A 115,343-nucleotide genomic window follows, 5' to 3' on the forward strand; every position below is an offset into this window, starting at 1 on the left:
ATTTAATTTCCAATTGTATAAATTAAAATAGCCATCAAGCATTGGAATAAAATTGTATTCTTAGGTTGATGGCTATGAGGGGGCTTAGTCTGCCTGTAGGCAGACTTTTCTTCGAGGGTGTTGCCAATAAATGGATTGCGTTAGAAATTCATTTATTTGTTTATTATAATAAAATTTTACTCCCCATGAGTTTTTGCGAAAACCTAGGGTTGGTCTTTCTATATATCTTATTTTTTACCAACTATTGATTCAATCTCATGAATGTTTATATCTTTAATTGATGCTCCTATTAAAGATGCTATTTTACTTTTTTCAGCTGCTGAAGTTTTATACATGTATAAGTATTCTCTTATCATATTTTTTATTAAAAAGTCAGACAGAAAATTATTTTTATGTGATTTTATTAAGTTCTCTGCATATGAATATGGAAATTCTTCATTAAAAAACTCTAATTTTATTGCTAAGTTAACTAATCTTACTGAATTAAAGTCTAATTCGTCCTCAATATCATTAAATGTTTCAGATAACTTATCGTCACCTATGCATGAAGCTATTTTATATATATAAGATTGAGTAACTAAACTTACAAAGATAAATAACATTTGCTTTGTTTTCTTTTGTCTTTTTTCTGGATCTTTAATATTTCTTTCTTCAAAAGTTCTATTAATACTAATAGCTAGTTTATTCTTAGAACTTTCAAAAGCTTTATAAATTTCCCTCAAGCTTCTCAAACCAAGTAAATATAGTTCCTTCCCAATTTCTTTCCTTACAATACCTTCTAAAGAACCCCAATAATTCTTAAGTACTTGCCCTAAAATTTCCATCGACTTAAATGCAAAATTCAATTGATTTATTTTATTCATTATTATTTTTTCTTCGCTTGATTCTATTTCCTTAGTTGAAGCAATTTCTTGTTCTACTGTATTTATATTTTCTGCAGCTTTATCTAATTTATCAAATTTTTCTGCTCTTTCCTTAATTAAATTAATTTTACCTATAATTAATTTGGGAACTTCACATTGCAAATCATTTACAAACGCAATATCATCTTCTATCTTAACACACTCATGTTCAATAAAAACATCTTTTGAGTTATTAATCAATTCTTTTATAATAAAACTATTTTTTGTATGATGTATGATAAATAGTACTGTATTCGCATTCTCCTCAATGTATAATTTAGATATCATTTGCGATAATACATTCTTAGTTTCTTCCTCAAAAATATTTTCAGCAAAATATTTACCAATACAATAATAATAAATATAATCATAACTAAATTTATATGTACCGTATTGATATTTTAATATATTAGCTATACACAAATTGCTAATTATGCTATCAAAATCAACAAACTTTTTAAATGTTCTACTTATCCTATAATCATTACAAAACTTCTCGTGAAATTCTTTTAATTCTACTTCCGATATTTTGGTTATAGATTTATTGTAAAATTCTCTAGCTAACATTACAATAAAATTCTTAATTGCATCTACATCTCCTTGAATATCGCTAATCTTATTTAAAGTTTGGAATATTAAAAATTCATAATAATGACCATAAGCGCTATCTTTAAAACTATGTTCATTTCCTGATTCCAATGCTTGTAGAATAATTAGTAAATAAAAAGGTACTGACGGCATATAATTATTACCTATAATTGTACTTATATTTCTAAATGTTTCATCATCTTTTGATATTAAATCTTCATCATCATATAAGTCTTTTTGTCCCATTATATTCCATTTATGAATTAGTTCATTTTTTAATGTATATCCAAAGTTTTTAATTGTATATTGTTTATACATAGTATTTATAATCATTTCATTATCTGAATTCAAAAGTTCTTCAATATCGAAAAGAGCATTAGAAAATAAAATAACGTTAGGAAATACAGCACTAATATTTGCTATTAAATTTTGCTTTAGTTTTGGTGGTACACGAATTTTATCAATATCATCTATCATTATAATCTTTTTATTATTATCCAATTGCTTAAAATATTCTTTTTTATCATCAATATACTGATTTGAAAATACCTTTAATACTAAGTCCTCAATATTATTACAATATTTATTCTTAATTGATAAACCATTTATATATATAGGACATAACTCTTGATTAAAATAATCTAAATATAGTTTTTTTGCAAGACCCGTCTTTCCAAATTTTTTTTCTCCTAAGATAAGTATGTGATTATCTGTATTTTCATTTATCATAAGATTTTTTGAATTCAAGTAACTCTTTTGTTTTGCTATTTCCTCCTTTTGATTTATATTTATAATTTCCAAATTTGGGTATACAAAAATATCAGTAAGTGATAATTTATCTTTTCTTGGATGATTTAAATTAACACCTACATCTGTTAAAAAGTTAATATTTTCATCTGATAATTTATATTTATTTTCCTTTTTCTCTTTTATATTATTATAATTTTTCCAGTCAGCTTCAATACTTTGGTAGTAGATATCTTTCTTATAAGAATATTTTAAATTTTTATATACTCCTTTATTTGAATCAATAATCATGAAACTAAATCCACTTGTATCACTTTTTTCATTTTCTTGTAAAGCATCTCCCTTAATATACACAACTTTATTCTTACCACATTCCTTAATAACCTCTTTTTCTGTATGCTCGTGTCCTAAAAAAACAAAATCTGATATACTCTCAATTTTATCATCCAAGTAATTGGTTTCATTAGGATGACACCAATTACTTGGATGATGGAAATATGATATAACTACTCCGTCACTACATTTTTTAATTATTTCTTCATATCGTTTTATTGGGAAATATATCTTACTAGGAACTTCCTTTTTATGAGAAATCCATGATGTATTTAACCTAATAAAATATATCTTCTGTTCATTTATATTATATTTATTTATTTTTAATAGTTTATCAGTATATATAATATTAACTTTTGACTCACTAATAACATTATCAAATTCAAAATATTCATCTTGAACCTCACAGCATATATCAATTATTTTATTATTTATTACATTAGTTTCTAAGAGTTTCTCTATTATCGTATCTCTTACATTCTCATCATCATCATCATCTGAAAATTTACAATCATGATTACCAGGGCAAGTAAGAATATCAATTTCTATTTTCTTCTGAAGGTTATTTTTAATATCATCTAAAAAACAATATGCAATTTCATACTGATCGTTAATTCCTGAAAAAGCAATATCACCGGTAACTAAAATTATAAGCTTATCTAACTTATTAACTTCATTCTGAATTGAATTAGTAATAGCTTCACACTTATCCAATACTTTGTCTTTATCACTTTTAATATGTATATCACTTAAATGTAAAATACCTATCATAATAAATAGTACCTCCCTGATAGTTTTAAAATATAAAATTTTGTTTTATTTTATAATAATTAACATGCCATTTGAAACAAATATTAAAAAGGAACTTTCATTGTATACTCAAGGAAATATGACATTATATCAACATCATATTCATCATAATCAGAATCCAATGACGTACCATTCCATTTGTTTTTAAAAACTTCCTCTACAAGAATTTCCATACCACCTTCAGCATATTCTTCAAGTTTTTTTCTACACTGTAAATTAAAATTCTTATCATTAAACATTTCAATTTGTTTTCCTAATTCAGGATCATTTAAAATAATTGAATAGATGCTAGCTTTCTGTTGATTATTTAAATAATTACTTCTAAATTCTCTTCCTCTCTTTTCAAATTTAATTTGCCTATCATTTACAAATCCTATAGAAGCAACTAACGTAAATAACTCATGATATTTTATCCCTAGATTTTCATTTAAATATTTGTATATTGTTTCATATTTTTTGCTTGTATAAAACAACTGTTGTTCTGCTAAAAAATCCATTTGATTACCTCCTCGTAGCCATTGTATCATTCAAATTCACTTCAACTATATCTGTATGATATACCTTCTTTTGCTCAAGTCTATACCATCTACCAAGTTTATTTGTAGATTTAACCATAATTTCTTCTGATTGAGAAAACTCAGTATCTGTAAGTAATAATATCCATTGTGAAGCAAGATTAGGAATATTTTTGATAAGATTATCTCTGTTAGTCCCACTCATCCTTCCAAATGGTGTATCCATAAACAACGGAAAATCAATATTGTCTCTTCCATCAGCTGCAACTTTTGCTAATGCAGTAATAAATGATAATGCAACGATCTGCCTTTGACCTTGTGAAATATCCTGCGTAATTTTTGTCCCATTCCAATTATGAAGCTCTAATTCATATTTTTCATTTATTTCTACCCTTTCAATAAGTTCACGATCTTTCTTATTAATTAGAGTTTTAAAAATTTCTGTAGTAGTTTTCATTAATTCTTTTCTCATTTCATCACTATACTCAATAAATAACTTATTAAATTCATCACTCAATCTAGCAATATAATCTAGACGCTTTCTATCTTTTCTCAAAGTTGTATCCGCCGAAATTATTTCATCAAGTTTTCTTATTGCTTCCTTTAAATCAGACTCTAATTGATCTGTTTTATCGTTTAATCTATTTATTTCAGATCTGATTCTAGCCAACTCTATTTTTTTATCATCAAGTTTGTTTTCTAATTCACTTAAGTTTTTCTCATCACGTGATCGCTCTTTTTTTTCTTTTAATAGTTCACTAATTTGCTGATCAATATCATCCACTTCATCTTTAACTTCTCTAATTTTACTTAATTTCTCACGCAAATTATCAACTACTTCATCATTCCTCTTCTCAAAATCATAAATCACGCCATTAACTTGTCCGATAAATGGTGTCAATTTTGATCTACTATATTGAGTTTTTAGTAATTGTATTTTTTCTAATACTTCCTTTGAAGAATTAATATCTGTCCCACAAATACATTTTCCTTCGCGTAAAATCTTCTCTATTACTTCGATAGAAACTAAATCATTCTGCTCCGTAAGTAATTGATTAAGATACAATTTGGTATTTCCATAAACATCTTTCATCACTAAAAAATGTCCTTCATTGAAATACGATTCTTTCAATGCCCTTTTATGAGCATATAGTAATTCACATTTTGCATCTTTCTCTTTTTTCTTTTCTTCAATTTTATTTTGTAATTCCCTTATTGGTTTTGTTTCAGATAATTTTCTATCGGTTTCTTCAATTTCTTTTTGACATAGTCTTTGATTTTCTTTATATGTTTCCATAAGTTCTTGAATATTTTTTAATTCTTCTTCAATATAACTCTTGCTCTTTTGAGCCTGTTGAACATCAATATTGCTAGATTTCTCTGTAATTCTTCGCTGTTCTTTCCTATACATTTTTTCTAAAATATCTTTCGCTAAATCTATTTTATCAATTTGAAGTAGTTTAATTATTGCAGCTTTAATTTCTTTTTTCACATCACTATTAGTCTTTGCTAAAGTTTCTATCTTTTCACCATCAAACAAGAAAAAATCTTTTATCTTTTCATCAATAATCTTATTAATTATCCCACTTACTACATTTTCATCCTCTATAGTATTTGGAGACAAATTACCATTCTCATCTATTTCATTTAATTTAATATTTCCCATTTTCTCTATAACTTTTTTTCCTGCTTGGTACCCCATAATATCACGAGAAATTCTCCATACTTTTAATCCCTGACCAAAAACAACAGTTACATTAGCTGTAACAGGATTACCTTCATTTTCTTTTAATTTCAATAAATTCACTAAATGTATATCATCTTTTTCATTATCCTGTGAAAGATATCGTGTGCCAAATAAAGCAAACATTAAAGCTCTAAAAATACCTGTTTTTCCTTCCCCATTTTCACCAAATATAATTGTTATGTTTTTATTATCAGCAGCTAATTTTATAGGGATTTGCTTTCCATAAAATTGTCTAAAATCTGTTAAATCAATTTCAATTAATTTCATTTTTGCTCCTCCTCTAATACTAACTCTCTAATCTCTTCCTTTATCATTTCAATAATTTGTGATTCTTTTTTATTTCCTTTTTCTAATTCATCTAATAACAAACTAGCGATTTCCTTTAAATCATCCGGAAATCCTTCTATTTTAGCTCTTAAATTAATATTTAAATCCATATCTTACCTCCTATATAATTCTTTCATTTCTTTGTACAATTCCCAAGGAAGCTTATCCATAAGGTATTCCAATTCAACTTTCTCGAGAATTCCTTTAACTTTATTTCTTGCGATATATTTATTGATTGCATATTTTGAAAATTCAGCGAATCTAGGCATTTCTTTATATGCAATTCTTTTAAATGTTATCTCATTAACATTTGTAGGCAAAACTATAAAATCATAGATTTTTGCTTTTGTCTTTCCATTTGCTTTACGCAACACTCTTCCCCTTCTCTGTACAAATTCTCTAGGATTAGACGTACTAGCTAAAAAATAAGCAACTCTAGTATTCGGTATATCAACACCTTCATCTAAACATTTAATTGCTACCAACACCTGAATTTCTTTTTTATCAAACGCTTCAAGGATTTGTATTCTATCCTTAGGCTTAACTTTACTATTAAATCTATGTACTTTTATATCCAAATTACTTATATTGTAAGTTATATCATCTATTTCACCAGGTGCACAATATACTAATGTATGACTTATTTCATTAACTCCTGTGGTTTTCAGCATACTATATAACAATATTTTCTTCTGATATGCTTTCGAAATAATTAAACTTCTTTCCCTATTCAATTTTTCAATTCTTTCTTCTTTACTTTTATCTTTAGTATTTATTAATCTAATAAGTTGTGTTGTTAACCGCTCGTATTTTTTAAGCTCTTCAGTTAATAAATCTACTACAATAGGCTCATATTCATATGGAACAAGTGCACGATTATCTATTGCCTTTTGAATATCATATTCATAAACTACTTTAGAAAAATATTGAAATAATCGTTCTGTTCCTTCCTCGTCAAACCATCTTTCAGGAGTAGCTGATAATCCAATTCTTGAAGAAATATTATTTAATTGGTGTTTCTCAAAACTCTTCATTCCAAAATTATGACATTCGTCTGCAATTAAAACTGAATTGTTTCTTATTTTTGTTGTAATAGCTTGAAAATCCTTCGTTGATGCTGTTTTATACACAGCTATAACACATTCAACTTTTGTAATTCCTAGGTTAAAATCCCTAACAATTGTATCGTACTTATTAATCCATTTTGATTTCAAATCATAACATTTTAAGCAATTATTAAACCCAACAGTTTTTAAATTACTTTCCCATTGTTCTGCTAAATGTCTTAACGGTACTAGAATAATTAAAAATATTCTTTTATTTTCTTTTAAGTATTGCTTGGCACAAATTAAACTAGTAATTGTTTTACCTGTTCCTGTAGCCATATTTAAAATCCCATACCAATTATTTTCTTTTAATGCTGCAATTGCCTCTAATTGATAATCTCTAGGCTTAATTTCTTTATTGTTTTTTAGATAATTTTTTTTTTGTTTGTCATAATTCTATTTTTTATTTTTTCAGGTAATTCTTCAACTACTAATCCACTTGTTTCATTATTCCATAATTTTTCAAAATCATTTATTGCATCATTTATTCTATCTAGTTCAAAATCTCTATAATAAACATCAATTTTTTCAAAATTATTAACCAATCCACCAATAGTTTCATTTGATGAACCAGAAAATGAAATACTATTTCCTTCATCATCATAAAAAAGTCCAAATTTCTCATGATAAATGGAATTATTAATTGTATAAGCAATTTTCATATCTAATTTTTCTTTATATATTAACCATGCAAGAATATTTAATGGATCACTTTCTATATTTCTTTCTGTAATCTTAATTTCATCAAGCATATTCTTTATAATAATATCTTGTTTTGATTTATACCCCATTTTAATTGCATTATAATCACTTTTACTTATATATGGATTGCACACAATTCTTATTTTGCCCCCCTTATCAATAAAAGACACAAGTCCTTTTGCTAAAGTTATTATACTTCCACTAGTAAAATATCCAACAGCTCTATCGTATTTACTTGAAACTTCTAGACATTTATTATAAAAATCATCAAATAACGAATCTGTATCAGATCGATATTTATATTTTAATTTGAGATTTTTTAAATTCATCTTAGTCCCCCTTAAGAGATACTTTACCCACTGAATCTATATTAATTAATTCACATTCTCTTATTTCTGCTGGTAATTTTTTATCAAGAATATTCTCTTTTTCTAGTAATAAATTCTTTTCAACAAGAAAATCATATATATGCGACTGATGCATATTTCCATCATATCCATCTTTAATCAATTGAAAAACTAGTTCTTCAAAACTTATTAAATCATTATTCTCTTCCACCATTATCAATCGATCTGTACGATAATCCTTAACTTTCTTTTTAATATCCCTAAATCCATTACTTAATAATATAGTACGAATTAAATGAGGATTCCATCTATATTGAATTTTAGGTAGTTTACTTCTATATCCACTTAATCCATATAACGAAATATATGGATCACTATTCATTTTAGATTTCACATAACTAATCACAGATTTTATTACATTTGTTTCAATTTTAAAATTTGACTTCAATACAATTTCATCACTAGCTATCTCAACATATTTTTTTCTCTCCAATAACTTGAACATAATTGTATATGCAGTCATCTCTTTATGCCCTAAGTTAATTAACTCTTGCTTTAACTCTTCTTTATATACCCTATCATATTTACTAATAATTAAATCCTCAGTATTTCTAAAACCTGTACTTCTATCGAAAAGTAATATTGTATGCCCAACTAAATTAGGAAATAATATCTTAAGTATTTGAGCTAAATTAATAGAATTCTCTATATCATTTTCTAAAATAAACTTATTTAGTATTCCATCAAACTTCATATCTATATATACCTTTTCAACACAAATATATCCTTTCTTTATCTTTTCCTTAATAAAATCACGTAAATACTTTTCAGTTTGATCGTCCATTTTTTTTCTTTCATATATTTTAACTAAACCATTCCCAAGAGAAATAAATTCCTGATAATTAATAATTGTATTTTCAAGTCGTATATTCGTCCATCCTAAAGATTCTACTATCTTTGTTTTTTTTACTCTTCCTCCATTCACTTTAATATAATCATATAAAATCGTTCTAAATGGCACCTTTTCTTTGCTCTCATCAAAATATATATTTAGAGTATTTCCTTTACCAATATCATATTTATCACCTAAATGTCTTTTTATAAGAGAATATAGTAAAATCTTGCTTCTAATATTATTTTCTTTCAAAATTACAATAAACTTTTCAAAAATCTCATCAATACTAATACTTTGAACCTCTTGAGATTTGATCATTAGATATTTATCTATATATTCTATTAACTGTAAATCATAATCTATTTTATTTATATGAAAGAATGTCCTACGCTCTACTAAAATAATATCTTCCACATCCCTTAATCTACTTTCAAATGCTCTACTATTTTGCGGCAAGTCAAAACCTAAATATTCTTTTGCTAATTCACAACATTTTGCTACTGTTACATCGTTAACTTTAAATGGCTCATCTATATATTCCCTAAAAATAATTGATAGTGCATCAACAGTACAAAATTTCTTTTTTGAAATTATTTCTCCGTATATTGTAAAACCATTATCAAGAATTAAGTTTTCAATATTTGAAATATCCAGGTTATTTATATCATACTTAGTACATACCTCAAGAACCTCATCTATTATATCCACAAGATTAAACTGATCAGGGCATTCCTGCAATACATTCCAAATATCTTTTTCAAATTCATTTTTACTTGAAGTAAAAAAGATATCAAATGGTTCATAATATTTTACTACTGAATATTTACTTTTTTCTAATAAAGCAAGTTTTAGATCATCATTACATACTCCACTACTTATTACATCTCTACTAAATGTTATTCCTATATTTTCCGCTAGTTTAAAATTATATATAAATTTACTTCTACGTAAATTAGAAAACATTTTACTTTCTTCTTTTTTAATAATTTGTCTCACACGTTCTCTTGTAACATCAACACATTCTCCTATTTCTTCTAATGTTTCTCCAAAAAGATAGCGTCTTTTTAAAATAATTTCATCTCTCTCCTTAAATTCAATCGAATCCAAAATTTTCTTTGGAGGCTCTAATTCGCTTATATTACTTTTTAAAGTTATTATAACTGAAAAAGGTATTCCTAAATTTTCTAGTTCCCTATACGATAGTTCCTTTAAATCATTTATGGTTAATTCTCTCAATATCTTATATTCTTTATTATCATATATATTACTTAATAAACATTTACCAAAAACATCTAAAATTTTTTGAGAAATATTTATATATGAATCTAAAACTTCATTCCTATAATTATCACTATTTTTCCATTTATCTATCTTTACAAAAATCTCATCTACTGTTTTTTTACCCAAATTCTTAATCTCACTAATCTCTTTATACGATAATCTATCCAATTGAATAAATTCTCTAACTCCATAATTTAACAAAGCATTTTGTGCTCTTACTGAAAATCCTAATTCATCCATAAATGTTTTTTCAACGTTTAAATCAATTAAATCAATTTTTTTTTGGGGTAGACTACTCATTACACCATTAGCTTTTATTTGTTCTATCTTATCTAAAATTTCAGAAACCGATTTCTTTCCCATATTTCTGATAGAAATTAATTTTTCATAATCAAGTTCTATTAATTGCTTAACCCTCTGTATTTTAGCACGTTTTAATGCATTATATGATCTAGGAGAAAGGTCTAATTCTTCGATCATTATATTATCAATTTTCATGTTTTTTTCTTTATCTAAATATATTTTTTTCCTTTCTATTAAATTATTATTTTCGCTATCATAACTGTCCTTTTGTTCATAACATATATCTTTATCGTATGAATAATAATCAATATTAAATCCATTGTTTTTAAATTCATCCTTAAGCTGCTCTATGTCTATATTCTTATTTAAATTCCAAAATCCTTGTATTGGTATATAATTAAAAAATAGATTATCTGAAACCATAAATCTATTCATAAAATCACTAATACCAATTTTCTCATAATTTATATTTTTATAATTTGCTTCTTGTTTATCAACTAAAATATATTCTATTTCTTTACTATTTATATTTTTAGGTAATATATTATTAGGTTTACTTGTAATAAACTTAAACCCTCTTAACGCTAACTCATCAACTAATTTAATATAAGTTTCCTTTTCTTCACAATAATACTTTCTTAAATATTTCATATCAATTTTTTTATTTCCTTCTGCAGAAGCATACTTTATAAATTTTCTAACTATTTCACTTTTTATATGTTTTTCATTAGGAAGCCATTCTGGCAAACATATATAATCCATATATATAACACCTTCTTCTTTTAATTGCTATTTGAATTCAAATCATTATATAATTCATCTAATTTCATCTCTCCACACACTCAACTATCTCTTCCTCCATCCCCTCAAACTCCCTATCCCCAATACACCATTCCTCAACTTCACTTACAACTTTTTCACTTAATCCAAAGAAAAAGTTTCTACCATTTCTACCTTTGTGAAGTAATTCTTCTGATACTTCTTCTGAAATCCTTCCAACTCTAAAAAGAACTAAATACCCTTCTTCTTTATCTTTGAAATACTCCATAGGAGCTTTTGGGTCCCATACTGAAAATAGTCCTCTGTCACAAATCTTTGTAAAAAGCTCTATACTAGGTTTTATTTTTATTTGCTTATCTATAATTGCTACATACTGTAGTTCTAATTCTTCATCTTGAATAAGCTTACTGTACTCTTTTCCTCCTTCTGAAAGACCAAATATTGATTTTGATTTCTTAGAATCTAGTAGAAAAATCTTTCTATTAGCAGGTATTTTAGATTTTTTACAAAGCATTATTTGATGTGAATATTTTCCCTTTAATCCGCCCTTAGTCATTGCAAATATATTTACCTGTTCATCTCTTAATGCAAAATCTATTTTTATCTCGTTTTTCTTATAGAGCTCAATAAATCTCCCCCTATAATACTCCCCAACCCTAAACTCCACACAGTCCCAAAACTCCTCAAGAAACCTCCCTTTTCCAACAAACTCCCCCATCTCCGGCACTACACAAAACTCCTCCCCCTCAACATAAAAGAATTCATTCTCTGTTTTGGATAGAAATTTCACAGGATTCTTCCAAGCAAGTCTTACATACTCATCCTTACCCCAACTTTTAAAATCCTTAGTGCTTTTATCTTTAAGCATATCCACACCATTAGATCCTTTATCATAAAAATCTCTCATACTCCTATAAATATCATCGCCATTTATTCTAAGCTTCATTTTCCCATCATTATAAAAAGCAAGAAGTATAGGCATTTTATAAGTTTTACTCATACTTGTTTTCTCAATCATATTCAAAAATCTCTCGGCTTTTGTTCCTAAAAGCTTTGCTTTATCTTCTTCCAAATCATCAACTTTCTTTAGAAACCTAAGATAATTTTTAAATATATTAAGCTTTGCCTGCTTCCTCATATTTTCATATATATCATCATCCATATAAGTGAGCATTTCTACTCTGGATGGTGTATGTCCAACTAATTCTTTAACTCTAAGATAATCTTCTATTATAATGCTTTCTTTATTTTTTCTTTGATTCTCCTGCTTCTTAAAGATATCCACAAGCTGCCACTGAAAATCCACAAGGCAATCCACAGGATAATCTTCTTCTGTGGGTAATTTCTTTGTTTTTCCTTGATTATTTATTATTTTTTTATCACCTGTTAATAAAAATGGTATCATTTCAACCTTTTTATAATTTCCTATGAAGTCTATAACATTTAGGTATTTCTTATCTTTGTATTTTCTAAGGCCACGACCTAACTGCTGAAAAAATATTGTAGGCGATTCTGTTGGTCTAAGTAGCATTATCAAGTCCACTGAAGGTATGTCCAGCCCCTCATTAAACATATCCACCGAGAAAAGTACTTTCTTTATACCCTTTGTAAATTCACCTAAAGCTTCTTCCCTATTAAGTGCACACTCCCCAAGTTCACCAGAGTATACAGCACAGGCAGGCACTCCATTTTCCACGAAAAACTTCGCCATATATTCAGCGTGTTTTCTTGATGAACAGAAACCCATTGCTCTTGCACTTTTAAATTTCTTATAATTATTTAATACTAAATTCGCCCTGTTCTTAATCATCAAAGCTTCTTCAAGTTGCTTATCATTGTATTTCCCGTATTTATATTCAATGGTGTTGTAATCAATGCTGTCATCATAAATACCATAATATCTAAAAGGAACAAGCCACCCTTTATTAATAGCTCCCTTTAATCCAACCTCATATATTATGTTATAATCGCATACTGCAAATACATCTTTATTGTCCATCCTATATGGTGTCGCCGTAAGTCCTAGAAGAAATTTAGGCTTGAAATAGTCTATTATATTCCTATAATTCTTTGCTACTGCATGATGGAATTCATCTACAACTATGTAATCAAAATAATCTCTTTTAAAATTTTCTTCATTTAAATAGCCTTTTTTACCTAAAGTCTGAACTGTTGCAAATAGGATATCACAATCCTTATCTTTTTTATCTCCGTAGAAGAACCCAGTCTTTGCATCAGGTCTTACATTTTCAAAGGATCTCTTTGCTTGTTTTAATATCTCTTCTCTATGTGCCACAAACAAAATTCTTTCAAATTTCACTGAATCAAAAGCAGCAAGGTATGTCTTTCCAAGACCAGTTGCTGCGGCCACAAGCCCTTTATCTTCTCCATCAAGTCTACTATTTTTAAGATGATATAATGCTTCTATCTGTGCACCTCTAGGCTTGTACAATTCTCTTACTTTTGCTATAGTTTCTTCTCCATCTTTCCCTGCTTCTCTATTTTCTCTATCTCTTTTATCTATATTATTTTCTCTATTATTATTTTCTTTTTCATTCTCATCTACTTTATGTACCACACTATTTCGAACCCAACCATCAGAGTATTTCTTAAGTTCCTTATCATCAATTATTCTCGATTCGTTGTAAAAAAGATTTTCAAAAGTATTCAAAAAACTATTGAAATCCTCTTCATTCCTGTCTTTATCAATTCTAAAATTCCACTCAATACCCCTAGTGAGAGCCGACTTTGAAATATTCGAAGAACCTATAAAAATCTCTCCCCCATCTTCATGATGGAAAATATATGCCTTTGGATGAAAGCTCCTGCTCCTATCCTTATAAAATCTCAAATCAACCTTATCACCAAATATATCTTTCAAAAGATAAAGTGCTGATGGCTGAGTTATATTAAGATAATTCCCTGTAAGTATTCTTGTAGGAATATTATTTTTCAGCAATCTATTCAAATCCTTCTCCACAAGCCTAACGCCAGACTCCATAATAAAAGACACAATAATATCAACTTTTGTAGCTTTCTCAAATGCTTTCTCTAATCTGTCATATAAATGATCATCCCCACCAACTATACAGTTATCACTCTTCTCAATTTCTTTATGCAAAATAGAGGCTGCACCCATACTTACTGCAGCCTTACTAATCTCCGCCGGCACAATTCCCTCAATGCTAACGTCGCTCTCCTGAACTCTATTATTTATTTTTCCTGAAAATAATTCATCATTTCCATCCGCCATTACAATCACCTTCAACTGTAAACTATCTTTACCTTAAATTTTAGCATATTTCCCTAAAATATTTTGTCGAAGGCTGTCGCTCTTTCTGAAATAATTTCTTATATAATTCTATCAATTCTTTAATTCAACTATAGAAATCATATCTCAACATCTTTACATAAAATCTACTCTATAATAAAAAATAAACTACCGAATCGATAGTTTATTTTTTATTATAGATTTCTGTACCATCTTTTATAATATTTTCTTTAAATTTCTATCATTAAGCATCTCAATCCAAAGTTCACCATCTTGGATTAATCCATATGCAAAAGCCTCTCTAAAAGTACTTTTAGGACTTTTGGCCTCTTGAATACCTTCTTTTTCCAAAAAATATTCTATCTAAACATGCACGAAATCTCAAATCCACCTTATCTCCAAATATATTTTTCAACAAATAAAGAGCTGAGGGCTGAGTATTATTCAATCACTAAAAAATCCTCCCCAAATCAACCAGCTCTACATTTTTATCAATTTTAGCTAGTTCAATGAGCTCTTCATTAAAACCACTCTTAGAAAACAGATAATAATATTTATTAGTATAGTTTCCTTTAACACTTGTAGATTTTTCTTTTAAGGAATTTAAATCTTTAACTCCCATATTAGAATTTTTCCATTTACATTCTCCAAAAATGCCATTGCCCTTATTATCAAAGGCCACCACATCAATTTCATCTTTCTTATTCCACCATCTACCTATCTTTGAAAATCTAAAAGGCAGCTTAAGCTCTTTATTTAAGCCTCTCATATATTGAATGCAAATTTCTTCAAAAGAAAAGCTAACAAATTCATTCAAATGTGGTTTAACCAAAAACTCATAAACCCCATCAACATCCCCTTCTTCAAGCTCTGTAATATTAGGAAATACAAATCTAAAGTAAAACTTGAAGTAATTATCTTTAATTTTATAAAGACCATTATGAGCATTTACAGTTTTCTTTATCCCTTCATCTACAGGATATTCTCTAGTAAGTATATTTAATTCAATTAGATTCCTAATATATACACTAATCTTAGTTTTATCAATGCCTGTTTTGGTATAAATATCATTGAGCTTGGTATTTCCCATAGCTATAGCTTCAATTATCGTGTAATAAATTGCAGTTTCACGAAGCTCCTGCTTCATCAAAAATTCAACTTCATTGTACAGAATGTTACCTTTAGTCAGTATGTGCTTTTTAATATTTTCTTCTAGCTTTTTATCCTTTTCGATTTGATTTAGATAATGTGGAACGCCACCAAACACTGAGTATGCTGATATCTTCTCTGCGTCACTCCAAGTATTAAAAAAATTGCAACTTGTTGAAAATCCAAACTCTGATAATTTATATATACCTGTTGTTCGCCCATAAAGTGGGTTCTTTTCACCTAAGATTTCTTTTTCAATAAAACTCATAGAAGACCCGCAAAGAATAATCATTACATTTTCATTCTTTAATTCTTCGTCCCATAGATTTTGCAATATTGATGGTATGGAACTATTGCCATTTACCATATACGGAAATTCATCAATAACTACTAATTTCTTACCTTCCATTTTTGTATCTTTAATAAATCTAAAAGCTTCCTCCCAATCATTAAAACTTGTTATATAATTTTGAAGTGAGGAACCCACAAGGAGTTTTTTAGAAAAAATGCTTATCTGCTCCCTATCAGTAGTTTCTCTACAAGCATAAAAGATATGAGGTTTATCCTTGCAGAAAAATCTAAGTAGTTCCGTCTTTCCTATCCTTCTTCTGCCATACAATACAACTAGTTGAGCCTTATCATTACTATATAAAGAATTTAAAAATTTAAGTTCACTCTTTCTTCCGTAAAACATATTTTTCACCTTCTAATTATGATTTATATAATCGTAATTATATAAATCACGATTATATAATTATTATACACCTGATAAGTCAAAAACAAAACACCAACACTAATAAATTTTAGCATTGGTGCTACTGTTAATTTATATAATAAGTAAATTAAGAGTCTTCTATTATATTTACAATCTTTTTACAATAAGATAAAATATAGACAAGTTATATCAAATCTAACAATTCAATTAAAATAATAAATAAACTATAGAAAGGGTATCTATATATGAATAGTAATACATCAGGACACGGTGAATTTTCGGAAATACCAGAAGATATTAAAAAGTGGAACTGGGGAGCTTTTTGGTTAACCTGGATTTGGGGCCTTGGCAACTGCACTTATATTTCCCTTTTAACCTTTATCCCAATTATTAATCTAATTATGCCTTTTTATTTAGGTAAAAATGGTAATGTTCTAGCTTGGAAAAATAGAGCTTGGTTATCGGTGGATGTTTTTAAAGAAACTCAGAAAAAATGGGCTTTCGCAGGTTGGGTTTTTCTGCTTATCATTTTAACTATGACCTTTGTAAGAGTTCTAAATTATCGTAATTATACGAAGGAAATTAATAGTTTAACTTCTACTGTATATGAAATGATTGAAAATGACGAGGAAGCATCAGAAGTTATAGGTGAAATTTACTCTTCAAAATTTGGTGGTTTACAGCTCCAAGAGACACAAACAAATAGAGAAACCTTCTATCCTAGATTTATATTAATCCTTGAAACTAGCAATGGAATTTTTTTCATTCAAGGTGATTTGGACGATAATAAGAAAGTTGAAAGCCTTACAATTTCTGAATTTGGCGATGATGAGAATGATAAAAGAATATATATAAAGGCGGAATAATAATTTAAAGGGCCTGACCCCAGAGTTAGAACGCTTCGCATCCCAACTCAAGGTAAGGCCCTCTTAATTCAAGTTTACTTTCATTAACTTTTCTTGTTTCTACAATAATTCCCAAATAAATATTTAGTACTTACCAAAATCTGAATCACTCAATGATATTTCTCCCTTGTAGCCTATATCAATTGTATCCTTTCTTTCTTTACCTTTCATACTATCTAGCATTTTTAATACCTCTGGATTAATTTCTTCTTTTCCATAGCTGCTATTATTATCATTTTCATTATCATTTTGCTTTAATTCAAAAGAGTCTAGTTGAGCTTTTAACATTTCAGCCTGTCCAGATAATTCTTCACTGGCTGCAGCTGTTTCTTGTGATGTAGCAGAAGTACTTTGTACAACTTCAGTTATTTGATTAATACCTTCACTAACTTGTGTCATTCCAGCTGATTGTTCATTAGAAGCTATTGCAATATTTTCTATTAGATTAACAACTTTTGAAATTCTATTAACAATTTTATCTAGAGCTTCTGCTGTTGTACTAGCTATTTTAGTTCCGTCTTTTACATTTTTAATGGAATCTTCTATTAGGGCGGTTGTTTCTTTAGCCGCATCTGCAGAACGTGCAGCAAGATTTCTTACTTCTTCAGCAACAACTGCAAAACCTTTACCATGTTGACCCGCTCTTGCTGCTTCAACCGCGGCATTTAAAGCTAATATATTAGTTTGGAAAGCAATATCGTCAATTACTTTAATAATTTTAGAAATATTATGTGAAGATTGGTTTATGGCATTCATTGCCGTTAACATTTCATTCATTTGTTCATTACCTTGTGCAGCATACTTTTTAGTATCATTTGTGAGAATTTTAGCTTCATTAGAATTTTCAGCATTTTGTTTAGTCATAGAAGAAATTTGTTCAATAGAAGCCGTTAATTGTTGAATTGAACTGGCCTGCTCCGTTACGCCTTGTGAAAGAGATGTGCTAGAATCAGATACTTGTTGCGCCCCAGCTGCCACTTGATCTGAAATTGAACTTATATAAATCATCATATTGTTGAGATCATCAATCATAGTATTAATGGCTATAGACATAGCTCCTATTTCATCGTTGGTAGTTACTTTTAAATCTACATTAAGGTTACCATCTGTAACTTTTTGCACTGCTCCTAAAACTTCTTTAATTGGTTTGCTAATTTTTCTTGATAAATAAATCCCTATTGCCATAGCAAAAATAAATCCTATTGCAATAAGTGAAAACATAAGTATAGTTGCGTTTTGGGAACTTTCTTTAATTGTATCAAGTAATAATTCTGCCTCCGATTCACTCGCATCAATGAGTTCTTGTAAAGTTGCTTCTGCTGCTTCTCTTGCTTCAATAAATTCTGTAGCTCTTCCCCATTCCTCTAAAGTCATTCCTTGTTGCATACTTTCTTCAAATCCCTCACGTATTGATTTATAAATTGATATATTTTCATTATACTCATGTAAAAGTGTTTTTTCTGTATCTGATAAATTTAATTTTTCAAATTCTTCCATTATCAATGCATCTTCATTTTCCCATTCACTATTTTCTTGTAACCTTTCATTAAAATTACTGATATCTTTATCATATATCATATATATATTATTTGCTCGTATCTGGGTTAAATTTAAGTTTACAGTTGATAGATTTTTAATTGGTATTAAAGCATCATTATAGATCTCTATAGACCTTTCATTGCTGTTGATTAAACTTATTAGGGCAATAATCCCTACTGCTACCGATAATAATGAAACCATTAAAAATCCAATTATTAGTTTGGTACCGATTTTGAACCTGTTAAAACCAAAAGATTTAATTTTTGTGTTTATACTCATATGTAATCTCCCTATTTAATTATTTAACTGTTTAAATTTTATCATAAAGTTTATAATTTACCAATAATTTTAATGTAATATTGATTTAAATTATATTATTTTTTAATTTTTATTAACCACCAATCCCAAAATGTTAGCTCTTGCTTTCATCAACAATTCCTTGGTCCTAATCAAAGAATCCCTATCAACTTCATTTATACCAACTACTATTAGTGCGCCGTCTACTCTATTTGATATTATTTGTGCATCTGTTATATTATTTAAAGAAGGTGTATCCATAAAAACAAAGTCATAGTCTAATTTTACATTATCTATAAATTCTTTCATCTCTATAGAGTCTAAAATTTCAGATGGATTAGTCGGCAGCTCTCCTGAGGTTAAAATATGTAGGTAATCTCCACTTTTGCGTATAGCTTCTTTTTTATCTACTTCTCCTTGCAATACCTGAGCTAAGCCAACATTATTTGTAAGACGGAATTTCTTATGAATACTAGGATTTCTCATATCAGAATCAACGATAAGTACCTTCTTGCCACAATGTGAAATAGTAAGAGCAAGATTGCAAATAATAGAGCTCTTTCCTTCACTATCTATAGAACTAGTTACCACTATGGTTTTTATGTCCTCATTCATAAAAGAATATTGAATGTTTGTCCTCAAAATCCTAAAAGCCTCAGAAGAGCTACTCTCAGGCTGATCCCTTACAATTAAAGTGTGCTTGTTTCTATTATAATTATTGTCTTTAGGAATAGTTCCGATAACAGGGAGTTTAGTTGCCCTCTCACCTTCATCCCTATTTTTAATAGTTGTATTTAGCAAATACATTGAGTAAATCAAACCTGAAATTCCAACAAAACTAATTATAAATGCAAGCAAAATATTCAAGAGTTTATTTGGTTTTACTGGCTTTTCTGGTACTACAGGATTTTCAAAAATACTTACGCTTCCTTTTGGTATCAATGTTTCAGCATTTTCTTTAAATGATTGAGTTACAGCTTCTACAATTTTTTTTGCCTCTTTTTTATTTTCTGTTCTAATTTTAATCTCCATGATTTGAGTATTGGATTGAGGTATTACCATTATCATATCCATTAATTCCTCTGGAGAATACTCTCCATATAAAAGCTCACCCGCACCTATAGCCACATCCTTAGATTCCGCAATAACAACATAAGTTTCCATAGCTTTTAAGTACATAGTCACATCTTCAATATCGTATTCACCATCTTGCCCATTAATAGATTGCCCTATTATAACGCTCATACTAGATTCATAAACAGGCACTAAAACATAAAAATTCAAAACAGCAACTATCCCCGTAATCATCACAGTAAAACCAAATATAGCCTTCCATCTTCTCTTTAAAATTTCAAAAATACCCCTCAAAGTAAGCTCCTCTGCTCTCATACCACACCCCCCACAGTTTCAATTTGCAATTTGCAATTTGCAATTTGCAATCCTTAACACATAATTTGCAATTCTCAATCTTTAACCTATAATTTGCAATTTGCAATTTTTAACACATAATTTGCAATCTTTAACCCATAATTTGCAATTTGCAATTTTCAATTTGCAATTAAGGATGATTTTGCTACGCAAAATCGACTAATCAATCAATTAATTAATTAAAGATTCTCGACGCAAGGAGAGAATCATCCACAATTGCACATTGCAAATTGCAAATTGCACATTGTCCATTATCCTTTTCACTTGCCTTTGATTGTGCATTGTGCATTGTGCATTATAATTATTCACCATCTCTTTAAAATCTTCCCCATTATACATCTCTCCTTCATCAAAACCAATGAACCAAAATAAACAAATGCTCCTAAGAAAATGTACAAAACAAGCAAGGCAGAGGAAAACATTCCATATCTAGCTATAATGCTAAGTATTCCTCCCATAATTATAGTTGCAAATATATATCTAAAAGAATCCTTATTAACAATTCTAAAATTCAATATTTCTTTTACTTCAATGATTAAAACAATAAACACAAGCACCTCGGCAATCAAAGTAGCTATGCTAGCCCCTATGTATGAATATCTTGGTATTAATAATAAATTCAAAGAAAAATTGCTTATAGCTCCCACTATTACAGACAGCAGGAATTTCTTATCTTTGCCATGAGGATATAAAATTTGCACTCCTAAAAAATCACTAAATCCAATGAGCACTATTATAGGCAAAATTATTCTCATAGCCGTAGCTCCTTCTATAAACTCTTCTCCTCCCACTAATTTTAATACACCTGGTGCTAAAATAAATAATCCAACAACACATGGTAAAGCTAAAAACAAAACATAATTAAAAGATATAGAGACTAACTTCCTAAACTTCAGCATTTCTTTCTTTTCAATATAATAAGAAATCCTAGGTATAAGTACCCCACTTAAAGAGGTTACTAAAGTTACAACTACCTTAGTTATTTTAATTGCCAAAGAATAAATTCCAACGGCCTCTTCCGTAGCTAAAAACCCAAGCATTACAGTATCTAGACTGGTATAGATACTCTGCGCTAGATTAAATCCGAAGATAATTATTACAGGTTTCATATGTTTTTTTATATCTAATTTATATTTCTTCTTCCAATTTATATACTTTCTAAGATTAATAAAATTCAATAGATTACTGCCAAGGATAGCAAACATTACAATAAATCCATATTGCAAAACGTCTTTTTCATCATTAACAATAATAAAAAGTAATATTAAAGACAAAAGCTTAAAGGCAATATTTACCTTTGCTATGTAGTCATATTTTTCGATACCTTGATAAAACCAGTCTGCCCCTATATTAGTGAGTATAATAGAAAAACTAAACAATAGAAGTAATCTCCTATTTCCATCTATTTTACCTTTACCTATATTAATAAAGAGCAAAAACAAAATGAATATAATAAAGCTAGAAATACAGAGTATAAATAATAATTCCTTAACTAATTTAGATAGCTTGTCTTTATCATCTCTTACTTTAGCCACTGCTCTTATGCCATATAAAGGTATCCCCAAACTAGATAATAAAACAAAATAGTTTGTAAGTCCTTGTACAAAACTTACCCTGCCTATTCCCTCAGCATGGATAATCCTACAAGCATAAGGAAGTGTTATTAAAGGAAATATCATACTCAAAAATATTCTTACAAAATTTACGATAAAATTTCTTTTAACAGAACTGCCCTCAACCAATGATTACTACCTTCCTTTACAAACTACCCTCCGATTTCTTCCTTGAGAATAGAGATTTCTGCGGCTAGATTAAATATCAATACTACTAGTTATTTCAAAAAATCAAAGGACCCATCATAGGGTAAAAGTGCCCTCATATCTATAGAATCCGGCATTTCCCTTATCTCGTAAATATATAAAAGAATAAATGCAAACAAGAAAACTACAGATAACACCCTTCTATCCTTTTCTTCAGTAAAATTAGATGCAAAAGTCTTGAATATAAATGGTAAAAACAAAATAAAATATATACTCAAACGATTGAGCCAGCCACTGGATAAAGTAATGAAATAGAAGCAAAAATAAATAGTCTGAAAAACTTCTAAATAGTAAATTTCCTTGTCTAGAGTCACCCTTGTATTGTCACAACAAGAATATAATTTGTATATGCAAGGTGTGCATTTTGCATGTAAAGTCTCCTCTGTATTTGCACAGCCCAAATTACTATTGGTGCTGGTATAGTAAATCCCCCTAGGTATATTCTCCTCATCGTTACTTATAGATCTCATTGGCCTTAATATAAATTGCGCTAAATATATAGCTATCAATAAGAGATGTAATATACCTATACTAATATTCGTGGAATTTACCTCATCAATATAATTTAAATATTTATATGGAATTATTATTACTAGCTTATTTAATACCCTATTAAGCAACCCAGTATAGCCAATGATCATACAAATTATGGGCGCTATAATCTTGTCTCGTTTTTTAATTTCTATAAAAAGGAGAGGATATATAGCAAATGCAATAACAGCCCCTAGATGAATAAAACAAGCCATTGCTATAAAAAACAAAGGAACAATATTCTTATCTTTTATCTTTAAAGTATATGCGTAGGTAATAATAGCAGCCGCTGCAAATTGCCTCATTACCGTTATAGTAGGCGTAAAAGCAAAAACAAAAAATCCTAGTATAGTAATAATCCAATCCTCAGTATTTCTGCACAATTTATTGTAAGAAAGATAAACAAAAACAAAAGATATCATAGAATACAAAAAAAATATTGCCTTATAGTTAAAACCTAGCCCACCAAGCAATTTAGCCGTTAAAACAAATGACTTCTCAATACCATAAACTTCAATGCCATACAAAGCATCATTAAACCCCTTGATATAAACAGAATCATCCACACCACCATAATCTCTGCACCCATAAACCAAAATAAACAACATAAAAATAATTACAATATTTATATTCCTATCTTCCCCATTAAACAACAAAAGCACTAAAACCAACATAAACCAACCTATGTAAAATAACATACCAACCAAACCTCATACTCACTTTTTTTTGGTAATTTGCAATTTGCAATTTGCAATTTGCAATTTTTTTAAAAACAACATTTGCAATTCTTTTAAAAACAACATTTGCAATTCTTTTTAAAACAACATTTGCAATTCTTTTTAAAACAACATTTGCAATTTGCAATTTGCAATTTGCAATTAAGGATGATTTTGCTACGCAAAATCGACTAATCAATCAATTAATTAATTAAAGATTTTCTGACCAAAGGGAAGAAAATCAACATCAATTGCAAATTGCACATTACAAATTGCACATTATCTTTAATTACAAATTGCACATTATCTTTAATTGCAAATTGCACATTGCAAATTGCACATTATCTTTAATAAAGCATTATCTTTAATAAAGCATTATCTTCTTAATACTATTAACCATATAATACAATCTCCCACTAACCATAAAGAGCATAACCCTAAATTTATTCCTTCTAGTATGTGCCTTTCCTTTTAAAAAACTTTTATCCACTAGATATCTACATTTCCTTCTATACAACCTATGTACTTGAAATGCATTAAGAAATAAATCTACTAGGTTGTCCATAAGCAAAAGCCTTAGCTCTTCATCATAAATTTTCTTGTATATTTCTTCTAGCTCTTTGCAAATTTTCATAACATGCTCTGCATTAATAAGATTATCTTTTCTATTTGAAATTGAATTTTTTCTTATAATATAGTTATAAAACACAATGTCCGTTCCAATAACTCTTTTTGCTTTTAAAAAAACTCGTGGTGTAAACTCTTCATCTTCATGCAATAATCCAAGTTTAAATTCCAGACCATTATTCAACAGAAACAGACGATTATATAAGTTTAGCCAAACTGTCATGTACATGTTGCCATCTCTCAATTCTTTTTTTAAATACTCTTTTCCCTCTATAATATTTCCTTGTGTATTTGTGGTATGTTTCATTAAATCTACGTTTTGATTTTTAACTTTAATTTCTTTAATTTCTTTAATTTCTATTCGGTCTTTACTGAACTTTTCTCTTTCAATTTCAATCCTAGTTTCCATTTTAGCTTTATAATCAGCTCTTGCTGCTTTTTTTGTTTTCTCCTCTGTTTCACTCTTTTTATTATCATTTAAAGTTTTCTTTGGAGTATCATTTATCTTTGTCACAGCAAGTTTTTTCCTTCTGCCATTGCCCACCACTATATCTACATCTCTATTATTTATTACTGAAATAAATTTTAAGCAAGAATCCAAATCAATATAATCATCAGAATCTACAAACAATATGTACTTGCCCTTTGCTATCTCCATACCTGTATTTCTAGCACTAGACAATCCGCTATTCTCTTGCTCTATAACTATAATCCTCGGGTCCATTTTTTCGTAACTTCTACATATTTCAAGACTATTATCTAAACTACCATCATCTACTAATATAATCTCTAGATTTTTAAAACTCTGATTTCTAAGGCTCTCAATACACCTAGTCAAATACTCAGCTACATTATAAACTGGTACAATTATTGAAATAGTCTTTTTCATAAAATACCACCCTTTTTTATAGTTCACAGTACACAATTTTAAATATAGACTATCTTTTAAAAAGCATTGCAAATTGCACATTGCAAATTGCAAATTATCTCTTAAAACCCATTGCAAATTGCAAATTATCTCTTAAAAAAGCTTCGTTCCTTTTCGCATCAATAAATAAGCTTCCACCCATCCCTTATCTTGCCTAAACATTTTTCTATGACGGATAGCAAATTGTAGACATAGTATCCAAGCCCATTTCTTCCATAGACAATGAAAAAGAGCTCCTCTATCTAAGAAAAATTTATCAGTATAACCTTTGAACCAAGTTGATTCTTGTTGGCTGACTGTTCCTATTATTGTTGGCTCTGCGTAGACTTTTAGTTTTTTTTTGATACATTCTGTAATAAATATACTGTCTTCTCCAGCAGAGTATTTCGCTCCTCCCCCAAATAATAACGAGAAATATATGTTTTTTTCTCTTATTTTTTTGGTTTTTACTGCCATTTGAAAAGTGCCATATCTTTGGCAAGTAAAGAATCTAACCCTATTTTTTCTTTTTATAATACTAGAAGGATCATCTGGGTTTTTACTTGGAACATTAAAAACTATAAAATCAGCCTTTGGATTATTTTGGAAGGCATTTATCACTATGTCCTTATACCCATCAACATAAACAATATCATCATCAGCAAACAAACATATATCTTCTGTTGCTCTCATCAATGCATTATTCCTACTAAGGCCAACACCTCTTTCAGCCAAAGATATAAATTCAATGGAATTCCCTTTGTACCTTAATTTTTCAAATTGATTTTTATCACATTGATTTATTACTATAGCCTTGGATTGTATATTCATTTTTTCAACTATAGTAAAATCATCTCTATTCATGATAGATAAAAGCACCTGCAAATTCATATACTATTCCTCTTCTTTTATTTTGCTATATTATAAAACTAGTTTTATATTTAAAATAATTGCAAATTGAACATTACAAATTGCAAATTTTTACTACATAAATACTGTATATATAAACAACACTTTATATATCAACAATTAATTAGTTCCTATCCATTTATTAAAAATACTTCTGGATTAGATCCCTTATTTCTACATATGTTTTTCTTCTATCAAATTTTTCTTCCCCTAACTTTCTATTATTCCTTCCCATTGTTTTTCTCTCTTCTTCGTTGTTGTACAAATATAATAGTCTTCCTGCCAAGTCTATGGGGTCACTATTTCTGCAGTTTATACCTGCCCCATATTCTTCAATCAATTCTCTATACTCAATACATTCCGCAGTGTTTAAAACAGGCAAGGCCGCTGCTGCATAATCGCAAACTTTATTAATAATGGATTGAGCAGCTCCTTTAGCTATAGGGTTTACAGCTATATCACATCTAGACAGTAAATTTACCATTTTCGGATAAAGAAGCATTCCTGTAAACTCGGAGTCAATGCCCTCTTTTTTAGCATAGCTCTGGAATTTATCCTTAAGAGGCCCATCACCCATTACTATAAGTTTTAGATTTTCTATTCCGTTGTTTTTTAGTATTTTCAAAGCATCTATTACTGTGTTTAAATCATAGCTAGAACCCAATGTTCCTATGTAGGCAAGCCATATCTCGTTGTTCTTTTTTAATCTTGTCTCTTCTTTATTATCATTACTACCAATTCTTTTTAGATTGGTATAATTTTTTTCTATATTTCTATCAGCTTTCTCTGTATTATTATCAATTTTCTCTGTATTATTATCTGTACTCTTTATATCAGTATCTGCTTTGTCCACATTACTATCAAACTTCTCTAAATCAGTACCTAAATAAATACAATGACCCTCTTTTGTTTTACTATTTACAGCTATTGCTCTATTAATATAGGTCTTTGAGACTCCAACTATTTCATCTGCCGCCTTATAAATATAATTAGCTTTACTCCTAAATGTAGAAAATAGTATATTCTTTAATATAGGAATAGGCACCACCATCTCGAAGGCTTCTGGCCAAAGATCTTGCACATCTATAATGAAAGTAATTTTATTCTTATTTGCCCATTCTGCTGCTTTTTTTGCTAAATCAAGAGAAGGAACTGCACAATATATTAGGTCTGGTTTTTTCCTTTTTTTAAGATATTTTTTTAAATTTTTTCCTATTATAAAATGACTATAAATTCTTTTAAATGATACATTCTTTCTATAAACTGGCTCCTTAAGAAAGGTGATTTTATAATTCTCCTCTAAATACTCATTTCCTAATTCTCTAGTCTTTTTTGATGTATGACAAAAATTTGATGTAACTATCTCAATATTTCTGTCTTCCTTATGGATACTATTTGCCATACCATCCTTGATACTGTTATAGATACTGTTTGCGATACTATGAAACCTTTCATTTCCAGCTTCATTAGGCAATTGAAAGAAGTGAGTAATTATTAATATGTCCAATAAAAACACCAACCTTATTTATTTTGGAGACAATCTACTACTTGTTGAATTTCCCAAAGAGTTAAATTACTGCTACAGGGAATATTTAAAAGATTCTTTTCATAAAACTCTGCCCTATCTATTTTGTAGGTTTGATTTTTTATATAAGGCTTTTGTTTATGATTTAATTTCCAAAGAGGCCTTGTTTGAATAGATAAAGCATCAAATTTATCCATAAGCTCATTTCTATCCATTCCATATTCATCTTCATCTATAATCAATGAGTAAAACCAATGATTGGCTCTAGTATTTATTTTAAAAGGAAGAATATCTATTCCATATATATCATCCACAGCTTTTTTATATATTTCATAGTTTTTGATCTTGTTTTGGATAAATTCTTCGATTTTAGCCATTTGACTAATGCCAAAGGCCGCTTGTACATTTGTCATTCTATAGTTATAACCCACTTCATCGTGAACAAAATAATAGGAATCTTCCTTTGCTTGATTACTTAAATACCTTATTTTCTCTAAAAGGTTAGCATCTCTAGAAACTACCATTCCACCTCCACCTGCTGTTATTATTTTATTGGCATTAAATGAATAAACACCTATATCGCCTATGGTACCGCAATGACAGCCCTCATATTCACCTTCTAAATAGTAAGAACCTAGAGCTTCTGTAGCATCTTCAATGACTTTTAAATTATATTTCTCCTTTATATCCATCAATCTTTGTATATCTATTGGATTTCCAAAAATATGTACTACAATAATTGCTTTTATATTTCTTTTTGTTTTTTTGTTTATAATCATGCCATGACTTTGGGTACATTCTTCCTCTAAAAACTCTTCTAACTTGTCCATATCCATATTCAAACTATGGTCACAATCCATAAATATAGGCTCAGCTTTTAAGTATCGCACAGGATTTACTGCCGCTATAAAGGTAAGCGTTGGAACAATAACTTCGTCATCTTCTTCAACTCCAAGAACCTTTAAAGCTAGATGAAGGCCTGCTGTACCGCTTTGTACTGCAATAGCTTTAGGTACATTTACATACCTTGCAACTTCATTTTCAAAGTTATATATAAACCCACCACCAGAAGAAACCCAACCCGTTTGAATTGTTTCTCTAACATTTTCTAATATATCCAACGATAAATTAGGAACAGACAACGAAATTTTATTTTCCATAAACTTTCTACCCCCTTTTTTCTAAATAAGAGTACAATTAAATATAATTTTGCTTCTCAAAATCAATCAATCAATTAATCAATTAATTAATCAATTAATCAATCAATTAATTAAAGATTCTCGACGCAAGGAGAGAATCATCCACAATTGTGCATTGTGCATTGTGAATTGTGCATTAGCCCTTATCATTGTGCATTGTGCATTGTGAATTGTGCATTAGCCCTTATCATTGTGCCTTGTCCATTGTGCATTTAAAATCCCTCTCTATATTCCGGGAAAAAGCTGCTGCTAACTCCATCCTTCCTCTTCACTAAACCCTTCAGATAATTATATTTATCTAAATCATGTATTTTCTTACCTATGTAAAAATCGTTATCTCCCAATTTATAAAAACTCTTTTTAAATCTATACAAAGAATCATCCTGATTTTGGTATCCACCACCTAAGTGAAAATATTTATAATTATTTATATTGCCCCATTTGGCCACTTCGTATATTAAAATGTTATTTGCTCTTACATTACTATATTCCTTAAAACTCCCGGCAAAGTGATAATGCAAAAACTTATCTTTCTTCATTATGAGAGCTGAAGAAATTATTTTTTTGTTATAATATGCATTTGCAATAACTATGTTATTTTTTAAATTTTCCACTGTGTCTTTGAAAAAATTCTCATTAAAATAATAGTAGTCTATAGCTTCATTGCGTTTCATTGTAAGCTTGTACATATCTTCAAATTCATGAAGGGTATTGAAATTATCTTCAATTCTTACTTCTACATTATTTTTTACAGCTTTTCTTATATTCTTTTTACAATTTGAGCTAAGGTTGTCCCAAATTTCTTCCTGGCTGGATAAATCCATTGCTATAGTTTTTCTTATTTTAATAAGCTGCGAATAACCTTTAAAAAATAAATTATTCTTTATTAACGGGTGAAACCTATCAAATTGACTCACGATTTTATTCTTGCCACAGAAGTCACTAAAGCCCTTATTGAAAGTTCTTTTTAAACTTTCTAAATTGCTAATATCACCATAAACTTCATAAAGTGGGCCACCATATCCATAGGCACTACTTATGTCATAATATTTATTTAGTGGAATTTTGCCCTTAAAATTTTCACTTTCTCCAATATCTCTTAACATAAAGGGATATGCCACTTTACCGTATTGACACTGAATATAATATAATATAGGTTTGCCATCTCCATTATTCATAAATGGAACAAAATAATCGTAGTAAAAATATATATCCCTCGCCAAAAACTCATCTATCCTCTTATTCCAATTTACTTTTTCTTGAATTATTTGTTCTTTGATTATTTGTTCTTTGATTATTTGTTCTAGTATCATAACTATTTATCACCCTCTTTCAATATCTAAATCATTTAAATTATCTTCCTCAAGAACTAGTACCCCATCCTTCTTTATTACTTTTAAAACTGTTTTAAAAATGATCATAATATCAAACTTGAAGCCAATATTTTTAACATACTGGATATCAAAAGCTAATCTCTCATCCCAACTCAAATTGTTCCTTCCACTTATCTGTGCTAGCCCAGTTAGCCCTGGTCTTAGTGTATGACGTAGTTTTTCTTCCTTTGTATAAAAAGGTAAATATCTTATAAGTAGTGGTCTTGGCCCTACTATGGCCATATCCCCTTTTATTATGTTAAATAACTGCGGTAGTTCATCTAGACTTGTAGCTCTTAAAAAACTTCCACATTTATTTAACCTAAGGCTGTCTTTCAACAGATGACCATTTCCATCTAATTCTTCTGTCATAGTTCTAAACTTGTATATAGTAAATATTTTTTCATTTCGCCCCGGTCTTTTTTGTTTAAATATGATAGGTCTTCCTAAACAAATCAAAACAAATACAGCAACCACCAAAAAGAGAGGACTTAATAGTATAAAAGCACATAAAGCTCCGATAAAATCTATTATTCTTTTTAAAAAAATCTTGTAATACATATCGCCTCCAGCAATTAATATTTTCTCTTTTATATCCTATGCTAGAATAATGTATTTTATAATAACAAAAAAGCTAACCTCAAAATTCAAGGTTAGCTTTCTAAAATATACTGTGCAATGCTTTTTAAAACATAATTTTCAATTTTCAATTACTGATGTTGATTTTCTTGCCTTTGGTGAGAAAATCTTTAAAAGTTACATCATACTATCAAACAATTTTTTATATTCTTTTTCGTTTTGCAAAAAAACATCTGCGATTTCAGGGTCAAAATGAAGGCCTATACCTTCTTCAATTATTTTTATACTTTCTTCATGAGAAAAAGCTTCTTTGTAGACCCTCTTAGATCTTAATGAATCGTAAACATCTACAACGGCTACTATTCTTGCTGACAAGGGAATATCTTCTCCTTTTAATCCATAAGGATAACCGCTACCATCCCATTTTTCATGATGAAATTTAACTATCCTGATTCCAATTTCTACAAATGTATTGTTGGGAAATTCCTCTCTTACATTTGATAATGTATTAGCACCAGCTATTGTGTGAGTTTTCATTACTTCAAACTCTTCCTTTGATAATTTACCAGGTTTAAGTAATATTTTATCTGGTATAGCCACTTTCCCTATATCGTGCAGGGCACTTGCTTTAGACATATTATCAATATACTTGTCATTTATATAGTCTTTAAATTTATCTATATTATGTAATTCTTTTGCCAATAGTTCTGAGAATATAACCACTCTTTCTATATGTTTACCCGTATCTTCATCCCGTGCCTCGGAAATTTTAGCCAATGAATAGATAGTGGCAAATTGTGCATTTACTATATCATTTTCTTTTTCATAAATAAGTCTAAGGTTTTTCTTAGAATATTCTGATAAATATCCAATCACAAATGCAATTATGAGATATATTATTATTCTTACAATCCAGTCATTAGATAATCTATTAATATTAACGGTAGATACTACTTCTTTAGGGACAAAAAACCATAAAGCTAGTCCACATAGTCCCGAATTTAATAAACTATGTTTTATGCCATGTGTTGATGCTGTAATAGCAATAGGTATATACATTAAATTTGCAAAAACATTAGGTGTGCCACCTGTATGGTAGACTATTAATACTATGATTGCAGATAAAACATATGATATAAGCAAAAAATATTCATTGTTATAATTATCTTTGTTAACAGCACAGCTGGCCATATAGATCTCCTTAAGTTTAAAATATAACATTTTTCTTTCTATTTTTTATACATAAATCTCTTATTTACCATCTTATTATAATCTGTATTATTATACTTATACTACCATAATATATATTATCAAACAATTGATTTTTTCAATTTATTTCTACAAATTTTTCACTTATAAAAATCACAATTCAAAATATAAATTTAATTCTATATTTTCATTTTATGTCTATAGTATTGACAATTTATGAATTTTTGTTATATAATGTTAATAATCGTGTGTCTATTATTTACTATTGTTGTTGCCATTATACTAAAAAGGGGTTTTTTATATGAATTGGTATTTAGATGTTTTGAAAAAGTATGTTCAATTTGATGGACGTGCTAGAAGAAAAGAATATTGGATGTTTATATTATTTAATGCTATTTTTATGGTATTAGCAAGTATTATAGATGGAATTATAGGTAGTGATATGAAAATTATTTCTAGCTTATATTCTTTGGCAGTATTGTTACCTTCAATTGCTGTTTCAATAAGAAGAATGCACGATATTGATAAAAGTGGTTGGTTTATGTTAGTTGTTTTAATTCCACTTGCAGGACCTATATGGTACTTAGTATTAGTATGTACTGAAGGTACACGTGGAGAAAATAGTTTTGGACAAGATCCTAAAGAAATAAAAGGAATGTAAGTTTTTTATATAGGCACACTATCTAACTTATGTATCTTCACCGGCTGAAATATTATATCAAATTAATTTCGTTATATAATTTATAATTGTATAAATAAAAATCCAGTATCAAATACGATACTGGATTTTTTCTTATACCTTCTAACTTCTCTCAAGTCTCACCTTACTACCACCCTTACCTGATTCTGCTGGTGTTAAGAGTAACTTCACAGGGACTCTATTTTTCAGTGATTCAACATGGCTTATTATACCCACTTTGAGTTTATCATGATGTATTTTCTCTAGTGCTTCTATTACCACTTCTAGTAGATTATTATCAAGAGTTCCAAAGCCTTCATCTAAGAAGAATAGCTCTAGTGGTGCTGTTCCTTTTAACTGGATTTGTGATGATAGAGCTAAGGCAAGAGCTAGAGAAGATAAGAAAGTTTCTCCCCCAGATAGTGTAGATACATCTCTTTCTACCCCACCATTTTTATAATCTCTTATGATAAATCTTGCATTTTCGTCAACTTCTAGAGCATAATTCCCAGATGTTATTTCTTTTAAAATCTTTGATGCTTCAATAGATATATATTTCAGCTGATTTGCTGCTACATATTCTACAAATTTTTTACCTTTGAATAGTTTTTCTAGATCACTTAATAAAGCTAGTTTATGTTCAAGTTTTTCTTTTTTCTTTTTTAATTCCCCTAGCTCTTTTAGTTTCTCTTTTAATATATTTATTTCTTCTTCTTTTTTAATTCTCTCTTCATCTAATTCTTTTACCTTAACTTTAATTTCCTCTTTTTCATTTTTAAGTTGTTCCCACTGCTCTTTAAGTAAACTTCTGCCATTTATCTTATTGCTTACATTTTCTATAGCACCAAGTACTTTAGTTAATTCCTTTGAATAGTTTTCTATGCTATTTTTATATGAATCTATGCTCTGCTTATCTAAATAGTTTTTCTTTGCTTCTTCTAGGTCTGCAAATTTCTCTTCATTCAAAACATCTTCAAGTTTGGCCTTTGCTGATTTTTTACTACTAGTTAATGTTTCTAATTGTCCTTTGCTGCTTACAATTCTGTCATTTATCTCTTTGTGTTTTTCATCTATGTCTTTTTTTTGTTTTTCAGTAATTTTAAAGTTCTCTTCTATTTCACTTATATCCTTAGTGATTTTTTTACCCAGTTCCTCTAAATTCTTCTCCTCACCAACTTTTTCTTTGATGGATGCTATTTTTTCCTTTTTATTATTGTTTTTCTCAATAATAGTAGTTGCCTCTTTCATAATTTCTTCTTTTAACCTAGATACTTCTTTAATTAATTTTTCTCTTATGCTAGATAAATCTTCAACTTCACTTCTATGCTTTTTAATTTCTTTTTCTAAAAAAGTCCTACTTTTGTCCTTTAACAAAATCTCTTTGTTTTTTTCTTCAAAATCTTCTATCCCTATATCCGTTTTTATGGCATCTAGGTCAATCCCTACCTTTTTCATTTCTTCCTCAATAACTTTATAACTATCTATATAATCAGTACATTGCTTTTTATTTTCATGATAACTTGCCTTTGCACCACTAAGTTTACTTTCTAATGTATTCTTTTCATCCTTTATATTCTTAATCTTATCTTCTGTAATCTTCTTCTTTTCATTAAAGGCCTTAAATTTTTCGCTAAATATCTTAAAGTTATTTTCAAGCTGGTACACACTTAATTGTTTAAAATCCTCACCTAGCTCCTGGATTTCCCTTCTTTTATCTTTTACTTTGCTTTCTTCATTTACAATATTAGTTTCTTCTCTTGTTATATACTGCTCTATGGATTTTAAAAGCTTTTCTTCCTTATCAATGCTATTTTTCAATTCATCAATTCCAGTTAAATCATTTATTTCTATTTTTTCTATGCTGTGCTCTCTTGAACCACAAACGGGGCAAATATCCCCTTGCTTAAGCTTCTCTCTAAGTATTTGAGCAAGGCTTTCTTCTTCACTTCGTTTTAATTTTTCTTTTAATTTTTCTAAATTGTTTTTAACCTTCTCTTCTTCTTCTTTTTTGGAGGCAAAATCTGTTTTCGATTTTTGGATTTTACTTTCTATTTCCTTGATTTCTTTTTCTAATCTATTGTATTTATCCCATGTATTTTTGCCATTAATAAACTTCTCTTTTAATTCTAATAGTTCATCTTCATTACCAGGACAATTATTATTTATTGTCTCTAGTTCTATATTTAAGGTTTTTAAAACATTATCTTTTTCTTCAACCTTTACGGTATATAACTTGTAATTCTCATAATTCGAATTAGTTTCTTTTTTTGTCTTTAATATCTTCTCTTTTAATTTATCTATCTGCTTTTTAAGGTCAGAGTGCTTATTGCTAATTAGGAGTCCTTGTTGCACTTTGTTTTTATACTCAGAATCAACTTTCAAGGAATCCATAGAAATTTCATTTTTAGCTATTACTTCATTTATATTTTTGATATTACTGTCAATTTTCTCTCCCTGAATATCCTTGTCTTTCAATATTTCTTTTAACTGACTATGTTTTTCTTCTAATACTTCAATTTCTTTAATTATATTGTCTAGATTTTCTTTTTCTTTTATAGCCTGTGTTACCTTTTCTTCTTTAATCTTTAGCAAAGGTATTTCATTTTCCTTTTTAATCCTTAGTTTATCTAACTTCTCTTCAACTGTATTTTTCTCTTTATTAATCTCTTCTAATTCATTATTTAAATCTATCAAGTTTTTTTCAATATTGCTTATATCTTTGAGTATTCCTTCATATGTATCTATATAAGGTTTAACTTTAAGGGCACTCTCACCAAGTACAACTTTATTCTTTATGCTATTTATATTTTCTTCTTGCTCTTTTAGGTTAGTTTCTTCTTTCTTATACTTATTTAATTCTTCTTGTAGATTCCAAAGTTCTTGCCCATCGTTAAAATTCTTTTCAATCTTAGTCTGATTTTCTATGGCTTCTTCTAATTTTTCTTTAATAGATTTTAATATTTCCTTATTATCATCTAGCTTCTTTTTACTAATGTCTTCAAAGCCTTTTAACTCACCACTTAAAATATTATCTTCATCTTTATTTTTTCTAATCTCAAAGGCTAGTTTTCTTGACAATTCATCTCCGTATTTTTGAAGATTAAAAAGTCTTTCTAGCATTTCTCTCCTAGCTTTACCTTCTAGTTTCAAAAATTCACTGAATTTACCTTGTGGTAATACTACCGTTCTTGAAAAATCGTCTATTTTAAGTCCAATTATTTCTTCGCACATTTTAGTAACGCTATTTGCACCATCGGCTAATACTTCTGTTTCATCATCTATTAATTCAACTATTTTAGCATTACTACTCCTAGGATTTCCTGTCCCTTTATCTCTTCTAAACTGCCTATCTACAATATAAGTTTTAGTTTCTTTGCCGGAAATTCGAAATTTATAACTTACGCTCATATTGTCACAATTGGTATTAATAAAATTAGAACTCTTCCTTGCAACTACTCCATATAGAGCTAGAGTAATTCCATCAAGTATAGTTGATTTACCACTTCCTGTATCCCCAAAAATCCCGAACAGTCCTCTATCCGTAAGCTTTTCAAAGTCTATTACTTGTTCATCTATAAAACTATTTAATCCCTTGATTTTTAATTTAATTGGCTTCATTTTCTTACGCCTCCTCACCCACAATAGATAATAACAACTGAACTAATTCTTCATCTGGTTCTACTTTTCTCTCTTTGAAATAGAATTCTGTGAAAATCTCCTCAAAAGACTTTTCTGATAAACTAGTTCCCTCTATCTCTTCTCCCTCTTCACCTTTTAAAATAGGGGTAATCTCCAAAATATCTTTCTTGAAATCCTTCATTTGTTTTATTTCATCTTCTCTTATAAATCTATCTGTCGTAATCTCTAAATAAACAAAGCTCTCTCTATCTTTATTTTCTTCACTTTTTGTAATAGCTTCTTCTATACAACCACACTTCCACACTTCTATAGGCTTGTATACCTTAAATTGCACTTCTTCAATATTGCAAGGTTCCCCTGCTTTAACATCCACCACATAACACTTTTTAGTAAAGTTAATTTCTTTTTTGCTATAATGAATAGGTGAACCAGAGTAACGAGCTCTACCATCTGTTCCTGGGACAATCTGTGGTTTGTGAATATGCCCAAGAGCAATATATTGAGCCTTATCAGGGAAACAGCTTCTATCTACAATATAAGTTCCCCCTAATTGTATACTTCTCTCTGAACCCGATTCTTGACTTCCCATGGCAAAAAGATGTGATACTGCTAGATTAATTGTGTCTTCTCTATAATTTTCACTTAATGAACTGAATAATGAATGGATTCTATCGCTATAGGATTTTAATCGTTCTTCCTCTTCATCCATTTCACCGTATAGCACTTCATTTAATCTTTTCTCACTTGGGTACGGTACAGTAAGTATAACTGCCTTCTCATCATTTATCTCTATTTCAATGAACCCTTCACCTGAAGCTACAATTTTGTGATTTCCATATTCCCCTGGCATGACAACAGTTTTTGGAGTTCCTACCATTATTATTCCATGCTCTCTAGCTAATGGCCCTGCTGCAACTAATCTATCAGGGTTATCATGATTTCCTGAAATCACTAAAGTAAGCCTTTCTCCATTTGAAGAAATTTTCTTTAAAGTATCATAAAACATCTTTTCAGCACGGGCAGGCGGATTGCTATGATCATATATATCCCCAGCTATAATCACCAAATCTATATCATTCTTTTCCACTATACCTGCAAAATCCTCTAAAAAATCCTCTTGCTCATCCATCCTGCTTTTTCCTTCTAAATTCTTACCTAAATGCCAATCACCAGTATGTAATATTTTCATGATTAACTCCCTTCTTTGTTAGATTTGCATACCACTCTTTACTATTTATTCTTCACTGTTTACTCTAACCCTTTACTCTTCATACTCCACATTCCACACTCAAAACTTCACTCTTCAAACTGCACACTATAAATACAGTAAAAGCCCTATATCCTAATTGGACAAAGGCTTAATATTCAAATCTTCAATAGTTGCTTCTATAGTTCCCCAGGTTCTGAAGCCTGCTTTATTTTCTTGCTCACCAATAAGTGCGTCTATTTTTATATCATAATCTCCTGTTACTAATACATTGTCAACATAAACATCAACTTGCTTTTGCGAAGGGCTTATTTCATTTACATTAATTTTGATAGTATGTTCATTTGTCCAAAAATCCTGCCCTTGACCTTTAAATTCATCAAAACTCAACGGATTGATTTCAATAGCTCTACCTTTTGCATCTTTCAATACACCTACTGATTCACCCTCACCATCTGCTGTTCTCTCTCTAAATATTAGGGCGCCATCACTACTATATCCAGGGGCGAATTCAAATATATATCCTGAATCTTCTGATCTACCAATGTTTCCATCATTATTTGAATCATCAACATAAGTTTCAAAAATTATTCCATATCCTTCTTTGTTATCTTTTAGATTTGCAGTAGTTTCAATAGAATATTCATCATAGTAATTATCAAAATATATTAACTTTTCCCCATCAGAAGTGCTATTTTGCAATCCAGTCTCTGTAATTTTCCAATGACTATTACTATTTCCTATAGCTATTGCAAACAAATCATCTGTAGAAGTAAATGTACTATCTTTAACAAATGAATACGGTATAGTACCATCATCCCTAATGACCAAATTAACATGAACTTCTCCATGTACTGAGCATGATAAAGTATACCCATACTCCTCATTGTCGGTAAATGTGTACTCTCCTTCATCTGGACACTCCCCAATATTATTAAAATATTTATTATCAATAATATCTTGCATATTTACGCTATTTCCGTAAACTTTTCCCGTCAAATAAGTACGGAAAAGACTTCTTCGATTACTAATGCATGTCTCTTTGCTGTCTTTTACGTTATAACCTGCAAATCTAGGTATAATAACGACACTTATAATGGCAATAATTACAATACCTATAATTAATCCAATTAGAGTAAATCTTTTCTTATTCAATAGAAATCCTCCTTTACTTATCCTTTGCATAATATTTAATTTTGTATAGGATAATTTTACATCAATGCATATTGGAATACAAAATTTTTTTGAAAAATCACAAACTAATTATAAATTATTTACAAACAAAAAATTCTAAAGTAAACTAATACTTATCAACCTTTTACTTATAATTTGCAATCTTTAACTTATAATGTGCAATCTTTAACTTATAATTTGCAATGTGCAATGTGCAATTTGCAATCTTTAAATGATAATGTGCAATTTGCAATTTGCAATTTGCAATCTTTAAATGATAATGTGCAATTTGCAATTTGCAATTTGCAATTGATGTTGATTTTCTTCCCTTTGGTCAGAAAATCTTTAATAATTTAATTGATTAAAAGATTTTGCGCAGCAAAATCATCCTTAATTGCAAATTGCTAATTGCAAATTGCAAATTATGTTTTAATTAGCATTTCAAATTTCAGACAATCTACAAACAACTATAAACTATGAACTGTGCACTGTGCACTGTGCACTGTGCACTGTGAACTGTAAACTGTGAACTATAAAAAAGGAGCCCCCCCAACATGAAAATATACAACAAATTAGTACGAGATAAAATCCCAGAAATTATAAAAGCTGCTGGCAAGGAATTCGATTTCCACATTGCTGATAAACATGAAGTTCTTTCTCTTCTAACTAAAAAACTAGACGAAGAAGTAGCCGAATTCAATGAAGATAAAAACCTTGAAGAATTAGCTGACATCCTAGAAGTAATAATCTCTCTAGGTGAAACACTAGGGCACAGCGAAGAAGACCTAATGCAAAAACGCCAAGCTAAAAAAGCTCAGCGTGGCGGATTTTGTAAAAATATTGTTTTAGAGAAAGTTTACGAGTAATCTATTTTGATAATAGTTTATTCATCTACACCTACATATCTGGTAAATTTAACACTGAGCTAATATCACTACTAATTTTTTTTGAAAACTCAGTTTCAGAAATATCATGAAATTCACTAATTAATTTTTTGAAAGTATAATAATCAGGTTTAGTAAATCTAAAAGCCTTTTTTTGTGGGAAAGTAAGACGGATGAGCTTTACAGCATCTTTAATATGTTTTTCATTAATATCTTCGCCTCTTGCTGCTAGCATGGTAAATAATATTCCGAGCCTCCAAGTCATTGCTCTTGCACAAATGGCATTAAAGTATATACCAATTATAGCTATATTACCTAAAACTTTATCCGCAACCAAGTCAAATAAAATTTCTGATGTAATATTACTAATTAAAGGTACTATTTTATCATTCTGATTAGATGTTCGACCAAATGTTCTTCTTATGTTACTAAACATCGGTGCATATAAAGCTGCTATTACTCCTACGTCAGCACCTAAAGTAAAAGGAAATCCCAATGCACCGCTTAATCCTTGAGTTATAGAATTCTTTTTCTCTTTATCCTCGATTTCATTATAAGCCTTCATAATCATTTTTTGAACTTTAACATCCACACCCACACCTCCAAAACACTCATTATAATAAACTATTTACCTTTGATATACTTTCTCTATAGCATTTTACTGCTAAATCATACTCCTTCATTAAAGAGTAAGTAGCTTTAATTTCTATAGGAACATTTACTATAGGGTTATAGCTTTGTGACTTTTTCATAGCTTCTAATTCTAAATTTTCCATTGCTTTATTTATTTGTAATTTTAAAATATCCATTTCATCTTCTACTGCTTTTAAATAGGACAGTAAATATTTTTCCTTATTGTCACCCTTTATTAATCTCTCTAGTTCATTAAATGTAGATTGACCAAAAATATTCACTGCTGCCTGTCCTATAATACTATTGCTAAATTTTGATGTCTTTTGAAGATAATCATCTATCTTTCCTGGTGTTACAATTGATTTACTTGAAAATCTTACATTAAGATTAATATTAAATTCTCTACATAAACCCTCTAATTTATTTTGAAATTGAGCTGTAAATATTTGATTAGTTTTTTCTATACAATGTGATAAAGCATATGTATTAAAATTATTATTTTGGAGTAATCCTTCATTTTTTGCTATTGTAATGCATGTGTTTTTAAATGGATCTAAATAGGCATTAATGTTATATCTAACATTATTAATCCTATTGCAGAGCTGCATAATTTTTATACTCATACTCTTAGTCAAAGAATTTAACTGACCCTTACGTCTTTTTTCAAATTCTTCACATTCAGCTCTACATTCTTCCCATTTATTTAATGTATCATTCATAGATATTTCCAATAATTCATTTAAAATATTAAGTCGAGAATGATATGCTATTTTGGTTTTATTTTCTTCATTTAGTACTTTTTTCAATAATACCTCTAAATCTTCTATTTTCAGTTGATATTCTTTAGCGCTGGTAAATACTACAGATTTCTTCCCAACTAAGTCATTACCAAAATTGCCTAAATAATAATCAGCTGCTGCTTTAAGCGATTCTATCTCGTGCACTTGATCAATCCTATTTATTGCAAATAGAACATTCCCTCCAAGGAGATCATTTATATCTTTAGTTATATTTTTCTCTTCTTTAGAAATAAATCGTGATGCATTAAATACTATTACAGCTAAATCAGTACTATTTATCTCATCCATTGTAACTTTTGTAAGTTCATCATCATCTTCTAAACCAGGGGTATCAATAATCTCTATGCCAGAGCGCAAAATATCACTTGGAATACCTATACACACTTCTTTTACCTTGGGCAGTATAACACCACTAAGTGTCTTTTCTTTTATAACGATATATGTTGCTATATCATCCAAAAAAATTTCTTTTTTCCTAAGCTCCCCATTGCTCTTTCTTTCTAATACATATGCTAATGGCTCTTTAGAATAAAATATCCTAGTTATTACAGCCGTTGCTGTTGTAGTACGAGTAGGTAATATACTAACTTTTAATAAAGCATTAATAAGGGAGGATTTACCTGACTTAAAGGAACCACAGAAAGCCACCCTTACCTTATCTTTTTTTAAGTCTTTAATATGCATATTAACCGTCTGACTAATTATATTTTCAGTAGCAAAATTAAGATTTCTATATTCTGAAATAAAATTCATTATCTCAATCCCTTTAATCTAATTATTTTTATCTAGAGAATAACATAAAACTAATAATTGTTCCTTCCACATATCTAATTCTTTTAGGTAAATCTCACGATCCTTTAATCTATTATTTACATTTTGAGACTTCCAAAAACCATAGAATGTAGTTCCAAATATAATAGGTGCAATTATCGCTGCGCCATATAATTGCCAAGTAGCAAGACTTATAATTTTCCCTAGAAAAAAGAATAAAAAACCACTTGCAATAGAAATGGCTACATATGGCATAAAGGAGGAGCTCTTTGTACTTTCTACCTCTGAAAATTCCATTTCATCTATTACTTTTTCAAACTTTCTACCTATTTCAGCATTTTGAGCTTTAAGCTTTAATAACCAGATTCCTTGATATTCATTAGAACTTAACCATTTATTTTTTTGAATATCAATCACCCTATTCAACTGACTGATAGTTACTTTCCCATTTTCTTTAATTTGTTTAATTATTTCAGATTCTACAACAGAATTAAAATTCTTCCATTGTAGCTCAAATTCTTTTTTATATGTCATAACAATCCTCCGTTTAATTAGTCAATCTGTTTGTTACCCTTATTTGTATTAACTCCAATTTTATTAATATCTTCTTTTGTCATTTTTTTATTATACATTTCATAATAAACATTCCCTAAGAGCGATGACATCATCTGAAGAATTGAATCCATTCTATTAACTTCTTTAACATAATCCATTTCTTTTTTGCTTTTCTTTTTAATAATTTCATTTTGTCTTTTTCTTTCATCATCGATAAGTTTATATGAACTTTCACACACTTTGTCTAATTGTTCTTCGAATTTATCTCCAATACCACTATAAATAAGGTTTTGATTATGTTGGATTTCTTCTTTTAATTTAGAGAATAGCTTTACTGAAATCTCTTTTAATAATTTATCCTTCATTTTAGTAGAACCTGAATTAATTTGGAAAGCTTCTACTATTATAAAAACTATCCATGCTAATCCTCCAGTAAATATGGTGAATATCAAAGTTTGAATTACAACTTGCACTACAAATTTTTTAATCCATTCTCCCCATGAGAAATTTCCTCCAGCTGCATTTTCCACAAAAATACTAGGATCAAAGAAAAGTATACTCAAACCTAATTGAACAGAACTAGCTTTTGAATCATTTGTATACTGTTCATCTAAATTTCCCGAAAATATTTTTGATGCCTTTGTCAATTCCAAGCTAAATTCTTCACCTTGAATTGATAATTCTCTATAAAGGTTATCTATTTCTGGTTGAATGAGTAAGTCAGTTGTTTTTCCCCATTCATCCATCTTTTCAATAATATAATCCTTTATTTCTTTAGCTACAGGTTGCATTATTCTATTTTGTTTTTCTTCCCGTTTATCTTTATTGAAAGTTAAAACACTTGTAGCTAATTTTCCCATTTCCTGCATTCCAAATTTTACGTTTAGCTTTTCTACGTCTGCTTCCCACATATTAGGCATTTGAGTTGATACAAAATCAATTAAGCTATAATAAATCTTAGACTGCACCATGGAACAAGTACTTCTATATATTTTCCTTATATCTTCGATTTTTGTTTCTAAATCATTTAATACTTTTTCTGATTGAACATGATTTTTTTTTAATTTTTCTAACGGTGTACTTAATGCTTGTTTTTTATCTTCAATTTGAGCTTCAGCTTTCTTGTATTTATTTGCCATTGAAGTTAATGTAGACTGGAAAGTTGCAACCATTCTATCATCAGAAGTTAAAAACTCTTCTAAATTCTTCTCAAATTCAACAAAGCCTGTATCTTCTAAATCATCATCATGTCCACTTTCCTTGGCTTTAAAAGCACCATATGCATTAACATAAAATACTCTCTTACTGAAAAGTTCTTTATCTAAATTGCCATCTTCATCTTTAAAGACAGATCTTAACGGTCTTTCTACATCAGGCTTTATACTTTCTAAAGGTTCATTGATTTGGTTGATTCTGTTAATAACAAAAAACACATTTTTTAATTGCCTATCTGAAAAATTCTCTCTGATATACTCTTTATCATTTTTTGAAAAAAGGTGAACTGCATCTAATAAAAATATAATTGCATCCGCATTTGGTATAAAATTCATTGTTGTTTTATTTCTACTATCTGCTTCACCTAGCCCAGGTGAGTCTATAATTCTAACACCATTTTCAATAATTGGGTGTTCACACTCTATTACAGCATATTCAACATCAGCAAATCTATCAAGCCGTCCTTGTTCTTCAATAATATCCTGATCTTTATAAGTTAGTTTATATTCTTCAAAAAAGTCTTCTAATGACATCTCAATTGGTTCTGGACTACTTTCCTTATATACAAAAGCTCTATCTATATTACTACCATACACAAGGACAGTAATAATTGCTGTACATGCAGTTGTTTTAACTGGTACAGTTTCCTTACCTATTATTGCATTAATCAATGTACTTTTTCCTCGTTTAAACTCTCCCATGGCAATAACTTTGAAGATACCTTTTCTAATATCCTCTGCTTTTACCATTAACCCTTCACTTTCTACCGTCATCCCCAATCCCGGAACTTCTTCTAAACCAGGTATTTTATTACTATCATCTTCCTCTCCAATTAATATTGAATAATTTTTTACCGCTTCATAAATTGTACTAATTTTTTCTTTGGACTGTTCATACCTCATACTTCTCTTCCCCTTTACTTAATAGATTGCATACGAAAAATTTATATATTTCCTCGAAAAATACACTTTTATCACAAAATACTAAAGTGTATTTTTAATAAATTAAAATAAATCTACCAAATTCAATAATTCTGGTATATCTTTATTTTCTATTGACCTTAAATAATCAGCCTTATCTTCTGATTTTTTGATTACTAATTTTTGCTCTTCTAATGTATCTATTAAAAGTGCAACTAATCTATCATATATCTTGTCTGCTTCATCTTGTAGATTTTCAGTTATTTTGCTAAATTCTCCTTCTACTTTCATATCAATTTCCGTTTTAAATTTATCGCAATTTTCAAGAACTAGTGCACATAGTTTTTTTCTTTTATCACTCTCTATACTATCTTTATAAAAAACCCTCAATATTTGTCCTGTGCCTATAGACAATACCCCCATTGGAAAATTCACAAAAAGCAAAGCTACTCCACCAATAGATAGATACTTTGATAATACCGCTTGTTTATTGTCAGCCTTTATTTTTGTATTTGTTATAGAATCTAAATGAAATTTATCTTGAAGACAACTAAAAATTAACTCCTCTACATCCTCTTCTAAGTCAGAAGCAATTTCTATTACATCAGTTTGGATATTTTTGTAAACGTCATTAAGTTCACTAAGAATAGTTTTCTCCAACCACAATTTTTGCTTATCATAAAAAGTTCCCCAAACCTCTTCAATAAATAATGGTATTTTAGTTTTCATTTCATCCATATCTTCACTTTCCATAATGGTTTGTTCTAAATCCTCTTTAATTTTTCCATTAAACTTATCTATTTTATCTAGAAATTCAATTTTCACAACCCCATTAATGTACATATTTATTCTTCTCTTTGTGGATTCTTTTTTGAAATCCAACTGCTCTGATTTACCTTTAATTTGTGATATAGCTTTATCTATCTTTTGCTTGTCCAAATTTAACTTTTCCTTAAAATTATTAACAACGCTTTCTAATTCCTTAATATAAACTGTGCATACCTGCTTTTCAGATATTTTTCTTAAGGTTTCTGTCTTTAAAGACAATTCATTTTTTATAAAATCAATCAATCTCATGTTTTCGTCATTTATTGTTTCATTATTGATTTGAGCTAAAGTAACTTCATTAGAAGAATAATAATATGTAGGTATCTTTTCTTCATACTTTGAAAAGTAACGTTGTATATATTCTAAAACTTCAACTCTATTTTCTTGCTCCAATAAATCCATATTGTTCACGATAATTCCCAAACGCCTAAAACTCAAAATTTTAGCAAGATCTCCTTTTAAAAATTGCTTCTCACTAATTGATAACAATCGTATTGAACTCAAAAGCAAAAATGCTATATCTGTACTAGCAAATCTATAATACCAATCAACATCTTTAAATTCATTTTTTGAGCAAATGAAATTCAAGTCTAAATGGTTAAGAAATGGGGCATTTATTAATATTTCTCCTCTAAAAACTTTATCTTCATTAATTTCCATTTCATCAAGTAAGTTTTTTTCAAAATCATCTTTTGTAATTTTTTCACTTTCACCATCTTCATTTACTTTTTTAAAGGTAATTTCCTCTGCAAAAGATACTTTAATGAAATAACTTTTATTAACTCGATTAATAGACTCAGGAAACATGGATGGTGATTCTAACAGGTTTAACAATAATTTTAATAACCCATTAAAAGGTTGGCTAATGAATGTAACTCTTAGTTTATCCTTTACATTAAGTATTTCCTTCGTAGACTTTGTAACCTTAATTAGTTTTTGAGAATCTAAATTTTCCGATATAATTTCACAACGCTTTAGTATTTCTGACACATTAGAATTCATTTTATCCCCCCTATAGAATTTTAATTAATTCATTTACAGCTTTATTCAATTGTTGATCAGATAATAATTTTTTTTCTTTTTTAGGTATTTGACCTGAAAGTCTGTGATACATTTCTGAGTTTGCAAATAAATCAAGAGCTTTCACTCTTTTATGCATTAGGGGATGTTGTCTAAATAATTCAGAATACTTACCTATTCCTTGTGCAGTTAGAGTATCTGTACTTTGTTTAATATATTCATCTATATCTAAATTTTCAATATCAGTAAATCCACCTACAATTTTTAATAACGCCATTTGTGCAGTTTTTAAATCTTTACAACACAATAATCCAGCTCTATCTGCTGTTATTTCAGAGCATCTACTCCAAGTATTAAGTGGAAATGATATAGTATTTGCTATTGTAGGACCAATTAAAGGAATAATTGTGCTCATATTCCCTATCATTCTTAAAGCAGTATGATATACAGTATGTCCCAAAGCTATGTGTCCACATTCATGAGCTATAACAAATTTTTGCTCATCAATAGTCAATAGTTTTGGTAAATAATTGCTTACAGCAATAAATGAAAACTCATCTGTGCCTGTCGCCATAGCATTTATTCCTGCAAATTCATTAGTAATTACCGTGTACGGAACCATGATGCCAAGAAAATTACAAGATTCACACAGTATTTGGTGTAATTCAGGGAAATTTTTATGATATTTTCATCAACTGGATGTGCAAATTCTAAGATATTGTCTGATGTAAAAGAACTATGTATGTGTGATGATTTTGAAAATTCCTTAAAAAAAGTATATTCAATGCCTTCAAATTCGATTGACATATTAACCACCTCTAGTAATTGATGGTATAATTATACATTACTATATATGTTTAATCAAGCAAAAAACTAATTAAATACTAAAGCCTGTCTTGCTTTGCTGCCCTTAATCAAGTGCAGCTATTAGTATATTATAGTCCCCTATAAAAAATCTATCAACTATCCAAAAAAAATTTATTGCTCACACAAAAGCAAATCTTCTCAATGGTATTTCTTCAGCTTCAAATGAACAAGCTACCACTGTATCACAAATAAGTTAAGGTCTTAATCAAATAACAAAAGTTGTACAAACTAATTCATCAACCTCAGAAGAAGCTACTGCCACAAGTGAAGCATTATCAGTACAAGCTGAAAAGTTAAAAGAACAGGTTTTAGCATTTAAACTAAAAAAAAATACATCCGAATGATGAAGAAAATTCAGATATCCTAACCCCTGATGTTTTAGATATGTTAGATGATATAGATACTTCAAAAGAGATTAATCTATCTGAAGTATCCGTTACAGAGAATACAGATAATTCTTATACCGGTAGTAATAATAAAACTAATCTAATTGATCTATATTTTGGGAAATACTAATCCAAACTACGAAATACTGGTTATAATAATTCTAAAATATAATTGTTATATATAGTATATGTTACTTTTACATAAAGATAGGTTAAAACATAAAATTTTATACCATTAGAAAGATAGTCGTCCTTTGAGAATACTATCTTTTTTTGTGTTTGCTGTCATTTTATGTGAGATTTATGCTATAATAATTATAAAATTAATTTAATTTTATTAAAAAAAATACTAACTCTTAGAAGGTGCATAGATGAAAAAGAAATTGTTTGTATCTTTTGTTTTATTTTTAATTATTTGTCTATCCATATACGTATTATTTGTCGAATTTATACAACATAAAAATCCTTTAAACTCTGTTAATTCCTATAGAATATACTATCGAAAAATAAACGAAGAGATTTTACAAGATATGTGCAATAAAGATTTAGTTATTGTAGAAGGCTCATTTTTCGAAAACTCAGATGTATCTTATCTTAAAGAAAATAACACTAAAGTTATAGGCTATCTTTCCTTAATGTCAATCGGGTCTTGGGATAGTATTCTCATAGACAAGCTATCATCTTCAGATTATTTAACTGTTGATGGAGAAAAAGTTCAGAGTAAATCTAGCGAGAACTTTATTGGTGCCATTTATGAAGAGAGTTATCAATCAGCTCTACTAGAAGTATTAGATGAAAGAATTATGTCCAAAGAAATGGATGGAGTATTTTTTGATACCGTTGATTGGATTGATTATTATAAAGATGATTTAGAACTTTATTCTAAATTAAAACAAGGCTACAGTGAATTTATCACTAAAGTAGAGGAAAAATATCCTTCCATAACAATAGTACAAAATAGAGGTTTCAATGTCTATAAGGACCTAAGTTATGCTTTTATAGACGGTATTTTGTGGGAAAATTTCTCTTCTCCTTATATAGATGGCGATAGTTCCAAAATAGATAGGTTAGAAGAATTCATAAAAGTAAGTAAAAAAAATAACACTAAAGTGTTTACTATATCCTTTGATGACGAGATGGAAAGCCAAAAACTCTCTGAAGAACTAGACTTTACTCATCTACAAACAGAAATGGAAAATAGATATTCTAAATGGGATTTTTCTAATTAATAGTTTTCCCAAATAATAATTTATCTATAAGGAGCAATGCCTATGAAAATGAAATTCAGCCTAATTTTAATAATAATAAGTTTATTCTTTACTTCTTGTTCTACTAATTCTTTTAGTTCTAATACCAATTCACAAGAAAATATTATTGAGGATAATAAGGAAGTTTACACCAATGATGACGGTTCTATCGTAAAAGAAGTTTATATTACAGTACTTCCAGTTGATAAAAGCAAGGATAAATATGCATATACTTTTTCTGAGCTAAACACTTATGACCCAGATTCTAATGCAAATGAACCTGAAGTAAAGGTTTTATTTAAGGAAGGCCATGATGGAGTAATTACAACTGGTGATTATGGGTATGGACTTACAACGAGTAATGGAACTATGGAATTAAGAGGGCAATCTTCTAGACTCGCCGATTTAAAGTCTTATAAGGTTAACTTGGATGAAAATAGTCTTTGGGATGGTTTTGAAACTGTAAATCTAAACAAACACCCTTTTGATGATCTAAGAATTCGTAATAAACTAAGCTTTGATTTAATAAAATCAGTTCCAAATATAACAAGCCTGCGAACAAGCTTTATTAATGTTTATATCAAGGATCTAAGTGAAGGAAATTATGCTAATGACTTTGAAGATTTCGGTTTGTTTACGCAAATTGAAAATGTAGATACTGACTTTCTTGAAAATCACGATCTTGATAAAAAAGGTTCTCTATACAAAGTAGAAAATTTCGAATTCTATAGATATGAAGATACTTTAAAACTAAAAGATGACCCTGATTATAATGAAGAAGATTTCGAGAAAATACTAGAAATCAAAGGCAATGAAGACCACGAAAAATTACTTGAAATGCTCGATGCTGTAAACAATGATTTTATCCATATTAACGATGTGTTTGATAAATATTTCAATAGAGATAATTATCTGACTTGGCTAGCTACAAATATACTATTTGATAATTTAGATACATCAAGTAGAAACTATTTTATATACAGCCCTTCTGATTCTGACACTTGGTTTTTTCTGCCTTGGGATTATGATAAAGGTTTAGGTGGCTATAGAAGTACTAGAGCTATTTGGCAAGAAGGAGTATCAAATCATTGGGGAAATGTACTCACCAATAGATTTCTTAGAAATGAAGATAATGTTCAAGCTTTGACAGATAAAATCGAGGAAATTTCTCAAATCATTACAAAAGATAAGTTGGTAGATTTAGCAGATTTATATAAACCAATAGCTTTAGAATTCTTAAGCAGAGAGCCAGACAATGGAAATGGTGCTGTAAATATAGATGAAGTTAATTTAGAGTTTGATGCCTTAATAGAAACCCTAGACAATAACAAAGATAATTATTATGAAAGCTTAGAAAAACCAATGCCTGTTTTCATGGGTGATCCAGTAATAATAACTAACTATATTCAATTTCAATGGACAGATTCCTATGATTTTCAGGGAGATACCTTTACTTACTCAGTGGACATTAGTGATACTCCTACTTTCGATACAATTTTATATTCAGAAACTAATATAACTGAAAATGAAATAATTATTGATATGCTACCCTCTGGTACTTATTATTGGAGATTATTTATTCTGGATTCCAATGGAAATAAAATGGATGCTTTTGATATATACATTATCACTGATGATATACACCCTCACTTTGGAACAAAAATATTTTACATTAGCTAACGGATATCCACTGTCACTATTTACTTATAATTATTCAAAGGAGGTACCTATCTTTGATTAACACTAGCAAAAAATTAAGACATGAACACAAATACTTATTAGACTATGGTACTTATCTTCAAATACGAAACAACCTCCAGAAGCTAATGAAATTGGACGAGCACACCTTAGATGGAGAAGGCTATCATATCAGAAGTCTATATTTCGATGACATTGATAATTCGGCTTTGATGGAAAAATCCTCTGGTATACAGGTACGAAAAAAATATAGGATAAGAATTTATAACTATTCTCACAAAACTATAAAATTAGAAATCAAAGAGAAATACGGAGATTATACAAACAAATTAGCTTCCAAGATTTCAAAAGAAGAGTACGAGAAAATTATTAGTTCAGATATAAGTTCTCTAGCCTTTTCAAATGATAATGTTAAAGAAAAATATTACTCCGAAATACGAAATAAACTTTTAAAACCAAAGGTCATTGTCGACTATCATAGGGAAGCTTATATTCTTCCATACAATGATATTAGAATAACTTTTGATAAAAATTTATCTGCTGCAAGACCTTGCCAAAATATATTTACAGACAAGCTATATTCAAAGAGATTGCCAGAAGATTATTCCTTAATTATGGAAATAAAGTACAATAATTTCTTGCCTGGCCATATAAAAAAAATGTTAGAAGCCTATTCATTAACTAGGTTATCCGTATCTAAATATCTATTATGTAGACAAGAATTATTCAATCAAGGGAGTGATTTATAATGAATGATTTATTAAATTTTCAAGATATTATAAAGAAAAGTGTACTAGAAACTTCTTTTACAGGTACTTTTCAAATAGGCGATATATTTACTGTAATACTAATAACTTTTTTAGTAAGCTTGTATATGTTTTTCGTTTATAAAAAAAGTTTTAGTGGAATTATTTATAATCATAATTTCAACGTATCTTTAGTACTTATGGCCGTAATTACTTCAATTATTATCATGACTATTAGCTCAAACTTGGTGTTGTCACTAGGTATGGTAGGTGCCCTTAGTATTGTAAGGTTTAGAACAGCAGTAAAGGAACCTCTTGATATTATTTTTATGTTTTGGGCAATTGCTATCGGCCTAACTACTGGCGCTAGGCTTTACTCAATTTCTATAATTGGCTCAGTGCTTGTAGGCGTCATCGCTTTAGTGCTTTTGAAATTTAAAAATTCAAATAATATATATATGCTTATAATTCAATACAATGAAGATGCAAAGAAAGATGTCCTTAGAAAATTAAGTGCCTTAAATTATACAATAAAATCTAAAACTGTATCTACAGGAATAGTAGAATTAACTGTTGAGGTTAAGCTAATCGGAGCAGACACTTCTTTTGTTGAAGAAATTTCAGATATAAATGGTGTACAAAATGCTTCTCTAATTAGCTATAATGGTAGCTTTGCACAATAGGGGTGAACTAATATGGAGCTAAAAAAAATTGCATCTAGCATATTTGAGACTATTCTATTTAATGTGATTATTTATTATATTTTCTTTATATTGCAACCTAATCAAGATATTTATTTGAATCTAAATCCACATCCTTTGTTTATTTTGAGCATTATTATGGGTCTTCGGTATGGTAAAAAATTAGGAATGATTAGCGCCTGTATATCCGTAGGTTTTTTTGTCTATGTTTTTGCACAACTAAACCAAAATTTCTTCCACGTTGTAGAATATTTCGCAAATTATAAATACCCATTACTATTTTTGTGGTCTGCTCTTATTTTAGGTACTTTTAAAGATAATTATAAAGATAATCTAAAAAAACAGTCGGACGAAATTCAATTATTAAAAGAAAGTTATGAACAATTAGATAAAGATTATTTAGTCAATGAAAAAATTCAAAAGGAACTTAAAAAGCAAATCATAAGCTCTGAAGAAAGTATTATAAGCTTATACGATATTGCTTCAAAACTAGAAACTTTCCAGACAGAAGAACTTTATACTGAGACTATAGGTATTTTATCAAAGTACCTTAAAGCAACATCAATTTCTATCTACTATTACAATGAAAACAGTAACTATCTCCGTCTTAAAATAAGCTATGGCCAGAAAGTCGAAAACAGAAAAGCTCTTACTATAAGTGACTCAAAAGGCTTTAGTAATGTTGTTTTCAATGAACAAATTGTAAGGTGGCAAGATACAGATGAAGATAACTTCCCTCTTATGTCTTCTCCTCTTATTAGAAATGACAAAGTAATCGCCATTGTCAATATAGAAGATATGGACTTTGATAGGCTATCAGATTATGCTTTTCAACTATTTAAGCTTATCATGGACTGGGTAAACAAATCCATAAATCAAGCAATATACATTGATGAAATCAAAGAGTCTAAATACCTTCCAGAGACAAATTTAATGAAACCTGAATTCTTTATGACTAGAATCAAGGTAGAGAGCCGCCGCGCCGAAGAATTTGGAATGGAATTTGGACTTATAAAATATAAGGTGAAAAATTTAAATACACATGCAATCAGCGAGAGAGCTACGCAATCTATTCGTTCTGTAGATATTGTTAGCTATGACGTTACGAGCAAAATACTATCGATCTTAGTACCAGCAACACCAAAAGAAAATCTTTTTATTGTGGAAAATAGAATTTCCAAAAACTTTGGAGACAATATTACAAAAATTTAGAACATAAATCATAAATGGCAAATCATAAAACAAGAAACATAAATCACAAATAATTAAGTGTATATAGTAAATCAGAAAGAGAGGAGAGATAATTATATGAAGTATATTTCTTATGCAGCCTGTTTTTTATTATTATTAATAGATATATTAGCTTTCATTTTTCTCTTTCTTTATCCAGTGCACTTAAAGGGTGTTTTAATAGTTCATACTATAGTAGCAATACTTGCTATTATACTTATTAAAAATACTATGGATATTTTTAAAGGGGTTCCTGTATATTTGATCTTGTTTATGCCAGGACTCGGAGGAATCATCGTCTTTGGTTTATTTTTCAGTTTATCCTATTTTATGAAAGATAGTATTGTTCTTTCTGATTATGAAGCTCTAATAGAATTCAATAATACACTTGATTTTAAAGAAAAAATAAATTATGACAAAGAAATTCGAACTATGAGTTTCTTAGACATGCTTGATGTTTTAGGTTCCTATGAAAAAAAGCAATTAATTATTGATTCTGAAATTTTTGAATACAACGGAAAAGTAAAATTACTCCAAAAAGGACTCTCTGATAAAGATACCGAGGTTCAACATTACTCAGCTACACTTTTAAATGATAAGGAAAATGAATTTACAAATAGAATTAATTATTTAAGAGAAGAATACAACCTGGAAAAAAATAATTTAATCTTAGAAACTTTATCAAATACCTATAAAAAATATATTACTTCAGACTTGATAGGCGGCGAAGTACTCTATATTTTTAATAGAGAATATATTGAAACCCTACAAATGTTATTGAAAATAAAAGAGGATAATCTCGATTTTCTAAATGACTTAGTTAGGGCTTATATCAGAAGTAATGACTTTGAAATGGCTGATAAAACCAATACCTATTTATTAGAAAAGCATCCAAATAGCCCTGAGGGCCTACTAAATAGATTGCATATTTCTTATGAAAAAGATCCACTTACTAAGTTTACTCACTTAATTAAATCTCTAACCGAAGAAGAAATAAATTCTAGCAAGAAAATAGAAAGCTTAGTTTCATTCTGGCTGAAAAAAGGGGTGGAAACATGATTGTATGTCTTTTTACTGAAGGGTCCTACCCTTACGTAACAGGTGGAGTATCTAGTTGGGTCCACCAATATATTTCCTCATCACCTCATATAAAATTTAAAATTTTTTCTATAATGCCCTCAAAAGCAGAAGAAATAAAATACCGCTATGAGATACCTAGAAATGTTATTGAAATAAAAACTATATTTTTAAATGATTATACGGACATAAAACATAGAGTATTTAAAAAAAATCCTAGACTTTCCAAACAAGAAAAAGAGGATATTATTAATTTACTTCAAATGAATGATGATATCAATTGGAAACGAGTTATTTCTCTATTTACTAAAGGCCGAAAAATTGGTAGTGCTATTGATTTCCTTCAAAGTTACGATTTTTGGAATTTAGCAATTGAATACTATAATGAGGATTTCGAAGATGAGAGCTTTAATAACTACTTTTGGACCTTGAGAAGTATGCTTGTACCTTTTATTTATCTATTGCAACAAGAACCTCTAGAAGCTGATATATACCATTCTGTGTCTACTGGCTATGCCGGTATTGTGGCTACTTCCTTTGCTTCTAGGACAGGAAAACCATTTTTGTTATCTGAACATGGAATTTACTGTAGAGAAAGAGAAGAAGAACTTTTAAAGGCTAAATGGGTTACAGGTATTTACAAGAAATTCTGGATTGACTTCTTCTATGCTATATCCATTGCAGCATATAATGAAGCCGAGCTTATAACTTCTTTATACTACAGAAATAGAGATATGCAGATAGATTTGGGGGCTTCTCCTGATAAAACAAGAATTGTTCCTAATGGCGTAGATTTTTTAAAATTTAGAAAACCTAAAGAAGCTCATGAAGGATTAAATATCGGTGCTGTTCTAAGAATAGTTCCCATTAAAGATGTTATGACCTTAATAAAGTCTTTTAAAATTGTTAAAGAAGAACTAAAAGATGTGAAACTTCACTTAATTGGTCCTACAGATGAAGACCCTGATTATTATGACCAATGTGTTAAATTAGTAAATTTATTCAAACTCAAAGAGGATATTATTTTTACAGGTAGAGTAGATGTTAGTGAGTATTTAAGGAAAATAGACGTCCTTACTCTTACTTCAATATCAGAAGGACAACCCTTGGTAATACTAGAGGGTATGGCTGCTGGAATACCTACCGTTGCAACGAATGTTGGTAGTTGCATGGAAATGCTAGAGAAAAATAAATTTGAAGGGGCTTGCGGTCTAATAACAAAACTGGCCTCGCCAAATGATACAGCCTCAGCTCTTATTAAATTACTAGAAAATCCAAAACTGAGAAATGAAATGGCAGAAAATGGTGTAAGGCGAGTTCAAAGAGCCTACAACAAGAAAAATGTAGTAGACAGTTTTAATAATTTTTATGATATCCTACACACAAATTATTGTTGGACTAAAAATGGAAGTCGTAGTCGAAAACAAAGCAATAATAAATCGTCTTCCTACAGAAAAGTTCGTAAACATAGAGTATCTACTTAAAATAAGGAGTTGAGTGCTTAAATGGCTGGAATAGGATTTGAATTAAAAAGAATGTTTAAAGATGATACTTTTACAAATAGAAGTAAAGCCTATTTGTACTCAGCTTTAGTATCAGCAGGCCCATGGATTTCTAGTGTAATCACTGTAAATCTTCTACTTTTTATTATGGAATTTAATAATGTAGGTGCCACTAACAAAGATCTATTCTCAGGAACCATTGTGTATAGCTTTGTTTTTTCTCAAATTTTAACTGCACCTTGGCAATTTCTTATAACTAGATATATATCAGATAAGCTTTATACTAAAGATTATAAATATATACGGCCTTCGTTTATTGGTTTAAACAAAATAGTATTTTTTCTTTCCTTTTTTGTATCAATATTTTTTTACTGGAATAAACCTCTACCACTATACTATAAAATAATGGCAATATACGTGTTTTTGATTATATCAATGATTTGGATTTTGATGGTTTATTTAAGTGCTGTTAAGAATTATGAACTAATAGCTAAAGCATACATTATAGGTGGCTCCATCACTTTTATACTGGCTTTTTATTTGCTATATAATCCTATTAATTTCACTGAATTTATCCCAGCTTCAAATTTATTATTTTCATATTTAGTAGGTATTAGTTTTACCTTTATTATGCTTATCTACAATTTTTTATCTACTTTTTACTTTGGAAATAATTATCAATATGATTTTTTAAGATATTTAAGCAAATATAGTAGTCTATTCTTTATAGGTTTATTTTATACTCTTGGCCTTTGGTCAGACAATATTCTTATGTGGTTTAGTGAAGTTGGAATGGTTATTTTAGATACTTATCATTTTTCACCATTGTATGATAATGCAGTTTTTTTAGCTTACCTTACAATTATACCAACTATGGTTTTATTCTTAGTTATAGTTGAAACAGACTTTTATAGTTACTATAAGAATTACTTCGGTCTTGCCAATAAGAGAGGAACTTTAAAAGAAATTAAACTAGCAGAACATAAAATGGTAGGTGTATTGTACAATCATCTTATATATACCTTTGAAGTTCAAGCTCTAATATCTATAACTATAATATTACTTGCGAAACCTATTTTTAAATTTCTGAATTTTAATACTATACTAAGAAACATTTTTAGAGTAACTTCTTTTGGAACTCTTTTTAATATTTTTATTCTTTTGATAATTTTGGTGCTTCTCTATTTTGAAGTACGAAAAAGAGCTTTTTTAGTTTCATTTTTGTTCTTTATCTTCAATACTATATTTACTCTATTCTTCAGAAATAAAGGGATACAGTATTATGGCTATGGTTTTGTAATGGGAACATTTATTACCTTTTGTATAGGTGCTATTATTCTCTCTAGATTCACAAAGAAAATAAGCTATAATACCTTTGCCCTGCAGCCTCTATATGCGAAAAAAGAAAAAGGAATTTTTGCATTTATAGCTGACAGCTTAAACTTTTACAATGAAATTCAAGAAAGTAACAGCAAGATTATATTCTCTTTATTTAAAATAAGAAAAGGTCGAAAAAAGAAAAAGAATACACTCAGTGCTAGACGAAATAGACAAAAAATACAAGAGAAAAAGAAACTTAGAAAACAAAAACGAAAAAGCAGAAAAATTGCTACTAGCTATGAGCATTAGCTAGGGGATATGCTTTAGAGATAGTACACAACAAAAGGTCAGTCTTTTCATTAAGGCTGGCCTTTTATATTTATATTAAACTTTCATATTATCTTTTTCAATAAAGAATAAGCGTAAAGTGATACCCTTAATTAATTGTACTCATATAACCATATAGTTTATATGACAAATATATATTAACCATTCTATCCATGTCTGAAAAATCAATATTAGTCAGATTTATTATTTTTTGAATTCTATATCTAGCTGTATTTCTATGAATAAAAAGCTCATTTGCCATTTTTTCAATATTTTTATCATTCTTCAAATATACATAAAGGGCATTATAAAGCTCTGTATTTTTCAAACTATCATATTCCTTTAAACAAATCACTATAGGATCGCAAAAATCTTTATAGTTATCCTTATCATAATTCTCTAAAAGTACATCATAAAATTGAATATCAGAATAAAACATAATTACTTTATCTTTCATCATTGTATTTCTAAAATTTACAGCTTTTACTGCCTGCTTGTAGTATTTTTTACATTGAAATATATCTGAAAACTCCCTACTTATCCCCATATAAATCTTATTTTCCACTAAAAAAGTTTTAACTTCCTCTAAAAATTCCTCGCTACTTTTATTATCTTCTTTGTCATTAATAACAACAATATTATCCTTATAATAAATTAATATGGAATTAGAAAACAACATAGTAATATTTTCCTTTAAGTAGCCAAATCTCTTATCTAACTCATTGTACTTTGAAATATCAAGCACTAAAACTGTTAGCTTGTCTCCAAATTTCAAGCTTTGACTCATACATATTTCTCTGTGTACCCTTACTCTATTAGATTTATCTTCAAGAAAATTATAAATAAATTCTTCATATTTAGACTCCCTTGAATTAATATAAAATCTATTTTTTTTCAATTCCTCACCAATAACTCTACTTACAACCTTCAATAACACTTTATTTTTATAGCGTATATTTTCATTATCTTCTAATAAAATAACATTTGCCACGTGTTTGTTATTTATTTTCACCTTTGAAATTAGCTTTAAAGTAGGTGATTCTCCACTAGAAACTTCATAAATGGCATTACCTTTTCTACCTTCTTGCACACTTTTCATATTCTTAACGGCAACAATGAATTCATAAGAACAATACCCCTGTTTTATATTCTCAAGCCAGAATTCATCCTTAATCTTATTAATATTTGAATGACCCAAAACCTTGTAACTCAAATCTATTAGTACAAGTGGATTATTAATCATAGCAGACGCCGTTTCAAGAATAATATTTAACCCCTTATTCTCCATGTACACCCCAAATAAAATAGAAGTATATTTTTCTATCTCCATATTTCTCGTCAAATAGTTCTTGGCCATAGTATAAACTTCAAAAATATCTTCTTGCTTTTCTAGTTCAATAATATTTAAATCATTGACAAAAAAATCTTCAACAAAAATATTTCTATCATTAATAAGAAGCAAATTTACCCCTTTGATATTTTTAGCTCCGTCAGGTAACTGTGAGGTTTATACAATATAAATAATATTTTTTGAAAAATTCCTCCCATTCATATTAAAATTTTTAATGTCTTCTATAAACGTATTTTCATCATTATTTGTATAAATTTTCACAGTCTTTTGTGAAAAATAGTTCGCTAACTCTTTAAAGGTATTTCCCATTTTCATCACCCTTTACAATTATAGTGCACTATGCACAATTCAGTCAATTATTTTAGTATAAAAATACATTTATAATATTGTTTACTAGTGATATATTTAATAAACAGGGATATTTCTTTGTTGTTTACACTGTAAACCTTTTTATAATAAGTTAATATTTTATCAATAATATATCAGTAATTCACAAATATAAACACGGAGGTAATAATCATGGAAAATTTATTTGATTTAACAGGCAAAGTAGCAATAGTAACAGGTGCATCTAGTGGTATAGGCGCTCAATTTGCAAAAGCTTACGCAGCACAAGGTGCAAGTGTAGCTATTCTTGCAAGAAGAATTGAAAAATTAGAAGGCTTAGCTAAAGAAATCGAAGCAGAAGGTGGAATTGCCTTTCCTGTAAAATGTGACGTTACAAAAGAGGATGAAATAATAGAAGCTGTCGATAAAGTCATCGCTAAATTCGGTAAAATAGACATATTAATGAATAATGCAGGTACCGCTTCAAAAGGTTCTGTAGAAGAACTAGATGAAAATGAATGGGATAGAGTTATGAATTTGAATGTAAAAAGTATTTTCTTAGTATCAAAACATGTTGTTAAACATATGAAAGAAAATAAATATGGAAAAATTATTAATATAGCTTCTATTCTTGGTTTTGTAGGATCTAAAGATTCTCCACTTCATGCTTATAATGCTTCAAAAGGTGCTGTAGTCAACTTAACAAGAGGTATGGGTACTTCATTAGTAAAAGATGGAATAACTGTTAATGCAATTGGTCCAAGTCTTTTCAAAACAGAAATGACTGAAAAAACTTTGTACACAGATGATTATGTAAGAGGATATAATTTCATTTGTCCAGCAGGAAGACCTGGAAATCCTGGAGAATTAAATGGTGCAGCAATTTACTTTGCTTCAGATGCCTCTAGCTATACTACAGGACAAATTCTATATGTAGACGGTGGTTGGACATCAATTTAGATATAAATTTAATTAATCTATAAAATTTAATTTTTAAAAATATAGATAGTACTTTTTACAGTACTATCTTATTTTTCTGTAAGGAGTAATCTCAATAAAATTATTACTAATAGAAATAACTCCTACTTCTACTAAGTTACTGACCTCTTTCGTAAAATCAAATACTATTGAGCCTTCATCGTAATTTTTTCTTCCTTGCCATTCCATTTAATTGTAAAAGTTATTTCATCATCCTCTCTAATAATTCCACCAGTTCCACCTGTGTGGAATAAATCTAATTTTCCATCACTATCAACAGTAGCCCCAGTCATACTTCCTCCTCCTGAACCAATTTCATATTCAACAGCAACAGGTCCTACAGAATCTATATCAGAAATCTTATACTTAATCTCTGGAAATCCATCTTGATAACTATCTAGCTTCAGGGTACCATCTTCATCATGCCACCAATGCTCATAGTATTTTAGGGTAAAAGTTCCTTCCCAGCTTTCACTTTCTCCTTTGAACACCATTACTTTACCATCATTGAACTTTTGGAATACAGTATCCGAAATTAAATCAACTATTTCGCCTATATCTGACCACTCATCATCATATACAGAATATTCTTCTAATACATAAACTAAATACGCATTTTTTGCTTTAAACGAAACTTCTGGTAATTTATTTAGTTTATTATAATTCTCTGATTCATTCACTGCCTCATCACGCTGGCTAATAGTCTTAAAATTATACACTAATAGCGTTCCTTTATCCCCGTCCACACTAAAAGTTTCTGGCGTAATACCACCTAGTTGGTATTCATCAAAAGATTTTGATTTATCTTCTTCTAGCTCAACACCTTCTTTTTCTAATGTCTTAACTATTGTTTTTAAGGATATTACATCATTTTTAGGTTTTTCACCAAATTTGTATCCTATAACTCCTATAGCAATTGCCACAAGTATTAATGAAATAGCCGATATTATACTCCATTTTTTTAATTTCTTCATAGACTTTTTATAAGTCTTAGCTTTAGGCAGATCTTCTTTAAAATCCTCTATTGGTATATCATCATTTGAATACTCTTCTACAAGCTTTCTGCAATTTTCACATTCCTTAAGATGATCTTCAATTATTGCTTTTGTTTCATCACTTACATCATCTTCAATATATAAGGGAAGCAAATCTTCTATCAATTTACAGGGGTATTTACTCATTTAAATCTCCTCCTTCACTATAAATTCTTTTGAACTCAAGCCTTCCACGATGTATATTCACCTTAACCCAAGAAATAGATTTATCGGTTATACTAGCTATTTCCTCGTAGGAAAGTCCTTGCCAATCTCTAAGCCAAAGAACCTCCCGCTTTTTTTCAGGGATATTCGCTAAAGCTTCCATAATCAATCTATTGCGCTCCTTATTTTCAAAGATTTCTTCAGGCCCATCTCTACTGGGAATCTCAAAAGAACTATCCTCTATAGAAATAATCTTTACTGAATTCTTCCTAATAGAATCTCTATATACATTTCTTGCAATTCTATGTATCCACGTAGAAACATGGCAGTCACCACGAAATCTATGAAAGGATTTAAGCAATTGGAAAAAAGTCTCCTGAGTAAGTTCCTCAGCCTTATAATAATCCAAAGTTAATCCATATAAATATCTAAAAATATATTTTTCATAGGTCTCATAAAGCTCTTTCATACTCTCCAATGGTTCATCTCCTTTCATATATATAGTGTAAAAGCCACTTAAAAAGTTACAATATTTTTCTAGTTTCATAAATATAATTCCTTATTTGTTTAATTATATAACAAAAAAGGCCAACCTCATAATCAAAGGCTAGCCTGTTATATTTATTTAATTTATTCAATAAAAAGCGCTTCTAACAAAAAACCTGAACAATCCTCTTCTCTTCCCCACCAGCAACAACCCTTTCCTCAAAAGCCCCTGCCTCTCTAAAACTACTCTCTTTTCTAAAATCAAATACCAGCAAATATCCTTCATCAATTCCGTATTGATCTAAATATTCTGCAAGCTGCACAAGGCCCCTTTTATGATATTTTTCTCCATACCATTTTTTAAGTTCAATTATGTATAACTTATCCTCATAAGTCAGTACAATATCAAATCTTCTCTCTTCTGCTCCTTGTACTTCTTTAAATGCAAAGCCTTTTCCGTTTATAATCGGACTTATAAAAGCTAAAAATACAAGTCTCCCGTCAGCTTCTAAAAAAGTTTGACGTTTTTCTGAGCGCTCATGCTTCATGAATTCTTGGAATTTTATGAGGATTTTCTCCACATTTAAAGTACCATCTTCATTAATAAAGAAAGATTTAAAATTATAATCCCCCATTGTGCTATTCTTATCTTTTCTAACTATCTTTATCATCATATGCTGATACAAAAGCTGCTCATAGATTTTATTGTGTACCTTGCACACACCATTTTCATTTCTTATAATCCCATAAATTGTACCGATATTAATTATTTTATCACTATGAATATAACTTATATTTTCGCCATCTAAGATTATTCTTTCTACAAATTCATAAAGTTCCCTATTATTTTCAATATTTTTAATAAGCGAATCAAAATTTGTATTGCTCTGAGTAAGTAACTCCTTCACCGCCATATCCATATATTCATTATTCCAAAGCAATTCATCTCTAGTCATTATCTTCTCATCTATTATTTTACAAAGCTTACTTACTAAAAAAGGATAACCTGAAGTATAATAATAAAGCTTCTCTGAGAAATAATCCTTATCCATTTTAACTTCTTTATCTTCTACATATTCATCTAACATAGTTTTTATCTCTTCTGCAGAAAAACTCATGTCCACCTCAAAATCAACAGCTATATTCCATGGACTATTATACTTTTCTTCTTCTCCTGGTCTTAGCTTTAATTTCAAGCTTTTAACGTCATAGACACCTGCTAAAATAATTGAATGAAAAGTGTAATCCTTTCTCTTTAATTGCAATAAATATTTCTGTCGCAGCATACCTAAAAAACTTAAAAACAACTGATTATTGCTACTCTTATCAACCTCATCAATTATTAAAATCACTTTTTTATTAGCTTCATGTACCAGATTAGCTATTACTTTAGATAAATCAATTAAAGATTTAATATCGCCTTTTTGTCTATCTAAAAATTTAGCAAGTTCATCATGTTCAAATTCCAGCTGATCAACTATCATACTTATAAAACCACTTGAAAATCTATTTTCATCCTCAAAAACTAAATCACCAATTCCTTCAAAACTTATAGATATAACCATATATTCATCACTATTTTCAAGCAATCTTTCTATCATATAAATGGAAGTTGTCTTCCCAAATTGTCTAGGTCTATTTATAGTAAAATATTCGCCTTCTTTAACAAGGTCCATTATTTCTTCAATCTTTTGTAATGTATCAACCATATAATGCTTTTCAGGTATACAAGTACCCGTCACATTAAATCTTTTCTTCATAATAATCACCTCTCATACTAGTATTTTACCATAAACGCTTGTAAAATAAACATTTAAGAGTCCACACTTCACACTTCTCTTAAAAAAACACACCCCAAAGAGATGTGTTTTTCACTTACTTTTGAATTTTGATAGTTTCATCATCATTAACTACACAATAAGCACAGTTTTCTGATGTGTTAAAATAAACTTCAACTTTTTTTAAGTCTTTAATTCTTCTGTTTAATGTGTTTTTCCAGTAGTCTTTAAATTCTACAATTATGTCATTAGCTGAAAATTTCTTATCTTCTGTTTCAACAATAAATGAAAAATTTCTTTGCATAAAATCACCCCATTTTCTAACCTATAGTATTATATTCCTTATATTTACTAGTTATATAAATTATATTAGAATATCTATCAATAGTCAAAATTTGGTATCCTTTACACTAAATTTATTTTCCCTGTTTAATATTTTTTGCTAAGGCTCTATCCTAAACTCTACTCCACCAGTAACATTATTAACTGAAATCTTTCGCTTAAATAATTCAACTATAGTTTTTGTTATTGTAAGACCTATACCTGTTTGACCAGATTTTCCTTTACTATAAATTTCAAATATATTGTTTGGATTTTCAAATTCAATATGTCGTCCATCATTAAAAATTGAAAGCAAATGATTTGTAAGTGTTATTACAATTAAAGATTCTGCGTATCTTAAATTATTTGCAATAATATTTTCTAAGGCACTGCACCACTTATCAAATTCACCCTCATAGTATACTTCTTCTAAATTCAAATGAAAATCTATATTCTTTAATTTATCAAATCTGCTTACAACTGATATAATTACTTCCTTCATATTTACTTTATCAAATTTCTCATTTCTTCTACTTAGATAGCTTAATTTATTTATAAGGAGAATCTTCCCAACTTTTTCATCTAGTTTTTGTGATTCTTCTATAATAGCCTCTGCACTATCCTCTATAGTCCCTTCTGGATAAAGGCCATCTTTTATACTTTGAGCATATGTATTTATAATCATTATTGGGGTTTTAAGATCATGAGAAATACTTTGAAACATATCATTTTTATACTTATCTTGCTCTACTAATTTGATTCTCATATCTTCTATAGAATTAGATAATGCGCTTAACTCGTCCTTGCCTTCTTGTTCTACAGTACTATTCCAATCACCGTTAGCTATTTTTTCTACTTTGCCTTTAATTTTTATTATCCTATTTGCAAAGTAATTAGAGTAAATATACATTACTACTACTCCTAAAATAACCAAAACTATAAGTAATAGCAATAGCTGCTTTACTATATCCCCCATGAAATTTTCACCGTATACATCAAACATAAAAGTAACCCTATAACCCGCAAAAAAGTTATCTATCTCACAGTATATTCGTACGTCTTCCGTATCAATTATATACTTTTGTTTTTCTTGCTCTTGTGTTACTGCACGAGTTTTAATTTCTTCTAAAAAGTTAGGAGTGATAAATCTATTACCAGTCTGTTTATCAAATCCAATTCTCATATCACCATCAGAATCTAGTACTATTTGATTTACCGCATACATATCATCAGATACTTCTATTACATCATTCCTTTTCCTGGCTAATTCTATTGTTTTAAAAAAAGTATTCTCCATTGATTTTTCAAAATAATAGGGCAAATAAATGCTAGCAAATCCCATTATAACAATAATAATAAGTACAAATATTATAGCCATTTGGCTTTTTATAGAAAATTTTTTTCTCATAACAATCTATACCCATATCCATACATAGTTTCTAGTCGAATCTTTGGTAATTTCTTTCTCATTCGCCTTACTGTATCATCCACTACCCTGTCAGAACACTCATAAAAATCCTTCCATACCCTAGTCAATATGTCCTCTCTTGAAAAAGCCTTTTTTCTGTTTTTTATGAAAAACAAAGCTAAATCAAACTCTTTTGAGGTCAATTTAATTTCTTCTTCGCCCTCTGACACTATTCTTTTATCTTCATTAATTACATAAGGTCCCCATACAATTTCTGCTTTATTTTCTCTCTTATACACTCTTCTTAATAATTTATCTATCCTGATAATTAGTTCTTGTACTGAAAATGGTTTAGTTAAATAGTCATCACTTCCGTATTTTAGGCCCATTATTCTGTCCATTTCACTATCTCTCGCAGAGGTAAATATAACAGGTACATCCTCATTTTCCTTTTTAATTTCTGAAATAAGCTCAAACCCATCCGCGCCAGGAAGGCCTATGTCTAGTATCCATAAATCAATATGATTATTCATATATTTCATAGCATCTTCCGCATTAGAAAAAGCTCTCACTAAATATCCTTCTTTTTCTAAGTACATAACTAATATTTTTCTAAGTCTATCTTCATCTTCTACTAAATAAATAACATACATCTTTATCAAACCCCTTCTTCTTTTAAAACATAGAGTGCTTCTTTTAAAACATAGAGTGCAATTTGCAGAGTGCAGAGTGAAGTTAAAACCTTTAGAACCTTTTAAACACTAAGATCTTTAAACCATTTAAGACCTCAAAACATTTAAACACTTAAGACCTTAAATATTTAACCCTTAAGCATTTAAACCTTTAAACCTTTAAACACTTAGAGATTAGAATATTTAATTACAAAAACATTAAATATTCTAACCTATATCTAGCACTAAACGGGGTGTGTTTTAAATGCACTTACGGATGATTTTGCTACGTAAAATCGACGCCTTAAATCAAAGATTTTCTTACCGAAGTAAAGAAAATCAGCCTTTACTTATACACTGTGCACTGTATCCCGTACCCTATGAACTATCTTTTATCCTTGCTTTTATCTTTTGTATTTATCTTTTACATTTATCTTTTACATTTATCTTTTACATTTATCTTTTACATTTATCTTTTACATTTATCTTTTACATTTATCTTTTGCTTTTATCTTTTGCATTTTATCTTTTGATTGTGAATTGTGCATTGTGCATTGTGCATTGTGCATTGTGCATTGTGCATTGTGCATTGTGCATTGTGTATTCGTATCCTGTATTCTGTATTTTTTTTTATCTCTTCACTCTGCACTCTGCACTCTGCACTCTGCACTCTTTTTTAAAAGGCTCTGCACTCTTTTTTAAAAAGCTCTTCACTCTTTTCTTTCAAGAAATATCCCTTAAAGGTTGCTCTCACATATACTGAATACCTCTTCATTATTATCAGTATTTGCAAATATTATATAGTTCCCGATCACTTTTGATTCTGAATTTGATATATCTGGCATAATATTCATACTTTGCCCTTGTTGCATTCCTTGTGTACGTTGTCCTGAATTTGCTTGTTGTCCATTTGCTACCTTATCATTAGGCGCTTCTCCATTTGGTGCTTCGGTGTTTGGTACTTGTCCGTTTGCATCCTCAGGAGGTATTTCTGCATTTTCACCGTTATTCATCTGTCTATCAGCCACCCTATCTCCAGATACCAAACTTGTAAAATCACCTGAATTAGCAAACAACTCTGCATCTCCTACTGCATCCTCAGATTGATATATAGTTATATCTATTCCCAAATCTTCATCTATTATAATTATACCATTTTGCAATGAAAATCCTAGTTTTTCATTTAACATGCTAAATATCATTGGTTGCATTGTAGTAATTATCGTTTCTTTCACTTCATCATTCAATTCTCCAAATAAATCTGTGTCAGAAAGTATGGCTTCTGCTGCTGCTTGCAAAACTGGGTCAGCCTCAGCTTCTTGCATTTGCCTATCCTGGTTTACTTCCCTAGTTTGCTGATTATCTTTAGCCTCAATATTTTTATCCTGTGATTTGCTAGAGTTACTTTCTTCTTCCCCTACTTCACCAGAAGAACCAGTATCTGTTTCTTGTACTTCATTAGTTATTTGTTCTTCAGAATTATTATCTGAGCTGCTACAACCCGAAATGGAAAAAGCAACTGCTCCTACAAGGAAAAAACTAACAACTATTTTACTTATTTTATTTTTATTCATAACAAACACCCTCTCCTTATACTATTAAACTTAAAAAGCTATAACTTTATACCCATAATTTTATCTCCTTAAACTTAAAACAACCTTAATTATATTACCAAAACTCGGAAAACACTCCTCGTAAGCTTTAACTTATAAATTCCCAATTACAAACAGCAAACAGTGCACTATATACTCTGTACACTGCTTGCTGTAAACGTAATTTAGTAACCTATAAACTGTTAACTATGCAATATGACTTGTTCGCTATTACCTGTGAACTTTATTTTGTCTTGCATCCCTTTATTTTTTCACATTAATATTAATCTAAATTGCTCTTGGTCTTGATCTTGGTCTTGATCTTGGTCTTGATCTTGGTTTTAATCCTGGTTTTAATCCTGGTTTTAATCCTGGTTTTAATCCTGGTTTTAATCCTGGTTTTGATCCTGGTTTTGATCCTGGTTTTGATCCTGGTTTTGACCTTAATTTGATCCTGGTTTTGACCTTAATTTGATCTTGGTTTTGACCTTAATTTGATTTTGACCTTGCTCTTGATTGTGCATTGTGCATTGTGCATTGTGCATTGTGCATTGTGCATTGTGCATTGTTCATTGTTCATTGACCTAATCCGTTACCCCAAGAGATATAACAACAGTTATATTTTCAGCATCAGTAGTAACGGTGTTTGCTGCAATTGATTGACTTATAACATAACCTTTTTCTACTAATGGTGCTGATTCTAGATTATCCGGGTCTGAAGGTTCACTATACGCATAATCAAATAAGCAATCAATTCCTGTATCCTTAGCTTGATTTTCAACTTGCTCTTCAGTCATTCCTGTAAAATCAGGTATTACTAATTTCATACCTTTTGATACTGTAAATGAAATAGCTTTTCCTGTATTCACCATATCATTTTTAATAGATTGTCCTATAATTTTATCTACACTTCCTGCAGTACCATAACCCTCTGAATAGCTTACACTAATATTTGCACCATTTTCATTCACTTCCTGAACCCATTTCATAACATCAAGTTTTGATTTTCCTTCAAAACTTGCTACTTCAACCTTTCCAAGTGACACATTTACAGTTATACTATCTCCATTTTCTAAGCTCGTACCACTGGAAATACTTTGACTATATATGTCTCCATCACTATATGAATTAGTATAAATTTCCTTTGTATTTAGAGTTATTCCATTTTCTTTAGCCCAAGCTTCAGCTTCTGTTTTAGTCATAGCTGTAATATTAGGAACATAAACTGCTTCACCCTTTGAAATCTGAACTAGCAGCGTTTCATCTCTATACATTTCATCATCAGTTGCAAAACTTTGTGAAGCAACTGACCCTGCTTGAACATACTCGTCAAAGACTTCTTCAAACTCTACAGCAATACCATTTTCACTTCCCCAAGTAACAATTTCTGCTTGTTTATATGTTGAAAAGTCTGGTACTGTTACTGTTTCTGATAATTCTTCAATCCCATCTGAAACAACAACATTAACTCTATTTTTTCTCTCAAATTCATCTTCCGAACCATCTACAAATTCATAAGAGATAACAGCATCTTCTACTACTATATCACTGTATTCAGTTGTAATTGTAATTCCTGTAAGTTTGTTATCATCAATCCATGACTCTATCTCTGTATAGGTCATTGCTTCAATATCAGGAAATACAATCAATTCCTCAGGGTCTGCCCCTAAAGATACTTCAACTGCTAATGTAGAATTCTTTTTTATAACTTCTTCTTGTGCTACTCCCTGTGATATTACTACATTTTTATCCACATCAAAATTATAAACATCATCTATCGCTAGTGTTACATCATTATTACTAGCCCATGTATATGCATCATTTATGTTCATTCCAACAAGTTCTGGAACTTCAATTCTATTAGTAAAATAAGAAATCCCAAAATATGCTGAAACCACTATTGCCACTGAACATCCTATAAGTATAAGCCTATTTCTTAGTTTATTATCTTTTACATATTCAAATTTTTCTTCACCAAAGCTCTCTGGTTTTGTATCTTGCGACAAAGTATCTAAAAAACTCTTTTCTGACATTTATATAAACCCTCCTAAAATCTTAATGCACAATGTACAATTAACAATACACAATTAAGGATAAAATTATTTTAGCATGCTAAAATAATTTCTTTAATTAATTAAAAACTATTTAAACCAACTATATTTTATTGTTATATTATTTTATTGTTTTATTGTTTTATAATTAGAAATTTTGAGTACCTATAAGAACACACAGCTATATTTTTTCTCTCCCTAAACTAGTTTTCCATCTTTTAATCTCAATTTAATATCACTCTCATTAGCAACATCATCAGAGTGTGTAACTAAAATTATTGTCTTGTTATATTCTTTTGCTAAGGTCTTAAAAAGTCCTATAACTTCTTTTTCTGTTGCTGTATCTAATGCTCCCGTTGGCTCATCACCAAGAATTAAATCTACATCCTTTGAAAGTGCTCTTGCTATAGCAACACGTTGCTGCTCACCACCTGATAAAGTAGTTACTCTTCTATCTGCCTTTGACTTTACTATGCCTACCCTATCGAGAATTTTGTATGCTATCTGCTTCCTATCTCCCTTAGCCTTATTATCCACTATCATCATGTCTGACTCTACATTTTCTACACCAGTCAAATAATCCATCAAATTGTACTTCTGAAACACAATAGCAATATTATTTCTTCTAAAATTTGTATATCCAATATCTTTTAATTTCTTTCCTTGATATAAAACTTCTCCCTTTTCCGGCTGATCAAGAGCACATGATATAGCAAGAAGAGTTGACTTACCACTCCCTGAAGGACCAAGAATAGTATAAAACTTACCCTTCTCAAAATCATAGCTCAAATCATTTAAAATAGTACGTCTCTTACCACCATCGTTATACCCATAATTTATATCTTTCAACTGAAACAGACAATCTTTCATTTAACTAACTCCCTTCCCAAAACATAATGTGTGAGTAAAATCTTAATATCAATGCACAATGCATAATGCATTGGTTTAAATCAGTCCTGCAATATTTTTTTCGGATTAAAGCTCATTATTACTGATAACGGAATTGTAGATCCTATTAATACTAATAAAATACTAACAAGCAGTAAATTTCCCATTACATCTGCACTTAATGCTACATCAAACTCTGATGCTACAGAGTTCATGTCAACGTCACCGTATACAGAACTTGAACTACTTCCTGGCATTCTCATATTTCTAACATTAGAAGTTGTTGTTATAGAAGTACTACTTGCTAAGCTATCTTCTGCTAATAACTGATTTTCCACAATCCAATTGCTTACACCTTTAGAGGCATAATTACTAGCTCCAACTGATATTCCAAATGCCACTATTGCTATAACTAATATTTCTAATATAAATTGGGATACAATTTTCATTTTCCCTTCACCACTTGATAATAGAAGTCCTATTTCAAACTTTCTGTCCCGTACAAAAATAGTTACAATTGCAAGTATTATTAATGAACCTGCTATAAACACAACCCATATTAATAATGATGCTATAAAAGCTATCAAATCTAATGGTTGAGTTAGCTCTTCATATGTTGCATTATCTGAGTAAAGTGTATGCATATCTGAAGTTAAATAAGGGGATGCTTCTTCTACAAATTCATCAACATCTAATGGGTCATCTAATAAATAAATTATGCTTGCTGTTGTCTCGTCTTCTCCATCTGTTCCTTTTAATTCATTTACAACCGATAGTGAAGTAAACATGTTATTTTCACTATATCCGTCTTCAATAGAAGAATAAATTCCTATTATCTCAAATTCAGCTGTACTGCTATCCGTAGAAGTTGTACTATTCTGTGAAGATTTTTGATTGTTTTGTGTCATAGGGTTGCTACTACTTTGAGATATTTCAAGGTCTATTAAATCTCCAACTCTAAGGTTGTTTTCGCTTGCTAAATCATCTGAAACAATAACCACGTAATCACTATTTGCTATATTGTCTTCACTTAAAAGTGTACCATCAACTAGATCTATCTTTTCTAGGGCAAGGTCTATCGGTATAGTTCCATTAGTACCATACAAAGTAAAACTACTTGCATTTCTTGAAAAACCATCGGCACTTTCTTGAGTTTCAACTGCAACTAAATCTTCCGAATCCGCATTTGCTGAATCTGTAATAAAGAAATCTTTAACATAGCTGTTACTAGCTATGTTTTCAGCCACACTCAACGATAAAGATGGTGGCCTTTCTCCCTTTTCCATTACAGAATCATAATCCATTCGATATTCTACTGCTGCGCCAATCTCATATCTTATATACTCTTTTGATTCATCAATACTACTTTCAATTATTAATCCTGTAAACATCAAGCAAAATACAATAAAGAAAATAGAAAATAACATTATTGTTTTTACTGGTCTACGTATCAAACTTTTAATTCCATGATCAAACAACCTCATAAATAAACCTCCTGATATATATCTAATTTTCTTGCGCTATTTTAACATCTAATTTTATTATTACAAATGATTTCGGAACAAATATAAAAACTTGTGTGTAATTATGTGATTTGTCAAAAAAAACGCAAAAAAAATTTGCACTTATTACCTTATTGGTAAATGCAAACTTCTTTTTGGAGCTTCCTATTTAAATCTTCATAAGATTTTTTTATTTTTCTATTCTACAATTCTTCTGTTCTACAGTTTTTCTGATCAATATCTTTTTCATGAGTTTTATTCATTTTTTCTGTTTCATCTAACTTGTTCTCTTCATTAATACAAAAAATGGTTAAAGGCACAATAATAAATATAGGTAAAATAGCACCCCAAAAACAAACATTCCTTAAAAAACTAAAGGAAAACCCATTAACAATAAAGGGTAGCATAAAAATAGCATAAAGCAGTATAACCCCTTGTGGAACAATACACCATAAGCAAGGCTTCTTTCCATTTTTCTTTTTCATAAAAACCTCCTGAAAATTAATACTAAAGAATTCTCCCCAGAAATTCTTAAGTCCTATTAATAAAGTAAATATAGTTTTTAATTTTCAAAATTCCCCACTAATGTTAATTATATCACAAATATCATTATATTGATGTAAAATTATACAATAAACTTACAAAAGTTTGAATACTCACACATTTAGTGGCAGGCATGCAATACAACATTCTCACGTTTTGTGCCTGCCACCTTATACTCCATTGTCTTTCATTTAGTTTTATTTATCTATAATAATTTCTTTACCTACTCCATTATAAAAAAAGTTATCCCCTTGCTCAATAAATTTATCAACAACTTCTTCACCAGTACAATGGCAAAGGCCTATATTTTCTATTTTACTATCCACAAAATAATTAAATGTTGCATCTAGTCTAGTTTTCTCGGCTTTTTTTAAATGAGTTCCTCCTATTACGTAGTAAATAGGTTCATCAAATTCCTTTTTAATTCTTTCCATGATATTCATTACTCCAGGATGTGAACAACCTAATATAACAATCAAGCCTTTACTAGATTTCATTACTACACAAACCTCATCAGAAAAGCTATCAATAACATAATCTTCTCCATATCTCCTTGCAAATGAAAAATCTACTTTTTCAATTTCATTTTTCTTTTCAAAGGATGCTAGTAGAAATACACCATCTAAAATTTCTTTAGTATCTTCTACTACATAATCAATATTTATTTCTTCTTTATTTATATATTCGATATCGAAATTATTTCCATTAATCCTATATGGTATTTCTTTTATATTATATTTTGGAACAAATAAATCTGGCTTTACGTGAAGAATAAAATCTTTCCCGAATTCTTTAACAAATTTTCTAAAGCCTCCTGTATGATCATAGTGACCATGACTTAATATTACATGTTTAACTTTTTTTAAATCTATCCCTAATTTATCCGCATTATATATAAAGTCTCCACTTTTTCCTGCATCAAATAATATAATCTCTTCATCTTTTTCTATATAAAAAGACAACCCATGTTCATTTTTTAATTCTGAATTCTTAAGCTCTCTATCCTCCATTAATGTTACAATCCTTATTGACATAATCACCCTCCAAACTAGACTTTATATAACTACTATTCATATAATATTATCTATGTTTTAATTGAAAATTGCAATAGTACACCTTTGCTAATATTCCTCTGTAAAACTTTATTATTTAATAATCTAACGGTTTTCCAGAAAAAATAATTTAGTTGAACTCCACCACAATTTATTAATATAAGGCCAAGTCCTACAACTAAATATATTATACTATATTTGTCGTTTTTAGTTGTTTATTAACGACCAATTGTTCATATATATATTGTTGTTTTGGCTATACTATTTTTGTAGACCTACACCTCATGTTTACATATTTATCCTATATTCACTTGTATGTAATTATGATATAATATAAATACTAATAAGGTGGTGAAAGATTATTGGAAAAGGAAATTTTAACAATACTAAAATCTATGCAAAGTGATATGAATTCTATGAAGTCAGATATGAATTCTATGAAATCAGATATTACTTCTATGAAGTCAGATATTACTTCTATGAAATCAGATATTACTTCTATGAAATCAGATATTACTTCTATGAAGTCTGATATCACTTCAATTAAGAGTACTCAGGACGAACATACTCAATTACTAAGAGCTTTAGAACACAGAACTGAAGTATTGTCATCAGAAGTAGCAAATATTAAGCATGATATTGCAGAAGTTCGTGGCGAGGTAGTTTCTATGAAAAAAGATTTATATAGTATAGAAATTATTACAGCCAATAATTGGTCTGATTTAACAAAATTAAAAGCTGTAAAATAAATTTTACCAATTAAATAAACTCTAGAGTTTATACTAAGAAAATTCATGTTTTAACTAAAATATATAGTAATTACAAAGTGTCTTATAACCTAATTTATAAGACACTTTTTTAGTCTGATTTTTCAACTTATTAATACTGTTTTTCTACTCAAAGAATTATTCAACTCTTTAATCCTTTTATATTTTAGTAGAAGCATTCTTGTTAAGAAAAAGTCCTAGCTTCTTCTTTTCCTAATAATACTCTTAATGCTCCAAAAGCCAAAGATTCCATTTCATTTTCACCAGCCATTATTTCAACAGGTGCTATGAATTCTACACTTTCTTTTATCCAAGCTGTTATCATATCTGAATAAGCTATTCCACCTGTTAGTACAATGGCATCAACCTTTCCCTTAAGTACAGTAGAAAGATCTCCTATTCCTTTAGCCACTTGATACGCCATTGCTTCATATACTAATGCTGCCTCTTTATTTCCTTCTTCTATCATTTTTTGAACTTCTCTTGTATCAACAGTATTAAGATATGCTTTTATTCCACCATTTCCTCTAATTCTCTTTTTTAAAGTTCTTTTATCGTATTTACCTGAAAAACATAAGTCAACCAGTTTAATACAAGGCACTCTTCCAGCACGCTCTGGTGAAAAAGGTCCTTCATCATCTGAAAGAATATCTATCATTTGGCCTTGTCTGTGAGCACTAATTGAAATTCCTCCGCCTAAATGTGCTACTACAAAATTCATTTCTTTATATTCTTTATTATATTTTTTAGCTACCTTCATAGCCATTGCCCTTGAATTTAGTACATGACTCAAACTAATTCTTGGTATTTCTGGTAATCCTGACACTCTGGCTATATCAGTCATTTCATCAACTGCAACTGAATCATAAATATATGCTTCTATTCCCAATGGTTTAGCTATTTCATAAGCAATTAGTGCACCTAAGTTTGATGCGTGTTCTGCCACTGGATTATTTGTAAGTCTATCTACCATAGCATCATTTACTATATATGCGCCTGATTTAACTGGTGGCAACATCCCACCTCTACCGACTGCCGCTGCTAATTCTTCTACTTTAAAACCTTTTTCACTTAATAATGTAAGAACAGCCTCTTTCCTCATATTAAATTGGTCTTGAACTCTATCAAATTTTCTAAGTTCTTCTACTGAATGGTCTAAAGTTTCACAGAATAATTCCTTTTCATCTTCATATAAAGCTAATTTTGTAGATGTTGACCCAGGATTAATTGCAAGTATTTTATTCGTCATCTAAATATCCTCCTCACACTAAATTACCGAACTAATTTTATTGTTTATTTTCTAATTTGATTTTGACTTTGATTTGCTTTTGACCTTGCTTTTGACCTTGCTTTTGCTTTTGCTTTTGACCTTGCTTTTGACCTTGCTTTTGCTTTTGCTTTTGACCTTGCTTTTGCTTTTGACTTGCTTTTGACTTGCTTTTGACTTGCTTTTGACTTTGATTTTGACTTTGATTTTGACTTTGCTTTTGATTGTACATTGTGCATTGTGCATTGTGCATTGTGCATTGTGCATTGTGCATTGTGCATTGTCTTAACTATCTATATTTGCCGACAATACCAATGATAAGTATTTTTCTTCGCTACTAGAACCTCTTGAAGTCAATACTATAGGTACCTTAGCACCAACTATAAAACCAGCCATTTTAGCCCCTGCTGAATAGATAAGTGCCTTACTAAGTATATTCCCTGAAGCAATATCAGGTACAACTAATATATCTGCATCTTCAATAACTGGACTCTCAAAGCCTTTTATTTCAGCTGATTCCCTACTCATAGTTATGTCATAAGAAATAGGCCCTTCTATTATGCAATTAGGTATTTCACCTGATAAACTCATTTTCTTTAATTCATTTGCATCTACAGTTTCAGGCATTTTAGGATTAACCTTCTCCACAGCTGCAAGTACAGCTACCTTTGGTTTTTCATAACCCATTGCTAAAAATGTATTTACAGCATTTTCTACTATACCTTTCTTTTTAGCTAAATCTGGGTACATCATCATACCAGCATCTGTTATTGCAATAAGTTTGTGATATGAAGGAACCTCATTTATTGCTATATGAGTCATTATATTTCCTGTCCTAAGTCCTTTTTCTTTGTCTACTACAGCTTTTAGTAAGTCTGCTGTCTGTATTCTACCTTTCATAAGAAAATCAACTTTATCTGCACGAACAAGCTCTACTGCTTTACATGCAGCATGACTGTCATCCTGAACATTAATAATATTCTCTTCCTTGATTTCTTTCCCAAATTTATTAAGAATTGCTCTTATTTCTTCTTCTCTACCTATCAAAATTGGCTCTACTATATTATCATCTACAGCCCTCATCACAGCTTCTAAAGTATGTTCATCATGCGCAGCTACCACTGCAACTTTTTTAAGAATTTTCTGACTTTGTACTTTTTTAATTAACTCATCAAAATTAGAATATACCATAATTTATACCCTCCCCAATTTATAATTCCTTAATTTGAAACCATTTTTCGTAATATTGTTAATATTCATATCATTGAAACACTTATATCTTTATTATACAAAAAACTTATAGCAAAATACAAATATATTGCTTTTATTTAAATATATTTTTCATTTATATTATGCTAATAGGTGCTTTATTTTCAATAGTTTCATCTATTTTGTTTTTATTATATTATTCTTAAATATAAGCAACTAAAAAACTCTTCCAACTAATAATAACCCAATATTCAAAAATCAGACTAACTTAATAAATAAAACAAACAGGATAACCTTCTCAAAAGGCTACCCTGTTTTATTATTATCTCTTAATCTCTTAATCTCTTAATCTCTTAATCTCTTAATCTCTTAATCTTTTAATCTTTTAATCTTTTAATCTTTTAATCTCTTAATCTCTTGAACTTGATTGTGCATTGTGCATTGTGCATTGTGCATTGTGCATTGGTATTATGCATTATGCATTGGTATTATGCATTATGCATTGGTATTGTGTATCGTGCATTGATCATTGATTTAAACTATATCCATATTCCATCATAAGTCCATCTAAAGGATATTGTGAGGAATATTTTATTACTCCTACCCCTTCCTCTATAACTCTCTCTTCATAACGATTTCCATCAATATCTTTATATTCTACAGTATATAAAGTCTTACCATTTTTAACTCGTTTCCAAGTTATAGTGCCTTTCATATTATACTCATTTCCTTCAACATCTTTAAGACGTTGAGTCCATGTTGTGTTTTCTTCTAATGGAACTTTTATGAGAATTAATTCATCAAAGAATGTATCCATCATAGCAACAGAATTTTTCTTTTGTACTAGCGCTCCATCTTTTATAATATATTGAATATCTATAGAATTATCTAATTCATCATACTCCTGATTTTGTTGGTTTTCTTGTGTTCCCTCAGATTGCTGTACTTCATCATTGTTGCCTTGTACTCCTTCTACTTGTTCTTCATTTACCATAAAAGTCTCATCTAGTTCTTCTTGTACATATTCTTTAACTTCACCTGTAACATAATAGATTAATTGATTTTCCTTCTTATCAATAGAATTTAATGTAGCTGTATGCTCATAATCGAAAGAACCAGTATAATTCCAAGTATACCCTATTTCTGAGGGTAAAAGTGCTGCTAATAAATCATTATTATTTTCAACTTCAGTACCTTGTCCACTTTCTGTAGAATCTATATCTTTTTCTTCTGTTTCTTCTTTATTTTCTACTTCTTTATCTGAATTTTCTACTTCTTTATCCTCATTTGATTTTTCATCTTTATTATTTTCTACATTTTCAATCGTTTGACCAGTCTCATCTTCACTTAGTGTATTTTCTACGTCACTGCTCATATTATTACTATTATTTTGTTTTTCTTTGTTCCCACACCCAGTCAATATCATGGACAAAATAATAATTACTGTAAAATAAATTTTAACTTTACTTTTCAAAAAATTCACTCCTTATATAATGTCTCAATCTAGCTTTTTTTGGTATATAGCTAAATCTTTTTCATAAAAATTTATATACTTTTAGTAATGTATACTCCTTAATGATGTATAGCTGAACATATTATATCATTATTAATACAAACATAAAAGAAAATTTTCTTTTAACAAATTGTAATATAATAAGTTATAATATAGGTATTAAGAACAATGCACAATGCACAATTCACAATGTACAATTAAGGATGATTTTGCTACGCAAAATTTTTAATTACTAGCAACTCTCTAAAATATAAAATCAGCAAGAAGGAGTTTACTATGAAAAAGAAAAAAAAATCATTTGTATATAAATTTTCAATAATTATATTTACATTTTCTTTTGTCCTTGTAGCATATTCTTTATTTAAAATATATAAAAATGAGTCTAAAGCCACTGAAACATTAGCTTTATGGGATGAACTAAATGATATTAGTATAGATGATGTAGATACTAATCCATCATTAAATAGTGAGCCAAGCAGCCAATCTAATGACTCAACAAATAACAATTCAACACAAAGTATTAGCCAAAAAAATATCCCCTCAGATGTTAATTTAATTGGTAAATTAACTTATGTGGAGGATTCAGTAGAAGTTGCCTTAATCGATGGTCATACTGAAAAAGATTTAGACTACGGTGCAGTACACTATTACAACACCGCTTACCCAGGTGATGAAGGAAATTCCCTAATACTCGGACACAGAGATGGCGTATTTAGATTTCTCAAAAATATAGAAATTGGCGATACCATAATCATAGAAACCAAAGAAAAAAAATCTACTTATATAATTCAAGAAACAAAAATAACAGAACCAAATGACCCTATTTTTTATAAGGATTATAACTACCCAGCCTTGACACTCTTAACCTGCTACCCCTTCTATTATATAGGGTCAGCACCAAAAAGATTTATCGCTATTGGTAAGCTTGTGGAAAACTAATTACCACCTAAAACTATAGACTGGAGAACAATATGTTTAAATATTTATTACAAGGATTAATGTTAGGCATTGCCTATGTAGCACCCATAGGAACTCAAAACTTATATTTAATAAACACAGCCACGCGAGAATCTAAATTTAGAACGTACCAAGTTGCATTTATCACAATTTTTTTTGACATTACACTAGCAATTTCCTGCTTTTTAGGAATAGGATTTTTAGTTGATAAATTTTCTATATTGAGAGGGATAATACTTTTATTTGGAAGTATTGTTGTAACGTATATAGGCATTGGCCTTATCCGATCATCTTCACAAACAATGGAATCTGAAAATATTGATACTTCATTAATTAAAATAATTGGCTCGTGTTTTGCCGTTACGTGGCTTAATCCACAAGCCCTAATTGATGGTTCTCTATTATTAGGAGGACTTCGAACATCACTTCCACCTGATATGTCAAACTATTTTATTATAGGAGTATGTCTAGCATCCTTTTTATGGTTCAATCTACTGGCAACTTTTGTATCTAAATTCCGTAGTAAGTTTAATAGTATCCTTAAATGGATAAATATAATTTGTGGCTCAATATTAGTATTTTATGGCTTAAAACTTGGATATTCTTTTATTCAATTAGTAGTATGATGCTTAAAAAAACATTTTTAAAAAAGGATTGATATCACAATGACTAACAAATATAATTCATTATTAGCAGGCACAATTTTTCATGGTTTCATGGACTTAGGAAATTCTTTATTTATGTAAAAATACAGAAGTTCTAATTACTTCAACAGTATAGCAAAAACAGGACAACCCATAAAGGTTGTCCTATCTTATTACTAAATCTCATACTATCTCAATCCTAATACCATTTCTGCACTTATCTTTGCTTTTGTCTTCATATTTGACTTTGATCTTGAACTTGCTTTTGAACTTAATTGCTAATTGCTAATTGCAAATTGCAAATTATCACTAATGTCTCCTATGTCTTCTCTTGCTCCTTCTCTTCTTCTTTTTGTTCTCTCTCACAATTAAGGTAGCACTAATAATCATCAATATTCCACCTATTAGCAAGTAGTTGAAATATTTCCCGCCTGTTTTTGGAAGTAATGATTTTGTTTGAATATCAGATAAAACTTGAACATCTGCTTCACTTGCATCAACTTCCAATGTTATTTTGTCATAACCATCTTTTTCGATGTCTATTGTGTAGTACTCACCCAAAACAGCTGTAAAGATATAAACTCCATTTTCATCTGTTGTTGTTGTGTCTACAACATTTCCATCTTTATCTTCTAAAGTAACTTCTGCATCTTCAATAGGTTCCCCAGTGTCTTTATCGGTAATAACTCCAGTAATATTATTGATTTTATACATTCCAGCATCTATAGTCATATTGAAAGTTTCAGGTCCTACTACTATAGTAGCTGTCTTTCCATCAATATAGGCATCACTATCTTTTTCTATATCCTCACCCATCATAAACTCAGTTAACATATATCCTTCTGGGACAATAAATTTTACAACATAATCACCTATTGGTAATTTCTCAAATTTGTAGAAACCATCTTCATTAGTAACGGTTTTTTCATATAATTCTCCATTTTCATCATAAAGATTTACTACAATATTTTCAATGCCTTTCTCATCTTTATCTTGAATACCGTTGGCATTAGCATCTCTCCACACTGTATCTCCTATACTTCCAAGTGTGTAATATCCAAAGTCTACATCAAGATTTTCTTCACCAGGTCTTATTTCTAAAACAACTATTCCATCTAATGTTTCATCCAATTCAAAGTTTTGTTTCAAATCCTCAGAAATAGCACTATTATCTGTTATCTGAACAATATAATCACCTGGATCTAGTCTGTCGAATAAGTACTTACCATCTTCATCAGTAACAACTACCATAGGCTTGCCATCTGCATCAAGCACTGGGTTACTGTCCTTATCAAGTAAACTTAATTCAACTCCTGGTATTCCTTTTTCGCCTTCTTCTTGAACTTTATCACCATCATAATCTATCCAAACATAGTCTCCTATACTTCCTAATGCTTTAACATTTGCATCATCAGAATCTTTAGGTTTTGTTAAGTTCTCATAGACATTTCCATCTTTATCGCTTGGAGTTCCTACAACTTCAACAATATTTTCTAAATCCCCATTTATCTTAGTTTCATAATAGTAAATCAAACTACTACCAGGTGCCAACGGCTCTTCTGCAACAAGTTTAGTCATATCATCTTTATCTATACCAAGCTTACTATCTTTAATCTCAATATTAGTAAGGTAGGTATCAGAAGTATTCTTTACCTTAAAGATGTAAGTTACCCACTCACCATTTTTACCCTTTGTTTCTTCATTTTCATCACTATCTACATCGTATTTACCAAAATAAACGGATTTTTGTACATCAATTCCTACTTGAACTTCATCTACCTCTGCTGTATCACTGTCTTCTGGTTTATCAATATTCGGTACTTCAAACCCATCTTTATCTGTTGGAGTTCCTACTACTGCTGCAGTATTTACAAGATCTCCATCAAACTGAGTTTCATAGTAGAATAACATGCTCTTTCCTGGGGCTAGTGGTTCTTCTCCAATGTCGATTGATGATCCTTTTCCTGTGAAGAAATCAATAATAGCTTGTATGAAACTAACATCTCCACTGATCTCTGTCATATCATTTCTATTAATTGATAGATCATCATCAGTTATTTCAATATTGTTTAGGTACGTATCTCCGGTATTAGTTACTTTAAATACATAAGTTACATCCATTCCATGTTCACCAACAGCAAGCTCATCACCAATTTGCTCACCACCATCATGACCATTATAAACTGTTTTTTCAATATTAATTTCTGATTTTACAGTTAAACCTGCATCTATAGTAATATTATTATCACCTGAAACTAATGTTACTATTGGAGCTGCTCCAGTTACTATATTTGCATCGCTATCTTTAGTATTGTCTCCAGCTAAACCTACCCCAGTAAATTTATAATGTGATTTATCTTCTAAGTCAAAGACTACTATATATTTTCCAGGAACAAGATTAGTGAAACTATAGTTACCACTCGCGTCTGTTACTGTATCTTCTACAGCATTTCCATTTGCATCAAGTACTGCATCTCCATTTTCATCTGTCAATTTGACTTTTATGCCTTGTACTGCCATCTCACCACTATCTTGAATTCCATCTTCATTTTCATCAAGCCATACATAGTCTCCTAAGCTAACTACTTCATAATATCCAAAATCTACAGTAGATATTTCTTCGCCAACTCCTAAGTTTACAGTAACGCTACCATCTAATGTACTATCTAGTTCAAAATCTTGTGTCATACCATCTAGATTAGGGTTTGTATCTGCAATTTTAACTATATAATCGCCAGGTTTTAATCTATCAAATATATACTTTCCATCCACATCAGTAGTTGCTGTAATTGGATTACTAGAGTCATCAAGAATAGGGTTTCCATCTTTGTCTAATAACTCTAATACTACTCCCTCTATGCCAACTTCATCAGCATCTTGAACTTCATCAGCATTCTTATCAACCCATACATAATCTCCTATGCTACCTAAGGCTCTAACAATAGCATCATCAGAATCAGTAGGTTTTCTAAGTTCTGTATACTCATTACCACCTACATCACTTGGAGTTCCTACAGTTTCGGCTATGTTGTCCAAATCTCCATCAATTTGTGTTTCATAGTAGTAAATTAATTCTTCACCAGGTGCTAAAGTTTGATTTCCACTTAAATAAGTCATATCATCTTTAGTTATCCCTAGTATTGAATCATTTATTTCAATATCTTTCATATATACATCACTAGTGTTAGTAACTTTGAACATATATGTTACCCATTCATCATTTTTACCGCTAACCTTTTCGTTTCCAGTACTATCTACACTATATTTACCTAAGTAAACAGATTTTTGTATATCTATTGCTACTTTTACTTCATTTACTTCGGCTGTGTCTTGGGCTGTCGGTTTTTCTATATTAGGTATCTCTACTCCATTTTCATCAGTTGCTGTTCCTTCTACTTTTGCTGTATTAACAAGGTCCCCATCATATACAGTTTCATAATAGAATAACATACTCTTTCCTGGTGCTAATGGTTCTTCTCCAATGTCTAATGTTTCACCTTTTCCAGTGAAGAAATTAATAATAGTTTGTATGAAGCTAACATCCCCACTAATCTCTGTCATATCACTTTTATTAATTGATAAATCAGTATCAGTTATTTCAATATTAGTTAGGTAAGTATCCCCTGTATTGGTTACTTTGAATACATAAGTTATATTATCGCCATTTTCACCAATTACAAGTTCCTCGCCAACTTGCTTCCCACCATCATGACCATTATAAACTGTTTTTTCAATACTAATTTCTGATTTTACAGTTAAACCTGCATCTATTGTAACATTATTATCACCTGAAACTAATGTCACTATTGGAGCTGCTCCAGTTACTATATTTGCATCGCTATCTTTAGTATTGTCTCCAGCTAAACCTACGCCAGTAAATTTATAATATGATTTGTCTTCTAAGTCAAAGACTACTATATATTTTCCAGGAATAAGATTATTGAAACTATAGTTTCCATTTTCATCTGTAGCTGTATCATCTACAGTGTTTCCATTAACATCGGATACTACATCTCCATTTTCATCTGTCAATTTGACTTTTATGCCTTGTACTGCCATCTCACCGCTATCTTGAATTCCATCTTCATTTTCATCAAGCCATACATAGTCTCCTAAGCTAACTACTTCATAGTATCCAAAATCTACATTTACAACTTCATCGCCTGCTCTTAAATCTACAGAAACATTTCCATCTAATGTACTATCTAATTCAAAATCTTGTGTCATACCATCTAGATTAGGATTTGTATCTGCAATTTTTACTATATAATCACCAGGTTCTAATCTATCAAATATATACTTTCCATCAGCATCAGTAGTTGCCGTAATTGGATTACTAGAATCATCAAGAATAGGGTTCCCATCTTTGTCTAGTAACTCTAATACTACTCCCTGTATACCAACTTCGTCAGCATCTTGTACCTTATCAGCATTTTTATCAACCCATACATAATCTCCTATGCTTCCTAATGCCCTAACATAAGCTTCATCAGAATCTTCAGGTTTTGTAAGCTGTGGATATTCGTTTCCATCTTTATCACTTGGAGTTCCCTTTGTATCAACAATATTATCCAAGTCTCCATCAATTTGTGCTTCGTAGTAGTAAATTAATTTTCCACCAGGTTCTAAAGTTTCATTTCCACTTAAATAAGTCATGTCATCTTTAGTTATACCTAATTTATCATCATTTATTTCAATGTCTTTCATATATACATCACTATTGTTAGTAACTTTAAATATATAAGTTACCCACTCACCAATTTTACCGCTTGTAGTCTCATATTCATCACTAGCTGCATTGTATATACCAAAGTAAACAGATTTTTGTACATCTATTCCTACTACAACTTCATCTACGGCAGCTGTATCACTATCTGTTGGCTTATCAACATTTGGTATTTGAGTTCCACCATTATCTACTGGTGTTCCTGTTGTATTTGCAGTATTTGTAAGGTCACCTGCAATTGTTGACTCATAGTAATAAGTTAATGTAGCTCCCGGTGCTAATGGTTCTGTTCCACTTATAAGTGTCATTGCACTCTTATCAATTCCAAGGTCTGTATCCTCTATTTCAACATCATTTAAATTAACATCCCCTGTATTTGTAACTTTAAATACATAAGTTACTAAGGCTCCATTTTCTCCTATCACTAGTTCTCCACCAGCTTGGCTTCCTCCATCGTGTCCAAAGTAAACTGTTTTCTCTATATTTATATCTGTGTTTACTATTAATCCTGCATCTATATTAAGATTATTTTCACCTGATACAAGAGTTACTACAGTAGCTTCTCCTGTGATTAAATTAGCATCACTATCTAAAGCTTCATCGCCGCCTAAATCTTTACTAGTAAATTCATAATGTGGCAAGCTAGCTATATCAAATACCACTTTATATTTACCAGGAACAAGATTAGTGAAACTGTAAATTCCACTTCCATCTGTTGTAGTTGGCCCTACAGGATTATCACTTGCGTCTATTACTGGATCTCCATTTTCATCAACTAATGATACAAGAATTCCTGCAACCCCAGGTTCTCCACCATTCTGAGCTGCATTTTTATCCTTATCCAGCCATACTGTGTCTCCTAAACTTGCTGGCATATAAAAACCTGCATCTACTTCAACTATGTCTTGTTCATAGCCTAAATTAATCAAATCTGTAAATCCATCATCATTGATGTTACTATCAAGCAATCTTTCACTACCATCACCTTTAGCAGTTATCTCATACCCTGTAGGCTTAGTAAATTTAATGTAGTAATCGCCTTTTTCTAATTTATCAAATAGATACTTTCCATCAGCACCTGTTGTTGTACTTGTTATTAATGTTTTTGTTGAATCATAAAGTTCAACTGTGACTCCTGATAATAATGGTTCTCCGCCATCTTGTATACCATCCCCATCGGTATCTTCCCAAACATAATCGCCAATGGATGATAGTAAGTAAAGACCCATATCAATGTCCATATCATTTTCGCCTGTTGTAAGAGTTACTATATCTGTCTTTAATGTTATAGTATCAGCATCACTATCTAATGCTCCATTAACTCCTTCACCTTTTGGACTTACGCCATATATGTCTGTTTTAGCAAATTGTACATAATAATCGCCTGGCTCTAGATCTGTGAAATAGTATTTCCCATTAGCATCCGTTGTTGTAGTCCCCTGTGAATTATTACTACTATCAAATAATTCTACAGTAAGTCCTACTATTCCAACTTCTGTTCCATCTTTAATTCCATCTCCATCTTCATCATGCCAAACCAAATCTCCTAAGGAAGCAAGCTCGTACATTCCTGCATCGAATGTTAAATTATCAGCATCTCCAGATTTAATTACAAATGAAGAAGTTTTACCTGTTGTTACATCTGCATCAGAGTCAAGGGCGTCATCACCTGCATTATCTGCTAAAGTAAATTTGTGATTTTCTTTTGCTGTAAACTCTATATAATATTCTCCTGGAGAAAGTCTATCAAATTCATAGATTCCTGAAGTATTAGTTTCTGTTGTGTCTGCAAGATTCCAATCTTCTCCATCTTTCTTGAACAATTTTACTGTCAAATATCTTAATCCTAATTCACCAGAATCCTGAATTCCATTCATATTACTATCAAGCCATACAAAATCTCCAATTTTACTATATTCATAAACACCAAAATCCACTGTCGTATCATCATCGCCTGATTCCAATGTAATATCTGCTGTTTCATAATAAGCATTTATTGCATCACTATCTTTGCTATCATCAGAACCACTATCTGCAGAAGATGCCTTATCATATCCTGCTGGCATTTCAAAATCAACTTTGTAGTCTTCTCCAGGGACTAGATCGATAAACTTATAATATCCTGCATTCCCTGAACCATCATCTGCTGTAATTGTTGAAGCAATTTCTACATCACCTTTAAATAACTTTACTGTTGCTCCGTTTATCCCTGATTCACCTACATCTTGAATACCATCACCATTCAAATCATCCCATACATAATCTCCAAGTTTAGCCGGAATATATATACCATAATCCCAAGTTATATCTCTTTCACCCTTATCGAGTGTAATTATTTCAGTCCAACCTGTGTCTTTATCACCATCACTGTCCTTTGTATCATCTGCCCCTTCATTATCCGGTGAAACCCAGTAAGTATCATCTGGCTTTATAAATTTAACCATATAATCCCCAGACTCCAAGTCTGTAAATTCATAGAATCCAGTCTTACTTGTTAATGGATTTGTACTTGTAGTTGTTGTCATAAAAGGAGTTCCTAAATCAGAAGTTTTATAAAGTTCTACCGTTGCTCCATTTACTCCTTTCTCTCCACTATCCTGAATTCCATCTGCATCAAGATCATCCCACACAAAATCTCCTAAGGAGGCTCTGTGAATTCCTGCATCTATGCTATCATCATATTGCCCTGAGATTAAAGTAATTGTATCTGTTGTTCCTACTAAATCTACTATATCTGTTACATTACTATCTGTAGAAGTTGTACCTTCCCCTGAATCACTAAATTTGTATTCATCATCTGGCAATGTAAATCTAACCTTGTAATCTCCTGGTTCTAAATCTGCAAATGAATAACTTCCTGTTCCATCGGTTGTTACTGGTGCTATAGCAACCCCATTTCCATCAGTAGTAACTACATCTCCATTTCCATCAAGCAATGTAACTATTACTCCTGCTGCCCCTGACTCTACACTATCTTGAATTCCATTTGCATTTAAGTCATTCCAAACTATATCTCCTAGAGAAGCAAATTTATAAACACCTGCATCCCAATATAAATCTCTCTCTCCTGCTGCTAAATTAATTTCTCCAGTTTGTGCAATATCATCAAATGGAGTAGAATCATCAGCATCACTATCTGTATTAATATGATCCTCATCACTATTTGGACTTCCTGACGAGTTTTGATCTGAGTACTTGTCATAATCCCCTTTATCAAATTCAACAATATAATTTCCTGGTATTAACTCATCAAACAAGTACTTACCACCATTTGCAGTAGTAGTACTCGGTATATCATTTCCATCAATATCTTTAGCAGGATTTCCTAATGTATCTAATAGCTTCACAGTAAGCCCATCTATTCCTGGCTCTCCACTATCTTTTATCCCATCAGCATCATAATCATCCCAAACCAAATCACCAATTTGACCTAAATACATACCAAAATCTAAATTTGGATTATATTCTCCTGATTCTAAAAAGAAAGCATCTGATGTTGATGTTGGTGATATTGTACCCGTTGTATCAGTAGTAATCGCTGGGTCATCTGTATCACTATCATTTACATCAGTTCCTTGATCAGGTTTACTGAATTTATAGTTATCACTTGGATTTTCTACCTGAACTTTATAACTTCCTGGGTCTAAATCGCCAAAGAGATAATATCCATCCTTTCCATCAACGTTAGCCGTTGTTGTTGTAGCTACTTGTATATAAGCATCTCCTGCTTCATTCAATTTTAATAAATTTACGATAACCCCATTAATACCTGTTTCATTGCTATTATTATCCTGCTTTCCATCCCTATCATAATCGTTCCAAACAAAGTTTCCTACTTGAGCTGCCTTATAAAGCCCTGCATCTATGTCTAATCTATTTGCATTATTTATTGTTACATCTGAAACTCTTACTACATAGCTATTGTCTGTTCCATTATCACTATAGTTAGTTGTTTCGTATCCACTTTCATCATCTATATCTGAATCTTTATCGTCTCCTGCTTCAGCTACATCATTTAACGTTATCTTATAATCATTAGGGAATATAAATTCAACATCATAATTTCCATTTTCTAAATTAGGAAAGTCATAATATCCATCTTCACCATTATAAGATTCTCCAGTCCTTGTATATCCAAGCAGATCACCTGTATCTGCATCATATAAATTAACCAATATACCATTAATTCCAGGCTCTCCATCTTCTTGAATACCATTTTTATTCATGTCTTCCCATACAAAGTCACCTAAATAATAAGTTCCGAGAGGGTCCTCACTAACGGCAAATCCAACCTTTTCCGGCTCAGATGACAAAAATGGTTCTTGCCCATTAACATCTGTATAAGTAGAGCCATATGCAAAAGAATTCCACATAACAAATTCTTTAGGTGTATCCACCGGCGCTCTCATAGGCCATTCTACCGCTATTTCCTCTCCATCACCAAGAACATAGCTCCCAAAGTTTATTTTTATTGCAGTAACTGAAGTTATATCAGAGGGAAGTGTTTCTGACCAACCACTATTAGAACTTGTTGTTGGATCATCTAATTCATTTAAAGAAGGATTGGCTTCTGTACTGTAGTAAACAGTAATATTTGAATCAAGTACTGCACCATTTTCACCTGTTATTGTATTAACCAAATAAGGTCTCCACTCTGAAGCTCTATCACTATTATCAAGAACTCCAGTGTCCCCCACAAAAGGAAGTTTATCGATAATAACTATATTTGTAATAGGTCCGTTTGAATCAGTATTTTTAACTACTAATTTATAATCTACAATACCACCCGGTAAAGTACTTCCAAGCTCATCAAGTAATTTCCATCCTGCACTTGAATCACCATCAACAATATCAAGTTCACCTCTTACATACTTCTTCGCATCTAAGCTTCCTATGAATTTTACAAAAATATCATCACTAGCCGTTACTAGCTTATCTGTACTAGAACTATCACCATCTAAGTCAGAACTATCATCTATAAGATCTCCTGTATTTTCAAATTCTGTATCTGTATTTGTTGTGAGATAAGCATTGTTTGTATAAGAACCTACCGTTGTACCATCTATAACATTAGTTGTAAAATACAATTCCACTGAATCACCAGGAGCCAAAGTTCCAGTCATATTCCACGTTAACTTATTTCCAAAGATAGCCATATCAGAAACAGTAATATCATTATCACTATTTATTATAGTTTCTCCATCAATATATACAGGATTTTCTAATGCACTTGGCAATACATCAATAGCTATTGGATTATGCAAATCCCCTGTAGCAAACTCATGATTTTTTATCACTACTTTATATTTTACTTCTCCATTTTCATATACTTCACTATCTCCTACTACAGATTTTTGAACTACCATCCAAGGCATTGGTGCTATAACCTCTATAGTTTCTGAATCTGTAAGTATTATTGGATCTTCTCCTGAAAGATTTCCTGTCAATGTTGCCTCATTAGTTATCATTGTACCTTCAGTTGCCTCAATTTTTCCGTTAACATCTATAGGCGAATTGTTAGTAAAACTTGCAGGTAATGTTGCACCACCTTCTCCTGTGATTACCCATTTAACATTAGTTAGAAATTCACCATCGGCTAAACCTAAATCTGAAACCTGTAAAGTTTGGTTAGTAGGATTTACAAAAGGTGAGCCTGTCCATATTTTCCAGTTCTCCACATCAAGATTAGTTTTATATTCTATACCTACCTGGGCGCTATAATTATAGCTACCTGTTGTAATTTCCGTAAGAGTTATTTCAGTTGGAACAGTGTCCTCAATAACAAAGCTGTCCATTGAAATATTTCCGGCATTCTCTATACCGCCTAAATAAAATTGAGCTATTTGTCCGTTAGAATATTTATCACTTGCCTGCCTACTATTTTTCGTAAAAGTACCTATACCAAATGTAGGAACATCAAAACTATGTTCTGCAGTATCAGAAACTGTTAAAGTTGTATCAGGATCACTGATCAAATTACCACTTCCATCAACAATATTAGTAACATTACTTAATGTAGTAAATGTTTCTGATGGGTATATTAGTGTAATACTTACATTCTTATTTTCTCCTACCTTAAGGTCTCCAATATCCCACGTAACCTCTCCAGTTTCACTATTATAACTACCATCATTTGAAGAAGAAACTAACTGGGCACCTGAAGGTAATGTATCTTTTAAAACTACATTTTCCATATCAATGCCACCAATAGTAGAATTTCCTTGTACTCTAATTGAATAAGTTACCGGTTGTCCAACTGCTGGTTCAATAGAAGGTATAGTTTTAGTTTTAGTAACGGACCAATCAGGATCCTTAAATTTAGGTGTTACTGTAACAGGATTACTTTCTGCTTCGTTTCCCCCATTACTAGTTATAGTTGGAGTATTTATAGCTACTGTAGGATTTTCACCATCAGTAGGAAGTGTTGTTCCTTCAGGGAATTTAGCCCCTATTTGAATTATTCCTGATGCGCCTGCTGCTAATTCATCTTTAATAACCTCTGCACCGGTACCATCTTCTGTTATATTTTGCATGGTTATTGTTACAACGCTACTTCCATTTTCTTCTGTAACAACTATTGATGCAATATCATCATTTGCTGCTGCAGGTGATGATGATATAAATTCAATATTATCCGGCAGAATATCCTTAATAACTACATTAGGAGCAGCTGCATTAATATCTGCATTTCTATATTTGATAGTGTAAGTAAACTCTTCTCCAGGATATACTTCACTATTATCTACTATAGTCTCTATCTTAAGATTAACATCTCCCGTTTCTGCTAAAACATACTTAAATAATGGGACTGAAATAATTGAAAGTAAAATAAAACCCATAATAAATAAAGACGTCTTAGATTTTAATTTCCTCTTTATTGTTTTTACTACATTTTTCCTCATATTTAATCCCCCTATTTAACTTTATTGCCATTATTATCTATATAATTACAATTATAATCATTTTACTCTTATTTTGATTATATCATAAAATTAATAAAAATAATTTGATTAATTGTTTTTGTTTAATAATAATTAATCTTTGTAAATTCAAATAAAAAAAGGCATCTTTCAATACCTCTTTTCATATTAAACTATAAAATATATTTTTTTATATTTCTATATTTCTATATTTCTATATTTCTATATTTTTATTTTATTGAAATAACGAGTTTATCTTTATCATTACCTAAATCTATAGCTATATTCTCCAAAATACACTGCACCTCTATAATCTCACTTATAATTTTTTCAATTTCCTTATCTCTATTCAGATACAATGCCTCTCTTGAAAAACTTACTAAGTGTTCATTTTTACTGTGTTCAAGCAATGTTTTTTCATATTTAGTCAAGGTATCATAAGCTTCTATCTCAATAAGATTTCCTTTTATAAAAGCTTTAACATTTTTAGGACCTTTACCTGTTTTGTTTTTGATAAAAAGGGCAATTCTATTTTGAATTTTACTTTCTAAATCTCTTTTGCTATTTATATCTACTATCTTATCCCCAATAATTAATGTATTTTCTTCTCCGTTAAATAACTTTAAAGCACTTTCTTCCATTGCTTTTAAGAGTTCTTTCGTATCTATTGGCTTTAATACATACTTATCTACTCCTATATCTACAGCCAATAGTACTGTTTCTACATCAGAGAAAGCCGTAGTAATAATTATTGATGGTTTCTTATCTATTTTTCTTATTTTCCTACTCATTTCTATGCCATCAACTTTTGGCATTCTAAGATCAGTTATAATAATATCTGGTTTATTTTCACAATATTTTTGGAAGCCTTCCTCGCCATCTTTTGCAGTAAACAATTTTCCAACTCTTCTTTTTAAAAAATACTGCATCTGCTCTCTTGTTTCCTCATCATCTTCAACATAAAGTACCTTTAGATTTATAAGCAAATTATTTTCTGACATTGTTTTCTTCCTCCCCATATTTAGGAATTTTAAATATAAAACAAGCCCCATATTTCTTATTAAATACTTCAATAGTTCCATTAAAATTCTTTTCAATAATCATCTTTGACATATACAATCCTAATCCAGTACCATTTTTCTCTGATTTAGTTGTAAAATAAGGGTCAAATATTTTATCTAATATTTCTTTGTCTATGCCACCAGCATTATCCCAAATTTCTATAATATAATTATTTTCTTCTTTACCTATCTCTATATCCATCCATCTATCTTCCTGAACGTGTTCAGTAAGTGCATCTACTGAGTTATTAATTATATTAAGTAGTACTTGTGAAAGTTGATTTGAATATCCGTATATCTCTAATTCTTTGTCTCCTTTAATTTTTAGTTCTATATCATTTATTTTAAGTCTTTCTTCACATAATCCAATAGTTGCTTCTATACTTTTAAAAATATTAAATAATTCTTTGTTGTTTCTTGGTTTAAAGAAATATCTAAAGTCATCGATAGTTTCAGACATTTTACTAATTATGTTTCTTGCATTTAAGAATAGTTTATTTACATATTCTTCATCATAATCATCATAACTAAAAGAATCCTCTATATTCGATATTATTAAGGATAAGGTATTTAATGGCTGTCTCCACTGATGTGCAATATTACCAATCATCTCTCCCATACCAACATATCTTGATTGGTATAACATTAATACTTCTTTTTTCTTATTTTCATCCATCTCTTTTTTAAACATCTTTTCCAATTGTATATTAATCTTTTCTAATTTATTAGCTATCTTTGTGTTTGATTTTAAATTCTCATCAATTGCCTTTATTTTGTTATTTTTATTTCCTATTCCCACAGCTACTTGATTTACTATGCTTAAAAATCTTCTTTCACTTCTTTTTATAGCTTCTTCATCTAATTTCCTACTTGTAATATCTCTAGAAGTCATTATTATTTTCTGCCTATTATCTAATTTAAATACTGTAGCATTTATTTCCACAGGAATTTCTTTATTGTCTTTAGTTCTAAGACGTGTTTCATAAAGCATAGGTTTTTCTTTTACTATTTTATCTAACATTTCTTTTAGATCTTTCCTACTAAGTTCTAAATCCAAATCAGAGTAATTCATTGTCAATAATTCTTTTCTAGAAAATTTTAAATTCCATGAAACTTTCTGATTTACTTCTAATATATCTCCTAGTCTGTCCTCCTGAAAATCCAAGATAAAAACACAATCTTTGCTACTGTTAAAAATTGCCTGATACTTTTCTTTACTACTTCTAAGCTTATTCTCTAAAGTTTCACGTTTCTCAATATCTTCTTTTAATTCCTTGTTTAGACCCTTTAATTTTTTTAGATATTCTGATTTGGTTTCTATTTCTCTCTAGACCTAGCTATAAAAGTATACGCCGCTGCTACTACAAGACTTAGAAATATAAAAGCTGCAATTATCAATGTGTAATAGTAGTTTTTTCTTATAATGCTAACAACTTCATCATAATCTGAAGAAATTGTTACAACCCAAAAATAATCTCCAATATATGCCGAGGAATATGCACTGAATTTTTTCACTCTAGTTCCACTTTCATCGCCAGCCCATATAGAGTGGTAAATACTAACGCCACTTCCACCAGCTTTTTGATCCTCTATTACTTCTTCTAATTCGCTCCAATCATATTGTGGATATTTTCCTTTTCTAGCCTCTAAAACATCCACACCTATATCTTCGTCACTAGGATGCATTAGTAACATAGCATCACCTGTTTTTACAGATGCATATCCTGTTGTTCCCGTTTTTACCGGTTTAACTATCTTTTCGTAAATATTTTCAACATCAATAGTAGCCCTCAATATTCCACTAAACTTACCTCCTATAAAAATAGGTTGTAAAATACATATATATGGTGCCTTACCTTCTTCAAAATAAACATCACTTACTACTAAATCAACTGAATTTATGCATTTTTTCACGTCTTCTAAGTAAAGTAAACTAACTTCACTTTCACTAGTATTATTAAAAGGATACTGCTGAAGTAAATTACCTTCATAATCAAGCACTTGTATATTGCTTAGTTTAGGACTATCTATTTTATAATAAATTTCAAGCGATTCTTTTAATATAGAATCTTCTCCTGCTAATATTCTGCTAAATTCCCTTTTAAAATTATAATCTTGCGCCACTATTTCTAATGATTTTTCTTCTGCTTTAATATAGTCTTCTATAGATCTTGATATAGTATCTGCAATAGCTAAAAGTCTATTTTGCTCATTTGAAATTAAGGTATCACTAAAATCTGAATAATTTTTAAAGATCATCACTATCATAAATAACGAAATCATAACAGATATACATATTGTTACTATAATTTTCTTATATCTTTTAAAGTAATTTTTCAAGTTAACACCCCAATCTATTTTAATATAATTGCAACTAAGCTCTTTAATTGGAATTTTACCCAACTAAAGAGCTTAGTCTACTTTTAAAGAGCTTACCCTTAGACTATTTATATATATCAAAATCTGTTAATTTATCTGACTTTCACAACACGTATAAATAGAATTCTTCGTTGTATACTCTATATTGTAACATATTATTAAGCTATATTCTAAAAGCTATTGTATAGTAAAATGTCCCAGCCTACATAATAAGCTCTAGTCATTTAAAATTGTGAACTGTAACCTATCCAAATATACTAAGTAGTACCCCTGCTGCTACTGCTGACCCTATAACTCCAGCAACATTTGGCCCCATGGCATGCATTAGTAGGAAGTTTGAAGGATTTTCCTCTTGTCCAACTTTTTGTACAACCCTTGCTGCCATTGGAACTGCTGAAACTCCTGCTGCACCTATCATTGGGTTTATTTTTCCTTTACTTAACTTACACATTAATTTTCCAAATAATACTCCTGAGGCTGTTCCTACTGAGAAAGCAAATAATCCAAGAGCTATTATTTTTAATGTTGTAGGGTTAAGGAACGTTGTTGCATCTGCCTTTGCCCCTACTGTTATTCCAAGGAAAATTGTTATTATATACATTAATGAATTTTGTGCAGTTTCCACAAGCTTTGGAACTACACCAGATTCTTTAATTAAGTTACCAAACATAAGCATACTTATAAGTGGTGCTGAAGATGGAAGAAGTAAAATAACAAATATCGCAACTATAACTGGAAAAATAACTTTTTCAGTTCTCGATACAGTTCTTAATTGTTCCATTTTTATTACTCTTTCTTCAGGCGTTGTTAAAGCTCTTATTATTGGCGGTTGTATTATTGGTACTAATGCCATATAAGAATATGCCGCTAAGGCTATTGGTCCAAGTAAGTCTGGTGCTAGTTTTGAGGTTAAATAAATTGCTGTAGGACCATCAGCTCCTCCAATTATTCCTATTGCAGCAGCTGCTGCTCCATCAAATCCAAGTAATATAGCTCCTATAAATGCAAAGAATATTCCAAACTGAGCAGCCGCCCCTAGTAATATACTTTTAGGATTTGCTATTAATGGACCAAAATCCGTACAAGCTCCTACACATAAAAATATTATAGGAGGATAAATCCCTAATTTCGTTCCCATATATAAGTAATGGAATAATCCATCATCATTCATCAGTCCTGTGCCTGGTAGATTTACCATAAGCATTCCAAAAGCTATCGGAAGCAGGAGATATGGTTCATATTGTTTTTTAACAGCAAGATATATAAAAACACACGAAATACCAATCATTAATATTTGCTGCCATGTAATTGATAAAAATCCAACACTATTTAAAAAATCTAGTAGCATCTGTTTTTCTTCCTCTCTATACTTATTTTAGTACTACTAAGCAATCTCCAGTTTCTACAGCTTGACCCTTAGTAACTCTTATGCTTTCTACTACGCCATCTCTTGGGCATACTATTTCATTTTCAAGTTTCATTGCTTCTAATACTAAAAGTGTATCTCCTTTTTTAACAGAGCTTCCTTCTGTAGTATTTATAGTAAATACATTTCCAGGAAGTGGTGCTACTATTTCTTCTGCTCCTGCTGAAGTTGGTGCCCCTACTTCCTTAGCCGGAGTACTTTTTAGTGGCGTAGATACATCTAGTTCTTCTACTTCAACTTCATATTCTTTATTATTTAATTTAATTCTATATTTTTTCATCCTAACTCTCCCTTTCTTTATTCGCTGCGCTCATTAAATTCGAATGCACAATGCACAATGCACAATGCACAATTGAGGTTGATTCTCTCCCTTTGGTCGAGAATCTTTATTTTATTTAAAGATAAATTATTAAATTTGTTATATTATCAATGCAAAGCAATACTAAACAATGTTAATCAATGTATTTAATGATGATTTTGCCAAGCAAAATCCAATCTCCAGTTTAAACTTTTGTCACCGCAGGGAAAAAACATCCTTCAGCTCAAATATTCACTTAATCTTTTAATCTTTTAATCTTTTAATCTTTTAATCTTTTTAATTGCACATTGCACATTGCACATTGCACATTATTAGTTAAAAGATTGTTTTATCCAATTTGTTTAAAGGATACTATTCTAAGTCTAGAATTTTTGTTTTTATTACTCATATTTATAGCTGCTGTCATAGCTACTGCTATTTCTTCATCATTTGTAAGATTTCTAATTGTTTTATCAACTTCTTTTCTAATTGAAGTCATTGCTTTCTCATCTTTTTTATTGTTCTTTTTAACAAAAACAATTTTGAATAATTCTATAATCAAAGAGATTACATATAAAGTTACAAATACTATACCCATACAGATAGCTGTTATTTGCAGCGCTTCTGCTATACTGATATTTCCACTCATAGATTATCTTCCTTTCTTTATAGTGCATTTTTTCAGTGCACAATATTAATTCAATGCACAATGTACAATATTAATTCAATGCACAATGTACAATGCACAATGCACAATTATTGATGATTTTGCTGACGCAAAATCTTTAATTTATAAGGTCAAAACCTTAATGATAAAACCTTAATGATAAAATCTTAATGACAAACTCTTAATGACAAGGTCTAAAATACTCTAAAACAAAATTTATTCTATAATTTAAACTATCATAATAATTTACAATGCCAATACACACTAACAACTACACAATTAAGTTTCAGTACAGTTTATCTTTAAATCAATTAATCAATTAGTTTTTTAATGTTTAACTAATTAAAGATTTTCTGACCACCGGGAAGAAAATCCTCCTTAATTGTGCATTGTAAATTGTGCATTGTGCATTGAAATAACTACATCACTAGTTCTATATAATAAGTCTCTTCTTCTCTGTCATCTAAATCTCCATCTGCTTGTTTCTTCTGGTTTTCCAAATATCTTCTTGTTATCTCAGGAAACATTGCATATGCAAGGATCATTTCTTCTTCATCTGTCAATTCTTCTATTTCTTTTTTTGCAGCTTCATATCTTGGCTGCATTTTATCAGCTGGGCAGTAATCTATTACCTCTTCGTCTCCGATAATCTTCTTCTTTATTTCTTCTTTTACAGGAGCTGGTGCTAATCCATAAAATCCTTTTACATATTCCTTTATTTCTTTAGGAACTACTTTGTATCTTTCTCCTGTTAGAACATTAAATACCGCTTGCGTTCCAACCATTTGACTGAGTGGAGTTACAAGTGGTGGAAATCCCATATCTTCTCTAACTTTTGGAATTTCATTTAAAACTTCTTCATATTTTGCTTCTGCTTTCTGTGCCTTTAATTGAGATAAAAGATTTGAAAGCATTCCTCCTGGAACTTGATACTTAAGTATCTGAGGTTCTATTTTCATAACTCTTGGATTAAAAGTTCCATCTTCTATATATTTTTCTTTAACACCAGAAAAATAAGTAGCTGTCTTTCTTAAACTCTCTTCATTTAATTTTGGTGCTCTTTCACTATTCTTAAATACTTCATTAAAAGCTTCTGTTGATGGTTGGGCTGTTCCCCCTGAGAATGAAGATATCGCTGTATCTACTATATCAACTCCTGCTTCTATAGCTTTCATATAAGTCATTTCAATAATTCCACTAGTGCAATGACTATGCAGTTCTATTGGAACATTTATATTAGATTTAAGTTCTGAAACTAATCTAAAGGCATCATCTGGAGTAAGTATTCCTGCCATATCTTTTACACAAATTGAGTCAGCGCCCATATTTTCCATGTCTTTACTAAGCTTTGTAAAATAATCAACTGTGTGTATCTTACTAGTTGTGTAAGAAATAGCACATTGGCAATGTGCTCCTTCTTTTTTAATTGTTTCTATAGATTTATTTAAATTTCTAAGGTCATTTAAGGCATCAAAAATCCTTATAATATCAATACCGTTATAGATGGACTTTTGAATAAATTTTTCAACTATATCATTGGGATAATGCTTGTATCCTAAGAGATTTTGTCCTCTTAAAAGCATTTGTAATTTTGTGTTTTTAGTTCTTTCTTTTATTAATCTAAGTCTTTCCCACGGATTTTCGTTTAAATAACGCAAGCACACATCAAATGTAGCTCCGCCCCATACTTCCATTGCATGATATCCAATTTTGTCCATTTCTTCAATGATAGGAAGTATTTCTTCTGTTTTTAATCTAGTTGCAATTTGGCTTTGATGCCCATCTCTTAGTACTGTTTCTGTTATTTTTAATTTACTCATTTATCCACCTCATAACTAATTTTTAAACTGTAGCCTTACTCGCTTTTTTTGCATCTATTTTACCCTTAACTAATGGCCATACAATTGAGAATACTGTAATAGCTATTAATGCTAAGTTAAGACCAGAGTCAAAGAAAGCAGTATAGCTTCCATCAGAAATTCTAAGAGCTTGTCTATAAGATTGCTCCATAGTACCTCCTACGATAACAGCTAATATTAATGGAGCTGTTGGAAGATTAACTTTTGACATCAAGTAACCAGCTACTCCGAATATAACTAATAAATAGAAATCTACTACACTAGTACCAATTGCAAATGTTCCAACGAAAGCAAGTGCTAAAACTATTGGATACAATACTTTTGGAGGTATAGCAAGTACTCTAACAAGTAATCCAGCCATTGGAATGTTTACTATAGCTAATATGATATTACCAATGAACATACTTGCGATTAGTCCCCAAGCAATATCAGGATGTTGAGTAAATAATAATGGTCCTGGTTGAATACCAAGCATTAATAAAGCTCCCATCATAACTGCTGTTGTTCCTGATCCAGGAATACCTAATGTTAGCATTGGGATTAGAGCACCAACTGAAGCTGCGTTATTTGCAGATTCTGGAGCTGCAAGACCTTCTATAGCACCTTTTCCGAATTCTTCTGGGTTCTTTGACATTTGCTTTTCATTGTTATAAGCCATAAGTGAAGCCATTGTTCCACCTGCACCAGGTAGGGCACCTATTATAAATCCTAATGGAGCACTTCTTAATATAGGCCATTTACTCTTTTTCCATTCTTCTTTAGTTACCCATATTTTTTTGAACTTAGTTTGAGCTTTTTTGTTACCATCACGTAGAGATTTGAAACTCTTAAATACCTCTCCAAGTGCATATATAGCGATAATTACTACTAGGAAATCTATTCCTGTTTGTAATTCTAATACTCCGAAAGTAAATCTTCTAACACCTGATTGTGAGTCAATTCCCACTGTTGCAATCATAAGACCTATTGCTGTAGAAATAAAACCTTTAAGCATATTTCCTTTTGACATAGAAGATGTCATTACTAAAGCTGTTACCATAAGTAAAAAATACTCAGATGGTCCAAATTTCAGTGCAAAGTTAGCCACTGGTGTAGCAACTAAAACCATAAATACAACTGAAATAATTCCACCAATAAATGAAGCTATAGCTGACATCGCAAGAGCTGATTCTGCCTTACCATTCATAGCCATTGGATAACCATCAAATGTTGCTGCTAATGCTGCACCATCTCCTGGCGTATTTATAAGAATTGAACTTCTAGAACCACCAAACATAGCGCCATAATACACACCGCACATAGTGATTAAAGCCGCTGTAGGTCCCATTGAAAAAGTAATTGGTAATAATACGGCAACACCTGTAGCTGGTCCAAGTCCTGGTAACATACCTACGATAGTTCCAAGGATACCACCAAATGTTACAAGTAATATATGATATGGCGTTAAAGCCACGGAAAATCCTTGTAATAAGTTAACTAATACATCACCCATTTTATATCCTCCTCTATATGTCTAAAAATATCATTTTTGGAAGTGTAACACCTAGCATTTTTGAAAATACTACGTATATTCCAACACTGAATAATAGAGCAATTATTGTATTTGAAAGTAATTTCTCTTTTCTTGTTAAGTAAAGTAATAATTCTAAAAATAAAAATGTTGATATAACATATCCGATTCTTTTAAATAATAAAGCATAACCTATACTACCAAGGCATGTTATTATAATTGTCAAGTTTGTTTCTTTATCTTTTTTATAGCTACTTACAAAGTTACCTGCTGCAACTTTTATGTTGGAAAAACCACTTTTAAACATAAAGGTAACCCCTAAAATAATTAATATAATTGCGATCATAAGTGGAAACATTTTTGGTTCATTAGCTCCACCCATTGCAGCTTTTGGTAAAGCTATAGTCATAATTAAATAACAAATTCCTAATATTGTAATTACAAGACCCATCAAGGAATCATTTACAGTTACATTTTTCTTATTATCTTTCAAAGTTAATCCTCCTTATTTAAGGTAAGTGCAGAGCTTTAACTCTGCACTATATTTATTTTATTTTTGTAACATTCCTATTTCTTCAAGAACAGATTTGTAGCTTTCATTAGTTTCTTCTAAGAAAGTAGTGAAATCTGCTGAATTTAAGTAACATTGAGACCAACCATTTTGAGCACTAGCTTCTAACCATTCATCAGTTTCAACCATTTGTCCTAGAGTATCTTCCCAGAACTCAACAGCATACTCAGGCATATCTTTAGGTCCGAATAAACCTCTCCAGTTTTCGAAAGTTGCATCTATTCCTTCTTCCATACAAGTTGGGATTTCAGCTAATACGCCTTCTCCAACTCTTTCAGAAGCAGTCGTAGCAAGACATCTTAAGTTTCCACTTTCAAGTAATGCAGATGTATCTCCTAAACCAGTTGATAATACGTCAACGTGTCCTCCTAAGATTTGAGCGTTTGCAGTTCCATCTTGGAATGATACATAGTCAATATCTGCGATATTTTCAACACCAGCAGCTTTTGCCATTAACAAGAATACGATGTGGTCCATAGATCCTGCAGCTGAACCTCCACCAATTTTTACACTCTTAGGATCTTCTTTTAAAGCATCCATAACTTGTGCTATAGATGTATATTCTGAATCTTCTGCAACAACAAATGCACCGTAATCAGTTATAAGTCTTGCAAGTGGTGTAGTATCCATGTAGCTATATTCACTAGTTCCATTTAAATTTACTAGTAATAATGGTGACGAATAAACAACGATTGTATCATCTTCTCCAACTTTAGTTTGTAAGTCAGCTAAGAATACAGCTCCGCCTCCACCTGATGCGTTTGTTACAGGCATTGCAGCTTCTACAAGTCCAGTATCTTTTAATACTTTAGCAGTTGTTCTGATTGTCATATCCCAACCACCGCCAGCTCCACCTGGTGCTACGAAATCTAAATTTCCTTCTGGATAATCTACTGTTTCTTCTGCGCTATTAGCTGTGTTATTTCCTTCATTAGCTGTGTTGTTTTCTGCTGCATTGTTTCCACATCCAGCTAATAAGCTTACTGCCAAAACTCCTGTTAATACTACTGATAATAATTTTGTTCTTTTCATAAATACCCCTCCAAAGTTTATTTATTATAAAATTCAAACAACTTAATTGTCATTTAAATTGAAATAATCTTTTGTCATTTCATTGATATAATCAATGAGTTCTTCTGTTGAATGCTTTCTTTCTTTTCTGCAAATATTAGCTTCCCCATTACATACAAAGCATTTTCTTCCTTCATAACCAAGGTCTTTCCTACTAATAATTGCAAGGCTCTTGTTTAAAACATCTATATCAAAGATTCTACCTAAGGGGGTTTTCTCTTCAATTAAAATTGTAAGAGCCTTCAATTTCAATGAATCAGCTTGCACAGATATATATCCTTCTGACCCAGTATCCTTATGAATTTCTTCTTTATATAATATTGGTAATTTATCTTTTTCAATTGCTTCAACTAATAGTCTGAACCCTTCTTCATGTGCTTTCCTAAATAAAAGGCTATCTTTTCTAGCACCAGGAATATTGAGAGTAAATGATATTAATGAGCCATCAAATTCTTTTATCAAACTTTTCTGCTTCTCAGCTCTCTGCTCTCTAGATTCTAATATTTTATATATCATTCTTTGCTCATTATCCATACTAAAAGCCCCTTTTCAGTTCACGGTTCACACTTCACAATGCAAAGTCATAATTAACAGTAATATCGTTAAAAGATGTCCATAACTAAAATAACTTAGTCACTTATATAACATAGAAAGGATGATTTTACAAAGTAAAATCGACTCCAATCTCTTTTTAAATTAAGATTTTCTGACCAAAGGGAAGAAAATCATCCTAAATTGTGCATTGTGCATTGTGCATTGTGCATTGTGCATTTCGATTTTAAATTTTATATCTTTTCACTTCACTCTGCACACTTCACTCTTCACACTTCACTCTTCACACTTCTTTAAAAAAGAACTATTCCTTTATCTGTCTTATTACATCAATTACAGAACCATCTCTGTATTCAATTACACCTACAACCTTGTCCAAATATTCGATTTCATCTGGCTCTCCAAGCATTGAGTTTACTTCTATTAGAAGTTCTTCTATTGTAGTTGTTTTTATTCCAGCCTTTTCAAATCTTTCAATAAGGTCTGTTCTTAATGGATTTACAGCAACCCCTCTATCAGTTACAAGTACATCTACTGTTTCTCCCGGAGTTATTACATTTTGCACTCTTTTTACTACTGTAGGAATTCTTCCTCTCATAAGTGGTGCAACTATTACTGTAAGTTTTGCTGATGCTGCTGTGTCAGAGTGTCCACCTGATGCCCCTCTTATAACACCATCTGCTCCTGTTATTACATTTACATTAAAATCTGTATCTATCTCTAATGCACTTAATATAACAACATCCAATTTATTTGCAATACATCCCTTTGTATGAAGGTTTGCATAGTAAGAAGCTTCTATTTCATGATGCTTTCTGTTTTTCTTATATGAGTTTGCTGCAACTAAATCAAAGCTTTGTACATCATATAAGTGTTCAATTAATCCTTCTTCATGAAGTTCAACCATTGGCTTTGTTATTCCACCTAAGGCAAATCTTGCTTTGATATCTCTTTTTAGCATCTCTGTTCTTAAAAATCTTGTTACTGCTAAAGATGCTCCACCTGAACCAGTTTGGAAAGAAAATTTATCATTAAAATATCCTGAATTTACGATAACATCACTAGCTTTTTGAGCTATTAATAATTCTTTAGGGTTTTTAGTAAATCTTGTAGCTCCTGAAGCTATACCATTTGGATCTCCTATAGCATCTACTTCTACTACAAAATCAACATCAACTTGCTTTATGCTTCCCGGCAAGTTAGGGAACTCCATTAAACAGTCAGTTATTAGTACAACCCTATCTGCATATCTTGAGTCAACTCTTGCATAGCCTAGAGAACCACATATTGCTTTTCCTCTTTCTCCTGATGCATTACCATATTCATCTGAAGAAGGAACTCCTAAGAAAGCTACATCTATATCGATTTCTCCAGCTTCTATAGCTCTCGCTCTTCCACCGTGACTTCTTATAATTACTGGTTTTTCCAAAAGACCTCTTGAAATTTGATCAGCAAGTTCTCCTCTCATTCCACTAGTTGTTATACTAGTTACTACTCCATTTTTTATGTGTTCTATTAAAGGAGCATGAATGTCTGTCAATGAACTACTTGCTAATTTCAAGTTCTTTATTCCCTTTGCAGCTATTCTTTCCATTACCATATTTAATACATAGTCACCTGATCTAAAGTGATGGTGAAAAGATATTGTCATTCCATCTTTTAATCCTGTTCTTTCAATTGCTTCATCTATAGAAGATAGTAATTTACTATCATTTGGTCCTACACAAGCTATTTTTCTTCCACGCATTCTGATTTCTGGTAATTCTGCAAATGGTTTTTCGTAAGCTTTCTTATTTAAATTTTCTAATATACTATCTGGGATTTCTCTTTCTATTGAATTAATCATTTTTTATACCCCTTTCTAACAAACACCTGCAGCTTTTGCTAGTGTTAATACTCTTTCCGCTCTTTCAACAATTGGCTTATCTATCATTTTTCCATCTAAAGCAATAACTCCTGAGCCATTTTCTTCTGCTTCTTTTATTGCTTCTTTTATTCTTAATGCTTTATCTATTTCTTTTTCTGATGGAGTAAATATTTCATGTACTGGCCCAACTTGTCTTGGGTTTATTATTGATTTACCGTCAAATCCTAGTTGTTTTATTAGAGTAACTTCATTTCTAAAGCCTTCTTCGTTGTTTACATCTGAGTAAACTGTATCTAATGCGTAAATTCCAGCTGCTCTTGCTGCCATTAGGATTTGTCCCCTTGCAACCATAAGCTCTGAACCATCTGCACTTCTATTTGTTTTCATTGTAGTTACGAAATCCTCTGCTCCTATAGCAATTCCTATTAATCTGTCGCTTGATGTAGCTATTGGATAAGCATTCATAACTCCAAGAGGACTCTCTACTGCTGCCATCATTTTTGTTTTTCCTACTTCTATTCCATTAGCTATTTCAGCTTCTTCTATTAATTTTTCTACATCTTTAATATCCTTGGCCGTTTCAGTTTTAGGAAGTCTAATTACATCTACCCCTGCTGCTACCATAGCTTTAATATCTTCTTGTCCTAATCCTGTATCTAAAGAATTTATTCTTACAACTATTTCTGTATTTCCGTAATCTATATTTTTAACGGCATTGAATACCATAAATCTTGCTGAATCTTTTTCATTAACTGAAACAGAATCTTCTAGGTCGAACATCAACGAATCTGCCCCATAAATATTTGCATCTCTTAACATTCCTGGGTTGTTTCCTGGTGCATATAACATCGTTCTTCTTAGTTTAAGCATTCTATAGTTCCTCCCAACTTATATCTTTTTCGATACCTGCTGCTCTGTGTATTGCACATTCAAGTCTTGCAACTATTGCATAATCTAGAGCACCTTTGTCATTGGCAATTACTATCGCATCCTTAACTTCAAGTTTTTCTAATGTTTCTTCGATAACTTGTCTTATTTTCTTACCAAATTGCTTTTCTACTGCACTTTTAAGTCTAATTTCTATTCCCTTTTCAGCATTTGGCTGTACAAGGATGTTAATGTCGCTTGATTCCATTGTTCCTGACATTCCATCTTGAATAATTTGCATAAAAACACTCCCTTTAATGTCTTGAATCTTTTTCTTTTATTTTATTTATAATAGGCTGAGCCTCTTTTGACCTTAAATACTTGTATGTAGATTCTGGAACTATCTTTTTTATTTTTTCCCAATCTTCTTCTTTCAAAAATCTTCTTACCTTCGATGCGCTAATTATATCCTCGTCTTCTTCTTTTCTCTTCATTTCTATTACCTCTATGCCCCGTTGTGGTAATAACTCCTTCATTGCATCATTATATTTTCTTGTAACAACATCATAGTTTTCTTCTCCAACATATCTTCGATTAATTTTTAAAGCAGGTGCTATAAAATCTCTGAATATTTGAATATCTAACTTTGCATGCAACTCAACTACCTCATCATCATCTTTTATAAAATAAGTAGGGAATGTTGCATTTGATATAATGTAATTCTTACCCTTGTGAATAATCACATTATCTAAATGTTTTGTTCCTTCCTTTATCAATTTATATCTAGTTTCTGATGGGAAAGTCGATTTATCTTCCCAAACTACAAATATGTGTACTACATCGCTTTCCCTTGATGCTTGTTCAATTAAATATTGATGCCCTAATGTAAATGGATTACAATTCATTACTATTGAAGAAATTATTTTGCCATCTTTATTACACTTTGAAATCTCTTTTAAATAATTACTTATTCCATCTTGCTTATTTTCAAGCAGAACAATTTTTTCGTCTACTTCGCTTATCTTTTTAAATCCCATATATTCAAAAGATTTATAGGCTTCATATTTAGTAAATATAAACAAGTGAGTTCTTCCTCTTTGATACTGAAGATTTATAAGCTCTGAAATAAGCTTGTTTATAATATTTCCACCTTTGTAATCCTCATCTACCGCAATACACCTCAAAGTGTTTCCGCTTATAGAACCTGTAGCTAATAATCTATCTCCGTCATATATCCCAATTGTCTTTTCTATAAACTTGTCCAGCTTAAGTCCAGATTTTTCTAATAGCTCATCAAGTTTTTTCTTATCGCTTTTTATCCTCAGTGAAATACTTTTCATTTGTAAATTTTCCATAGTTATTCCACCTTTATCTAATATTTAGAAAACAAAAAAGACCAGCACAAAGAATTTAATCTTTGTGCTGGTCTTCTAAAGTCTAATTTATAATCATCTTTAAAAATTTCCAGCAAATATTTACTTTTAGGTAAATGACACATACTACATAGTTCTCTGAAAACTTGCCAAATGCAATTTTTCTGAGCTCCTTATGTGCATCATTTAATTGGATTATATCATGTAAACCTTTTAACGTCAATTGTTTTTTCTGAATTTTATTATCTTATTTAATATACCAAATAATTTACGCTCTATCTTTTAAAGATTTTTACCTTCGATAAGTGCAAGCATTACAGTAACAGCTAAAAGGTCAGCTGACCCTCCTGGACTTATGTTTTTTTCTATAAAAATTCTGTCCATTTCAACAATTTCTTTTTCCCCACTATCAGTAAATATTCCTCCATTAGCTAATACTCTTTTAGAATAATCTTGAACATATTTTAGTGTTTCAATATCTTGTCGCCATACAACATTGCTATCTTCTGAAGTAGTCATAAGGCTTAATAGTGTCTGCACAAGAATATCATTTTTATCTTTTGTATCTATATACTCCCTTATAACAGGTAGCCCTCTTTGCAAAACTGTCTCAAATCCTGATTCCACTTCTCCCCTAATGCCTTTAAATCCATATTCCTTATAAAGTTTTTCTCCATTTGTTAGTTTCTCTTTTTTATCTATGTTTTCAAATTCTTTTTCACTTATCCCTTTAGTCATAACTTTAACTACTTCACAAAGTTCCTCTGCTTCTATCTTGCTACATTGTCTTTTTCTCATTAAAAAGCCAGCAGCTGCACAAATTATTCCTATGGAAAAAATAATTCCTTTATGCGTATTAACTCCATTTGTTGCCGAAAACATTTTCTTTTCAGCTTTAATTCCTATAGGTCTTATTTTGGGTAGTAAATCTCCAAGGTCTCTTTCATTAGTCTCTATTCCAACTTCCGCCATGGATTTGAACTCGTAAGAAATAGCCGAAGCACTAGTTATAAATGTAAAGAAGTTCATATCCTTATGAGATCCACAATTAAACCTATCTACTAACCCCGGCTTCGGACTAGCACTTACTTCATATAACACAGCTTTTTGGGCTAAAAATCCAATATATTCACTTATATCATCATATAATTCCATAAAATCACCCTCCTTTTTATAACATAGTGTGCAGTTTGCATCGTGCAGTTAAAAGATTTAAACATTTAAAACCTTAATAGATTAAAGATTTTCTGATCAAAGAGAAAAAACTCATCCTTAACTGTACTCTATACTCTATGTTTTTTAAATATTTGCAAAAAAAGGCTAGCACAAAGAAAGTATCCTCTGTGCTAGCCTACTAAAGTCTAACTACCGTTATCTTCAATCATTGCTAACAATTATTTAATTAAATTCAAATCCTCAATTTCCTAAAATAGTCTATCAATCTCTTCATTACTTAAACAACCAATTTCAAACTTTTGTTCAAGCCTTTAAGTAAATAATATATTGTAAATGATATTCTGTCAATAATCCTATAAAATCATTGTGCTTTTTCCGAAATAAGCTTTATTACTACGGGTAATATTGTAAGTACCGTTACTAATCTAGCTGTATGCATTGCTACAACCTTCGGAACATCTGCTCCATAAGCTTCAGAAATCAAAGTCATGTCAGCAAGCCCACCCGGAGCTGAACTAAACATGGCTGTAACCAAATCCATTCCTGTAAATCTATATATAAGATAACCTATGGCAACACTAAATATCATTAATCCACAAACTAAAATTATTGTAGGTAAAATAATTTTCTTAAGCTCAATAAATGTTTGCATAGTAAAATTTAGTCCAATTAATCCACCAACCACCATTTGAGCAACAAGTTTAAAGTTCTTAGGTATATCTGCTTGTCCACCGTAAATATTATATATTGCTACAGATATCATTGCCCCAATCAATGCTCCTGCTGGTATTTTAAGCTTTATACCAACAATTCCACCAGCACATGCAACTAATAAAGTAACTATAATTTTATACACCACTAACACTCCCACTCTGAATAAATTTTTATCAAAAAAAGGCTAATACAAAGTATTACTTTGTATTAGCCTGTTAAAGCTTACATATGTATCTTTAACTATTGCTAAATTTATATAAAAATCATTACTTTTAAATAATACAATTTCAGCTTTTTTTTGTCAACTACAGAGTCTTAATTGTAAACCTATATTTATACTTAATCTAAGTAAAAAAACAAGAAAACCACTTTAAATCGTAATTTCCTTGCTTTTTATTTCAATATATTATTATTTCTTTTTAAACAAACTAGGAAGCTGAGCTAAAGCTATAAAAACAAAAACTAATAAATATTCAATAATAGGTATCCAAGTTATTTGATGAATATCACTTAAACTTCTACTACCAAAAAACATTCCACTATATACTATGACAGCTAGCACACCATATGTTATAGTTGCTATTAATATAGCTATTTTACCAAGTTTCAACCCATATATCTGCGTAACTATAAAAATAAAACCAAAACCAAAAGCAAACATGCTCCATATAGCGCTTCCACCAACAGCTGCAACTGCTGTTCCATGGAAAAGCACAAGAACTTCTACAGTAAATGTCCAATATCTATTTGTATGTACCTTCGTATATGCCATAGACATTTGTATCATTAAAAGAAATAAATAAAAGAAACCAAATAAATGTCCTGTAGTCCCTTCCATAGGATGAAACCAAAATGTAAATATAACTGCCCAAGCTATATAATAGCCATGATATTTATAAATTCTTTTTGTACCGTCTTTAAATAATTTAAGTTTCTTACCGAAGAATAGACCTCTTCTGCTATTTTCCATTATTAGTAGTAATACCAGCATAACTATAACAGACCCTTGTGAGCTCCAAACAGGTGTATCTTGAGCTAGTCCATCATACCATATGTATGATTGAACCATATGTAGCAATACGAAAATGAAGTTTGTCCACAATAATGCCCAATTATATTTATTTAATTTATTACCATTACCTCTCTTCTCCTTAACAAGCTTATAAATAAAAAACCAAGCTAAAACTTGATGAATTATGTACAATCCCCATGAAGTCACCCTTGGCCAAAACTTAGCCTCAGGAAGCTTCCAATAATACCACGACGCACCTGTATCAGGCAAATGAGGGAATCCTTCAACTAATCCTTTAAATAAAAATATTAATACTGTAATAATTGCGGAAATTATTATACTTTTAAATAATATCTTTTTGTCTTCCTTCATACTTTTCCCCCTATAAAAAGATAATTTATTACAATTTATTTATATAATAATATTATATATTATTTAATAGTTTATTTCTATTATTAATAAAGAGATTTACTCTATCTCAGTTAATATTTTATTTCATTTTTTTAACTATTTTTATATTCTTATACCCAGTTTCTTAGTAACCATCTTCATTGATTTATTATCATTAATATTTAATTTGAGTAAAATATACTGTGCTAGAAATCTTTCAAAAGGAAGCCATCCAACATGTGTTATTGGTACAACATATCTTACTGCATCTTTCATTTCTTTATATAAGCTAATCCTACTTTGTACAGGAAGTGTTGTATCAAAAAATGCATCAATAAACGTCACATCTTTTTTATCTATCAAATGAGCATAGGATATAGGATCTATTTTGAAGAGAGGATGTATTTCTGAGGTTTTCATTATTTCTAATAAAGACATTTCTCTAACAAGTGGAAATTGTTTTTTATATATTTCATATATTTTTTTCTTGTCATGTAAAAAATATTCACTTTTGTATCCATCTTTAAATTTTTTGCGTACAAAACCTGTTACTATAGATTGATGTATTATTTTAGGTAAATACCCACCTGTAGTCATAAATATCTTTTCTTTTGCTCTTTGATCCAGCGCCGAAACTATAGTATTAATCATTCCCCCTAAACAATAACCTAAAATACAATTATTTTCGCTCCATACTTTCTTTTGCTCTAAAATATCTATAGTAGAAAGAACATCCACTACTGCATGTTCCCAAAACTGAAACATACGCTTCATATCAGGATAAAGATAACTTTTCCCTGAAGTAGACTTGTCTTCAACCCTTGTATAATTTCCGGGTAAAATTACCACAGTAGAATGCACTCCTACAGAAGCTAAATGAGTTCCCATCCATAAAAAAAACTTAATATTTGAGCTACCAAGTCCAGGGAGGATAACTACAGAAGCTCTAATATCACTCTTTGGTTCAAAATTATAGAGTTGTACTGTTTCTGTTCCCTTTGCTGGATTTCTGTAAAGGGTTTTAAATCTGCAATAATTGCATCTATAAAACTTCCCTTTAAATATATATCCTTCTGAACATTCAATCTTTGTTCTGTTATAACTAAAATTTATCTTCATTTTATTAATCCTTTTTTATTATATTAATTATTATATGATCTTCTTTATGTTATTGCTAATACTGACTTGCAATCCCACACTACATAATTAACTTCAAAAGAAATATTTATTTTAAAATATTTAATATTTATTGATAATTATTGTTGACAAGTACACGTTATTGTCTTATAATGTAATTACAAACAAATATATCCCCAATATTTGTTTAAAGTTTACCTATTACTATAAGTTTTTTTTAAAACTTAACATTGAACTTTGTATTAAAAATGTACAAGTTCTACAAGTATTAAAATTTAGAAATGGAGGCTCAGACCAATGTTTGATTTAAAAAGCTCCATAAAAAGTTTATAGGTTTATATTAATTCAATCTATATTTGGTTTATTCCAAATTAGATATAGTAAAAACTACAAGATGCTGATAATTTAAACTAATAAACAAAACAATTGACAAAAACTAAATATACTAATAAACATAATTAGAAATTTAATAAACAGCCACACAAGAAAAAACGGTAATACAAACAAATACAGCTATATAAGAAAAACTGCAATATATGGAAAAACTAAAGAACAAAGATCAAACTACAAACAAACTTAAGTTCACAGTAATCCCCACAAAACTAAAGACGAAACAACAAAAGAGAAGAGGCACTCATAATAGAGCACCTCTTTTCTTTTAGTTTTAATCTTAGTTTCGGTTTTAATCTTGGTTTTAACATTAATTGTAAATTGTAAATAATGAACTATTCTCATCCTATTTTAAATTCAATTATAGCTCAATTTTTCTTTGTACAGATACACTATCCTTTTTATCTATTTCTAGTTCTATTTCTACTTTTATTTTCGTACATTTTTTTATCGGCATCTTTTAATAAAGAATTAAAATCAGTTTCATTATCTACAAATGAAGAAATTCCATAACTAAAATTATAACTTAATAAAATATCCTGATCAAACAAAACCTTTTCATTTAATTCTTCTCGAATATGCTCTATTTTACTTTTAGCACTAATATTATCAGTATTATATATTAAAGCAACAAATTCATCTCCACCAAATCTACCTATAATATCAGAACTTCTAAAATTCTTTGTTAACCTATCAGCAAAATCTCTTAAAACACCATCGCCTATTATATGTCCATAATTATCATTGATTTCTTTAAACTTATCTAAATCAAAAATAACTAAGCAAAATTTTTCTTTGTACCGTTTTGATTTTTCAAGCTGAATATCTAATCTTTCTTCAAAATACCTTCTATTATATACTCCTGTAAGTTCATCATACCTTGAAAACTGAATTGTTTTTTCATATAGTAAATGTTTTTCAATTGCTATAGATACTTGTAATCTCAAATATTCCATAATCTCAATGTCCATTTCATTAAAAACATTGATATTTTCACTATCTAAATTTAACAATCCATATAATTTATTATCAACGAAAATAGGCGCACTTATAGATGACCTTATATACAAATTTCCGTCATCATCCAAAGCGCTTTCTTCTACAATATCCAGCATATCTTCAACATTATTTATAACAACAGTTTGTTTAATATTTCCTTTTGTACTTTTATACATAAATGATTGGTTTAATTTTATTTTAAAATCTTCTAATATTCTCTTTTTAAACCCTCTATATGCTACTGCGTTCAAATTTCCTTCTTCATCTAAAACAAGTACTGAACCTATTTGCCCATTTCTAATTGATTTCAAAGCTCTATCAAGAATAATATTGAACAATTCATCAATATTATTAGTTTCCGTAACAGCATGAGAAATTTGTAAAACAGAATCTCTTAAATCTATCAATTTATTTAAATTAAGTTCATTTTTCTTTCTTATTTTTAACTCTTCTTCTAATTTTAGTTCTTTTTCTTTCAATTCTGTAATATCTTGTACTACTCCATTTAATTTAATTATTTGTCCTTTATTATTAATAATAAATCTACCTACTATTTTTATCCATTTCATGCCTGAAGGAGTAATAATATTCATTTCAAATGGCTCAAATATTTTTTTATTTTTAATAATATTAATCTCATATTTTATTTTTTCTATGTTATCTTTTAAAACATTAAAACTATATAAATCTTCAAGATTACTTTCTTTACAATTCTTATTTTTGCCTACTATTTGGGCTAATTCTTTTGATAACTTAATTTTATTATTTTAAAATTAACAACAAAACATCCAATAATATCTAAATCTTTTGTCACATGTAGTAAATTATCCTTATTAAAATATCTAAATATTATTTCCATTAAAATAAAAACATACCATCTGTACACTTTATAACCTCTCTTTCCCTCAATACTATATAAATTATACCATAAAATCCTTCAATACTTTGTGAATTTATACTATAGTATATTAAATTAAATTAAGAGATTGCATCAGCAATCTCTTAATTTAATATTACGCACCCTTGCTTTTCTATTTTAGTTTCTATCGTTTCCCCTGTTGCTGGCAAATTAAAACCAACTTCTATTGTTCCCCTATCCATATCCACAGAAACTTCCTGAACGCCTTTAACTTTATCGAGAGAATTCTTTATTTTTGTCTTCTTTTGACTATTATCTAGTCCTGACACTTCAAAAAGAATAGATTCCATTAATTTACCTCCTAGTTAATTTAAACTCTTTTTCATTTAAATTATAACCAGAATGGCTTAATAATATACTTAAAGGGCAATGCACAATTTTCAATGCACAATGCACAATTGTTGATGAAATTTTTTCTTGCAGAAAAAATTTCTTTATTTTATAGAGACAAATTTAAAACATTAATTAAACCCTAATTAATATAATAAACTTTTATTCTTTTATTCTTTTATAAATTCAAAGATTTTCTCACCAAAGTGAAGAAAATATACCTTAATTGTGCATTGTTCATTGTGCATTGTCCATTGAATTAATAATTCCACCGCCGACAACAACGTCTCCATCATAAAATACAACCGACTGTCCTTTTGTCATTGCTCTTTGTTTTTGTTTGAATTCTACTCTTACTTTATCTTTTCCTTCTGGATAAACTATTGCTTCTTCTTTCTTTCCACTATACCTAATCTTTGCCTTTACAGTAATAGGCTCTTTTAATTCATCAAAAGGTATAAAATTTAATTCATTTGCATAAAGTGAATTCTTGAAAATACCTTCTTCATCACCAATAACTACTTCATTTGTAATAGGATTTATATCATTTACAAAAACAGGTTTTCCTAAAGATAATCCAAGTTTTTTTCTTTGTCCTATTGTATAGTGGACTATACCCTTATGTTGTCCTAATACTTTACCTTCTTTGTCAACAAAATTACCTTTTTTAACTTTGCCTGGAACTTCTTCTTCTATAAATTTTCCATGATTATCATCATAAACAAAACATATTTCTTGGCTATCTCTTTTATTATGAACATCAAGTCCAATTTCTTTAGCTATTTCTCTTATTCTATCTTTTGTATAATCTCCACAAGGCATAAGAGTATGTTCTAGCATATACTGATCCATATTATAAAGAGCATAAGTTTGGTCTTTTTTATCATCATCTGCTACCTTAAGAAGATATCTACCATCTACTTTTTCTATTTTTGCATAATGCCCAGTGGCTATGTAATCAGCTCCTAACATTTTAGCTTTTTTTAAAAATTCATCAAATTTAATATATTTATTACAAGCAATACATGGATTTGGAGTTCTTCCAACTAAATATTCATCAATAAAATAATCAATAACTTTAGTTTTAAAAACTTCCTTAAAATTCATAACGTAAAAAG

The 115,343-nt window shown here is 30.0% G+C and carries 86 protein-coding genes and 1 pseudogene (1 of these 87 running past the window's edge); 16 read left to right on the forward strand and 71 right to left on the reverse strand.

Going from position 1 to position 115,343, the window contains the following annotated elements:
- Positions 1 to 227 precede the first annotated feature (227 nt).
- The 10 genes from ACVHXK_RS03755 to ACVHXK_RS03800 all read right to left on the reverse strand — a co-directional run bounded on the left by ACVHXK_RS03755 (position 228) and on the right by ACVHXK_RS03800 (position 16,497).
- On the reverse strand, positions 228 to 3,341 hold the full coding sequence (locus tag ACVHXK_RS03755) for an STAND family AAA ATPase (protein WP_461205026.1): 3,114 nt from the start codon (positions 3,339 to 3,341) through the stop codon (positions 228 to 230).
- Positions 3,342 to 3,424: 83 nt separating this feature from the next.
- The gene (locus tag ACVHXK_RS03760) at positions 3,425 to 3,877 is read right to left on the reverse strand and encodes a hypothetical protein (protein ID WP_461205027.1); all 453 of its coding nucleotides are present in this window, start codon (positions 3,875 to 3,877) and stop codon (positions 3,425 to 3,427) included.
- A gap of 4 nt (positions 3,878 to 3,881) precedes the next feature.
- On the reverse strand, positions 3,882 to 5,909 hold the full coding sequence (locus tag ACVHXK_RS03765) for an AAA family ATPase (protein ID WP_461205028.1): 2,028 nt from the start codon (positions 5,907 to 5,909) through the stop codon (positions 3,882 to 3,884).
- Complete coding sequence (locus ACVHXK_RS03770; RefSeq protein WP_461205029.1) at positions 5,906 to 6,079, reverse strand: hypothetical protein; 174 nt, start codon at positions 6,077 to 6,079, stop codon at positions 5,906 to 5,908. The genes ACVHXK_RS03765 and ACVHXK_RS03770 overlap by 4 nt, the downstream gene beginning before the upstream one ends.
- Before the next feature lie 3 nt (positions 6,080 to 6,082).
- A complete protein-coding gene (locus ACVHXK_RS03775; RefSeq protein ID WP_461205123.1) occupies positions 6,083 to 7,426 on the reverse strand; it encodes a DEAD/DEAH box helicase family protein in 1,344 nt (447 codons plus the stop codon).
- Between the two features lie 14 nt (positions 7,427 to 7,440).
- Positions 7,441 to 8,106 (reverse strand): phospholipase D-like domain-containing protein, encoded by a 666-nt coding sequence (locus ACVHXK_RS03780; protein ID WP_461205030.1) that lies wholly within the window; start codon positions 8,104 to 8,106, stop codon positions 7,441 to 7,443.
- A gap of 1 nt (position 8,107) precedes the next feature.
- Complete coding sequence (locus ACVHXK_RS03785) at positions 8,108 to 11,365, reverse strand: DNA-directed RNA polymerase subunit alpha C-terminal domain-containing protein (protein WP_461205031.1); 3,258 nt, start codon at positions 11,363 to 11,365, stop codon at positions 8,108 to 8,110.
- Positions 11,366 to 11,429: 64 nt separating this feature from the next.
- Positions 11,430 to 14,522 carry a DEAD/DEAH box helicase family protein gene (locus tag ACVHXK_RS03790; protein WP_461205124.1) on the reverse strand — a complete coding sequence of 1,031 codons (3,093 nt, stop codon included), beginning with the start codon at positions 14,520 to 14,522 and terminating at the stop codon, positions 11,430 to 11,432.
- A 348-nt stretch (positions 14,523 to 14,870) separates the two neighbouring features.
- Positions 14,871 to 15,005 carry a nucleotidyltransferase substrate binding protein gene (locus tag ACVHXK_RS03795; RefSeq protein ID WP_461205032.1) on the reverse strand — a complete coding sequence of 45 codons (135 nt, stop codon included), beginning with the start codon at positions 15,003 to 15,005 and terminating at the stop codon, positions 14,871 to 14,873.
- Positions 15,006 to 15,105: 100 nt separating this feature from the next.
- Complete coding sequence (locus ACVHXK_RS03800; RefSeq protein ID WP_461205033.1) at positions 15,106 to 16,497, reverse strand: ATP-binding protein; 1,392 nt, start codon at positions 16,495 to 16,497, stop codon at positions 15,106 to 15,108.
- 266 nt (positions 16,498 to 16,763) lie between these two features.
- Between ACVHXK_RS03800 and ACVHXK_RS03805 the strand changes: the two genes are divergently transcribed.
- Positions 16,764 to 17,384 (forward strand): hypothetical protein, encoded by a 621-nt coding sequence (locus ACVHXK_RS03805; protein WP_461205034.1) that lies wholly within the window; start codon positions 16,764 to 16,766, stop codon positions 17,382 to 17,384.
- A 123-nt stretch (positions 17,385 to 17,507) separates the two neighbouring features.
- On the opposite strand, the gene ACVHXK_RS03810 is transcribed toward ACVHXK_RS03805, so the two are convergent.
- From ACVHXK_RS03810 to ACVHXK_RS03860, 11 genes are all read right to left on the reverse strand, one after another.
- Entirely contained in the window at positions 17,508 to 19,241 is a 1,734-nt protein-coding gene (locus ACVHXK_RS03810; RefSeq protein WP_461205035.1) for a methyl-accepting chemotaxis protein, read from the reverse strand.
- Positions 19,242 to 19,343: 102 nt separating this feature from the next.
- A complete protein-coding gene (locus ACVHXK_RS03815; protein ID WP_461205036.1) occupies positions 19,344 to 20,648 on the reverse strand; it encodes a tyrosine-protein kinase domain-containing protein in 1,305 nt (434 codons plus the stop codon).
- Positions 20,649 to 20,992: 344 nt separating this feature from the next.
- Positions 20,993 to 22,429, reverse strand: a complete 1,437-nt coding sequence (locus ACVHXK_RS03820) for a flippase (protein ID WP_461205037.1) — start codon at positions 22,427 to 22,429, stop codon at positions 20,993 to 20,995.
- Positions 22,430 to 22,518: 89 nt separating this feature from the next.
- On the reverse strand, positions 22,519 to 23,736 hold the full coding sequence (locus ACVHXK_RS03825) for an EpsG family protein (protein WP_461205038.1): 1,218 nt from the start codon (positions 23,734 to 23,736) through the stop codon (positions 22,519 to 22,521).
- A gap of 382 nt (positions 23,737 to 24,118) precedes the next feature.
- Entirely contained in the window at positions 24,119 to 25,270 is a 1,152-nt protein-coding gene (locus tag ACVHXK_RS03830) for a glycosyltransferase (RefSeq protein ID WP_461205039.1), read from the reverse strand.
- A 132-nt stretch (positions 25,271 to 25,402) separates the two neighbouring features.
- Positions 25,403 to 26,179, reverse strand: coding sequence for a glycosyltransferase family A protein (locus tag ACVHXK_RS03835; protein ID WP_461205040.1), 777 nt, complete (start codon positions 26,177 to 26,179; stop codon positions 25,403 to 25,405).
- Between the two features lie 160 nt (positions 26,180 to 26,339).
- Positions 26,340 to 27,704, reverse strand: a complete 1,365-nt coding sequence (locus tag ACVHXK_RS03840; RefSeq protein WP_461205041.1) for a glycosyltransferase family 4 protein — start codon at positions 27,702 to 27,704, stop codon at positions 26,340 to 26,342.
- 14 nt (positions 27,705 to 27,718) lie between these two features.
- A complete protein-coding gene (locus tag ACVHXK_RS03845) occupies positions 27,719 to 28,882 on the reverse strand; it encodes a LegC family aminotransferase (protein WP_461205042.1) in 1,164 nt (387 codons plus the stop codon).
- A gap of 251 nt (positions 28,883 to 29,133) precedes the next feature.
- Positions 29,134 to 30,234, reverse strand: coding sequence for a GNAT family N-acetyltransferase (locus tag ACVHXK_RS03850; RefSeq protein ID WP_461205043.1), 1,101 nt, complete (start codon positions 30,232 to 30,234; stop codon positions 29,134 to 29,136).
- A gap of 9 nt (positions 30,235 to 30,243) precedes the next feature.
- The gene (locus ACVHXK_RS03855) at positions 30,244 to 30,855 is read right to left on the reverse strand and encodes a sugar transferase (RefSeq protein WP_461205044.1); all 612 of its coding nucleotides are present in this window, start codon (positions 30,853 to 30,855) and stop codon (positions 30,244 to 30,246) included.
- A gap of 195 nt (positions 30,856 to 31,050) precedes the next feature.
- The gene (locus ACVHXK_RS03860) at positions 31,051 to 32,064 is read right to left on the reverse strand and encodes an HD-GYP domain-containing protein (RefSeq protein WP_461205045.1); all 1,014 of its coding nucleotides are present in this window, start codon (positions 32,062 to 32,064) and stop codon (positions 31,051 to 31,053) included.
- Between the two features lie 319 nt (positions 32,065 to 32,383).
- On the opposite strand from ACVHXK_RS03860, the gene ACVHXK_RS03865 reads away from it, so the two are divergent.
- Positions 32,384 to 32,743 (forward strand): DUF805 domain-containing protein, encoded by a 360-nt coding sequence (locus ACVHXK_RS03865; protein ID WP_461205046.1) that lies wholly within the window; start codon positions 32,384 to 32,386, stop codon positions 32,741 to 32,743.
- 141 nt (positions 32,744 to 32,884) lie between these two features.
- On the opposite strand, the gene ACVHXK_RS03870 is transcribed toward ACVHXK_RS03865, so the two are convergent.
- The 3 genes from ACVHXK_RS03870 to ACVHXK_RS03880 all read right to left on the reverse strand — a co-directional run bounded on the left by ACVHXK_RS03870 (position 32,885) and on the right by ACVHXK_RS03880 (position 38,762).
- Positions 32,885 to 36,379, reverse strand: a complete 3,495-nt coding sequence (locus ACVHXK_RS03870; RefSeq protein ID WP_461205047.1) for an SbcC/MukB-like Walker B domain-containing protein — start codon at positions 36,377 to 36,379, stop codon at positions 32,885 to 32,887.
- A gap of 4 nt (positions 36,380 to 36,383) precedes the next feature.
- On the reverse strand, positions 36,384 to 37,589 hold the full coding sequence (locus ACVHXK_RS03875) for an exonuclease SbcCD subunit D (RefSeq protein ID WP_461205048.1): 1,206 nt from the start codon (positions 37,587 to 37,589) through the stop codon (positions 36,384 to 36,386).
- Between the two features lie 153 nt (positions 37,590 to 37,742).
- Complete coding sequence (locus ACVHXK_RS03880; RefSeq protein WP_461205049.1) at positions 37,743 to 38,762, reverse strand: hypothetical protein; 1,020 nt, start codon at positions 38,760 to 38,762, stop codon at positions 37,743 to 37,745.
- Positions 38,763 to 39,334: 572 nt separating this feature from the next.
- On the opposite strand from ACVHXK_RS03880, the gene ACVHXK_RS03885 reads away from it, so the two are divergent.
- Complete coding sequence (locus ACVHXK_RS03885; protein WP_461205050.1) at positions 39,335 to 39,646, forward strand: phosphoribosyl-ATP pyrophosphohydrolase; 312 nt, start codon at positions 39,335 to 39,337, stop codon at positions 39,644 to 39,646.
- Positions 39,647 to 39,677: 31 nt separating this feature from the next.
- On the opposite strand, the gene ACVHXK_RS03890 is transcribed toward ACVHXK_RS03885, so the two are convergent.
- The 6 genes and pseudogenes from ACVHXK_RS03890 to ACVHXK_RS03915 form a co-directional block, all read right to left on the reverse strand.
- A complete protein-coding gene (locus ACVHXK_RS03890) occupies positions 39,678 to 40,256 on the reverse strand; it encodes a hypothetical protein (protein WP_461205051.1) in 579 nt (192 codons plus the stop codon).
- 22 nt (positions 40,257 to 40,278) lie between these two features.
- The gene (locus tag ACVHXK_RS03895; RefSeq protein WP_461205052.1) at positions 40,279 to 41,850 is read right to left on the reverse strand and encodes a dynamin family protein; all 1,572 of its coding nucleotides are present in this window, start codon (positions 41,848 to 41,850) and stop codon (positions 40,279 to 40,281) included.
- Between the two features lie 18 nt (positions 41,851 to 41,868).
- Complete coding sequence (locus ACVHXK_RS03900) at positions 41,869 to 42,402, reverse strand: hypothetical protein (protein ID WP_461205053.1); 534 nt, start codon at positions 42,400 to 42,402, stop codon at positions 41,869 to 41,871.
- A gap of 17 nt (positions 42,403 to 42,419) precedes the next feature.
- The gene (locus ACVHXK_RS03905) at positions 42,420 to 44,540 is read right to left on the reverse strand and encodes a dynamin family protein (protein ID WP_461205054.1); all 2,121 of its coding nucleotides are present in this window, start codon (positions 44,538 to 44,540) and stop codon (positions 42,420 to 42,422) included.
- Positions 44,541 to 44,642: 102 nt separating this feature from the next.
- Positions 44,643 to 46,388, reverse strand: coding sequence for a hypothetical protein (locus ACVHXK_RS03910; RefSeq protein WP_461205055.1), 1,746 nt, complete (start codon positions 46,386 to 46,388; stop codon positions 44,643 to 44,645).
- A 10-nt stretch (positions 46,389 to 46,398) separates the two neighbouring features.
- Positions 46,399 to 47,070: pseudogene (locus ACVHXK_RS03915) on the reverse strand (M48 family metallopeptidase); the annotation flags it as partial.
- Positions 47,071 to 47,657: 587 nt separating this feature from the next.
- Between ACVHXK_RS03915 and ACVHXK_RS03920 the strand changes: the two are divergent.
- The 9 genes from ACVHXK_RS03920 to pelG all read left to right on the forward strand — a co-directional run bounded on the left by ACVHXK_RS03920 (position 47,658) and on the right by pelG (position 57,489).
- Positions 47,658 to 47,789, forward strand: coding sequence for a hypothetical protein (locus ACVHXK_RS03920; protein WP_461205056.1), 132 nt, complete (start codon positions 47,658 to 47,660; stop codon positions 47,787 to 47,789).
- Between the two features lie 241 nt (positions 47,790 to 48,030).
- Positions 48,031 to 48,888 carry an endo alpha-1,4 polygalactosaminidase gene (locus ACVHXK_RS03925; RefSeq protein ID WP_461205057.1) on the forward strand — a complete coding sequence of 286 codons (858 nt, stop codon included), beginning with the start codon at positions 48,031 to 48,033 and terminating at the stop codon, positions 48,886 to 48,888.
- Between the two features lie 42 nt (positions 48,889 to 48,930).
- On the forward strand, positions 48,931 to 50,586 hold the full coding sequence (locus ACVHXK_RS03930; protein ID WP_461205058.1) for a CotH kinase family protein: 1,656 nt from the start codon (positions 48,931 to 48,933) through the stop codon (positions 50,584 to 50,586).
- Between the two features lie 53 nt (positions 50,587 to 50,639).
- Complete coding sequence (locus tag ACVHXK_RS03935; RefSeq protein WP_461205059.1) at positions 50,640 to 51,353, forward strand: polyphosphate polymerase domain-containing protein; 714 nt, start codon at positions 50,640 to 50,642, stop codon at positions 51,351 to 51,353.
- A complete protein-coding gene (locus ACVHXK_RS03940; RefSeq protein WP_461205060.1) occupies positions 51,353 to 52,033 on the forward strand; it encodes a DUF4956 domain-containing protein in 681 nt (226 codons plus the stop codon). Before ACVHXK_RS03935 ends, ACVHXK_RS03940 begins: the two co-directional genes overlap by 1 nt.
- Before the next feature lie 12 nt (positions 52,034 to 52,045).
- Positions 52,046 to 53,263 carry a GAF domain-containing protein gene (locus ACVHXK_RS03945; RefSeq protein ID WP_461205061.1) on the forward strand — a complete coding sequence of 406 codons (1,218 nt, stop codon included), beginning with the start codon at positions 52,046 to 52,048 and terminating at the stop codon, positions 53,261 to 53,263.
- Between the two features lie 96 nt (positions 53,264 to 53,359).
- Complete coding sequence (locus ACVHXK_RS03950) at positions 53,360 to 54,340, forward strand: hypothetical protein (RefSeq protein WP_461205062.1); 981 nt, start codon at positions 53,360 to 53,362, stop codon at positions 54,338 to 54,340.
- Entirely contained in the window at positions 54,337 to 55,842 is a 1,506-nt protein-coding gene (gene pelF / locus ACVHXK_RS03955) for a GT4 family glycosyltransferase PelF (protein ID WP_461205063.1), read from the forward strand. Before ACVHXK_RS03950 ends, pelF begins: the two co-directional genes overlap by 4 nt.
- Positions 55,843 to 55,863: 21 nt before the next feature.
- On the forward strand, positions 55,864 to 57,489 hold the full coding sequence (pelG, locus tag ACVHXK_RS03960) for an exopolysaccharide Pel transporter PelG (protein WP_461205064.1): 1,626 nt from the start codon (positions 55,864 to 55,866) through the stop codon (positions 57,487 to 57,489).
- A 127-nt stretch (positions 57,490 to 57,616) separates the two neighbouring features.
- Here pelG and ACVHXK_RS03965 read toward each other — a convergent pair whose 3' ends face one another.
- On the reverse strand, positions 57,617 to 58,969 hold the full coding sequence (locus tag ACVHXK_RS03965; protein ID WP_461205065.1) for a PucR family transcriptional regulator: 1,353 nt from the start codon (positions 58,967 to 58,969) through the stop codon (positions 57,617 to 57,619).
- A gap of 408 nt (positions 58,970 to 59,377) precedes the next feature.
- On the opposite strand from ACVHXK_RS03965, the gene ACVHXK_RS03970 reads away from it, so the two are divergent.
- Positions 59,378 to 60,145 (forward strand): SDR family NAD(P)-dependent oxidoreductase, encoded by a 768-nt coding sequence (locus ACVHXK_RS03970; protein ID WP_461205066.1) that lies wholly within the window; start codon positions 59,378 to 59,380, stop codon positions 60,143 to 60,145.
- A 164-nt stretch (positions 60,146 to 60,309) separates the two neighbouring features.
- On the opposite strand, the gene ACVHXK_RS03975 is transcribed toward ACVHXK_RS03970, so the two are convergent.
- The 12 genes from ACVHXK_RS03975 to ACVHXK_RS04030 all read right to left on the reverse strand — a co-directional run bounded on the left by ACVHXK_RS03975 (position 60,310) and on the right by ACVHXK_RS04030 (position 73,636).
- Positions 60,310 to 61,344, reverse strand: coding sequence for a zf-HC2 domain-containing protein (locus ACVHXK_RS03975; protein WP_461205067.1), 1,035 nt, complete (start codon positions 61,342 to 61,344; stop codon positions 60,310 to 60,312).
- Entirely contained in the window at positions 61,337 to 61,909 is a 573-nt protein-coding gene (locus ACVHXK_RS03980; protein WP_461205068.1) for an RNA polymerase sigma factor, read from the reverse strand. Before ACVHXK_RS03980 ends, ACVHXK_RS03975 begins: the two co-directional genes overlap by 8 nt.
- A gap of 103 nt (positions 61,910 to 62,012) precedes the next feature.
- On the reverse strand, positions 62,013 to 63,608 hold the full coding sequence (locus tag ACVHXK_RS03985) for an AAA-like domain-containing protein (RefSeq protein ID WP_461205069.1): 1,596 nt from the start codon (positions 63,606 to 63,608) through the stop codon (positions 62,013 to 62,015).
- A 115-nt stretch (positions 63,609 to 63,723) separates the two neighbouring features.
- A complete protein-coding gene (locus tag ACVHXK_RS03990) occupies positions 63,724 to 63,930 on the reverse strand; it encodes a DUF6465 family protein (protein ID WP_461205070.1) in 207 nt (68 codons plus the stop codon).
- 138 nt (positions 63,931 to 64,068) lie between these two features.
- Positions 64,069 to 65,355, reverse strand: a complete 1,287-nt coding sequence (locus ACVHXK_RS03995; protein ID WP_461205071.1) for a HAMP domain-containing sensor histidine kinase — start codon at positions 65,353 to 65,355, stop codon at positions 64,069 to 64,071.
- A complete protein-coding gene (locus ACVHXK_RS04000) occupies positions 65,352 to 66,008 on the reverse strand; it encodes a response regulator transcription factor (protein WP_461205072.1) in 657 nt (218 codons plus the stop codon). Before ACVHXK_RS04000 ends, ACVHXK_RS03995 begins: the two co-directional genes overlap by 4 nt.
- Positions 66,009 to 66,763: 755 nt before the next feature.
- Complete coding sequence (locus ACVHXK_RS04005) at positions 66,764 to 67,600, reverse strand: hypothetical protein (protein ID WP_461205073.1); 837 nt, start codon at positions 67,598 to 67,600, stop codon at positions 66,764 to 66,766.
- A 602-nt stretch (positions 67,601 to 68,202) separates the two neighbouring features.
- On the reverse strand, positions 68,203 to 69,651 hold the full coding sequence (locus ACVHXK_RS04010; protein WP_461205074.1) for a PASTA domain-containing protein: 1,449 nt from the start codon (positions 69,649 to 69,651) through the stop codon (positions 68,203 to 68,205).
- A gap of 216 nt (positions 69,652 to 69,867) precedes the next feature.
- On the reverse strand, positions 69,868 to 70,539 hold the full coding sequence (locus tag ACVHXK_RS04015) for an ABC transporter ATP-binding protein (RefSeq protein ID WP_461205075.1): 672 nt from the start codon (positions 70,537 to 70,539) through the stop codon (positions 69,868 to 69,870).
- An 80-nt stretch (positions 70,540 to 70,619) separates the two neighbouring features.
- Positions 70,620 to 72,041: an ABC transporter permease gene (locus tag ACVHXK_RS04020; RefSeq protein WP_461205076.1), complete on the reverse strand. Its 1,422-nt coding sequence runs from the start codon at positions 72,039 to 72,041 to the stop codon at positions 70,620 to 70,622.
- Between the two features lie 221 nt (positions 72,042 to 72,262).
- Positions 72,263 to 72,544, reverse strand: coding sequence for a hypothetical protein (locus tag ACVHXK_RS04025; RefSeq protein ID WP_461205077.1), 282 nt, complete (start codon positions 72,542 to 72,544; stop codon positions 72,263 to 72,265).
- Positions 72,545 to 72,799: 255 nt separating this feature from the next.
- Positions 72,800 to 73,636 (reverse strand): MBL fold metallo-hydrolase, encoded by an 837-nt coding sequence (locus tag ACVHXK_RS04030; protein ID WP_461205078.1) that lies wholly within the window; start codon positions 73,634 to 73,636, stop codon positions 72,800 to 72,802.
- 380 nt (positions 73,637 to 74,016) lie between these two features.
- Between ACVHXK_RS04030 and ACVHXK_RS04035 the strand changes: the two genes are divergently transcribed.
- Complete coding sequence (locus ACVHXK_RS04035) at positions 74,017 to 74,403, forward strand: hypothetical protein (protein ID WP_461205079.1); 387 nt, start codon at positions 74,017 to 74,019, stop codon at positions 74,401 to 74,403.
- Positions 74,404 to 74,605: 202 nt separating this feature from the next.
- On the opposite strand, the gene buk is transcribed toward ACVHXK_RS04035, so the two are convergent.
- From buk to ACVHXK_RS04055, 4 genes are all read right to left on the reverse strand, one after another.
- The gene (buk, locus tag ACVHXK_RS04040) at positions 74,606 to 75,670 is read right to left on the reverse strand and encodes a butyrate kinase (RefSeq protein ID WP_461205080.1); all 1,065 of its coding nucleotides are present in this window, start codon (positions 75,668 to 75,670) and stop codon (positions 74,606 to 74,608) included.
- Between the two features lie 37 nt (positions 75,671 to 75,707).
- Positions 75,708 to 75,920 carry a hypothetical protein gene (locus ACVHXK_RS04045; protein WP_461205081.1) on the reverse strand — a complete coding sequence of 71 codons (213 nt, stop codon included), beginning with the start codon at positions 75,918 to 75,920 and terminating at the stop codon, positions 75,708 to 75,710.
- A 53-nt stretch (positions 75,921 to 75,973) separates the two neighbouring features.
- On the reverse strand, positions 75,974 to 76,879 hold the full coding sequence (locus ACVHXK_RS04050; RefSeq protein ID WP_461205082.1) for a bifunctional enoyl-CoA hydratase/phosphate acetyltransferase: 906 nt from the start codon (positions 76,877 to 76,879) through the stop codon (positions 75,974 to 75,976).
- Between the two features lie 544 nt (positions 76,880 to 77,423).
- A complete protein-coding gene (locus ACVHXK_RS04055; RefSeq protein ID WP_461205083.1) occupies positions 77,424 to 78,371 on the reverse strand; it encodes a hypothetical protein in 948 nt (315 codons plus the stop codon).
- 315 nt (positions 78,372 to 78,686) lie between these two features.
- On the opposite strand from ACVHXK_RS04055, the gene ACVHXK_RS04060 reads away from it, so the two are divergent.
- Entirely contained in the window at positions 78,687 to 79,349 is a 663-nt protein-coding gene (locus tag ACVHXK_RS04060; protein WP_461205084.1) for a class D sortase, read from the forward strand.
- Between the two features lie 32 nt (positions 79,350 to 79,381).
- Positions 79,382 to 79,993 (forward strand): LysE/ArgO family amino acid transporter, encoded by a 612-nt coding sequence (locus ACVHXK_RS04065; RefSeq protein WP_461205085.1) that lies wholly within the window; start codon positions 79,382 to 79,384, stop codon positions 79,991 to 79,993.
- Between the two features lie 327 nt (positions 79,994 to 80,320).
- On the opposite strand, the gene ACVHXK_RS04070 is transcribed toward ACVHXK_RS04065, so the two are convergent.
- The 24 genes from ACVHXK_RS04070 to mnmA all read right to left on the reverse strand — a co-directional run.
- On the reverse strand, positions 80,321 to 91,639 hold the full coding sequence (locus ACVHXK_RS04070; protein ID WP_461205086.1) for an SdrD B-like domain-containing protein: 11,319 nt from the start codon (positions 91,637 to 91,639) through the stop codon (positions 80,321 to 80,323).
- 248 nt (positions 91,640 to 91,887) lie between these two features.
- Positions 91,888 to 92,658, reverse strand: a complete 771-nt coding sequence (locus ACVHXK_RS04075) for a Na-translocating system protein MpsC family protein (protein WP_461205087.1) — start codon at positions 92,656 to 92,658, stop codon at positions 91,888 to 91,890.
- Positions 92,645 to 94,039, reverse strand: a complete 1,395-nt coding sequence (locus tag ACVHXK_RS04080) for a PAS domain-containing sensor histidine kinase (RefSeq protein ID WP_461205125.1) — start codon at positions 94,037 to 94,039, stop codon at positions 92,645 to 92,647. The genes ACVHXK_RS04075 and ACVHXK_RS04080 overlap by 14 nt, the downstream gene beginning before the upstream one ends.
- A complete protein-coding gene (locus ACVHXK_RS04085) occupies positions 94,036 to 95,058 on the reverse strand; it encodes a cache domain-containing protein (protein ID WP_461205088.1) in 1,023 nt (340 codons plus the stop codon). Before ACVHXK_RS04085 ends, ACVHXK_RS04080 begins: the two co-directional genes overlap by 4 nt.
- 283 nt (positions 95,059 to 95,341) lie before the next feature.
- Positions 95,342 to 96,445, reverse strand: a complete 1,104-nt coding sequence (locus tag ACVHXK_RS04090; protein WP_461205089.1) for a sodium ion-translocating decarboxylase subunit beta — start codon at positions 96,443 to 96,445, stop codon at positions 95,342 to 95,344.
- A 22-nt stretch (positions 96,446 to 96,467) separates the two neighbouring features.
- The gene (locus tag ACVHXK_RS04095; RefSeq protein WP_461205090.1) at positions 96,468 to 96,803 is read right to left on the reverse strand and encodes a biotin/lipoyl-containing protein; all 336 of its coding nucleotides are present in this window, start codon (positions 96,801 to 96,803) and stop codon (positions 96,468 to 96,470) included.
- 367 nt (positions 96,804 to 97,170) lie between these two features.
- Positions 97,171 to 97,470 (reverse strand): OadG family protein, encoded by a 300-nt coding sequence (locus tag ACVHXK_RS04100; RefSeq protein WP_461205091.1) that lies wholly within the window; start codon positions 97,468 to 97,470, stop codon positions 97,171 to 97,173.
- A 437-nt stretch (positions 97,471 to 97,907) separates the two neighbouring features.
- Entirely contained in the window at positions 97,908 to 99,308 is a 1,401-nt protein-coding gene (locus tag ACVHXK_RS04105; RefSeq protein WP_461205092.1) for an oxaloacetate decarboxylase subunit alpha, read from the reverse strand.
- 22 nt (positions 99,309 to 99,330) lie between these two features.
- Entirely contained in the window at positions 99,331 to 100,839 is a 1,509-nt protein-coding gene (locus ACVHXK_RS04110; protein ID WP_461205093.1) for a tripartite tricarboxylate transporter permease, read from the reverse strand.
- Positions 100,840 to 100,852: 13 nt separating this feature from the next.
- Positions 100,853 to 101,350 carry a tripartite tricarboxylate transporter TctB family protein gene (locus ACVHXK_RS04115; protein WP_461205094.1) on the reverse strand — a complete coding sequence of 166 codons (498 nt, stop codon included), beginning with the start codon at positions 101,348 to 101,350 and terminating at the stop codon, positions 100,853 to 100,855.
- Positions 101,351 to 101,407: 57 nt separating this feature from the next.
- On the reverse strand, positions 101,408 to 102,460 hold the full coding sequence (locus tag ACVHXK_RS04120) for a tripartite tricarboxylate transporter substrate binding protein (protein ID WP_461205095.1): 1,053 nt from the start codon (positions 102,458 to 102,460) through the stop codon (positions 101,408 to 101,410).
- A 42-nt stretch (positions 102,461 to 102,502) separates the two neighbouring features.
- Positions 102,503 to 103,033, reverse strand: a complete 531-nt coding sequence (gene citX / locus ACVHXK_RS04125; protein ID WP_461205096.1) for a citrate lyase holo-[acyl-carrier protein] synthase — start codon at positions 103,031 to 103,033, stop codon at positions 102,503 to 102,505.
- Between the two features lie 322 nt (positions 103,034 to 103,355).
- Positions 103,356 to 104,897: a citrate lyase subunit alpha gene (citF, locus tag ACVHXK_RS04130; RefSeq protein ID WP_461205097.1), complete on the reverse strand. Its 1,542-nt coding sequence runs from the start codon at positions 104,895 to 104,897 to the stop codon at positions 103,356 to 103,358.
- A 15-nt stretch (positions 104,898 to 104,912) separates the two neighbouring features.
- A complete protein-coding gene (citE, locus tag ACVHXK_RS04135; protein ID WP_461205098.1) occupies positions 104,913 to 105,788 on the reverse strand; it encodes a citrate (pro-3S)-lyase subunit beta in 876 nt (291 codons plus the stop codon).
- A gap of 1 nt (position 105,789) precedes the next feature.
- The gene (citD, locus tag ACVHXK_RS04140) at positions 105,790 to 106,086 is read right to left on the reverse strand and encodes a citrate lyase acyl carrier protein (RefSeq protein ID WP_461205099.1); all 297 of its coding nucleotides are present in this window, start codon (positions 106,084 to 106,086) and stop codon (positions 105,790 to 105,792) included.
- 13 nt (positions 106,087 to 106,099) lie between these two features.
- Positions 106,100 to 107,140 (reverse strand): [citrate (pro-3S)-lyase] ligase, encoded by a 1,041-nt coding sequence (gene citC, locus ACVHXK_RS04145; RefSeq protein ID WP_461205100.1) that lies wholly within the window; start codon positions 107,138 to 107,140, stop codon positions 106,100 to 106,102.
- Between the two features lie 300 nt (positions 107,141 to 107,440).
- Positions 107,441 to 108,313, reverse strand: coding sequence for a triphosphoribosyl-dephospho-CoA synthase CitG (gene citG / locus ACVHXK_RS04150; protein ID WP_461205101.1), 873 nt, complete (start codon positions 108,311 to 108,313; stop codon positions 107,441 to 107,443).
- A 382-nt stretch (positions 108,314 to 108,695) separates the two neighbouring features.
- Entirely contained in the window at positions 108,696 to 109,190 is a 495-nt protein-coding gene (locus tag ACVHXK_RS04155) for an AbrB family transcriptional regulator (RefSeq protein ID WP_461205102.1), read from the reverse strand.
- Positions 109,191 to 109,457: 267 nt separating this feature from the next.
- Positions 109,458 to 110,432, reverse strand: a complete 975-nt coding sequence (locus ACVHXK_RS04160) for a hypothetical protein (protein ID WP_461205103.1) — start codon at positions 110,430 to 110,432, stop codon at positions 109,458 to 109,460.
- Between the two features lie 141 nt (positions 110,433 to 110,573).
- Positions 110,574 to 111,569: an alpha/beta fold hydrolase gene (locus ACVHXK_RS04165; protein WP_461205104.1), complete on the reverse strand. Its 996-nt coding sequence runs from the start codon at positions 111,567 to 111,569 to the stop codon at positions 110,574 to 110,576.
- 809 nt (positions 111,570 to 112,378) lie between these two features.
- Positions 112,379 to 113,569: a sensor domain-containing diguanylate cyclase gene (locus ACVHXK_RS04170; protein ID WP_461205105.1), complete on the reverse strand. Its 1,191-nt coding sequence runs from the start codon at positions 113,567 to 113,569 to the stop codon at positions 112,379 to 112,381.
- Between the two features lie 143 nt (positions 113,570 to 113,712).
- Entirely contained in the window at positions 113,713 to 113,862 is a 150-nt protein-coding gene (locus tag ACVHXK_RS04175; protein WP_461205106.1) for a hypothetical protein, read from the reverse strand.
- Between the two features lie 116 nt (positions 113,863 to 113,978).
- Positions 113,979 to 114,185 carry a heavy-metal-associated domain-containing protein gene (locus tag ACVHXK_RS04180; protein WP_461205107.1) on the reverse strand — a complete coding sequence of 69 codons (207 nt, stop codon included), beginning with the start codon at positions 114,183 to 114,185 and terminating at the stop codon, positions 113,979 to 113,981.
- A 277-nt stretch (positions 114,186 to 114,462) separates the two neighbouring features.
- On the reverse strand, positions 114,463 to 115,343 hold the 3' portion of the coding sequence (gene mnmA, locus ACVHXK_RS04185; protein WP_461205108.1) for a tRNA 2-thiouridine(34) synthase MnmA. 205 nt of this gene lie beyond the right edge of the window; the window shows 881 of its 1,086 coding nt (coding positions 206–1,086); its start codon lies off the right edge, out of view; its stop codon occupies positions 114,463 to 114,465.

It is taken from the genome of Clostridium sp. DL1XJH146 (genome assembly GCF_054819755.1).

Excerpts from the sequence above, each read along its gene's own strand:
- ACVHXK_RS03815 (WP_461205036.1), bottom strand. The coding sequence starts at position 20,648 with ATGAGAGCAGAGGAGCTTACTTTGAGGGGTATTTTTGAAATTTTAAAG.
- ACVHXK_RS03770 (WP_461205029.1), bottom strand. The coding sequence starts at position 6,079 with ATGGATTTAAATATTAATTTAAGAGCTAAAATAGAAGGATTTCCGGAT.
- citE (WP_461205098.1), bottom strand. The coding sequence starts at position 105,788 with ATGCTTAAACTAAGAAGAACGATGTTATATGCACCAGGAAACAACCCA.
- ACVHXK_RS04060 (WP_461205084.1), top strand. The coding sequence starts at position 78,687 with ATGAAAAAGAAAAAAAAATCATTTGTATATAAATTTTCAATAATTATA.
- ACVHXK_RS03860 (WP_461205045.1), bottom strand. The coding sequence starts at position 32,064 with ATGGCCAGCTGTGCTGTTAACAAAGATAATTATAACAATGAATATTTT.
- ACVHXK_RS04110 (WP_461205093.1), bottom strand. The coding sequence starts at position 100,839 with ATGGGTGATGTATTAGTTAACTTATTACAAGGATTTTCCGTGGCTTTA.
- citD (WP_461205099.1), bottom strand. The coding sequence starts at position 106,086 with ATGCAAATTATTCAAGATGGAATGTCAGGAACAATGGAATCAAGCGAC.
- ACVHXK_RS04025 (WP_461205077.1), bottom strand. The coding sequence starts at position 72,544 with ATGAAAAAGAAAAATGGAAAGAAGCCTTGCTTATGGTGTATTGTTCCA.
- ACVHXK_RS03905 (WP_461205054.1), bottom strand. The coding sequence starts at position 44,540 with ATGAGGTATGAACAGTCCAAAGAAAAAATTAGTACAATTTATGAAGCG.
- citF (WP_461205097.1), bottom strand. The coding sequence starts at position 104,897 with ATGATTAATTCAATAGAAAGAGAAATCCCAGATAGTATATTAGAAAAT.
- ACVHXK_RS03875 (WP_461205048.1), bottom strand. The coding sequence starts at position 37,589 with ATGAAAATATTACATACTGGTGATTGGCATTTAGGTAAGAATTTAGAA.
- ACVHXK_RS03810 (WP_461205035.1), bottom strand. The coding sequence starts at position 19,241 with ATGAGTATAAACACAAAAATTAAATCTTTTGGTTTTAACAGGTTCAAA.
- ACVHXK_RS03760 (WP_461205027.1), bottom strand. The coding sequence starts at position 3,877 with ATGGATTTTTTAGCAGAACAACAGTTGTTTTATACAAGCAAAAAATAT.
- ACVHXK_RS03830 (WP_461205039.1), bottom strand. The coding sequence starts at position 25,270 with ATGAAAAAGACTATTTCAATAATTGTACCAGTTTATAATGTAGCTGAG.
- ACVHXK_RS03850 (WP_461205043.1), bottom strand. The coding sequence starts at position 30,234 with ATGATACTAGAACAAATAATCAAAGAACAAATAATCAAAGAACAAATA.
- ACVHXK_RS04045 (WP_461205081.1), bottom strand. The coding sequence starts at position 75,920 with ATGTACAATCAAAAGCAAAGTCAAAATCAAAGTCAAAATCAAAGTCAA.
- ACVHXK_RS03940 (WP_461205060.1), top strand. The coding sequence starts at position 51,353 with ATGAATGATTTATTAAATTTTCAAGATATTATAAAGAAAAGTGTACTA.
- ACVHXK_RS03835 (WP_461205040.1), bottom strand. The coding sequence starts at position 26,179 with ATGAATTTGCAGGTGCTTTTATCTATCATGAATAGAGATGATTTTACT.
- ACVHXK_RS03780 (WP_461205030.1), bottom strand. The coding sequence starts at position 8,106 with ATGAATTTAAAAAATCTCAAATTAAAATATAAATATCGATCTGATACA.
- ACVHXK_RS04070 (WP_461205086.1), bottom strand. The coding sequence starts at position 91,639 with ATGAGGAAAAATGTAGTAAAAACAATAAAGAGGAAATTAAAATCTAAG.
- ACVHXK_RS03990 (WP_461205070.1), bottom strand. The coding sequence starts at position 63,930 with ATGCAAAGAAATTTTTCATTTATTGTTGAAACAGAAGATAAGAAATTT.
- ACVHXK_RS03790 (WP_461205124.1), bottom strand. The coding sequence starts at position 14,522 with ATGGGTGCAGCCTCTATTTTGCATAAAGAAATTGAGAAGAGTGATAAC.
- ACVHXK_RS04120 (WP_461205095.1), bottom strand. The coding sequence starts at position 102,460 with ATGAAAAGAACAAAATTATTATCAGTAGTATTAACAGGAGTTTTGGCA.
- ACVHXK_RS03930 (WP_461205058.1), top strand. The coding sequence starts at position 48,931 with ATGAAAATGAAATTCAGCCTAATTTTAATAATAATAAGTTTATTCTTT.
- ACVHXK_RS04090 (WP_461205089.1), bottom strand. The coding sequence starts at position 96,445 with ATGCTACTAGATTTTTTAAATAGTGTTGGATTTTTATCAATTACATGG.
- ACVHXK_RS04015 (WP_461205075.1), bottom strand. The coding sequence starts at position 70,539 with ATGAAAGATTGTCTGTTTCAGTTGAAAGATATAAATTATGGGTATAAC.
- ACVHXK_RS04005 (WP_461205073.1), bottom strand. The coding sequence starts at position 67,600 with ATGAATAAAAATAAAATAAGTAAAATAGTTGTTAGTTTTTTCCTTGTA.
- citC (WP_461205100.1), bottom strand. The coding sequence starts at position 107,140 with ATGGAAAATTTACAAATGAAAAGTATTTCACTGAGGATAAAAAGCGAT.
- ACVHXK_RS03800 (WP_461205033.1), bottom strand. The coding sequence starts at position 16,497 with ATGTTTTACGGAAGAAAGAGTGAACTTAAATTTTTAAATTCTTTATAT.
- ACVHXK_RS04050 (WP_461205082.1), bottom strand. The coding sequence starts at position 76,879 with ATGGTATATTCTAATTTTGATGAGTTAATTAAAAAAGTACAAAGTCAG.
- ACVHXK_RS03995 (WP_461205071.1), bottom strand. The coding sequence starts at position 65,355 with ATGAGAAAAAAATTTTCTATAAAAAGCCAAATGGCTATAATATTTGTA.
- ACVHXK_RS03970 (WP_461205066.1), top strand. The coding sequence starts at position 59,378 with ATGGAAAATTTATTTGATTTAACAGGCAAAGTAGCAATAGTAACAGGT.
- ACVHXK_RS03895 (WP_461205052.1), bottom strand. The coding sequence starts at position 41,850 with ATGAATTTTATTTCAGAATATAGAAATCTTAATTTTGCTACTGAAAAT.
- ACVHXK_RS03765 (WP_461205028.1), bottom strand. The coding sequence starts at position 5,909 with ATGAAATTAATTGAAATTGATTTAACAGATTTTAGACAATTTTATGGA.
- ACVHXK_RS04170 (WP_461205105.1), bottom strand. The coding sequence starts at position 113,569 with ATGAATATTATTACTCCTTCAGGCATGAAATGGATAAAAATAGTAGGT.
- citG (WP_461205101.1), bottom strand. The coding sequence starts at position 108,313 with ATGGAATTATATGATGATATAAGTGAATATATTGGATTTTTAGCCCAA.
- pelF (WP_461205063.1), top strand. The coding sequence starts at position 54,337 with ATGATTGTATGTCTTTTTACTGAAGGGTCCTACCCTTACGTAACAGGT.
- ACVHXK_RS03985 (WP_461205069.1), bottom strand. The coding sequence starts at position 63,608 with ATGAAGAAAAGATTTAATGTGACGGGTACTTGTATACCTGAAAAGCAT.
- ACVHXK_RS04105 (WP_461205092.1), bottom strand. The coding sequence starts at position 99,308 with ATGAGTAAATTAAAAATAACAGAAACAGTACTAAGAGATGGGCATCAA.
- ACVHXK_RS03925 (WP_461205057.1), top strand. The coding sequence starts at position 48,031 with ATGAAAAAGAAATTGTTTGTATCTTTTGTTTTATTTTTAATTATTTGT.
- ACVHXK_RS03755 (WP_461205026.1), bottom strand. The coding sequence starts at position 3,341 with ATGATAGGTATTTTACATTTAAGTGATATACATATTAAAAGTGATAAA.
- ACVHXK_RS04000 (WP_461205072.1), bottom strand. The coding sequence starts at position 66,008 with ATGTATGTTATTTATTTAGTAGAAGATGAAGATAGACTTAGAAAAATA.
- ACVHXK_RS04180 (WP_461205107.1), bottom strand. The coding sequence starts at position 114,185 with ATGGAATCTATTCTTTTTGAAGTGTCAGGACTAGATAATAGTCAAAAG.
- ACVHXK_RS03785 (WP_461205031.1), bottom strand. The coding sequence starts at position 11,365 with ATGGATTATATATGTTTGCCAGAATGGCTTCCTAATGAAAAACATATA.
- ACVHXK_RS03805 (WP_461205034.1), top strand. The coding sequence starts at position 16,764 with ATGAATAGTAATACATCAGGACACGGTGAATTTTCGGAAATACCAGAA.
- ACVHXK_RS03900 (WP_461205053.1), bottom strand. The coding sequence starts at position 42,402 with ATGACATATAAAAAAGAATTTGAGCTACAATGGAAGAATTTTAATTCT.
- ACVHXK_RS04075 (WP_461205087.1), bottom strand. The coding sequence starts at position 92,658 with ATGTCAGAAAATAATTTGCTTATAAATCTAAAGGTACTTTATGTTGAA.
- ACVHXK_RS03980 (WP_461205068.1), bottom strand. The coding sequence starts at position 61,909 with ATGAAACTAGAAAAATATTGTAACTTTTTAAGTGGCTTTTACACTATA.
- ACVHXK_RS03845 (WP_461205042.1), bottom strand. The coding sequence starts at position 28,882 with ATGGAAAATAAAATTTCGTTGTCTGTTCCTAATTTATCGTTGGATATA.
- ACVHXK_RS03975 (WP_461205067.1), bottom strand. The coding sequence starts at position 61,344 with ATGAGTAAATACCCCTGTAAATTGATAGAAGATTTGCTTCCCTTATAT.
- pelG (WP_461205064.1), top strand. The coding sequence starts at position 55,864 with ATGGCTGGAATAGGATTTGAATTAAAAAGAATGTTTAAAGATGATACT.
- ACVHXK_RS04010 (WP_461205074.1), bottom strand. The coding sequence starts at position 69,651 with ATGTCAGAAAAGAGTTTTTTAGATACTTTGTCGCAAGATACAAAACCA.
- ACVHXK_RS04030 (WP_461205078.1), bottom strand. The coding sequence starts at position 73,636 with ATGTCAATAAGGATTGTAACATTAATGGAGGATAGAGAGCTTAAGAAT.
- ACVHXK_RS04165 (WP_461205104.1), bottom strand. The coding sequence starts at position 111,569 with ATGAAGATAAATTTTAGTTATAACAGAACAAAGATTGAATGTTCAGAA.
- ACVHXK_RS03870 (WP_461205047.1), bottom strand. The coding sequence starts at position 36,379 with ATGAAGCCAATTAAATTAAAAATCAAGGGATTAAATAGTTTTATAGAT.
- citX (WP_461205096.1), bottom strand. The coding sequence starts at position 103,033 with ATGGATAATGAGCAAAGAATGATATATAAAATATTAGAATCTAGAGAG.
- ACVHXK_RS04065 (WP_461205085.1), top strand. The coding sequence starts at position 79,382 with ATGTTTAAATATTTATTACAAGGATTAATGTTAGGCATTGCCTATGTA.
- buk (WP_461205080.1), bottom strand. The coding sequence starts at position 75,670 with ATGACGAATAAAATACTTGCAATTAATCCTGGGTCAACATCTACAAAA.
- ACVHXK_RS03920 (WP_461205056.1), top strand. The coding sequence starts at position 47,658 with ATGTTAGATGATATAGATACTTCAAAAGAGATTAATCTATCTGAAGTA.
- ACVHXK_RS03950 (WP_461205062.1), top strand. The coding sequence starts at position 53,360 with ATGAAGTATATTTCTTATGCAGCCTGTTTTTTATTATTATTAATAGAT.
- ACVHXK_RS04160 (WP_461205103.1), bottom strand. The coding sequence starts at position 110,432 with ATGAAGGAAGACAAAAAGATATTATTTAAAAGTATAATAATTTCCGCA.
- ACVHXK_RS03885 (WP_461205050.1), top strand. The coding sequence starts at position 39,335 with ATGAAAATATACAACAAATTAGTACGAGATAAAATCCCAGAAATTATA.
- ACVHXK_RS03825 (WP_461205038.1), bottom strand. The coding sequence starts at position 23,736 with ATGTTATTTTACATAGGTTGGTTTATGTTGGTTTTAGTGCTTTTGTTG.
- ACVHXK_RS03945 (WP_461205061.1), top strand. The coding sequence starts at position 52,046 with ATGGAGCTAAAAAAAATTGCATCTAGCATATTTGAGACTATTCTATTT.
- ACVHXK_RS03865 (WP_461205046.1), top strand. The coding sequence starts at position 32,384 with ATGAATTGGTATTTAGATGTTTTGAAAAAGTATGTTCAATTTGATGGA.
- ACVHXK_RS04020 (WP_461205076.1), bottom strand. The coding sequence starts at position 72,041 with ATGAGGTTGTTTGATCATGGAATTAAAAGTTTGATACGTAGACCAGTA.
- ACVHXK_RS04095 (WP_461205090.1), bottom strand. The coding sequence starts at position 96,803 with ATGAAAAAATATAGAATTAAATTAAATAATAAAGAATATGAAGTTGAA.
- ACVHXK_RS04100 (WP_461205091.1), bottom strand. The coding sequence starts at position 97,470 with ATGAGTGGAAATATCAGTATAGCAGAAGCGCTGCAAATAACAGCTATC.
- ACVHXK_RS03855 (WP_461205044.1), bottom strand. The coding sequence starts at position 30,855 with ATGTATTACAAGATTTTTTTAAAAAGAATAATAGATTTTATCGGAGCT.
- ACVHXK_RS03910 (WP_461205055.1), bottom strand. The coding sequence starts at position 46,388 with ATGAATTCTAATGTGTCAGAAATACTAAAGCGTTGTGAAATTATATCG.